105 protein-coding genes and 2 tRNA genes (2 of these 107 running past the window's edge) are annotated in these 115,343 nt (G+C 53.3%); 77 read left to right on the forward strand and 30 right to left on the reverse strand.

The window, feature by feature from the left end; translation table 11 throughout:
- From D5085_08375 to D5085_08390, 4 genes are all read left to right on the forward strand, one after another.
- Nucleotides 1-1,696: the 3' portion of a ribonucleoside-diphosphate reductase gene (locus D5085_08375; protein QEP45105.1), read on the forward strand. It extends 1,556 nt beyond the left edge of the window; 1,696 of the gene's 3,252 nt are visible here — the last part of the coding sequence; its start codon lies beyond the left edge, outside the window; its stop codon occupies nucleotides 1,694-1,696.
- 17 nt (nucleotides 1,697-1,713) lie between these two features.
- Nucleotides 1,714-2,409 (forward strand): NrdJb, encoded by a 696-nt coding sequence (locus tag D5085_08380; protein QEP43127.1) that lies wholly within the window; start codon nucleotides 1,714-1,716, stop codon nucleotides 2,407-2,409.
- 125 nt (nucleotides 2,410-2,534) lie between these two features.
- Complete coding sequence (locus D5085_08385) at nucleotides 2,535-3,233, forward strand: hypothetical protein (GenBank protein ID QEP43128.1); 699 nt, start codon at nucleotides 2,535-2,537, stop codon at nucleotides 3,231-3,233.
- Between the two features lie 27 nt (nucleotides 3,234-3,260).
- Nucleotides 3,261-4,364: a hypothetical protein gene (locus D5085_08390; protein QEP43129.1), complete on the forward strand. Its 1,104-nt coding sequence runs from the start codon at nucleotides 3,261-3,263 to the stop codon at nucleotides 4,362-4,364.
- 30 nt (nucleotides 4,365-4,394) lie between these two features.
- On the opposite strand, the gene D5085_08395 is transcribed toward D5085_08390, so the two are convergent.
- The gene (locus D5085_08395; GenBank protein QEP43130.1) at nucleotides 4,395-5,474 is read right to left on the reverse strand and encodes an alkene reductase; all 1,080 of its coding nucleotides are present in this window, start codon (nucleotides 5,472-5,474) and stop codon (nucleotides 4,395-4,397) included.
- A gap of 123 nt (nucleotides 5,475-5,597) precedes the next feature.
- A complete protein-coding gene (locus D5085_08400; protein QEP43131.1) occupies nucleotides 5,598-6,776 on the reverse strand; it encodes a Bcr/CflA family drug resistance efflux transporter in 1,179 nt (392 codons plus the stop codon).
- A gap of 246 nt (nucleotides 6,777-7,022) precedes the next feature.
- On the opposite strand from D5085_08400, the gene D5085_08405 reads away from it, so the two are divergent.
- Genes D5085_08405 through D5085_08420 form a run of 4 tightly spaced genes read left to right on the forward strand, consistent with a single transcriptional unit; the run spans nucleotide 7,023 to nucleotide 13,382 of the window.
- The gene (locus D5085_08405; GenBank protein QEP43132.1) at nucleotides 7,023-8,588 is read left to right on the forward strand and encodes an ATP-binding protein; all 1,566 of its coding nucleotides are present in this window, start codon (nucleotides 7,023-7,025) and stop codon (nucleotides 8,586-8,588) included.
- Between the two features lie 18 nt (nucleotides 8,589-8,606).
- On the forward strand, nucleotides 8,607-10,187 hold the full coding sequence (locus D5085_08410; GenBank protein QEP43133.1) for an ATP-binding protein: 1,581 nt from the start codon (nucleotides 8,607-8,609) through the stop codon (nucleotides 10,185-10,187).
- A gap of 18 nt (nucleotides 10,188-10,205) precedes the next feature.
- Nucleotides 10,206-11,786, forward strand: a complete 1,581-nt coding sequence (locus D5085_08415; GenBank protein ID QEP43134.1) for an ATP-binding protein — start codon at nucleotides 10,206-10,208, stop codon at nucleotides 11,784-11,786.
- 18 nt (nucleotides 11,787-11,804) lie between these two features.
- Nucleotides 11,805-13,382, forward strand: a complete 1,578-nt coding sequence (locus D5085_08420) for an ATP-binding protein (protein QEP43135.1) — start codon at nucleotides 11,805-11,807, stop codon at nucleotides 13,380-13,382.
- Nucleotides 13,383-13,434: 52 nt separating this feature from the next.
- Here the strand turns inward: D5085_08420 and D5085_08425 are convergent, their stop codons facing one another.
- The gene (locus D5085_08425) at nucleotides 13,435-14,748 is read right to left on the reverse strand and encodes an adenosylmethionine--8-amino-7-oxononanoate transaminase (protein QEP43136.1); all 1,314 of its coding nucleotides are present in this window, start codon (nucleotides 14,746-14,748) and stop codon (nucleotides 13,435-13,437) included.
- Between the two features lie 194 nt (nucleotides 14,749-14,942).
- A complete protein-coding gene (ssb, locus tag D5085_08430; protein ID QEP43137.1) occupies nucleotides 14,943-15,479 on the reverse strand; it encodes a single-stranded DNA-binding protein in 537 nt (178 codons plus the stop codon).
- Nucleotides 15,480-15,643: 164 nt separating this feature from the next.
- Between ssb and D5085_08435 the strand changes: the two genes are divergently transcribed.
- From D5085_08435 to D5085_08445, 3 genes are read left to right on the forward strand one after another with little or no spacing between them, the layout of a single operon-like run.
- Nucleotides 15,644-16,330 carry a ribulose-phosphate 3-epimerase gene (locus D5085_08435; GenBank protein QEP43138.1) on the forward strand — a complete coding sequence of 229 codons (687 nt, stop codon included), beginning with the start codon at nucleotides 15,644-15,646 and terminating at the stop codon, nucleotides 16,328-16,330.
- A gap of 14 nt (nucleotides 16,331-16,344) precedes the next feature.
- Nucleotides 16,345-17,019, forward strand: a complete 675-nt coding sequence (locus D5085_08440) for a phosphoglycolate phosphatase (protein ID QEP43139.1) — start codon at nucleotides 16,345-16,347, stop codon at nucleotides 17,017-17,019.
- A gap of 2 nt (nucleotides 17,020-17,021) precedes the next feature.
- Nucleotides 17,022-18,497 (forward strand): anthranilate synthase component I, encoded by a 1,476-nt coding sequence (locus D5085_08445; GenBank protein ID QEP45106.1) that lies wholly within the window; start codon nucleotides 17,022-17,024, stop codon nucleotides 18,495-18,497.
- A gap of 9 nt (nucleotides 18,498-18,506) precedes the next feature.
- On the opposite strand, the gene D5085_08450 is transcribed toward D5085_08445, so the two are convergent.
- The 4 genes from D5085_08450 to D5085_08465 form a co-directional block, all read right to left on the reverse strand.
- Nucleotides 18,507-19,931: a deoxyribodipyrimidine photo-lyase gene (locus tag D5085_08450; GenBank protein ID QEP43140.1), complete on the reverse strand. Its 1,425-nt coding sequence runs from the start codon at nucleotides 19,929-19,931 to the stop codon at nucleotides 18,507-18,509.
- Between the two features lie 12 nt (nucleotides 19,932-19,943).
- The gene (locus D5085_08455) at nucleotides 19,944-21,215 is read right to left on the reverse strand and encodes an HlyC/CorC family transporter (GenBank protein ID QEP43141.1); all 1,272 of its coding nucleotides are present in this window, start codon (nucleotides 21,213-21,215) and stop codon (nucleotides 19,944-19,946) included.
- Nucleotides 21,215-22,675, reverse strand: a complete 1,461-nt coding sequence (locus tag D5085_08460) for an HlyC/CorC family transporter (GenBank protein QEP43142.1) — start codon at nucleotides 22,673-22,675, stop codon at nucleotides 21,215-21,217. Before D5085_08460 ends, D5085_08455 begins: the two co-directional genes overlap by 1 nt.
- A gap of 171 nt (nucleotides 22,676-22,846) precedes the next feature.
- Nucleotides 22,847-22,922: transfer RNA gene (locus D5085_08465), tRNA-His, on the reverse strand.
- Nucleotides 22,923-23,068: 146 nt separating this feature from the next.
- On the opposite strand from D5085_08465, the gene ruvA reads away from it, so the two are divergent.
- The 22 genes from ruvA to D5085_08575 all read left to right on the forward strand — a co-directional run bounded on the left by ruvA (nucleotide 23,069) and on the right by D5085_08575 (nucleotide 50,616).
- Nucleotides 23,069-23,680, forward strand: a complete 612-nt coding sequence (ruvA, locus tag D5085_08470; GenBank protein QEP43143.1) for a Holliday junction branch migration protein RuvA — start codon at nucleotides 23,069-23,071, stop codon at nucleotides 23,678-23,680.
- Nucleotides 23,677-24,702: a Holliday junction branch migration DNA helicase RuvB gene (gene ruvB, locus D5085_08475; protein QEP43144.1), complete on the forward strand. Its 1,026-nt coding sequence runs from the start codon at nucleotides 23,677-23,679 to the stop codon at nucleotides 24,700-24,702. The genes ruvA and ruvB overlap by 4 nt, the downstream gene beginning before the upstream one ends.
- A gap of 17 nt (nucleotides 24,703-24,719) precedes the next feature.
- Entirely contained in the window at nucleotides 24,720-25,154 is a 435-nt protein-coding gene (gene ybgC / locus D5085_08480) for a tol-pal system-associated acyl-CoA thioesterase (GenBank protein ID QEP43145.1), read from the forward strand.
- The gene (gene tolQ, locus D5085_08485) at nucleotides 25,151-25,849 is read left to right on the forward strand and encodes a protein TolQ (protein ID QEP43146.1); all 699 of its coding nucleotides are present in this window, start codon (nucleotides 25,151-25,153) and stop codon (nucleotides 25,847-25,849) included. Before ybgC ends, tolQ begins: the two co-directional genes overlap by 4 nt.
- Nucleotides 25,846-26,259, forward strand: coding sequence for a protein TolR (gene tolR / locus D5085_08490; protein ID QEP43147.1), 414 nt, complete (start codon nucleotides 25,846-25,848; stop codon nucleotides 26,257-26,259). The genes tolQ and tolR overlap by 4 nt, the downstream gene beginning before the upstream one ends.
- A 9-nt stretch (nucleotides 26,260-26,268) precedes the next feature.
- Nucleotides 26,269-27,258: a cell envelope integrity protein TolA gene (tolA, locus tag D5085_08495; GenBank protein ID QEP43148.1), complete on the forward strand. Its 990-nt coding sequence runs from the start codon at nucleotides 26,269-26,271 to the stop codon at nucleotides 27,256-27,258.
- Nucleotides 27,259-27,280: 22 nt separating this feature from the next.
- Entirely contained in the window at nucleotides 27,281-28,600 is a 1,320-nt protein-coding gene (gene tolB, locus D5085_08500) for a Tol-Pal system beta propeller repeat protein TolB (GenBank protein QEP43149.1), read from the forward strand.
- 79 nt (nucleotides 28,601-28,679) lie between these two features.
- Nucleotides 28,680-29,297 carry a peptidoglycan-associated lipoprotein Pal gene (gene pal / locus D5085_08505; protein ID QEP43150.1) on the forward strand — a complete coding sequence of 206 codons (618 nt, stop codon included), beginning with the start codon at nucleotides 28,680-28,682 and terminating at the stop codon, nucleotides 29,295-29,297.
- A gap of 11 nt (nucleotides 29,298-29,308) precedes the next feature.
- A complete protein-coding gene (locus tag D5085_08510) occupies nucleotides 29,309-30,061 on the forward strand; it encodes a tetratricopeptide repeat protein (GenBank protein ID QEP43151.1) in 753 nt (250 codons plus the stop codon).
- 15 nt (nucleotides 30,062-30,076) lie between these two features.
- Nucleotides 30,077-30,712 (forward strand): 7-carboxy-7-deazaguanine synthase QueE, encoded by a 636-nt coding sequence (queE, locus tag D5085_08515; GenBank protein QEP43152.1) that lies wholly within the window; start codon nucleotides 30,077-30,079, stop codon nucleotides 30,710-30,712.
- A 63-nt stretch (nucleotides 30,713-30,775) separates the two neighbouring features.
- A tRNA-Lys gene (locus tag D5085_08520) sits at nucleotides 30,776-30,851 on the forward strand.
- Nucleotides 30,852-31,154: 303 nt separating this feature from the next.
- A complete protein-coding gene (locus D5085_08525) occupies nucleotides 31,155-33,056 on the forward strand; it encodes an ATP-binding cassette domain-containing protein (GenBank protein QEP45107.1) in 1,902 nt (633 codons plus the stop codon).
- A 107-nt stretch (nucleotides 33,057-33,163) separates the two neighbouring features.
- Complete coding sequence (locus tag D5085_08530; GenBank protein QEP43153.1) at nucleotides 33,164-34,249, forward strand: pilus assembly protein PilM; 1,086 nt, start codon at nucleotides 33,164-33,166, stop codon at nucleotides 34,247-34,249.
- Nucleotides 34,236-34,802: a pilus assembly protein PilN gene (locus tag D5085_08535; GenBank protein ID QEP43154.1), complete on the forward strand. Its 567-nt coding sequence runs from the start codon at nucleotides 34,236-34,238 to the stop codon at nucleotides 34,800-34,802. The genes D5085_08530 and D5085_08535 overlap by 14 nt, the downstream gene beginning before the upstream one ends.
- A 15-nt stretch (nucleotides 34,803-34,817) precedes the next feature.
- Entirely contained in the window at nucleotides 34,818-35,405 is a 588-nt protein-coding gene (locus D5085_08540) for a pilus assembly protein PilO (protein QEP45108.1), read from the forward strand.
- The gene (locus D5085_08545; GenBank protein QEP43155.1) at nucleotides 35,405-35,950 is read left to right on the forward strand and encodes a pilus assembly protein PilP; all 546 of its coding nucleotides are present in this window, start codon (nucleotides 35,405-35,407) and stop codon (nucleotides 35,948-35,950) included. The genes D5085_08540 and D5085_08545 overlap by 1 nt, the downstream gene beginning before the upstream one ends.
- A gap of 27 nt (nucleotides 35,951-35,977) precedes the next feature.
- Nucleotides 35,978-38,011: a type IV pilus secretin PilQ gene (locus D5085_08550; protein ID QEP43156.1), complete on the forward strand. Its 2,034-nt coding sequence runs from the start codon at nucleotides 35,978-35,980 to the stop codon at nucleotides 38,009-38,011.
- Nucleotides 38,011-47,121 carry a hypothetical protein gene (locus tag D5085_08555; GenBank protein QEP43157.1) on the forward strand — a complete coding sequence of 3,037 codons (9,111 nt, stop codon included), beginning with the start codon at nucleotides 38,011-38,013 and terminating at the stop codon, nucleotides 47,119-47,121. The genes D5085_08550 and D5085_08555 overlap by 1 nt, the downstream gene beginning before the upstream one ends.
- A 137-nt stretch (nucleotides 47,122-47,258) precedes the next feature.
- The gene (locus D5085_08560; GenBank protein ID QEP43158.1) at nucleotides 47,259-47,480 is read left to right on the forward strand and encodes a hypothetical protein; all 222 of its coding nucleotides are present in this window, start codon (nucleotides 47,259-47,261) and stop codon (nucleotides 47,478-47,480) included.
- A 100-nt stretch (nucleotides 47,481-47,580) separates the two neighbouring features.
- The gene (locus D5085_08565; GenBank protein ID QEP43159.1) at nucleotides 47,581-48,513 is read left to right on the forward strand and encodes a hypothetical protein; all 933 of its coding nucleotides are present in this window, start codon (nucleotides 47,581-47,583) and stop codon (nucleotides 48,511-48,513) included.
- Nucleotides 48,514-48,626: 113 nt separating this feature from the next.
- Nucleotides 48,627-49,559, forward strand: coding sequence for a hypothetical protein (locus D5085_08570; protein ID QEP43160.1), 933 nt, complete (start codon nucleotides 48,627-48,629; stop codon nucleotides 49,557-49,559).
- Between the two features lie 112 nt (nucleotides 49,560-49,671).
- Nucleotides 49,672-50,616, forward strand: coding sequence for a hypothetical protein (locus D5085_08575; protein QEP43161.1), 945 nt, complete (start codon nucleotides 49,672-49,674; stop codon nucleotides 50,614-50,616).
- Between the two features lie 164 nt (nucleotides 50,617-50,780).
- Here D5085_08575 and D5085_08580 read toward each other — a convergent pair whose 3' ends face one another.
- Nucleotides 50,781-51,671, reverse strand: coding sequence for a hypothetical protein (locus tag D5085_08580; protein ID QEP45109.1), 891 nt, complete (start codon nucleotides 51,669-51,671; stop codon nucleotides 50,781-50,783).
- Nucleotides 51,672-51,886: 215 nt separating this feature from the next.
- Here D5085_08580 and D5085_08585 point away from each other — a divergent pair, with 215 nt between their 5' ends.
- Both D5085_08585 and recR read left to right on the forward strand, forming a co-directional pair.
- Nucleotides 51,887-52,207 (forward strand): YbaB/EbfC family nucleoid-associated protein, encoded by a 321-nt coding sequence (locus D5085_08585; GenBank protein ID QEP45110.1) that lies wholly within the window; start codon nucleotides 51,887-51,889, stop codon nucleotides 52,205-52,207.
- Between the two features lie 3 nt (nucleotides 52,208-52,210).
- The gene (recR, locus tag D5085_08590; GenBank protein QEP43162.1) at nucleotides 52,211-52,810 is read left to right on the forward strand and encodes a recombination protein RecR; all 600 of its coding nucleotides are present in this window, start codon (nucleotides 52,211-52,213) and stop codon (nucleotides 52,808-52,810) included.
- Between the two features lie 31 nt (nucleotides 52,811-52,841).
- On the opposite strand, the gene D5085_08595 is transcribed toward recR, so the two are convergent.
- Together D5085_08595 and D5085_08600 are read right to left on the reverse strand one after the other, a co-directional pair.
- A complete protein-coding gene (locus D5085_08595; protein ID QEP43163.1) occupies nucleotides 52,842-54,449 on the reverse strand; it encodes a phosphoethanolamine transferase in 1,608 nt (535 codons plus the stop codon).
- A gap of 351 nt (nucleotides 54,450-54,800) precedes the next feature.
- Nucleotides 54,801-56,594, reverse strand: a complete 1,794-nt coding sequence (locus D5085_08600; protein QEP43164.1) for an IS1634 family transposase — start codon at nucleotides 56,592-56,594, stop codon at nucleotides 54,801-54,803.
- A 362-nt stretch (nucleotides 56,595-56,956) separates the two neighbouring features.
- Between D5085_08600 and D5085_08605 the strand changes: the two genes are divergently transcribed.
- On the forward strand, nucleotides 56,957-57,694 hold the full coding sequence (locus D5085_08605; protein QEP43165.1) for a hypothetical protein: 738 nt from the start codon (nucleotides 56,957-56,959) through the stop codon (nucleotides 57,692-57,694).
- Nucleotides 57,687-58,925: a pyridine nucleotide-disulfide oxidoreductase gene (locus tag D5085_08610; protein ID QEP43166.1), complete on the forward strand. Its 1,239-nt coding sequence runs from the start codon at nucleotides 57,687-57,689 to the stop codon at nucleotides 58,923-58,925. The genes D5085_08605 and D5085_08610 overlap by 8 nt, the downstream gene beginning before the upstream one ends.
- 108 nt (nucleotides 58,926-59,033) lie before the next feature.
- Here the strand turns inward: D5085_08610 and D5085_08615 are convergent, their stop codons facing one another.
- The 4 genes from D5085_08615 to D5085_08630 all read right to left on the reverse strand — a co-directional run bounded on the left by D5085_08615 (nucleotide 59,034) and on the right by D5085_08630 (nucleotide 62,505).
- Nucleotides 59,034-59,360 carry a hypothetical protein gene (locus tag D5085_08615; protein QEP43167.1) on the reverse strand — a complete coding sequence of 109 codons (327 nt, stop codon included), beginning with the start codon at nucleotides 59,358-59,360 and terminating at the stop codon, nucleotides 59,034-59,036.
- 113 nt (nucleotides 59,361-59,473) lie between these two features.
- A complete protein-coding gene (locus D5085_08620) occupies nucleotides 59,474-60,916 on the reverse strand; it encodes an HDOD domain-containing protein (GenBank protein ID QEP43168.1) in 1,443 nt (480 codons plus the stop codon).
- A gap of 18 nt (nucleotides 60,917-60,934) precedes the next feature.
- The gene (locus D5085_08625) at nucleotides 60,935-61,228 is read right to left on the reverse strand and encodes a cytochrome c (GenBank protein QEP43169.1); all 294 of its coding nucleotides are present in this window, start codon (nucleotides 61,226-61,228) and stop codon (nucleotides 60,935-60,937) included.
- On the reverse strand, nucleotides 61,228-62,505 hold the full coding sequence (locus D5085_08630; protein QEP43170.1) for a M48 family peptidase: 1,278 nt from the start codon (nucleotides 62,503-62,505) through the stop codon (nucleotides 61,228-61,230). Before D5085_08630 ends, D5085_08625 begins: the two co-directional genes overlap by 1 nt.
- 185 nt (nucleotides 62,506-62,690) lie before the next feature.
- Between D5085_08630 and D5085_08635 the strand changes: the two genes are divergently transcribed.
- The 27 genes from D5085_08635 (at nucleotide 62,691) to hemN (ending at nucleotide 86,482) form a co-directional block, all read left to right on the forward strand.
- Nucleotides 62,691-63,239 carry an oligoribonuclease gene (locus D5085_08635; protein QEP43171.1) on the forward strand — a complete coding sequence of 183 codons (549 nt, stop codon included), beginning with the start codon at nucleotides 62,691-62,693 and terminating at the stop codon, nucleotides 63,237-63,239.
- A 123-nt stretch (nucleotides 63,240-63,362) separates the two neighbouring features.
- Complete coding sequence (locus D5085_08640; protein ID QEP43172.1) at nucleotides 63,363-63,890, forward strand: hypothetical protein; 528 nt, start codon at nucleotides 63,363-63,365, stop codon at nucleotides 63,888-63,890.
- 21 nt (nucleotides 63,891-63,911) lie between these two features.
- A complete protein-coding gene (gene fliM / locus D5085_08645) occupies nucleotides 63,912-64,913 on the forward strand; it encodes a flagellar motor switch protein FliM (GenBank protein ID QEP43173.1) in 1,002 nt (333 codons plus the stop codon).
- 20 nt (nucleotides 64,914-64,933) lie between these two features.
- Complete coding sequence (gene fliN / locus D5085_08650; GenBank protein QEP43174.1) at nucleotides 64,934-65,347, forward strand: flagellar motor switch protein FliN; 414 nt, start codon at nucleotides 64,934-64,936, stop codon at nucleotides 65,345-65,347.
- Nucleotides 65,307-65,765, forward strand: coding sequence for a flagellar biosynthetic protein FliO (gene fliO, locus D5085_08655; GenBank protein ID QEP43175.1), 459 nt, complete (start codon nucleotides 65,307-65,309; stop codon nucleotides 65,763-65,765). Before fliN ends, fliO begins: the two co-directional genes overlap by 41 nt.
- A complete protein-coding gene (gene fliP / locus D5085_08660; GenBank protein QEP43176.1) occupies nucleotides 65,762-66,502 on the forward strand; it encodes a flagellar biosynthetic protein FliP in 741 nt (246 codons plus the stop codon). The genes fliO and fliP overlap by 4 nt, the downstream gene beginning before the upstream one ends.
- Nucleotides 66,503-66,510: 8 nt before the next feature.
- Entirely contained in the window at nucleotides 66,511-66,780 is a 270-nt protein-coding gene (fliQ, locus tag D5085_08665; protein ID QEP43177.1) for a flagellar biosynthetic protein FliQ, read from the forward strand.
- A 7-nt stretch (nucleotides 66,781-66,787) separates the two neighbouring features.
- Entirely contained in the window at nucleotides 66,788-67,573 is a 786-nt protein-coding gene (fliR, locus tag D5085_08670; GenBank protein ID QEP43178.1) for a flagellar biosynthetic protein FliR, read from the forward strand.
- On the forward strand, nucleotides 67,566-68,699 hold the full coding sequence (gene flhB / locus D5085_08675; protein ID QEP43179.1) for a flagellar biosynthesis protein FlhB: 1,134 nt from the start codon (nucleotides 67,566-67,568) through the stop codon (nucleotides 68,697-68,699). The genes fliR and flhB overlap by 8 nt, the downstream gene beginning before the upstream one ends.
- A 44-nt stretch (nucleotides 68,700-68,743) precedes the next feature.
- Nucleotides 68,744-70,843 carry a flagellar biosynthesis protein FlhA gene (gene flhA, locus D5085_08680; GenBank protein QEP43180.1) on the forward strand — a complete coding sequence of 700 codons (2,100 nt, stop codon included), beginning with the start codon at nucleotides 68,744-68,746 and terminating at the stop codon, nucleotides 70,841-70,843.
- A 61-nt stretch (nucleotides 70,844-70,904) separates the two neighbouring features.
- Complete coding sequence (flhF, locus tag D5085_08685; GenBank protein ID QEP43181.1) at nucleotides 70,905-72,539, forward strand: flagellar biosynthesis protein FlhF; 1,635 nt, start codon at nucleotides 70,905-70,907, stop codon at nucleotides 72,537-72,539.
- On the forward strand, nucleotides 72,532-73,437 hold the full coding sequence (locus D5085_08690) for a MinD/ParA family protein (protein QEP43182.1): 906 nt from the start codon (nucleotides 72,532-72,534) through the stop codon (nucleotides 73,435-73,437). Before flhF ends, D5085_08690 begins: the two co-directional genes overlap by 8 nt.
- Complete coding sequence (locus D5085_08695; GenBank protein ID QEP43183.1) at nucleotides 73,434-74,189, forward strand: RNA polymerase sigma factor FliA; 756 nt, start codon at nucleotides 73,434-73,436, stop codon at nucleotides 74,187-74,189. The genes D5085_08690 and D5085_08695 overlap by 4 nt, the downstream gene beginning before the upstream one ends.
- Before the next feature lie 161 nt (nucleotides 74,190-74,350).
- Nucleotides 74,351-74,737, forward strand: a complete 387-nt coding sequence (locus D5085_08700; GenBank protein QEP43184.1) for a response regulator — start codon at nucleotides 74,351-74,353, stop codon at nucleotides 74,735-74,737.
- A 65-nt stretch (nucleotides 74,738-74,802) separates the two neighbouring features.
- Nucleotides 74,803-75,561 carry a protein phosphatase CheZ gene (locus tag D5085_08705; protein ID QEP43185.1) on the forward strand — a complete coding sequence of 253 codons (759 nt, stop codon included), beginning with the start codon at nucleotides 74,803-74,805 and terminating at the stop codon, nucleotides 75,559-75,561.
- A gap of 12 nt (nucleotides 75,562-75,573) precedes the next feature.
- Complete coding sequence (locus tag D5085_08710; GenBank protein QEP43186.1) at nucleotides 75,574-77,724, forward strand: chemotaxis protein CheA; 2,151 nt, start codon at nucleotides 75,574-75,576, stop codon at nucleotides 77,722-77,724.
- 6 nt (nucleotides 77,725-77,730) lie between these two features.
- Nucleotides 77,731-78,822 (forward strand): chemotaxis response regulator protein-glutamate methylesterase, encoded by a 1,092-nt coding sequence (locus D5085_08715; protein ID QEP43187.1) that lies wholly within the window; start codon nucleotides 77,731-77,733, stop codon nucleotides 78,820-78,822.
- 9 nt (nucleotides 78,823-78,831) lie between these two features.
- Nucleotides 78,832-79,572 carry a flagellar motor protein gene (locus tag D5085_08720; GenBank protein QEP43188.1) on the forward strand — a complete coding sequence of 247 codons (741 nt, stop codon included), beginning with the start codon at nucleotides 78,832-78,834 and terminating at the stop codon, nucleotides 79,570-79,572.
- Nucleotides 79,573-79,588: 16 nt separating this feature from the next.
- The gene (motD, locus tag D5085_08725) at nucleotides 79,589-80,437 is read left to right on the forward strand and encodes a flagellar motor protein MotD (protein ID QEP43189.1); all 849 of its coding nucleotides are present in this window, start codon (nucleotides 79,589-79,591) and stop codon (nucleotides 80,435-80,437) included.
- Nucleotides 80,437-81,258 (forward strand): ParA family protein, encoded by an 822-nt coding sequence (locus tag D5085_08730; protein QEP43190.1) that lies wholly within the window; start codon nucleotides 80,437-80,439, stop codon nucleotides 81,256-81,258. Before motD ends, D5085_08730 begins: the two co-directional genes overlap by 1 nt.
- Nucleotides 81,255-81,998, forward strand: coding sequence for a chemotaxis protein CheW (locus D5085_08735; protein ID QEP43191.1), 744 nt, complete (start codon nucleotides 81,255-81,257; stop codon nucleotides 81,996-81,998). Before D5085_08730 ends, D5085_08735 begins: the two co-directional genes overlap by 4 nt.
- A 55-nt stretch (nucleotides 81,999-82,053) precedes the next feature.
- Nucleotides 82,054-82,515: a chemotaxis protein CheW gene (locus D5085_08740; GenBank protein QEP43192.1), complete on the forward strand. Its 462-nt coding sequence runs from the start codon at nucleotides 82,054-82,056 to the stop codon at nucleotides 82,513-82,515.
- 12 nt (nucleotides 82,516-82,527) lie between these two features.
- The gene (locus tag D5085_08745; GenBank protein QEP43193.1) at nucleotides 82,528-82,983 is read left to right on the forward strand and encodes a DUF2802 domain-containing protein; all 456 of its coding nucleotides are present in this window, start codon (nucleotides 82,528-82,530) and stop codon (nucleotides 82,981-82,983) included.
- Nucleotides 82,980-83,837 (forward strand): hypothetical protein, encoded by an 858-nt coding sequence (locus tag D5085_08750; GenBank protein QEP43194.1) that lies wholly within the window; start codon nucleotides 82,980-82,982, stop codon nucleotides 83,835-83,837. The genes D5085_08745 and D5085_08750 overlap by 4 nt, the downstream gene beginning before the upstream one ends.
- Nucleotides 83,834-84,757 carry a 50S ribosomal protein L3 N(5)-glutamine methyltransferase gene (locus D5085_08755; protein ID QEP43195.1) on the forward strand — a complete coding sequence of 308 codons (924 nt, stop codon included), beginning with the start codon at nucleotides 83,834-83,836 and terminating at the stop codon, nucleotides 84,755-84,757. The genes D5085_08750 and D5085_08755 overlap by 4 nt, the downstream gene beginning before the upstream one ends.
- 12 nt (nucleotides 84,758-84,769) lie before the next feature.
- The gene (locus tag D5085_08760; protein QEP43196.1) at nucleotides 84,770-85,087 is read left to right on the forward strand and encodes a general secretion pathway protein GspF; all 318 of its coding nucleotides are present in this window, start codon (nucleotides 84,770-84,772) and stop codon (nucleotides 85,085-85,087) included.
- A gap of 9 nt (nucleotides 85,088-85,096) precedes the next feature.
- Nucleotides 85,097-86,482 (forward strand): oxygen-independent coproporphyrinogen III oxidase, encoded by a 1,386-nt coding sequence (gene hemN / locus D5085_08765; protein QEP43197.1) that lies wholly within the window; start codon nucleotides 85,097-85,099, stop codon nucleotides 86,480-86,482.
- Between the two features lie 96 nt (nucleotides 86,483-86,578).
- Here the strand turns inward: hemN and D5085_08770 are convergent, their stop codons facing one another.
- Nucleotides 86,579-87,676 (reverse strand): hypothetical protein, encoded by a 1,098-nt coding sequence (locus D5085_08770; GenBank protein QEP43198.1) that lies wholly within the window; start codon nucleotides 87,674-87,676, stop codon nucleotides 86,579-86,581.
- Between the two features lie 85 nt (nucleotides 87,677-87,761).
- On the opposite strand from D5085_08770, the gene fliE reads away from it, so the two are divergent.
- The 8 genes from fliE to D5085_08810 all read left to right on the forward strand — a co-directional run bounded on the left by fliE (nucleotide 87,762) and on the right by D5085_08810 (nucleotide 100,116).
- The gene (gene fliE / locus D5085_08775; GenBank protein ID QEP43199.1) at nucleotides 87,762-88,115 is read left to right on the forward strand and encodes a flagellar hook-basal body complex protein FliE; all 354 of its coding nucleotides are present in this window, start codon (nucleotides 87,762-87,764) and stop codon (nucleotides 88,113-88,115) included.
- Nucleotides 88,116-88,223: 108 nt separating this feature from the next.
- A complete protein-coding gene (gene fliF / locus D5085_08780; protein ID QEP43200.1) occupies nucleotides 88,224-89,882 on the forward strand; it encodes a flagellar basal body M-ring protein FliF in 1,659 nt (552 codons plus the stop codon).
- Between the two features lie 2 nt (nucleotides 89,883-89,884).
- Nucleotides 89,885-90,904, forward strand: a complete 1,020-nt coding sequence (gene fliG, locus D5085_08785; GenBank protein QEP43201.1) for a flagellar motor switch protein FliG — start codon at nucleotides 89,885-89,887, stop codon at nucleotides 90,902-90,904.
- Nucleotides 90,891-91,538, forward strand: coding sequence for a hypothetical protein (locus D5085_08790; GenBank protein ID QEP43202.1), 648 nt, complete (start codon nucleotides 90,891-90,893; stop codon nucleotides 91,536-91,538). The genes fliG and D5085_08790 overlap by 14 nt, the downstream gene beginning before the upstream one ends.
- A gap of 6 nt (nucleotides 91,539-91,544) precedes the next feature.
- Complete coding sequence (gene fliI, locus D5085_08795; GenBank protein ID QEP43203.1) at nucleotides 91,545-92,903, forward strand: flagellar protein export ATPase FliI; 1,359 nt, start codon at nucleotides 91,545-91,547, stop codon at nucleotides 92,901-92,903.
- 52 nt (nucleotides 92,904-92,955) lie between these two features.
- Nucleotides 92,956-93,357 carry a flagellar export protein FliJ gene (fliJ, locus tag D5085_08800; protein QEP43204.1) on the forward strand — a complete coding sequence of 134 codons (402 nt, stop codon included), beginning with the start codon at nucleotides 92,956-92,958 and terminating at the stop codon, nucleotides 93,355-93,357.
- A gap of 39 nt (nucleotides 93,358-93,396) precedes the next feature.
- Complete coding sequence (locus D5085_08805; GenBank protein ID QEP43205.1) at nucleotides 93,397-96,216, forward strand: hypothetical protein; 2,820 nt, start codon at nucleotides 93,397-93,399, stop codon at nucleotides 96,214-96,216.
- Between the two features lie 60 nt (nucleotides 96,217-96,276).
- Nucleotides 96,277-100,116, forward strand: coding sequence for a DUF3683 domain-containing protein (locus D5085_08810; GenBank protein ID QEP43206.1), 3,840 nt, complete (start codon nucleotides 96,277-96,279; stop codon nucleotides 100,114-100,116).
- A 2-nt stretch (nucleotides 100,117-100,118) separates the two neighbouring features.
- Here the strand turns inward: D5085_08810 and D5085_08815 are convergent, their stop codons facing one another.
- Together D5085_08815 and D5085_08820 are read right to left on the reverse strand one after the other, a co-directional pair.
- The gene (locus D5085_08815) at nucleotides 100,119-101,282 is read right to left on the reverse strand and encodes a peptidase M23 (protein QEP43207.1); all 1,164 of its coding nucleotides are present in this window, start codon (nucleotides 101,280-101,282) and stop codon (nucleotides 100,119-100,121) included.
- On the reverse strand, nucleotides 101,263-102,825 hold the full coding sequence (locus D5085_08820; GenBank protein ID QEP43208.1) for a 2,3-bisphosphoglycerate-independent phosphoglycerate mutase: 1,563 nt from the start codon (nucleotides 102,823-102,825) through the stop codon (nucleotides 101,263-101,265). The genes D5085_08815 and D5085_08820 overlap by 20 nt, the downstream gene beginning before the upstream one ends.
- A 190-nt stretch (nucleotides 102,826-103,015) precedes the next feature.
- Here D5085_08820 and D5085_08825 point away from each other — a divergent pair, with 190 nt between their 5' ends.
- Genes D5085_08825 through gloA form a run of 5 tightly spaced genes read left to right on the forward strand, consistent with a single transcriptional unit; the run spans nucleotide 103,016 to nucleotide 104,981 of the window.
- On the forward strand, nucleotides 103,016-103,330 hold the full coding sequence (locus D5085_08825; GenBank protein ID QEP43209.1) for an ArsR family transcriptional regulator: 315 nt from the start codon (nucleotides 103,016-103,018) through the stop codon (nucleotides 103,328-103,330).
- Between the two features lie 21 nt (nucleotides 103,331-103,351).
- Nucleotides 103,352-103,804: a rhodanese-like domain-containing protein gene (locus tag D5085_08830; protein QEP43210.1), complete on the forward strand. Its 453-nt coding sequence runs from the start codon at nucleotides 103,352-103,354 to the stop codon at nucleotides 103,802-103,804.
- Nucleotides 103,805-103,836: 32 nt separating this feature from the next.
- Complete coding sequence (grxC, locus tag D5085_08835) at nucleotides 103,837-104,094, forward strand: glutaredoxin 3 (protein QEP43211.1); 258 nt, start codon at nucleotides 103,837-103,839, stop codon at nucleotides 104,092-104,094.
- Nucleotides 104,095-104,111: 17 nt separating this feature from the next.
- Nucleotides 104,112-104,585, forward strand: a complete 474-nt coding sequence (gene trxC / locus D5085_08840) for a thioredoxin TrxC (GenBank protein QEP43212.1) — start codon at nucleotides 104,112-104,114, stop codon at nucleotides 104,583-104,585.
- A 12-nt stretch (nucleotides 104,586-104,597) separates the two neighbouring features.
- Nucleotides 104,598-104,981, forward strand: a complete 384-nt coding sequence (gene gloA / locus D5085_08845; protein QEP45111.1) for a lactoylglutathione lyase — start codon at nucleotides 104,598-104,600, stop codon at nucleotides 104,979-104,981.
- Here the strand turns inward: gloA and D5085_08850 are convergent.
- The 12 genes from D5085_08850 to D5085_08905 all read right to left on the reverse strand — a co-directional run.
- The gene (locus D5085_08850) at nucleotides 104,923-105,651 is read right to left on the reverse strand and encodes a 1-acyl-sn-glycerol-3-phosphate acyltransferase (GenBank protein QEP43213.1); all 729 of its coding nucleotides are present in this window, start codon (nucleotides 105,649-105,651) and stop codon (nucleotides 104,923-104,925) included. The genes gloA and D5085_08850 overlap by 59 nt on opposite strands.
- A gap of 34 nt (nucleotides 105,652-105,685) precedes the next feature.
- Nucleotides 105,686-106,177, reverse strand: a complete 492-nt coding sequence (gene def / locus D5085_08855; GenBank protein ID QEP43214.1) for a peptide deformylase — start codon at nucleotides 106,175-106,177, stop codon at nucleotides 105,686-105,688.
- Nucleotides 106,178-106,183: 6 nt separating this feature from the next.
- Nucleotides 106,184-106,702 (reverse strand): ACT domain-containing protein, encoded by a 519-nt coding sequence (locus D5085_08860; protein QEP43215.1) that lies wholly within the window; start codon nucleotides 106,700-106,702, stop codon nucleotides 106,184-106,186.
- A 12-nt stretch (nucleotides 106,703-106,714) separates the two neighbouring features.
- A complete protein-coding gene (locus D5085_08865; GenBank protein ID QEP43216.1) occupies nucleotides 106,715-107,110 on the reverse strand; it encodes a hypothetical protein in 396 nt (131 codons plus the stop codon).
- 25 nt (nucleotides 107,111-107,135) lie between these two features.
- Complete coding sequence (locus tag D5085_08870) at nucleotides 107,136-107,603, reverse strand: hypothetical protein (protein QEP43217.1); 468 nt, start codon at nucleotides 107,601-107,603, stop codon at nucleotides 107,136-107,138.
- Between the two features lie 18 nt (nucleotides 107,604-107,621).
- Nucleotides 107,622-109,283 (reverse strand): thiamine pyrophosphate-binding protein, encoded by a 1,662-nt coding sequence (locus D5085_08875; protein ID QEP43218.1) that lies wholly within the window; start codon nucleotides 109,281-109,283, stop codon nucleotides 107,622-107,624.
- Nucleotides 109,284-109,308: 25 nt separating this feature from the next.
- Nucleotides 109,309-109,758 carry a phosphate starvation-inducible protein PhoH gene (locus D5085_08880; GenBank protein ID QEP43219.1) on the reverse strand — a complete coding sequence of 150 codons (450 nt, stop codon included), beginning with the start codon at nucleotides 109,756-109,758 and terminating at the stop codon, nucleotides 109,309-109,311.
- 23 nt (nucleotides 109,759-109,781) lie between these two features.
- Nucleotides 109,782-110,594 (reverse strand): 4-hydroxy-tetrahydrodipicolinate reductase, encoded by an 813-nt coding sequence (locus D5085_08885; protein QEP43220.1) that lies wholly within the window; start codon nucleotides 110,592-110,594, stop codon nucleotides 109,782-109,784.
- A 61-nt stretch (nucleotides 110,595-110,655) separates the two neighbouring features.
- Nucleotides 110,656-111,312: a molecular chaperone DnaJ gene (locus tag D5085_08890; GenBank protein ID QEP43221.1), complete on the reverse strand. Its 657-nt coding sequence runs from the start codon at nucleotides 111,310-111,312 to the stop codon at nucleotides 110,656-110,658.
- Nucleotides 111,236-112,306, reverse strand: coding sequence for a uroporphyrinogen decarboxylase (locus D5085_08895; protein ID QEP43222.1), 1,071 nt, complete (start codon nucleotides 112,304-112,306; stop codon nucleotides 111,236-111,238). The genes D5085_08890 and D5085_08895 overlap by 77 nt, the downstream gene beginning before the upstream one ends.
- Before the next feature lie 20 nt (nucleotides 112,307-112,326).
- The gene (locus D5085_08900) at nucleotides 112,327-113,745 is read right to left on the reverse strand and encodes an FAD-dependent oxidoreductase (GenBank protein ID QEP43223.1); all 1,419 of its coding nucleotides are present in this window, start codon (nucleotides 113,743-113,745) and stop codon (nucleotides 112,327-112,329) included.
- Between the two features lie 38 nt (nucleotides 113,746-113,783).
- Nucleotides 113,784-115,343, reverse strand: the final stretch of a protein-coding gene (locus D5085_08905; protein QEP45112.1) for a glutamate synthase large subunit. 2,925 nt of this gene lie beyond the right edge of the window; the window shows 1,560 of its 4,485 coding nt (coding positions 2,926-4,485); the start codon falls outside the window, past its right edge; its stop codon occupies nucleotides 113,784-113,786.

Below are 115,343 nucleotides of genomic sequence, written 5' to 3' on the forward strand. Positions count from 1 at the left end.
GCACAAAACAGTCACACCACAGATGGAGCGCGGCTGTAGCGATTTTTATATCGGACTGCTACAGGGGCTGTTTGATGCCGATGGCTCAGTACAGGGTTCACAGCAAAAGGAGGGCAGTGTACGGCTATCACAATCCGATCTTGCCATGCTACAGGCGGTACAACGGATGCTGTTGCGCCTCGGAGTCGCCAGTCGTATCTATAAGCGTCGCCCGGCCGCCATGGCACGCCTTCCCGATGGCAAAGGGGGACAGCGTGAGTACGCCACACAGGCACAGCATGAACTGGTAATTAGTGGCTCTAATTTAACGCAATTTAGTCAGCAGATTGGCTTTATTGACAGCGTTAAACAGAGCCGGTTACAGCAGCTACTCAAAGGCTATCGCAGAGCTTTTAAGCGGGAGCGGTTTACCGCACGAGTCGCTGCCATTGTGCCCTGTGGCACCGCTAAAGTTTACGATGTGCAGGTGCCGGGAGTGAATACTTTTGATGCTAACGGACTACACGCTCACAACTGCGGCGAACAGGGGTTGCCCCCCTATGGTGCCTGTCTGCTCGGTTCGATTAACTTAACCCGATTTGTGCGCCAACCCTTTAGCGACAGCGCTTGGTTCGACTGGGAGGCGTATCGTGACGTAGTCTCGATCTTTACCCGTATGCTCGATAATGTGGTCGAAATTAACGGTCTGCCGCTACCGGAGCAGCGGGCAGAGATTGAGAATAAACGCCGTCACGGTATGGGCTTTCTGGGGCTAGGCTCGACCATTACTCTGCTTAAGATGAGCTATGGTGATGAGGCCTCTATCGCCTTTACCGAACAGGTAACCCGTGAGATGGCGCTAGCCGGCTGGCGTATCGGCCTAGAGCTAGCGAAAGAGAAGGGGCCTGCCCCGATTATGGAGCAGGAGTTTGAAGTCACTCAAGCGATGCTGCACCAACGACCAGAGATGGCCGCCGATGGGATTAAGGTGGGAGATAGCCTTCAAGGCAAACGGCTCCATGCCCGCTACAGCCGCTATATGCAGCAGCTAGCGACAGTCGATGCGAAACTGGTGGCTCAAATCGAACAGCACGGCTGCCGTTTTACTCACCACAGCTCAATTGCCCCGACCGGTACCATCTCGCTTAGTCTAGCTAATAATGCCAGTAACGGCATTGAGCCTAGTTTTGCCCACCACTACTCTCGCAATGTCATTCGTGAGGGTAAAAAGAGCAAAGAGAGGGTTGATGTCTTCTCCTATGAGCTTCTAGCCTATCGTACTCTAATTAATCCAGCGGCCATGCCCTATAGCGATAACCCCGCTGAGCAGCTCCCCGACTACTTTATCGCCGCCGATGCTGTGACACCGCAGCAGCATGTCGATATTCAGGCGGCGGCGCAGAAGTGGATAGACTCCTCCATCTCCAAAACGGCCAATGTGCCGACCGATTATCCTTTTGACGAGTTTAAAGATATCTATCTCTACGCCTATGAGAAGCGGCTAAAGGGGTGTACCACCTTCCGCTTTAACCCTGAGGTCTTCTCTGGGGTCTTGGTGAAAGAGCAGGATCTGGCCAATACCACCTACCGCTTTAAGCTTAAAAATGGCGATACGGTCGAGGTGAAGGGGAGTGATGAGATAGAGTATGACGGCGAACTCCATACCGCAGCCAACCTCTACGATGCCCTAAAAGAGGGCTACTACGGTAAATTTTAATAGGAGAGTTTAATCTTATGGCAATTCAAATTACCCAACCCATTGTCGATTTTGAAGTTGTTAAAGCAGAACAGCCCCAGATAGAGCGCGAACAGCCGCTAGTGCCTGCGAACGATGTTGTCGTGCACCTAAATGAGATGCTAGAGCGGCCGGAGATGCTGCTCGGTTCGACCTACAAAGTCAAAACGCCACTTTCGGAGCACGCGCTCTACATTACCATTAACGATATTATCCTCAATGCTGGTACCGAACATGAGCTACGCCGGCCGTTTGAGATCTTTATTAACTCTAAAAATATGGATCACTTTCAGTGGATTGTCGCCCTAACTCGCATTATCTCGGCAGTGCTGCGCAAAGGGGGGGATGTGACCTTTCTGGTCGAGGAGTTGCGCTCTGTTTTCGATCCGAAGGGGGGCTACTTTAAGAAGGGGGGGAAATATATGCCCTCACTGGTGGCCGAAATTGGTGATGCGATTGAGAGCCACATGCGCATGATAGGTCTGCTTAAAGACGATACGCTAGATGAGCACCAAAAACAGCTTATTGCCGAAAAGCGGGCACAGTATGAGTCGGTACGACAGGGCGCTGAGAGCTGTGAACCGGATGAGTTTCCCGATAACTCCCAACTCTGCGCTAAGTGTCAAACTAAGGCGGTGATTCAGCTCGATGGCTGTCTTACCTGCCTTAATTGTGGCGATAGCAAGTGTGGCTAGGGGAGGACACTTAACTTGTGGTGCGGGCGACTGATGGGATTTATTCAAATTTTCTTGAATATTTTTGAAAATGGGCTACTATCTTAATCTCCTAACCTGCCCTAGCCCCCAATCGGAGAGTCGCCATGACCACTTTTCAAGTCCCTATTGCCTCTAATCTTAGCTCAATCAAGCGGTTGCCAACCTATCAGCGGTTTAAATACCACTACCCCGGCACCGTTCTAAATCAGGCAAGATGCCAACCAAATGATGAGCCGCTAATTGATGCCCGCACTCAAGTTAAGACAGCCTATTTTGAAAATGTGCCTGATGCCAATATCCGTTATCTACTGCGCCGAGATTGTGCCCTTAAACTAGCCACCGCTGCGAATCAGCTTAGTCAAATTGGACTGCAACTAGAGTTGGTTGAGGGGTATCGCTCGCTAGAGCAACAGCGGTTTGAGTTTAACCACATTAGCGCGATGATCCGGCAGCAGCACCCCGATGCGACACCGGAGCAGGTTATTGAGCTTACCGAAGAGTTCTCCGCTAATCCCGACCTCAACCCTCCCCATACCACCGGGGGGGCGGTTGATGTTCGCCTGCGCGACTATCACAGCGGTGAGCTTATCGACATGGGCACCGACATTAATACGATCTCCCCGCTCGCCTATACCGATAGCCCCGATATCGACGATACCGCCAAAAGTTATCGTAAACTATTGCGGTTAGCGATGATTCAGGCCAACTTTGCCCCCCTCTCTACCGAGTGGTGGCACTTCGAGACTCGCACTCTACTGTGGGCTGCGGTGTATGATAGTTTGGCGTACTATCAATCGTGCTAACGGTGAGGCAGAGAGGGTAATCTTTTTATGTCGAAAGAAGAGCCACAAGAGCGCGTAAAGCAGCAACCCCTATCTGGCCAGAAACTTGCCCGTTTACGCCAATTTCTACAGCTCTCTTTGGCCGATTTTGCTCATGAGCTTGGAGTAAGTTCCCCTAGTAATATTCACTACTGGGAGAATAATGGTTTAAGTAAGAAAGCCTTAAATCTCATCGAAAAGAGATATCAGCTTGAGAGTGAACTGTTTAGCGCTAATCTCTCGCTAGCGCAGTTTAGCAGTGCCGTTAACCAGCTTCTGCTCTCTAACCATGTTAACCAAAAGTCGCTGGAGGTGAAGTCGGTTATTGTGAAAAATGCTTATGACGATCTCTATCTGCTCGATTTAGAACATGATATGAATAATCGTCTCCTTGTTTTTGATACTTTTCCGAGCTTTGCACTTAAATACAATAAAGCTCAGGCAGAGCTGTTAGAAAAAAATGCTGCAACACAGCTACGATTTGAAAATATTAACCATATTCAGATGCGTGAGTATCATAACTACTCGCTACGGGGAGTGTTGAGTTTTATCTTTAACCCCGTGCTCCCTCACTCTATCGAATACAAAAAGAGGATTCTTGCCAATGCGGTTGAGTTTTTTACCTCCATGAACCATTCTCTGTTTATCTTTAATGAGAAGAGTGAAAATATTAGTAACGCTTTTTCAGATATGCAGCTTATATTCAACGACTCGATGGAGAAGCAGTTGCTAGTGATGATTTCGCCACTCTTTTATAGCAGCCAAGCTAGAGTGCCGGAGGCGGGGAGAGTTACTCCGAGTGATATTAGCTATTTTCTACAGCTAGAGGGGGAGCAGGTTCGTGAGTATGTCGATTTTTACATTCATCAAATTAAAGTTGCGTTTCACCATATTGATGGGTTTGCGCTATTGGTTCTGCTATTAGACTATCTGCAAAATCGAACCGCCGTTCATAGCCGTGAGGCGACACTATCTGTCCCCGATCTGACTCACTTCTTAGCCTGGTTGAGCGAAGAGCCTGCCTCGGCGGGGGGGCTGCGGTTACAAAATGGCGTGACGCCAGCTCGGGTGGCTGAGTTAGCTCTACGGCTCAAAGAGTACTTTGAGCCGTAGGCAGCGCATCTTTCGCGTCAGTCCAAAAGCCTATGCTGGTAGCGTGGGATAGTCGAGGTACCCTTGCGCTTTTGGGGTATAGAAGGTGTTTGGATCGGGCTCGTTTAACTCAGCCCCGATCTGCCAGCGTTTGACTAGATCGGGATTGGCTAGTGCCGGTCGCCCAACCCCGATCAGATCGCACTTACCGGCGCTGAGATCAGCTTCGGCGCTGGCAGCATCGTAACCGCCGGAGAGGATCAGCGTACCGTTAAATTCGGCCCGAAACATCTGTGGCATTGTCTCAGGTACTTCAGGCGCTCCCATAGCGGTGTGATCAACTAGGTGGATATAGATCGGCGAGAGCTGGTTTAAACGCTGGGCGAGATAGGTATAGTCGTCCGCCATGGCATCATAGAGCGGCATATCATTAAAGACCCCATAAGGCGATAGGCGGACTCCGACCCGCTCTCTCCCAATCGCTGCAATCGTCAATTCGACGATCTCAAGCAGGAAACGAGCCCGATTTTCGATCTCTCCCCCATAACGATCGGTGCGCTGATTACTATTTGGGCGAATAAACTGCTCTAGCAGATAGCCATTGGCGGCATGAATTTCGACCCCGTCAAAACCGGCAGAGATCGCATTTTTGGCTGCAGCGACATACTCTGCTTGGGTGGAGGATAGTTCATCGAGACTCATCGCGTGAGGTATGGGATGGGGCTTGAGCCCCTCATCATCGGTATAGATCTCACCGGCTGCCGCCACCGCTGAGGGGGCCACGACTCGCGCCCCTAGAGGAAGATTATTTGGATGGGCGATACGGCCACAGTGCATTAGCTGCATAAATAGTTTCGCTCCGCCTTGATGTACCGCTGCGGTAAGCGGTTGCCAAGAGAGAGTTTGCTCTTTGGTAAAGATGCCTGGAATACGGGGGTATCCGAGCCCGTTCGGTGACGGCGAACTCCCTTCAGTGATAATTAATCCAAAGCTGGCTCGTTGTTGATAGTATTCCAGCATTAACTCATTGGCCAGATTCTCTTTTGCACGGTTACGGGTCAGTGGACACATAACAAGCGCATTTTGCAGGGTGAGTGAACCTAGCGTGGTCGGTGAGAACAGTGTTGACATAAAGACTCCGTGGTAGTCGTTCGTGGTAATAGCATAGGTGGTAGGGGAACAGATGCTTCTGCTTGAGCCAATTTCAATGTTAGAGCTCAAAAATGGGCAGCAGAATTAGCGGTGATGATGAGGCTACTTTTTTGCCACAGGGGTGATATAACGCCCTCCCCATGACAATACCCCGCAGATAGCAATAGTCGCTACCATCGGCCAGTGAGTCTGGTTGTACAGCAGCCCCGTCAGCGCCCCCATAAGTGCCCCGAAGCCGAACTGCATCACCCCAAATAGTCCCGAGACAGTACCGGCCATCTCGGGGTGGAGATTCATCGCACACGATAGCGCATTGGCAGCAATCGGGAGCAGAGTCAAAAAGAAGAGCATCAGGCCGGCAATGGTTCCCCAAGGATAGAGCGCCTTAAACGCTGATAGCCCAACCAGTACCACTGAGGCGAGCGCCACATAGCCGGTGGCGAGCTTAAATAGCTCTTCGGCATGAAATCGCTCTAACAGCCGTCGATTAAGGTGTGAACTGATCACCGAAGTCAGGACGCTAACTGCAAATAGTAGGCTAAACTCGGTCTCACTAAAGCCAAATAGATCGATATAGACAAACGGCGCGGCTGAAATAAAGCTAAAGAGCGCCCCAAACATCGCTCCTGCAGAGAGCAGTAAGCCTAACAGCGCCCGATCTTGTAGCAGTCGTCCATAGTTAGCGATGAGCTGCGAGAGAATAAATGGCTGCCGCCGCGCCAGCGGCAACGACTCCGGCAGCGCCTGCCAAGCGAGCACACCTAAAAGGAGCGATAACCCAAATAGCACCAGAAAGATAGCCGGCCACTCAAACCAGATCAGCACCAGCGCCCCCAAAATAGGCGCGATAAGCGGTGCCACCGCCATTACCATAAGCACCATCGATAGCACCTTCGCCACCTCATCGCCCCCAAAACGGTCACGAATGACCGCCCGACTTGCGACAATCGCCGCCCCCGCTGCCAGCGCCTGCACAAATCGCAGCGCTGTCAATACCTCAATTGATGGGCTTAATGCGCACCCTAACGAGGCGATAGCGTAACACCCCATCCCCCCTAGTAGCACCGGACGCCGCCCTAACGTATCGGATAGCGGCCCCCACAAGAGCTGGCCTAACGCCATTCCGACAAAAAAGGCACTTAGCGTTAACTGCGTCTGCGACACCGTCCCGTCCAACTGCTGCGCCATCTGCGGCAGTGCCGGCAGATACATATCGATCGATAGCGGTCCAATGGCACTAATGGCCGCCAATATCAGCACCAAGCGGGTGATCGTTATCATTGTTGCAATCTCAAGTTGATAGAGCGGAGTCGGGGAGAGGGTTAACCCGTTGAGTCAAAGGCTGGGCAGCGAACTGCTTAGGAGTGGTAAAGCGGGTAATGGTAGGTTTTAAGCACCCCGAAATCAAGGGAAAGATGAGCCAGTCTGTTTTGTGGCTCAAAAGGCCAGAGGTGCCATTTAGTGTGCTGAGTAGCTCCCTGCCTGTTATACTCTCTACGAGATGGCCAAAACATAACCGCAACCGACATGAGCAAGATGACCAAACGCTACTTCAACACCACCGGCCCCTGCTTTCCCGACCACCACTACATGGTTGACCCGCTCAAACGGCTCAAAGGGGTTGAACAACTGATAGAGCAGGGGCAATACTTTGTCATTCACGCCCCGCGCCAAAGTGGCAAGACCACCTACGCCTTTGCGCTCATGGAGAAGCTGAATCGGGAGGGGGTCTATACGGTACTGATTAGCTCAATCCAACCGGCTGCCCAAGGGCAAAATCCGATTGAAGCGATGAAAATTGCGGCCATGTGTATCGCTAAAGATAGCCGCCTCTATCTACCAGAGGCGGAGTGGTCGCCCGAAGTCGATAGAGGGGAGCAGGGGGCGGAAGATGGCCTGCTAAGCTACCTGCAACAGTGGAGTCTAAACAACCCCAAACCGATCGTGCTGTTGTTGGATGAGGTCGATTCGCTACAAGATGATAACTTTCTAGCGCTACTCTACCAGCTTCGTAGCGGTTTTGTTGGCCGCTACAAACAGGGCTTCCCCCACGCCATGGGGCTGATTGGGCTGCGCGATGTGCGCGACTATAAAATTCGTCTGCGTCCTGACTCACAAAGCATGGGCACCGGCAGTCCGTTTAACATAAAAGCCGAATCGCTATTTGTCGATAGATTGACCGAGGAGGAGATTGTCACCCTCTTACAGCAACATAGCGAGGCGACCGGACAGCCCTTTGAACCACAAGCGATCGCGACCCTCGCCGAACTGACCCAAGGTCAGGCGTGGTTAGTTAACGCACTCGCCCACCATATCGTCCAGCGGCTATTAGAGGGTGATGTTGGCCAAATAATTACCGAAGCGCATGTATGGCAAGCGAAAGAGGCGCTTATTCTTCGTCGCGATACCCATCTAGACTCGCTGATCGATAAACTAAAAGAGCCGCAGGTGCGTGAAGTGATTACCGCAGTGATTAACGGCAGCGCCCCTAACTTTGACCACTACAATGATGCCATTCTCTACTGTCGCAACCTAGGCCTCATCGCCCCCCACCCCCCGGTACGGTTTGCTAACCCGATCTATCAAGAGATCATTCCACGGGTACTCAGTTTCGGTTTTCAAGAGAGTATCCCCCAAGACTATGCCGATCCCCACTGGTATATCCAACAGGGCAGACTCGATATGGAGGCGCTGTTAAAAGCGTTTCAAAAGTTCTACCGCCGCCACTCCGAGGCGTGGCTAGAAAAGTACGATTTTCGAGAGGTAGGGCGGCAGCTTTTACTAATGGCCTTTTTACAGCGGGTGGTGAATGGCGGTGGGCGGATTGAGCGGGAGATGGCGGTCGGTAACGGTCGTTCTGATCTTATTGTGGAGTATGGGGACGAGCGCTTTGTGCTGGAGTTAAAGCTCAACTATGACCGCTTTAGCGAAGAGGAGGGACTCGAACAGCTCGCCCGCTATCTGGATCGTCTCAATGAATCGACAGGCTACCTATTACTGTTTGAGTTAGATAGCGCTAAAAGCTGGGAGGAGCGTATCCGCTGGCAGAGGCTGACCGAGGCGGGTAGGCAGATTATTTTAGTGGGAATGTAGAGCAAGAGGAGAACACACATGGCGCAGCAGCAACCACATCGCATAGCAAAGCGCTACTTCAACACCACCGGCCCCTGTTTTCCCGACCACCACTACATGGTTGACCCGCTCAAACGGCTCAAAGGGGTTGAACAACTGATAGAGCAGGGGCAATACTTTGTCATTCACGCCCCGCGCCAAAGCGGCAAGACCACCTACGCCTTTGCGCTCATGGAGAAGCTGAATCGGGAGGGGGTCTATACGGTACTGATTAGCTCAATCCAACCGGCTGCCCAAGGGCAAAATCCGATTGAAGCGATGAAAATTGCGGCCATGTGTATCGCTAAAGATAGCCGCCTCTATCTACCAGAGGCGGAGTGGTCGCCCGAAGTCGATAGAGGGGAGCAGGGGGCGGAAGATGGCCTGCTAAGCTACCTGCAACAGTGGAGTCTAAACAACCCCAAACCGATCGTGCTGTTGTTGGATGAGGTCGATTCGCTGCAAGATGATAACTTTCTAGCGCTACTCTACCAGCTTCGTAGCGGTTTTGTTGGCCGCTACAAACAGGGCTTCCCCCACGCCATGGGGCTGATTGGGCTGCGCGATGTGCGCGACTATAAAATTCGTCTGCGTCCTGACTCACAAAGCATGGGCACCGGCAGTCCGTTTAACATAAAAGCCGAATCGCTATTTGTCGATAGATTGACCGAGGAGGAGATTGTCACCCTCTTACAGCAACATAGCGAGGCGACCGGACAGCCCTTTGAACCACAAGCGATCGCGACCCTCGCCGAACTGACCCAAGGTCAGGCGTGGTTAGTTAACGCACTCGCCCACCATATCGTCCAGCGGCTATTAGAGGGTGATGTTGGCCAAATAATTACCGAAGCGCATGTATGGCAAGCGAAAGAGGCGCTTATTCTTCGTCGCGATACCCATCTGGACTCGCTGATCGATAAACTAAAAGAGCCGCAGGTGCGTGAAGTGATTACCGCAGTGATTAACGGCACCGAGCTGCATGATGATCGCTACAACGACGCCCTAAGCTATACCCAAGATTTAGGGTTGATAAGTCGCTGCCCCCCTATCCGTTTTGCCAATCCTATCTACCAAGAGATTATTCCCAGAGTCTTGAGCTACCATTGGCAGCTCTCGATTCCCCAAGATTATGCCGATCCCCACTGGTATATCCAACAGGGCAGACTCGATATGGAGGCGCTGTTAAAAGCGTTTCAAAAGTTCTACCGCCGCCACTCCGAGGCGTGGCTAGAAAAGTACGATTTTCGAGAGGTAGGGCGGCAGCTCTTACTAATGGCCTTTTTACAGCGGGTGGTGAATGGCGGTGGGCGAATTGAGCGGGAGATGGCGGTCGGTAACGGTCGTTCTGATCTTATCGTGGAGTATCGAGGTGAGCGCTTTGTACTGGAGTTAAAGCTCAACTATGACCGCTTTAGCGAAGAGGAGGGACTCGAACAGCTCGCCCGCTATCTGGATCGTCTCGACGAATCGACAGGCTACCTATTACTGTTTGAGTTAGATAGCGCTAAAAGCTGGGAGGAGCGTATCCGCTGGCAGAGGCTGACCGAGGCGGGTAGGCAGATTATTTTAGTGGGAATGTAGAGCAAGAGGAGAACACACATGGCGCAGCAGCAACCACATCGCATAGCAAAGCGCTACTTCAACACCACCGGCCCCTGCTTTCCCGACCACCACTACATGGTTGACCCGCTCAAACGGCTCAAAGGGGTTGAACAACTGATAGAGCAGGGGCAATACTTTGTCATTCACGCCCCGCGCCAAAGCGGCAAGACCACCTACGCCTTTGCGCTCATGGAGAAGCTGAATCGGGAGGGGGTCTATACGGTACTAATTAGCTCAATCCAACCGGCTGCCCAAGGGCAAAATCCGATTGAAGCGATGAAAATTGCGGCCATGTGTATCGCTAAAGATAGCCGCCTCTATCTACCAGAGGCGGAGTGGTCGCCCGAAGTCGATAGAGGGGAGCAGGGGGCGGAAGATGGCCTGCTAAGCTACCTGCAACAGTGGAGTCTAAACAACCCCAAACCGATCGTGCTGTTGTTGGATGAGGTCGATTCGCTACAAGATGATAACTTTCTAGCGCTACTCTACCAGCTTCGTAGCGGTTTTGTTGGCCGCTACAAACAGGGCTTCCCCCACGCCATGGGGCTGATTGGGCTGCGCGATGTGCGCGACTATAAAATTCGTCTGCGTCCTGACTCACAAAGCATGGGCACCGGCAGTCCGTTTAACATAAAAGCCGAATCGCTATTTGTCGATAGATTGACCGAGGAGGAGATTGTCACCCTCTTACAGCAACATAGCGAGGCGACCGGACAGCCCTTTGAACCACAAGCGATCGCGACCCTCGCCGAACTGACCCAAGGTCAGGCGTGGTTAGTTAACGCACTCGCCCACCATATCGTCCAGCGGCTATTAGAGGGTGATGTTGGCCAAATAATTACCGAAGCGCATGTATGGCAAGCGAAAGAGGCGCTTATTCTTCGTCGCGATACCCATCTAGACTCGCTGATCGATAAACTAAAAGAGCCGCAGGTGCGTGAAGTGATTACCGCAGTGATTAACGGCAGCGCCCCTAACTTTGACCACTACAATGATGCCATTCTCTACTGTCGCAACCTAGGCCTCATCGCCCCCCACCCCCCGGTACGGTTTGCTAACCCGATCTATCAAGAGATCATTCCACGGGTACTCAGTTTCGGTTTTCAAGAGAGTATCCCCCAAGACTATGCCGATCCCCACTGGTATATCCAACAGGGCAGACTCGATATGGAGGCGCTGCTAAAAGCGTTTCAGGAGTTCTATCGCGAACACTCCGAGGCGTGGCTAGAAAAGTATGATTTTCGAGAGGTGGGGCGGCAGCTCTTACTCATGGCCTTTTTGCAGCGGGTGGTGAATGGCGGTGGGCGGATTGAGCGGGAGATGGCGGTCGGCAACGGTCGTTCTGATCTTATTGTGGAGTATGGGGACGAGCGCTTTGTGCTGGAGCTTAAACTGAAACGGAGCGAGTGGGATGAGTCGAAGGGGCTAAAGCAGCTCGCCCGCTATCTGGATCGTCTCAATGAATCGACAGGCTACCTATTACTGTTTGAGTTAGATAGCGCTAAAAGCTGGGAGGAGCGTATCCGCTGGCAGAGGCTGACCGAGGCGGGTAGGCAGCTTATTGTAGTCGGGATGTAGAGCAAGAGGAGAACACACATGGCGCAGCAGCAACCACATCGCATAGCAAAGCGCTACTTCAACACCACCGGCCCCTGCTTTCCCGACCACCACTACATGGTTGACCCGCTCAAACGGCTCAAAGGGGTTGAACAACTGATAGAGCAGGGGCAATACTTTGTCATTCACGCCCCGCGCCAAAGCGGCAAGACCACCTACGCCTTTGCGCTCATGGAGAAGCTGAATCGGGAGGGGGTCTATACGGTACTGATTAGCTCAATCCAACCGGCTGCCCAAGGGCAAAATCCGATTGAAGCGATGAAAATTGCGGCCATGTGTATCGAACAGGATAGCCGCCTCTATCTACCAGAGGCGGAGTGGTCGCCGACTGTTTCTGAAGTGAGCTTTCCTGAAAATGGACTACAACGCTACCTGCAACAGTGGAGTCTAAACAACCCCAAACCGATCGTGCTGTTGTTGGATGAGGTCGATTCGCTACAAGATGATAACTTTCTAGCGCTACTCTACCAGCTTCGTAGCGGTTTTGTTGGCCGCTACAAACAGGGCTTCCCCCACGCCATGGGGCTGATTGGGCTGCGCGATGTGCGCGACTATAAAATTCGTCTGCGTCCTGACTCACAAAGCATGGGCACCGGCAGTCCGTTTAACATAAAAGCCGAATCGCTATTTGTCGATAGATTGACCGAGGAGGAGATTGTCACCCTCTTACAGCAACATAGCGAGGCGACCGGACAGCCCTTTGAACCACAAGCGATCGCGACCCTTGCCGAACTGACCCAAGGTCAGGCGTGGTTAGTTAACGCACTCGCCCACCATATCGTCCAGCGGCTATTAGAGGGTGATGTTGGCCAAATAATTACCGAAGCGCATGTATGGCAAGCGAAAGAGGCGCTTATTCTTCGTCGCGATACCCATCTAGACTCGCTGATCGATAAACTAAAAGAGCCGCAGGTGCGTGAAGTGATTACCGCAGTGATTAACGGCAGCGCCCCTAACTTTGACCACTACGATGATGCCATTCTCTACTGTCGCAACCTAGGCCTCATCGCCCCCCACCCCCCGGTACGGTTTGCTAACCCGATCTATCAAGAGATCATTCCACGGGTACTCAGTTTCGGTTTTCAAGAGAGTATCCCCCAAGACTATGCCGATCCCCACTGGTATATCCAACAGGGCAGACTCGATATGGAGGCGCTGCTAAAAGCGTTTCAGGAGTTCTATCGCGAACACTCCGAGGCGTGGCTAGAAAAGTACGATTTTCGAGAGGTGGGGCGGCAGCTCTTACTCATGGCCTTTTTGCAGCGGGTGGTGAATGGCGGTGGGAGGATTGAGCGGGAGATGGCGGTCGGTAACGGTCGTTCTGATCTTATTGTGGAGTATGGGGACGAGCGCTTTGTGCTGGAGCTTAAACTGAAACGGAGCGAGTGGGATGAGTCGAAGGGGCTAAAGCAGCTCGCCCGCTATCTGGATCGTCTCAATGAATCGACAGGCTACCTATTACTGTTTGAGATAGATAGCGCTAAAAGCTGGGAGGAGCGTATCCGCTGGCAGAGGCTGACCGAGGCGGGTAGGCAGCTTATTGTAGTCGGGATGTGAAATAGCGGCTCTGACTGCTGAGGGTCTTGCGATATAGAGTCTTTTAGTGTGGCTAGGGGTGGGGTGATACCATGTGCGCTCGCTCCTCGGCGAGTGTTTTGACCACCGCGGCGGTCAGCGTGTTTAGCTCTGAGGGGGAGATGGTAAACGGAGGCATGAGATAGACTAGCCGTCCAAAGGGTCTGACCCAGACGCCGTTGGCAACAAATTTCGGTTGAATGTGCGCCATATCGACCCTTTGGTGTAGCTCTACCACCCCGATGGCCCCCAATACCCGCACCTCTTTTACCTGAGGCCACTCTGCGCAGGGAGCTAGCCCCTGTTGTAGCCCCTGTTCAATCGCAGCGATCTGGCTCTGCCAAGGCGATTGCAACAGCAGCTCAATACTACGCAACGCCACCGCACAGGCGAGTGGGTTGGCCATAAAGGTCGGGCCGTGCATAAATAGCCCCGGCTCTCCGTCGCTAATTGTGGCGGCAATATGGCGAGTGGTAAGTAGGGCGGCTAGGGTCATGTAACCACCGGTGAGTGCTTTGCCTAGAGCTAGGATATCGGGCGCTATCGCTGCATGTTCACAGGCAAAGAGTCTGCCGGTGCGACCAAAACCGGTTGCGATCTCATCTAGGATTAATAGCGTGTCGAACTGATCGCAAAGGGCTCTAACTCTGCTGAGATAGGCAGGGGAGTGAAAACGCATCCCGCCAGCCCCCTGCACGATAGGCTCCATGACGACAGCGGCAATCTGATCACCGTTGTGCTCAAGATGGCTGCGTAGCGAGGCGATATCCTCATCTGTGCAGGGGCGGTTAAATCCGGCTGGGGGGAGATCGGCAAATAGCTGTGGCGGTAACATCTCTGAGAAGAGAGTATGCATGCCATTGACCGGATCACAGATCGACATAGCGCCAAAGGTATCGCCGTGATAGCCGCCCCGAACGGTTAAAAAGCGCTGCCGTTTTTGGCCGCGAGCGTGCCAATACTGTATTGCCATCTTTAAGGCCGCCTCCATAGCGACCGAACCAGAGTCGGCAAAGAAGAGCACCTCTAGTGGCGGCGGGGTGATCTGGATCAGCTTGCGTGCTAGCTCGACGGCAGGGGGGTGGGTGAGGCCACCAAACATCACATGAGCCATCTGTGTGAGCTGCTGTTGTAGCGCACGATTGAGCTGTGGATGGTTGTAGCCGTGAATCATGCACCACCACGAGGCCATACCGTCGATTAGCTGGCGGCCATCGGCGAGCGTCAGTTTGACCCCTTTGGCGCTAACGACTGGATAGAGTGGCAGTTTTGAGTCGATAGCGTTATAGGGGTGCCAGAGGTGGCGCAGGTCAAAGGCGAGCATCTCGCTCTGTAGGGTGACTCCCATTTGGGGATCATTTGTCGTTCTACTGGACGGTAACGAAGTTTATTAGTGGCTCTGCACTTTCTCGACCCCCACACGAAGAGAGAATTAAAGCCATCGCGATAGAGAGGAGTGAGTGCTTGCCTGTCATGGTGTGTTTCCTGGTGGTTGATAGTTGTGGCATCGGCTTATGGGTGCTTTTATTCCCTAACCTGCCCCTAAAATGGCACATCATCATCAAACATAGGGGGCTCTTGGTTGTGTTGTGGCGGAGCCGATTGTTGTTGAGGCTGTTGAGGCTGTTGAGGCTGTTGAGGCTGTTGAGGTTGTTGAGGCGGCTGTGGTCGCTGTTGGGGTGGCTGATATTGGCCGCTATCCATCGGCGCGGTAGCACCGCTACCCCCGCCTCGTCCCCCTAATAGCTGCATCTGGCCATTGTAGGGATCAACCACGATTTCGGTGGTATAGCGATCTAGACCATTTTGATCCTGCCACTTATTGGTGCGAATTTTGCCTTCAATGTAAACTTGCGAGCCTTTGTTTAGGTACTGAGCGGCTACCTCTGCCATTTTGCCGAAGATGACTACCCGATGCCATTCAGTGCGCTCCTGCTGTTGGCCGCTATTTTTGTCAGTCCAGACTTCATTAGTGGCTAGGTTTAGGGTGGCGATGGCTCGCTGATCTGCGGTATAGCGAATTTCGGGATCTCGCCCTAAAGTACCTAAAATAATTGCCTTATTAACGCCTCTGGCCATAACTCTCTCCTCTGATATATACCGATCTGCTTGTGAATGAGTGTAGCGACTGATTGTAGTTCAAAGCGTCACCGAAAGCGATACCCATGGCCGTGATGGAGCGAATCGGGTAGAATCGCCCCGCGTTTTTGTCAATTTACCCAAAGCAACCGAGGTGATACCCCATGGCTGACTATCTAATTGCCCCCTCTATCCTCTCTGCCGATTTTGCCCGTTTAGGCGAAGAGGTGGTGAATGTCCTCAATTCTGGCGCTGATATTGTCCATTTCGATGTGATGGATAACCACTATGTGCCTAATTTGACCATTGGGCCGCTGATCTGTGAGGCGCTGCGCAAACATGGCGTGACCGCCCCTATTGATGTTCACCTAATGGTTAAGCCGGTTGATAGGATTATTCCCGATTTTGCCAAAGCCGGTGCGAGCTACATTACCTTCCACCCCGAAGCCTCTGAGCATATCGATCGGACTTTGCAACTTATCAATGACGAAGGGTGTAAATCGGGGTTAGTCTTTAATCCGGCAACACCACTCGATTACCTTAACTATGTGATCGATAAGGTCGATATGGTGCTGCTGATGTCGGTTAACCCCGGTTTTGGTGGGCAGTCGTTTATTCCGGCCGCCCTCGATAAGCTGCGCGAAGCGCGGACAATAATCGATGAATCGGGTTACGATATTCGATTAGAGATCGATGGTGGCGTGAAGGCGAGCAATATTGCTGACATTGCCGCCGCCGGTGCCGATACCTTTGTGGCTGGGTCAGCGATTTTTGGAGCCGCCAATAGTCGCGATCCTCACCACTATGACACTATTTTGCAGCAGTTCCGCGACGAACTGGCCAAAGTGTAGTCTGGGCAGCGGTGATGCTGAAACGACCTCAGCTAATTTTGATTGATGTCGATGGCACACTGGTCGATAGCGTGCCAGATCTCGCTTACTGTATCGATACCATGTTAGAGCGGCTCGATAGGGCCCCACAGGGGGAGGCGAAGGTTCGCTGTTGGGTCGGCAATGGGGTCGAGCGACTGGTCTGCCGCGCCCTGACCGGCTCCATGACGGCGGAGCCGGATGAGGCGCTGTTTCAGCGCGGCTACCCCCTCTTTTTGGAGCTCTATGCCGAAAATATCAGTCGCCGTAGCCGACTCTATCCGGGGGTAGAGGAGGGGTTGGTGCAGCTAAAGCAGGCTGGATTTAGGCTCGGCTGTGTGACCAATAAGGCCGAGCAGTTTACCCTGCCACTGCTGCAAAATTTGGCGCTGCGTGACTACTTTGAGATCGTGATGAGTGGCGATAGCTTGCCAAAAAAGAAGCCCGATCCGCTGCCGCTGCTCTATGTGGCCGACTATGTTGGGGTCTCTGCGAGTGAGTCTCTGATGGTGGGCGACTCAATGAGTGATGTTAAAGCGGCCCGAGCGGCCGGTTTTAGCGTTGTCTGTCTGAGCTACGGCTATAACCATGGTGAGGATATTGGTCGCGCCCATCCCGATGCGGTGATCGATAGCCTCACTGATCTGTTACCGATGTTAGAGAGTGCCTGATGATGTTATCCGCAGCAGAGTTTGCCGCTTTAGCTGAGCAGGGGTATAACCGTATCCCACTGACTCGACAAGTACTGGCCGATCTAGATACACCGCTTTCGACCTATCTTAAACTGGCTAAAGGGGAGTATAGCTGTCTATTTGAGTCGGTGCAGGGGGGCGAGAAGTGGGGTCGATTCTCCATTATCGGTCTGCCGGCGAGGGAGCAGATACGGGTCTATGGTCAGCGGGTTGAGCAGTGGTGCGAGGGGCAGCTACGACAGAGCGAAGAGGTAGAGGATCCGTTAGCGTGGATCGAGCACTACCAGCAGCAGTTTCGGGTCGCGAGTGGCGAAGAGGAGCTTCCCCGCTTCCATGGCGGGCTGGTCGGCTACTTTGGCTACGATACGGTGCGCTACATTGAACCTAAGCTGCGCCACTCACCCAATCCAGATCAGCTACAGACGCCCGACATTCTGCTACTGCTCTGCGAGGAGGTGGTGATTTTCGATAACCTAAAAGGGGTGATTGAGATCATCGTGCTAGCCGAGTCTGCACAACCAGAGAGCTATGGCGCTGCGATTCAACGACTACAGCAGTTACAGCAGCAGCTAGAGAGACCGCTACAGCGAGATAGGCCACGGGCTTCAGTCGCGGTTGGGGAGGCCGATTTTATCTCCGGTTTTACCGAAGAGGGCTTTAAGGCCGCCGTGGCGAAGTCGCGCCAATATATTACCGAGGGTGATATTATGCAGGTGGTGCTGTCGCAGCGACTATCGATTCCGTTTCGAGCAAGACCTATCGATCTCTATCGAGCGTTACGCAAACTGAACCCCTCTCCCTATATGTTTTTTCTTGATCTAGGTGACCATCAGGTGGTGGGCTCCTCGCCGGAGATTTTGGTTCGGTTTGAGGAGGGTAGAGTCACCGTCAGACCGATTGCCGGTACCCGTCCTAGGGGGCTAACTGAGGCGGAGGATGCGGCACTGCGTGAAGAGCTGCTCCACGATCCAAAAGAGTTGGCAGAGCACCTGATGCTTATCGATTTAGGTCGTAACGATACCGGTCGTATTGCAACGATAGGTAGTGTGCAGGTGACCGAACAGATGGCGGTAGAGAACTACTCCCATGTGATGCATATCGTCTCTAATGTCGAGGGGGAGCTAAAACCGGGGCTATCGGCGATGGATGTGCTGAGGGCAACCTTTCCGGCGGGGACGGTCAGTGGTGCCCCGAAGATTAGGGCGATGGAGATTATTGATGAGCTAGAGCCGGTCAAACGGGGGATCTATGCCGGAGCGGTCGGTTATTTAGGCTGGAACGGCAATATGGATACCGCGATTGCTATTCGCACTGCGGTGATTAAGGAGAATACGCTCTATATGCAGGCCGGGGCGGGGATTGTCTATGACTCGATACCTCAAAATGAGTGGGATGAGACCATGAATAAGTCGCGGGCTATTTTTCGTGCGGCGGAGTTAGCCTGTAAGGGGTTGTAGTCACTTAAATTATTTAATCTGCTGATAGGCCTCTAGCGCCTGCTGACGCGACTGTTTCAGATCGACAATCGGCAGCGGATAGCTCTCTCCTAGCGTGACGCCGGCCTGTTGCAGCACCGCAGCCGGCGCACTCCACGGTTGGTGGATATAGTTCGGCGGTAGCTGTGCTAGCTCTGGGCAGTAGCGTTTAACATAGTGACCTTGTGGATCGAACTTCTCCCCTTGGGTCACTGGATTAAAGATCCGAAAATAGGGGGCGGCATCGGCACCACAGCCGGCAACCCACTGCCACCCCATGATATTGCTGGCCGGATCGGCATCGACTAGGGTATCGTGAAACCAGCGCTCCCCCTCATGCCAGTGCTGGCGCAGGTTTTTGACCAAAAAGGAGCCGACAACCATGCGCACGCGGTTATGCATCCAGCCGCTCTGCCAGAGCTGGCGCATGCCGGCATCGACTAATGGAATGCCGCTCTGCCCCCTCTGCCATGCGCTTAGCTGTGATCGATCGGCTTGCCACGGAAAAGCGTTAAATTTAGCCTGAAAGTTAGCTACCGTGGTATCAGGGAAGTGGTAGAGCAGCGAGTAGCCAAATTCGCGCCACCCTAACTCTGCCATAAAGGTATCGACCGCTGGCGGGAGTGGCGTCTGATCTGAGAATCGCTGGCGTAGGGTGTGCCAGATGAGGCGCGGCGAAATCTCACCGAAGTGAAGATGGGGCGAGAGGCGGGAGGTCCCCTCTAGATCGGGACGGTTACGCTGATCGTGGTACGCCGCTAGCGACTGCTGGAGAAAATGCTCTAGCTGCTCTAACGCCGTCGCCTCTCCAGCTCGCCACTGTTGGGCGATAGTGTGGTACCAATCGATAGCGGGAAGTAGCTGTAGTTGTGATAGGGGAAGAGTCTCGGTCGGGGTCAGTTGCGAGAGGTTGAGTGTCGGTATCGGCAGCGGTTGCGCCGGTGCGGCTTGAGTTAGACACCCACGGCGGTAGAAGGGGGTAAAGACTCGATAGGGGGTGCCATCCTGTTTCACGACCTGCCAAGGCTCCCACAGCAGGGCGCTGTTAAACGATCTAACCCCCACGCCCTGCGCCTTTAACCGCTCTTTTAGCCGCCTATCGCGTTCGATTTGCCACGGCTGATAGCCGCGATTCCAGACCACTTGACTCACACAGTAGCGCTCTATCAGAGTAGGAATAATCTGCAGCGGATCGCCCTGAAAGAGCTGTAGCCTGCCGCCATAGCGCTGCTGTAGTGCGGCGAGTGAGTGGTGTAGCCACCAGCGACTAGCACTGCCGAGCGCCCAGTGACCACCATGGTGGTTATCGACAATATAGAGGGGGAGTAGCTCCCCTTGCTGCTGCGCGGCGTAGTGGAGCGCTGGGTTATCGTGCAGACGCAGATCGTGTCGGTGCCAGAGGAGGGTGAGAGCCATCGATACGCCTACCTATCCCTGCTGCTCTACCCTAACTTTCTGTACGGTTCGTGCATCGGCCTCTACTACGGTCAGGCGGTAGCCGCTTAGCTCCAGAGTATCGTTAGGGCGGGGGATATGACGCAGTCGGGCAGTGATCAGGCCGCCGATGGTGTGTGCCTCCTCTATTGGAAAAGTGGCATAGAGCATATCGTTAACCTCAGAGATAGGGGTGCGGCCGCTCATTAAGTGAGAGGTTTCGCTCTCATGCTCTATGTAGAGGCGTTGGCGGGGGTGGTAGTCATCAAAGTCGTAACCGACATTAATCTCGCCGACCACCTCTTCGAGTACATCCTCCATGGTTAAAATGCCGACGGCAGAGCCGAATTCATCAACGACGATAGCCATGTGATCTTGTCTGGCTTGTAGCTGCGGCAGCGCATTATCGAGCGTCTGTTTAGGGGAGAGGTAGAGCGCTGGGGTGGTGTAGTCGCTAATGGTGTAGCGCAGCAGATCGGGATCCATTAAATCCCAGCTATCGAGGGTAAATATCCCGAGGACATTGGTTAGGTTGCCGGTATAGACCGGCAGCCGGTTAAAGCCGGTCTCCATCACCTTTTTGCTGGCATCTTTCATCGATTTGCGCTCATTAATGCCGACCACATCGGCCAGTGGAATCATCGCCTCCCCCACGGTGGTATCGGCAAAGCGGATAATGCGTCGAATCCGTTTGCGATCGATATTAGTGTTATCACTACCGGACGATTCGGAGGCGTCGAGCAGTACCCGTAGCTCTTCACGGGTGATAAACATATTTTGTGGCACGGTACCGTTACCGACGAGGCGGGTGATAAAGCGGGCAATGGTGCTAAAGATAAAGATAATCGGATAGAAAAGGAGCGAAAAGATGCGTAGCACGCCAATCAGACGGCCTGCGAGGCTATCGGCTTTCTGCTGAAAGATGCTCTTCGGCACCACTTCGCCTAGTATTAGCAGCAGCGGTGTCATGATAATAATCGACAGGAGATCCCCTGCGCTGCCAAAGAGATCGATAAATAACAGTGCGGTTAAGGTGGAGATGGTAACGGTAGCGATATTGGTGCCAACGAGTGTGGTGCCGAGAATAACATCGGGGGTCTTAAACAGCTTCAGTACTTGGGCGGCTCCTTTGTCTCCCATCTTGGCTTGGTGGCGCAGTTTAAGTTTATCGGCGCTGACAATGGCGATCTCTGAACCGGAAAAGAGCCCCTTTAGCAGCAGAAAGAGCACAATGAGTAGTAGTTCTAAAATGAGGGTTGTCTCCATTACAAACTCTCCTTGTCAGTGGTGGCGGGCTGGGGGGGGCTCGTCTGGTCGTTAGGGGTCGCGGGTGCGGGCAGCAGCGGTAGGGTAACCGGCTCGGTGGCAGCTAGTTCGTCTCTCTCTCTCTCTTCGGGGAGGGGGGGGCGTTCACTTTGATTGGTAATTTTGCGCACCTGAATTTGGCTGATGCGCAGCCCCTTAACCTCGCGGGCGATAAATTCAAACCCTTCATGGATAACGCTGTCGCCAATCTGCGGCAGTCGATCAAATAGCCGAAAAGCGACGCCACCGATGGTCGTCATCACCGGATCGTCAATATGGAAATTGGTTAGGTTGTAAAAGTCGTTCAGGCGCATATCGCCGGGGACGGTATAGCTGTTACCATCCTGTTCATCGTAGTGCTCCTGCCCCTCCATCTTGCCGGAGATCTCCCCAAAGATGAAGGTGAGCACATCTTTCATGGTGACGATGCCAAGCACCTCGCCATATTCGCTCAAAATAACTGCCGCACGGGTGTTGTGAGCTTGAAAGTAGTCAAACATCTCATCGACCTTTTTCGTCGGCGGGACAAAGTGGGCCGGTTTGAGCAGTGACTCTAATGCGACCTCATGCGGATCGATATCGTGGTGAAATAGCCGTAAGACATCTTCAGAGTGGATAAAGCCTATCACATTATCCCAGTGGCCACGATAGACCGGAATGCGGGGGTGGCGCAGATGGCGAAACTTCTCAATTAGCTCCGGTACCGGTAGCTCGGCGTTTAAAAAACGAATGCGGGGGCCGGGGGTCATAATACGGGAGATATCGGTCTCGGCCGCCTCTAGGACATTATCGATGAGGACGCGCTCGGTTGCGTCGATAATACCGCTCTCCTCCCCCTCCTCAATTAGGGTACGAAACTCATCGGCATGGAGAATGTTGTCGCGGTTGACGCTATCGCCAACGACAAAGGTGGTAATTCGATCTGAGACTAGCCGTACCGCCTCTCGTAGCGGGGTGATGAGAATAATCCAGCGCGGCAAAATTTTGGCCGAAATATGGGTGGCAAATTTGACCGGAAAGCTGACCGCGATAGTTTTAGGGGTGACCTCACCAATTAGCAGTAGCAGTGGTACCATGATAAAGATGTTGATCCAGCCAATATCTTGGCTACCGAAGAACAGCAGCAGGATCGCGGCCATATTGACCGCTGAGGCGATATTGACTAACTCGTTGCCGCAGAGGATGGAGATAATGAGCCGTCGTGGCTCATCGAGCATCGCGTGAATGCTCTCTGAGTGGCGATGGCGACTCTGGCGTAGTTTTTGCAGGTCGATGCGGCTGAGTGAGAATAGTGCGGTCTCTGAGCCGGAGAAGATCGCCGATAAGCCTAAGAGCACCACCTGTAGCACGATGCGGATGATAAGTTCAATATCCTCCGCCGGCAGGGTAAGTGACTCATAGAAGGTGGTAAATTGATCCATTGTGACAAATCTCTAAGTCTAAGGTGGCGCGAAGTGGGTGTGTCGGTGCTATTTGGGGCGCTCTACGGCTACCTGTTTTGGGGGAGCTGCTATCGGTAACTTTTGTGGTTGGTGAGCTGCTAATCGCGGTTGCAGGGCTGTTGGCTCTACGCTATTAACTAGCTATCTAATTGGGGCGAGCGACCGGGATCGAACCGGCGACAACAGGAGCCACAATCCTGTGCTCTACCAACTGAGCTACGCCCGCCACTGTTTAGTAACGGGCGCTATTGTGCCCTAACTTGAGTCAAATGGGAAGCGTAAAATCGTTGTGGGCGCTTCAGTCATGCCGCTTCTAGGCTATAATGGCCCCCTATTGAGGTTTGGCGAAGGAGTTTAAGTGAGACGAGCATTATGATTGGACGGCTGCACGGTATCTTGATCGAAAAGCAGCTCCCGCTGCTGCTAGTCGATGTCAACGGTGTCGGCTATGAGGTGGAGGCACCGATGAGTACCTGTTACGCGCTGCCGGAGCAGGGGGAGGCGGTGACGCTGCTAATCCACATGATAGTGCGCGAAGATGCGCAGCTACTCTACGGTTTTGCGACCTCTGAGGAGCGGGCGCTGTTTAAGATGTTGCTCAAAGTGAGTGGCGTGGGGGCGAAGCTGGCGCTGGTGATTCTCTCTGGCATGAGCTGTCACGACTTTGTTAGTGCGATTCAGCAGGGGGATAGTCAGCGTCTAATGCGGCTGCCCGGTGTGGGCAAAAAGAGTGCCGAGCGGCTGGTGGTGGAGATGCGCGATAGGTTGCAGGGGTGGCCGGGGGGCGAGGCTATTGCGGCGGCGACGGTGAGTTCGGATCTGATGCCGGCAGCGACTGATACGACTTCAGAGGCGGTCAGTGCGCTCATCTCGTTAGGTTATAAACCGGCGGAGGCGAGTCGGTTGGTCAGTCGTGTCGGTGACGAAAGGATGGATAGCGAGGCGCTGATTCGGGCGGCGCTGAAGTTGGCGGTGGGGGCATGATAGAGTCGGACAGAATCGAGTCGGATAGACTGGTCTCGCAGTTAGCGCAGGTAGCGGAGAGCTCGCCAGATCGAGCGATTCGCCCGACAAGGCTACAGGAGTATATCGGTCAGCCGGTCATTCGTGAGCAGTTGCAGATATTTATCGATGCGGCTCGAAAACGGCGCGAGGCACTCGACCATCTACTGCTATTTGGCCCCCCGGGGCTTGGCAAGACTACCTTAGCGCAAATTGTAGCGAATGAGCTTCAGGTGAACTGTCGTCAAACATCGGGGCCGGTGCTGGAGCGGGCCGGTGATCTGGTGGCGCTATTGACCAACCTAGAGCCGCACGATGTGCTGTTTATCGACGAGATTCACCGCTTAAGTCCGGTGGTCGAGGAGGTGCTCTATCCGGCGATGGAGGATTACCAGATCGATATCCTCATTGGTGAGGGGCCGGCCGCCCGCTCAATTAAGCTCGACCTCCCCCCCTTTACCCTAGTCGGGGCGACGACTCGTGCCGGAGCGCTCACCTCCCCTTTGCGAGATCGATTTGGGATTGTGCAGCGACTAGAGTTCTACTCCCATAGCGATTTAGCGACGATTGTGGCCCGCTCAGCAACAATTTTAGGGCTAACGCTCGATAATCAGGGGGCGATGGAGATTGCGCGACGCTCCCGAGGCACGCCGAGGATCGCTAACCGACTGTTGCGGCGGGTACGCGACTTTGCTGAGGTGAAGAGTGATGGCGCGATTGGTGTCGAGGTGGCGGGGCGGGCACTCGATATGTTGGATGTCGATGATAACGGTTTCGATATGCTCGATCGTAAACTGCTACTGGCGATTATGGATAAATTTGATGGTGGGCCGGTGGGGGTAGATAATTTAGCTGCAGCCATTGGAGAGGAGCGGGGGACGATAGAGGATGTGCTAGAGCCCTACCTGATTCAGCAGGGGTTTATGATGCGCACCCCGAGGGGGCGAGTGGCCACCCAAAGTGCCTATCGCCACTTTGGGCTAGCACTGCCCGAGAGCAATTAACAGCAGAGGAGGTTTAGATGTCATACCAGTTTAACTGGCCGGTACGGGTCTATTACGAAGATACCGATAATGGGGGCGTGGTCTATTACGCCAACTACCTTAAATTTATGGAGCGCTGTCGCACCGAGTGGCTCCGCTCTATCGGCTATGAGCAGGATCTGCTGCTGGTGGAGGAGAATATTATCTTCGCCGTGCGGCGGGTGGAGCTCGACTACCGTGCTCCAGCGCGATTTAACGATCTGCTACAGGTGAGCGCCTCCATGGTGAAGTTAGGTCGAGCGAGTATCGATTTTTATCAGTCGGTGCGCCGAGGAGAGGAGCTGCTGTGCGAAGGGCAGATAGCTCTCGCCTCACTGCGAGCCGATACGCTGCGGCCACAGAGCCTACCGAAACGGCTCCATAACGCTATGAGCGATCAAAAGCTGTTAGTACACCATGAGTTTGAACGATGAACTCCGAATCGATGTCGGTGATAAGCCTCTTTCTGGAGGCGAGTTTAGTGGTGCAGCTAGTGATGCTGCTGCTGCTAGCGGCCTCACTCCTCTCTTGGGTCTTTATTGTTGAACGCTGGCGTATCTTTACCCAAGCGAGGGGGGCAAACTATCAATTTGAGGAGCGTTTCTGGTCGGGGGTCGATCTGGTAGAGCTCTTTCGTAGCTCCTCCCAGCGGCGGCATGAGCTAATGGGAATGGAGGCGATTTTTGAGGCCGGATTTGCCGAATATGCCAGACTGCGCAAGCAGAACAGCAGCGATGTGGCGATGATTATGGATGGGGCACAGCGTTCGATGCGGGTGGCGTTGAACCGTGAGCTAGATCGTCTGGAGGTGAGACTCCCCTTTCTAGCCACCGTGGGCTCGACCAGCCCCTATATCGGCCTATTTGGCACGGTATGGGGGATTATGAACGCTTTTCGCGCCTTAGGCGTTGCCGATCAGGCCACTTTAGCGATGGTCGCCCCCGGCATTGCTGAGGCGCTGGTGGCGACGGCCATCGGCCTATTTGCCGCCATCCCGGCAGTGATCGCCTATAACCGCTACAGCAGCGAACTAGAGCGACTTGAGAGCCGAATGGAGATCTTTAAAGAGGAGTTTGCGATGCTGTTACAGCGTCAAGCGGCCACTCGCAAGCGGGACGAGATCAAATGAGACAGCGAAAACGGCGCTTAATGGCAGAGATTAATGTCGTGCCCTATATTGATGTCATGCTAGTGCTACTGGTGATTTTTATGGTGACCGCACCACTCATTACCCAAGGGGTGAAGGTGGCGCTGCCACAGACGAGTGCCGATCCGGTCTCTACCGAGGGGCCAGAACCCTTAGTGGTGACGGTCGATAGCCACGGCGAGCTCTATCTCGACAATAGCCGGCAGCCGCAGGGGCTCGATAATCTGCTGCTACAGCTACAGACGGCAAGGGCGGCAGATCCGCTTCGGCCCGTCTATCTGCGCGGTGATGAGGCGGTTCCTTATGGCCGAGTGGTTGAGGTGATGGCGCTGCTACAGCAGGCCGGTATCGTCCAAGTAGGGCTATTGACCCGCACACTCGATAATCGCTAGAGTACCGTTTTGTCACGCCAGAACGCCCTCTCAAATTGGCCGCAGCTCTCGTTAGGGGTGGGGGTCTCACTGCTGCTGCATGGGGCGCTGTTAGCGGCGCTGCTGCTGTTTGGGCGCGAGTTGACCCGTAGCGTAGTACCGCCGTCGCCCCCCCCATCGCAACCCGTTATCGAAGCGATCGCTATCGACGAGAGCCGTCTGGAGCAGCAGCGCCAAGCGAAACTAGAGGCCGAACGCCAAGCCAAAGCCAAAGCCGAGGCCGAGCAGCAAGCGAAACTAGAGGCCGAACGCCAAGCCCAAGCCAAAGCCAAAGCTAAAGCCGAAGCCGAGCAGCAAGCGAAACTAGAGGCCGAACGCCAAGCTAAAGCTAAAGCTAAAGCCGAAGCCGAGCAGCAAGCAAAACTAGAGGCCGAACGCCAAGCTAAAGCTAAAGCTAAAGCCGAGCAGCAAGCAAAACTAGAGGCCGAACGCCAAGCTAAAGCTAAAGCCGAAGCCGAGCAGCAAGCAAAACTAGAGGCCGAGCGCCAAGCTAAAGCTAAAGCCGAGGCCGAGCAGCAAGCAAAACTAGAGGCCGAACGCCAAGCTAAAGCTAAAGCTAAAGCTAAAGCCGAGGCCGAGCAGCAAGCAAAACTAGAGGCCGAGCGCCAGGCGAGGGAGGAGGCGCTGCAAAAGCAGTTACAAGCCGAGTCTGAGAGACTACGCCAGCAGCATCAGCAGCAGCTAGGTCAGGCGCGACAGCGCTATATGGCCGCGCTACAGGCGAAAGTGGAGCGAAACTGGAACCCCCCACTGGGGGCCAAATCGGGTGACCGTTGTCAGGTTTTGGTCGATCAGATCCCCAGTGGCGTGGTGGTTGATGTTAAAGTAGAGAACTGTCGAGGTTCAGACGCTTTTCGCATCTCGGTTGAGCAGGCGGTAAGAAAGGCCTCACCGCTGCCAACACCGACGGAGCGAGAGCTGTTTGAGCGCGAAATTGAGTTTACCTTTTCACCACAATAGAGAACGACTGAAGGGGAGAGTGATGAGTCATCCTATATTTGGCAGACGATTACCGCACTACTGGGGAGTGCTACTACTACTGTTGACGGCCAACCTTGAGGCGAGGTTGCAGATAGAGATTACCGCCGGCGTGGAGAGTGCCGTACCGATTGCGATTGTCCCCTTCGCCGCAACTGAGGCGTTGCCCGAAGATATCGCCGCCATTATTAGCAACGATTTGGCCCGCAGTGGCCAGTTTGCACCACTCGCTGCGGCAAAGCTGCCGGCGAGACCCTCAGAGGGGAGCGACATTGAGTTTGAACAGTGGCGCACACTAGGAGTTGACCATATCGTGGTCGGGCAAGTGAGTCGTGGCGGCGAGGGCTATACCGTCCGTTTTCAACTCTTTGATCTCCATCGTGGGCGCCAGCTAACCGGCTACGCCCTGCCGGTCGGTAGCGCCAGTGGCCTGCGCCAAGCGGCCCATCAGGTGAGCGATCTGGTCTATGAGCAGTTAACCGGCATTAAAGGGGTATTTAACACCCATATCATCTATGTCACCAGCCACGATGGCGCTAAGGGGCGGGTATTTGAGCTTAAGCTGGCCGACTCAGACGGCTTTAACGAGAAGACGATTCTCACCTCCTCGCAACCACTGCTCTCCCCCGCTTGGTCACCCGATGGAAAGCAGATCGCCTATGTCTCGTTTGAGGGTAAGCGCTCTGAAGTCTATCTGCAAGATGTAGCGCGGGGCAGCCGAGAGAAGATTGCCGCCTTTGAGGGGCTCAATAGCGCCCCGACCTTCTCCCCCGATGGGCGCAAATTAGCCCTCACCCTCTCAAAAGATGGTAACGCCGAGATCTATCTGCTCGATATCGCCACAAAACAGCTACAGCGCCTGACCCGTAGCTATGCTATCGATACCGAGCCGGCCTTCTCACCCGATGGCCGCACCCTAGTCTTTACCTCTGATCGAGGGGGGCAGCCGCAGATCTACCGCCTGCGTCTCGATGGCAGTTATCGGGTGATGGGGCGGCCGGAGCGGCTCACCTTCGAGGGGAGTTATAACGCCAGCGCCGTCTTTGCCCCCGATGGCAAGCAGTTGGCACTGGTGCACCGCTATCGAGAGAGTTTTCGAATTGCGCTGCTCGATATCGAGAGTTACGCACTGCGAATTTTGACCGACAGCAGCCTAGATGAGTCGCCAGCCTTTGCCGCGAACGGGACGATGATTATCTACGCAACCGAGGAGGGGGGGCGTGGCGTGCTACAGGTGGTGGCGGTCGATGGGGGGGCGCGGCAGCGACTCGGGTTAGCGCAGGGCGATGTGCGCGAACCGGCGTGGTCACCCTATCTCTATTGAAAACGACGCTGATTTGATATAGTTGAATCAGCGTATGTTATTGCGATAAACCTTTACATAAACTTGGGGAGATGTGTCAATGAATCAATTGTTATTGTGGGGCTCGACTCTAGCTGCCGCCGTGTGGCTAGTCGGCTGTAGTTCGACTCAGGAGCGCCCAGAGGATAGGGTCGATGCCGAAATTGCGGCAGCCGAGCAGCAGCAGGGTGTGGTGGTGGCGTCCGGCGTGGTGACCGACGAGAGGAGGGCGAGCGGCGCAATTATCCACGAGAGCGAGAGCGCTGGTGCCAGTGGTGCGGTGATAACCAGCCCCTTTGTTGGCCGCCCGATAGCGGAGATTTTAAACGATCCCGATAGCGGCGTGGCGCAGCAGGTGTTCTACTTTGAGTATGACAGCAGTTCATTAGATGAGGCCTCCCGTACCAAACTACTACAGCACGCTCAGCTAATGCGCGAGCGCTTGGAGCTGACGGTGGTGCTAGAGGGGCACGCCGATGAGCGAGGCAGTCGTGAGTATAATTTGGCCCTAGGGGAGCGACGCGCCCAGGCTGTGGCGCGCATATTCGCTTTAGAGGGGATCGCCCAGAGCCGGATTCGTAGCGTCAGCTTCGGCGAGGAGCGACCAGTCGCCCTAGGTCATGAGGAGTCGAGCTGGCGCCTTAACCGACGGGTTGAACTACTCTATGGTGGCTTTTAGGTAAACTGAGGATGAGATTGATGGGAATTACACTCTTCTTGTTGACACTTTTTGTACCGGGGCTGATTCAGGCAGCTACCTTTGAACAGCGGCTACAGCGGATGGAGCAGATTCTGGAGAATCGTACTCTGCTACAGATGCTAGATCGCATAGAGGCGCTACAGCGCGAAAATAGCGAGCTACGCGCCATGCTAGAGGAGCAGGCGTGGAAGCTAGAGCAGTTAAACCGGCGACAGCAGGAGCTCTATCTCGATCTTGACCAGCGGCTACAGCAGATGGAGCGCGGCATGAGCGTGACCGGTACGGCTATCGGGGAGGAGAGGCGCTCGACATCGGGGCTGACCAGTCCGGCTAGCAGCGCCGCCACGACCGTGGCTATCGCCCCCTCCCCCGAAGAGCAGCAGGCCTATCAGGCCGCCTTTACCCTAATGAGCGAGTTAAACTATCCTAAAGCAAGAGAGGCATTTAGCACCTTTATTCGTGACTATCCCCAGTCGCAAGATCGCCATATTGCCCGCTACTGGTTAGCTGAAGCGAGCTACATGCTAAAAGATTACCAACGCGCTCTGGAGGCGTATGAGCAGCTACTACAGGAGGCACCGAATGGCGGCAGAGCCGCCGATGCGATGTTAAAGCAGGTTTACTGCTATCGTGAACTAAAACAGCCGCAACAGGCTGAGGCGATAGCGCGACAGCTACAGCAGCGCTTTGGCGAGACGCCTGAGGCGGCGGTCGCCACCGAGCTCTACCCTACTAACCCCTAACCCCTACTAACGAGTATGCTGCGGCTGACCGAACTCTTTGTCTCGCTGCAAGGGGAGGGGAATGGGGCGGGTTGGCCGACAGTCTTCGTCCGCCTTACCGGCTGCCCGCTGCGCTGCCACTACTGCGATAGCAGTTACGCTTTTAGTGGTGGCCAGGGGGTGACGGTAGCGGAAGTGGTCGAGCGGGTGTCTTGTACCGAGGTGACTCGGGTCTGCGTCACCGGTGGCGAGCCGCTAAGCCAAAAGGAGACGCCGCAACTCTTGACCGCTCTGCTCGATAGGGGGTTACAGGTCTCGCTAGAGACGAGCGGTGCCCTCTCTATCGCGGGACTGGATCGGCGTCTTGAGATCGTCATGGATGTCAAAACGCCCGGCTCAGGGGAGGTTGAGCGCACTCTTGAACGCAATCTTGCCCTGTTGCAGGGGGGGGATCAGCTTAAATTTGTTCTTTGTGGTCGTCGTGACTATCTGTGGGCGAAGGCGTGGCTAGCAGAGCACGATCTCCTACCGCAGTTAACGGTGCTCTTCTCACCGGTCTGGGGCGAACTCTCCCCGTCAGAGCTAGCGGAGTGGATTTTGGCCGATAACTTATCGGTGAAGCTACAGCTACAGCTACACAAACTGCTGTGGGGAGAGGTACCGGGGCGGTGAGGATAATTTTTGGTTTTTTGACTTGCCATTTTAAGCAAAACTGGTATCATACGCGGCTCATTCGGGTCGTTAGCTCAGTCGGTAGAGCAGTTGACTTTTAATCAATTGGTCGGGCGTTCGAATCGCCCACGACCCACCAATTTTCTCTCCAATGGTCTAACCAACCATCGAATTGCCATATTGGGGCTGTGGCAGGATGCTGCTGCTGACTTTACAAGAGCGGGAGTCATACCTTGGCCGAAAAAAAGTGTAATATCTGTCGTCTCAAAAGTGCCTGCAAGCACTTCTCCAACCCCTTTTGTCCGCTACTGTTCTATGTCATGTTGGTTGTGGTACTCACCGTTCCGGCCTACCTGCTATGGAAGGGTAGTTCGCTGCTAAACATTTAGCACATCCCTTTAAACTCTCCCTATTCGGCGTCGGAGTCGATACAATGGCGACCATGACACTGGTGACTCTTAAAAACATTTCGCTCCACTTCGGTCTGCAGCCGCTGCTTGATGGCGTTGAGCTACAGATAGAGCGGGGGGAGCGGATCGCTCTTATCGGGCGTAATGGCTGTGGTAAATCGACACTGCTGAAGCTAATTGGCGGTAGCGTGCAGGCCGATAGTGGCCAGCTACAGCGGCGTGATCCGCTCACGATCGCCTCTTTGCAACAGGAGGCGCTTAGCGACTATCAGGGGAGCGTCTTTGATGTCGTGGCGGGCGGGTTAGGAGAGATGGCGCAGCTACTACAGCGCTACCACCACCTAACCGCTGAATTGACTACCGCTACTAGCGCCGATAGCAGAGTCTTGCAGCAGCTAGAACAGGTGCAGCAGCAGCTAGAGGCGCAAAAGGGGTGGCAGTTCAACCAGCGGGTAGAGCGGGTCGTCTCCAAACTCTCACTGCTGGCCGATGACGACTTTGCGACCCTCTCCGGTGGTATGCGCCGACGGGTACTGTTAGCGCGGGCGCTGGTTCGAGAACCCGACCTACTACTGCTCGATGAGCCGACCAACCACCTCGACATCGACTCGATTGAGTGGCTAGAGCAGTTTCTGTTGAACTGGGAGGGGGCGCTACTGTTTGTGACCCATGATCGCGCCTTTTTGCAACGCCTAGCGACTCGAATCGTGGCGCTTGATCGGGGTCGGCTCGACTCCTTCCCTGGCGACTACGATAACTACCTGCGGCGGCGGGAGGAGAGGCTCCACGCTGAATCGCTGGCAAACAGTCGCTTTGATAAGCGGCTAGCCGAGGAGGAGATCTGGATCCGCACCGGCATTAAAGCGCGGCGAACCCGCAACGAAGGTCGGGTACGGGCACTGCAGGCGATGCGACAGGCGTTGACTGAGCGGCGGCAGCAGCAAGGGGCGATGGCGGCTGTGGCCACGGGGGGCGAGAGCTCTGGCCGCCTAGTGGCCGAAGCGACAGCGCTCTCACTCACCCTAGGGGGGCAACCGATTGTCGCCGATTTTAGCTATCGACTGATGCGAGGGGATCGCGTCGGACTGGTCGGGCCGAACGGCATCGGCAAAACGACCCTCATTCGGCTGCTATTAGGCGAGCTTGAGGCTGATCGTGGCAGCGTGAGGCAGGGGAGTCGGTTGGAGATCGCCTATTTTGATCAACATCGACAGCAGATAGATCCCGACGCGACGGTACTCGATGTCGTGGCCGAGGGGCGCAGCGAGATCGAGATTGGCGGCAGGCGTCAGCATATCATCGGCTATCTGGGCAACTTCCTCTTTTCGCCGGAGCGAGCCCGCTCTCCTGTGTCGGTGCTCTCCGGCGGTGAGCGCAATCGGCTACTGTTAGCGAAGCTGCTAGCTAAACCCTCTAACCTACTGGTACTCGATGAGCCGACTAACGATCTCGATATGGAGACGCTAGAGGTATTAGAGGAGCTACTCCTCAACTACACGGGTACTATTTTACTGGTGAGCCATGACCGCGCCTTTTTAGAGCAGGTGGTCACTTCGCTGCTCATCTTTGAGGGGGAGGGGAGTATTAGCGAACACATCGGCGGCTACGAGAGCTGGCAGCAGCGGCAGCGGGCTCCTGCCCCCACCTCGAAAAGCTCGCCGACAAAAGCCCCGCCCCGTCGGAGCCGCTTAGAGTCGCAACCACGCAAACCGAGTTATAAAGAGCGCCGCTCGCTAGAGCAGCTCCCTAACCAAATTGAGGCGCTAGAGCAGCAGCAGCAGCAGCTACAACAGCAGCTCGCCTCGCCAGAGCTCTATCGCCAAAATGGGCAAAAGATCGCAGAATATCAGCAAAAACTGGCTATAATTGAGTCGGAATTGGCGCAGCTATATGGCGAGTGGGAGCGACTAGAGCAGCTCTGTCATGACGATTAAACGGCTGACGCCTAAAAAAACTTGGGTGGGGGTGTTGCTATTCGCTGATGGCTGTTATTTAATGCGTTTTTGAGATAACTGATGTAACTACTGGCGATAAAATAAAAATGTCTTTTTTATCAAAGCTGCTACAACGAAAGAATCCACCGATGGTCGGGCTCGATATCAGTTCGACCGCTGTTAAGCTGTTGGAGTTGAGCTTTAATGGGCGTCAGTACCGGGTGGAGAGCTATGCGGTCGAGCCGCTGCCGGCTAATGCGGTGGTCGAAAAGAGTATTAGCGACCCTGAAGGGGTGGGGCAGGCGATTAAGCGGGCGGTTAAGCGCTCGAATACCAAGGCTAAATTTGCGGCAGCGGCGGTGGCTGGCTCAGCGGTGATTACCAAGACCATTACTATGCCGGCCGATATCGATGAAGACGAGATGGAGGGGCAGATTGCGGTCGAGGCGGATCAATATATCCCCTATCCGCTCGATGAGGTTAATATCGACTTCGAGGTGCTAGGGGTGAATCCCGATAACAGCGAGCGGGTCGATGTGCTGCTGGCCGCCTCTAAGAGTGAAAATGTCGAGCTACGCGTCGAGGCGCTGGAGATTGGTGGGTTAGCGGCTCGCATTATTGATGTCGAGGCTTATGCGATCGAAAACGCCTTTTCGCTGCTAAGAGAGCAGATGCCCGATCACGGTCTTGATAAGACGATTGCCATTGTCGATGTCGGCGCTACCATGACCACCTTAAGCGTGCTGCACAACCTAAAAACTGTCTATTCGCGTGAACAGGCGTTTGGGGGTAAGCAGCTAACTGAGGGGATTCAGCGCCGTTATGGCCTCTCTTACGAAGAGGCAGGACAGGCGAAGCGGCAGGGGGGGCTACCCGATGATTATGAACTGGAGCTGTTAGAGCCGTTTAAAAACTCGATGGCGCAGCAGGTCGGGCGGGCGCTACAGGTCTTCTACTCCTCCGGTAGCCACGACCATATCGACCACTTAGTGTTAGCCGGTGGCAGCTCCTCTATTGCCGGCGTTGCTAAAATGGTGCAGGAGCGGGAGGGGGTGCCGACCACTATCGCTAACCCCTTCTCTAATATGAGTATTGCGCCGACGATTAAGGCTCAGGTATTAAGTAACGATGCGCCGGCACTCATGATCGCCTGTGGTCTGGCTTTGAGGGGATTTGAGCATGGCGCGTATTAATCTACTCCCCTGGCGGGAGAGGCTGCGACAGCAGCGCAAAAAAGAGTTCTACACCGTTGTGGCGGTGGCGATGGCGTTAATGGCGGGGGTTGTCTTCGGTGCCCATCTGGTGGTACAGAGCCATATCGACTTTCAGCTCCAGAAGAATAGTCGGCTGCAGCAGGAGATCGCCATCTTTGACGGCATGATTACCAAAATTAATGAGCTGCAGAAGGCGAAAGAGAACCTTATTCAGCAGATGGATATTATCGAATCGTTGCAGATACACCGACCGGAGGTGGTTCATCTATTCGACGAGCTGGTGGTGAGTATCCCCGAGGGGCTCTATCTGACCAGTCTGAAGCAGGGGGCGGGCACCCTAACCCTAGAGGGGATTGCGCAGTCTAATGCGCGGGTATCGGCCTTTATGCGCTCGCTCGATAGCTCCGAGTGGTTCGCTGATCCTAACTTACAGGTCATTCGGGCCAATACCCGTGGCGTGGATCGCACCCGCCAGTTTGTGATTGTGGTCAAACAGACCTCGCCGCTACTACAGAGTGAAGAGGCTTCGTAGCGTATGGCTATCGAAATCGATCTTAACCAGTTTAAAAATCTCGATCCGGAGAATATCGGTAACTGGCCGCTGCTAGTGCGGGCGGTGATTGTGATCGGCTGCTGTATTGGGGTGCTATTTGCGGGTTACTACTTCCATATCAGCACCTTGCAACAGCAGCTCGTTCGTGCCGAGCAGGAGGAGGTCAAAAAGCGGCAGGAGTTTGAGAATAAGCAGCGCTTAGCCGCCAATCTCGCCGCTTATGAGCAGCAGATGCGCGAAATGGAGGAGACCTTCGATACCATGCGCCGCCAGCTACCGCGCCAGACCGAGGTGGCCGATCTTCTGGTCGATATCACCCAGACCGGTCTCTCTAGTGGGCTTGAGTTTGAGCTATTTGAGCCTCGTAGCGAGGTGCCAAAGGGGTTCTATGCTGAGCTGCCGATTAATATCAATATCAGCGGTCAGTACCACAACTTTGGTGAGTTTGTCAGCGGGGTGGCGGCGTTGCCGCGGATTGTGACGCTGCACAATCTCTCTATTAGCCAAGTGGGGAGTGGGGGTGAGTTGAGCTTTAGTGCGGTGGCCAAAACCTATCGCTACTTTGAGACGGAGGAGAAGTGATGCGGTCGCTGCGGCTTCTGTTTGTATCGTCGCTGTTAGCGCTGTCCGTTGGCTGCTCCGAGGAGAATATCGCCCCGCTACAGGCCTATATTGCTGAGGTTAAAACTCGTCCAGCGCAGGGGATCGAGCCGATTAAGGAGTTTAAGAACTACCAATCCTACGCCTATAGCGTTGCCCACCTTCGGAGTCCGTTTGTCTCTGATATGCAGCCGTTAGAGAGTGAGTTGCCGCAGCAGCAGAGTGCGAACGATGAGCCGATCTATGGTGGGCCGAAACCCGACTTTAATCGTAGAAAAGAGGCGTTAGAGGGCTTTCCGCTCGATACACTGCGTTATGTCGGTAGTTTAGAGCAGGGGGAGCAGCTATGGGCGATTATTGTGTCGCCGGATGAGTTGGTTCATCGGGTACAGCAGGGGAACTATTTAGGGCAGAACTACGGCAAAATAGTCGCTATTACTGAGACTGATCTTGCGGTAAGTGAGCTGATTCCCGATGGCAATGGTGGCTGGATTGAGCGTCAGGCCGGATTGAGTCTGGCCGAATAGGGCAAAAGCACAGAGGTTAGAGATAAGATGAGACAAGAGCAGGCATGGAAAACTCTAGCGCACGCTGTCGGTGGCGCACTGCTGCTGTTGCTGCTGTCGCGACAGGCGGCGGCGGAGCTGAGGGTGGAGCAGCTACAGGTGCGTACTGTGCAGGGTAACGAGATCGAGCTGGCGGTAGGGCTCTCGGGTGAGGCTCCGATACCGAACCACTTTACTCTGGAAAATCCGCCCCGTATCTCTATCGATATTCCTCAGGCGACACTGGCGCTGGGCGAGAAGTTCCGCAATATCAATGCCGGGCCGGTGAGTAGTGTGCGTCTGTTAGAGGCGGGGGGGAGAGTGCGATTAGTGGTGCGGTTAAATCAGAGCGCCCCCTACGATATTACCGCTAACGCTAATCAGCTACTGATTCGGTTTAATCGCCGTTTAGTGGCAGCGGCTACCGAAACAGCGACTGATGCGACCACGACGATGCCCATGGTTGCGGTTGAGCGGGCTGTCTCGGTGGAGAATATCGACTTTAGACGCGGTGGAGAGGGGGAGGCCAGAATTGCCGTTACCCTAACCGACCCTAACATTATTACCGACATTCGGCGTGAGGGGAGTAAAATTGTGGCTGAGTTCTTAGCCGCCACGCTACCGCCGACGCTACAGAAGCGGCTCGATGTGAACGATTTTGCCACGCCGATTAGTTTTATTGACGCTAAGATGACCGATAACGGGGCGCAGTTGATTTTGACTCCAAATAGTGAGCTGTTTGACTATTTGGCCTATCAGGCGGGGAGTGAGTACCAAATTGAGGTGAAGCCGTTGTCGCTATCGGAGTTAGAGCAGCAGCAGCGCGATAGTTTCGGTTATTCGGGCGAGAAGTTATCGCTGAACTTTCAAAACATTGAGGTGCGGGCGGTACTACAGCTAATCGCTGACTTTACGGGTTTAAATGTGGTGGCCAGTGACACTGTTAACGGCTCGATTACGCTGCGATTAAAAAATGTTCCTTGGGATCAGGCGCTCGATATTATTCTGCGTACCCGAGGGTTAGGTAAACGACAGACCGGTAATGTGATTTTAGTTGCGCCAAATAGTGAGTTAGCAGAACGCGAAAAGCAGGAGCTGGAGGCGCAGCAGCAGTTAGTGGAGTTAGCTCCGTTACAGACCCGCTTTTTTCAGATTAACTACGCTAAGGCGAGTGATATTTCGGTGCTGTTAAAGTCGGGTGAGAACGCCTCTATTCTGTCGGCACGGGGGCAGGTGACGATGGATGAGCGCACCAATACGCTGATGATTCTCGATACGGGGGAGAAGTTAGATGAGATTAATGAGATTATTAAGAAGCTCGATATTCCGATTCGTCAGGTGATGATTGAGTCGCGGGTGGTGATCGCCTCTGACGATTTTGGTCGCCAGCTAGGGGTGCAGACCGGTACGGTCGATAGGCAACAGATCGCCGCTACGCTACAGCCGGGTGATATTGTCACTAATATGAATGTTAATCTACCGGCGACCGATAAGGGCACTTTCGGTTTTACTATTTTGGATAGTAGTTTTTTGCTCGATATGGAGCTCTCGGCGATGCAGTCGGAGGGTCGGGGGGAGATTCTCTCTAATCCGCGGGTGATTACCTCTAATCAGAAGCAGGCGACGATTAAGCAGGGGACTCAAATCCCCTATAAGGCGGTGAGTGATGGTGGTGGCACTAAAACTGAATTTAAAGATGCGGTGTTAGAGCTTAGGGTGACGCCACAAATTACTCCCGATAATCGGGTGGTGATGGATCTGTTAGTCTCCAAAAACAGCCCCGGACAGATATTTACCGATGGGGTGAGTATTGATACTCGTGAAATTCACACTCAGGTGTTGGTTGATGATGGTGATACGGTGGTGCTAGGGGGGGTATTTGAGAAGACGGTTTTAAATAGCACCGAAAAGATACCGTTATTAGGCGATATCCCCCTGCTGGGTTTCTTTTTTCGCAATACGAATGTGACTAATCAGAAGAGCGAGCTTTTGATTTTTGTCACGCCTAAGATACTTAAAGATCAACTGAAATCGGATTTTTAATGATGAAACAGACTTTCTCTCTCTCTCTCTCTCTCTCTTTGTCGGCTCTCTTCTCTGTTCTATTTGTTTTGCTGCTGCTGCAGGGGTGTGTTAGTGGGACTGAGGAGGCGGTGCAGCAGGCGGCATCGCAGATCACAGCTGGGGGCGGGGGGGGAACCACAACACCTGATGGTAATACGATATCTATCTTACCAATTAGCGAAATCACCTTGTTAGCAGGTAAAAATGAGTTGATAGCTGATGGTTCGGATAAAGCACTTATTCGTGCGGTAGTAAAAGATACGACCGGTGCCGCTAAGCAAGATGTTACAGTCACTTTTTCAACGACTGCCGGGGTACTCTCAGCTGGAAGCGTGGTAACGAATGAGAGTGGTATTGCCGAAGTCTATCTTACCAGTGGCGGTTATCCGGCGGTGGCTACAGTTCGTGCTGACGCTGGCGGTTTTGGGGCTAAAACAACCATTAAAATTGTCACAGAACCGGGGAGTATCGAACTTAACCTGTCGGAAAATCAAATTAACACGGCGGGTATGTCAACGCTATGGGCGACCGTCAGCGATAATGCTGGTAACGCTGTGTCTGATATCGAAGTGCAATTTTTTATCGAAACCAATCAAAGTGGTGCGAGTTTAAGTTCCGCTTCTGCAATTACTGATGGTAATGGCGTGGCAACAGTTACCTATTTTGCTGGAGAGACTGGAGGCGTTGTCGATTCAGTGATTGCAGTGGTTCCGAGTCGGGGTTTACGAATTACTTCGCCTAAAGTTATCGAAGTCGGTAGCTTGACAGCGGATCAAGTGAATGTGAACTCATTAGTTTTGTGGGCCGGTAAAGAGCAGTTAACCGTTGGCGGTGATACAACGACTATTCGTGCGACGGTAACTGATGCTGTAGGTAATGCAGTGAATGGAGCAAAAGTCAATTTTAGTTCTGGTAGTGTTGCGGCTCTTTCTGCTAATAGTGCGATAACTAATGTTAATGGTGTTGCCGAGGTAACTCTAAGCTCCAGAGATGTGGCCGGAGCAGTGACACTCTCAGCAGAGTATCGGGGCATTGGCTCGGCCATAAATCTTAATATTGTGGCGGCAGAGGCGACTAGCTTAGTCTTAACTGCTAGCAGTGCGGCGTTAGAGACAGCGGAGACAACCCAAATTAAAGCCAAACTGCTTGATGAGTTTGGTAACCCCGTCAGTGGCGAGTCAATTGTCTTTGATTTGGTCGGTAAAGGCCAGTTAGGTGGTGACTCTGCCACAACTGGAGCGAATGGTATTGCTACAATTAGTTTTACCGCTGATGCTGCGCTTACCGGAACAACGACTATTAATGCTGTTAGTGCGACCAATGTTGGCCTAAAAGGGAGTGTTACTGTTACCGTTTCAACTCCTCCCGAAGAGGCAGATGAGGTGATTCGTGCGGCTGAACTGACAATTGCAACCGATAAAGTCGCTGTATTATCAGATGGAAATGACAGGGCAACTTTAACTGTTACTGCAAAAAATAGTGAAGGGGCTGTTCTACCCGGTGTGATTGTCACTTTTGCAACCACCGGAGGAGAGCTATCTCATGCGCAGTTAACTACAGATGATAGCGGTAAGGCGCAGGTCACCTTTGCGGCTAATTTGGCTGAGCCGGCTAATCAAACAGAGACGATTACAGCGACTGCTAGTGGTGTCACGGGAGGAACTTCTATTCCGATACGGATTACTGGTTCAAGCGTTACCATTAGCAGTGACAGAACCAATTTAGTTACCGGTGGCGCTGATACTGCAGAAATCGATCTGTTAGCCTCTAATGGTGCCGGAACCGGAGTCTTTAATGCTGATATTGAACTCTCTTTATCTGATCCTGATGGTGATGGTGCCGGGGGTACACTGCTGCTAAATGGTAATCCTTTAGATGGCAATACAATTAAATCGGGAGTTGATGGTCGGGCTACGGTGCGAGTTAAAGGGATTAATGCCGGTGTTCTGCGATTAACAGCAAAAAGTTTAGGGGATACCAAAACTTTTGATTTTAATGTTCAGGCTGCTGCACAGGCGTTACAAATTACAGCCCCGATAACTGAAGCAGAAAAAATTGCTAATCTGGATCAGAGTGTAACTGTTAAGGTATCAGTACCGACAACGATTAGCGGAAAGTTGGTTTTTGTCACCACTCATGGTCAATGGAGTAATGGTAACAAGCAGATTGAAGTCGATATTGCCGCTACTGAAGTCTCAGCTATATTAAGTAGTGGTAACGCTAACGGTGTTGCTACAGTGAGTGTTTTTGCTAAAAGCAATATTACTCTAAAGGATTCGGTACAAATTAAGTTTGTTAATGCTGATGTGGCGGTCGGGAGCAGTGTGACGATTCAGGCAACACCCACAACGCTGCAGCCCTCTGGTGGCGATGCGCAAAATAGTGCCCGCTTAACCGGTATGGTGCGGGATGCCAATGGTGCACCTATCTATAATGCTCTGGTTCACTTTACACTGGAAAATAGTACCGGTGGTGGTGAATATGTGGAGGATGCCTATGTCTATAGCGACTCTTCGGGGCAGGTAACGACCAATTTTATCTCCGGTTCGATTAGTAGTGATGCGACAGGGGTTCGGATTAAGGCTGCCCTCTATGGCACTAATGGTGAGGTTGATAGTGATGTGGTCTCCATCTTAATTAACCAGACGGCTGGTTCTGTGGTTATCGGTTCGGGCAACTTAGTGGCAACCGCCAATAACGATACCAGTTACGAGCTGCCTATGGCGATTATGGTCAGCGATTCAGCCGGTAACCCGGTTGCCAATACCACGGTGACTTTAAAGTCGTGGCCTATATTTGCTTATACCGGATACCGGGTGACGCTGGATGAGATCTGTCCAGCAGTTAAAACCTATGCAATACCTAATGAAGATAGTAACCGTAACTTAAGTCTAGATGATGGCGAGGATAAGAGCTATCCAGAGAGTAGTTTAGGCGTCGATTTTAACTTTGATGGAGATCTACAGGATATTATCGGCCGTGATGGCTTGATAACGCCACAAAACTCCAGTGGAGGAAGTGTGCCGGTCACGGTACGAACTGATGAGAGTGGAGTGGCAACCTTTACTATCAGTTATCTGAAGCAGTATGCTAGCTGGATTGAGACTGAAATAGAGGCATCCGTTGTAGTGCAAGGGACTGAGAATACGGGGCGTCTTAGGATGACTTTGCCTCCTGTGGCTGGTGATACTTGTAGTCTGGATAACTCACCGTTTAATCCGCCTAGTGGTTCCGGACCTAGTTTATCTGGTGAGGGAGTGACTTTGTCAGCTGCGACATCGGAAACTGTGGTTAACGGCGATGTCGGGCTAACTGCTACTGTAACTGATATTCAGGGAAATGCAGTTAGAGGAGCTAATGTCGACTTTACTCTTTCGGTACAGAGCTCTAGTGGTGCTGCATCGGGACAGCTTTCGGCAGCTCAGGCAACAACTAATGGTGCCGGTAAAGCGACTGTGACCTATACTGCCGGCGGTGTTGTGGGTACTGAGGTCGTGACGGCAACGGTAGCCGGTTACGACTATCCTGCAAGTCAAAATATTACGATTTTGGCTGAAGGGGTGAGTAATATTGCCGATCTGCGTTTGACTGCAGCAAGTACAACAGTTGTGGCCGATGGTAGTGATGGCACCATCGTTAGAGCGCAGTTGTTAGATAGTGATTTTCAGCCGGTTATCGGTCGTGAGGTTGCGTTTGTAACTTCATTTGGCCGTTTTGATAATGCTGATGATGTTGATGGGGATAATAATTCCAGAACCATTACAGTGGTTTCAGGTAGTGGGGGGATTGCTTCGGCTCGTTTGACTGGACCTAACCCGGTTGGCATCGGACTGGCGACAGTAAAAGCTACAGCGGGAGATTATGAGGATACTGTACAGGTTAACTTTACTGCCGGAGAGGCTGCTACAATTAATTTAACGCCTTTGCCTTCTGCTGTTAATACCGGAGGAAACTCGCAAATTGCTGTGAGAGTAACGGATGGAAATGGATTGCCGGTTGCTAATCAAACACTGTTAGTCACTTTTACCAATAATAGCGGCGGTTCTGTGAGCCCGATTCTGGCAGAGACCAATAGTAGTGGCCAGCTGACAATAAACTATGTTGCCGGCATTATTGCCGTAACTGATACCATTACAGTAACTTCAAGTAGTAATAGTGGTGTTACTGCTAGCTTAGACATTGTTGTGACTAGGTTGGATGTGAATAGCATCAATTTAATATCCGGTTCATCTAATGTTACGGCAGATGGTGCTGGCAGTACTGCAATTACCGCTACTGTGCGTGATGTGAATGGTGCTGTTGTTGCTGGTGCTACCGTTAATTTTTCAACCACCTTGGGTACATTGAGCCCCGATGCCGCAACTGTTGGCACAGTTACGACATTAAGTGCAACTTCAAACAGTAATGGTGTTGCTCGTGTCTTTCTATTTTCAACAACTTCAGCAGGAACTGCGGCCGTGTCAGCTAATGCCGAAGGTAGTATTGCCTCGGTCAATGTCAGTTTTGTTTCGGGCAGTGCCAATGGCATTGTGTTGAATACAGATAAAGCGGTAATTACTCAAGCCGATAGTGTTAATTTCAGTGGTTTTATTCGTGATGCGAACAATAATATTCTTTCCAATGCCGAATACACACTGGATGTGGTTGATAATTTCGGCGCAGCATCGCCGAATTACTACTACACACGAAGCGGGCGCAGTGATGCCAACGGAGCTTATAGCGATGGTGGTTGGGTGGTACCCGCGACTTTAGCTGATACTGTACAGGTTCGAGTGAGAAGTGGCACGGCGATTTCATCTGTCAGAACATTAACTACTGTGGGTTCAATTACAGTAGCATCTGCGAGCGCAACTATGACGGCTGATGGTAGCAGTACCAATGCGGTAACTGTCAATGTTAAGGGCATGAGTGGAGGTAATGTGAGTGGTGTGCCTGTGGGTATTTGCTCAGGGCTGGAGGGAACGACATTTACCGCATCGGGAAACACGATAGCTCAGGATTGTAGTTCGGTAACGACCTCTACTGCCAATAGTTATAGTGGTAATCTCTCCTCCAGCACATTTGATAATCCGTTTAGCGTTAATGTGGATGGAACTGCGGTTGCAGTTCGTTACTCCTTTACCAATGTACCGGAAAACTCGTGGTTAGATGTGGATTTGTATAATCTGGATACGAATCAAATAATAAGATCAAATTTTATTAGTACTTTGGTAAATGATGGCCAGCCGATTTTGAATGGCTTGGCGGTTACCCCGCAATTAAGTCGCGGAAGTTACTATTTTGTTGTGGAGGTTAATAACGGTCCTGCCAACTGGAGTCTGGATGTGCAGGCATCAACAGCGACAACCACTAATACTGATCCGACCACTACATTGCAAACTGATGCATCAGGTAATGTCAGTGTGACATTGAACTCAGGTAATAAAGCTGGTACAGCGGCTATTAGTGCCTATGCACACAGCAATGGTACGAGAAACAATAGTGCGACAACGGATGTAATACTGACTGCTGGAGCACCCTCTGTCAGTCATGGTAGCTATATCGTTTCGGCAGCACCAAGCACGGTAAATGGTTCTGGTAGCAGTCAGGTGTCAGTCAAAGTAGTCGACAGCAATGGCAATGCCGTTTCCGGAGAAACAATCACCTTCTCCATTAGCACCAATACCAGTGGTGCAAACTTGAGTGCAACAACGGCAGTGACCGGTAATGATGGTATTGCTACAGTTGCCTATACTGCTGGTACTACGGAAGGCGCTGATACCATTACCACCGTAGCCAGCAGTAACGATGCCACTAAAACCGGTACAATAACGGTCGATAATGACGCTGTTGTAGTAGGAGGTGTCGCTATGGCAACGGGCTCTAACAGTCTGACCGCTAACGGAACCAGCTCGACTATCCTTCGTGTGACGGTACGGGATACCGCTGGGGCGGTAGTGCCGAGTGCAACGGTGACTTTCAGTACTACATTGGGAACATTGAGTTCCAATAGTGTTACAACCAACAGTAGTGGTATTGCAGAAGCTACTTTGACTTCGGTTGCAATATTGGGAACAGCCAATATTACTGCCACATCTAATGGATTTATTACTCGCTCATCAGTGCAGTTCGTTACCGGTGCAGTGGACACAGTGGCTGTTTCGGGTGCACCTTCAACGGTGAATCCGAGCGGTACGAGTACGGTCAGTGCGACGGTAACGGATGCCAACGGTTTGTTTATAACTGGTGAAACGGTAACGTTCCGTATCAGCACCAATAACAGCGGTGGTACGATAGCGACGACGGGTACGACAAATGCTAACGGTGTTGCGACAGCGGTCTACACGGCGGGAAGTAGCAACGGTACTGATACGATTACGGCAGTAGCGAGTAGTAACAGTACTAGTGGAACAGCAAATATTGTGGTCAATGCTGCGGCACAAGTGGTGGGTTCTGTCTCTGCCAGTAGTGGTGCAACCAGTTTGACTGCAAACGGGACTAGTACGACTACTATTCGCGCAACAGTACGAGATACTGCTGGTGCTGTTGTGCCTAATACTTCAGTCAGTTTCAGTACGACATTGGGAACACTGAGTTCCGCCAGTGGCACGACCGACAGTAGTGGTGTTGCCGAGGTGATGCTGACTTCCGTCACTACACTGGGAACGGCTACGGTTACAGCGACATCCAATGGCTTTGCTGCTACAACTTCAGTGCAATTTATTGCAGATAGCACTACGGGTAGTATTGTCTTATCTCCCGCTGGACCGATAACAGTTTCATCATCGTCATCAACAACTTTTACAGTGACTTCAACTGATGTAAACGCTAACCCTGTTATCGGGGAGTCTTTAAGAATACAGTTAACTACTAATGGTAGTGGCGGTTCTGTAAGTGCCATAACAGGAACAACAGACTCTAACGGTCAATTCTCTTTTACTTATACCGCTGGGTCAGGAACAGGGAGTGATGTGATTGCTGTTTCTTCTGTGACGAATAGTTCCAGAAGGGCAGCACCTGTCGCGATTACTGTTAACCAAACAACCGTAACTCCGGCATCGTTAATTTTAGTGACGGATAAAACAACCCTTACGACCGGTACAACTGAGACGGCAACCATTAGCGCTTACGTTCGTGGTGCAGGGAATAATCTTCTGAGTAATATTCCTGTCACATTTACCTCTGATAGTGGGACGATTTTAGTCAATAATGGCGGCGTCAGTGATTCTAATGGTGTGGCAACTGCACAGCTAAATGTGCTAGGCGGTGATATTAATCGCCCAATTGAAGTTACCGCAACAACCGGCTCAATCTCTGAACGGATAACGATTAATGCTACGGGTACGACTATTACAATCTCTGGGTTAAACAGTGTGAATCAAGATACGCCATTAACTTTAACTGCTCGTCTAGCCAATGGTGCCGGTAATCCTGTCAGTGGACAGACCTTAACCATCTCATCAGCCAATAACAATCCTTTAAGTTCAACAACGGGGACGACGGGTAGCAATGGTTCCCTTGCTATACAGGTGACACCAACTGTGGTTGGAACCGATACGATTACGATTACGGGTGCAGGCGCAACTGCGACACATGCATTAAATGTGACCGGTACGACTGTGTTCAGCCTCTCTTCTACCAATACGGATATTAACCTAGGCGAGACAGAGGCGATTACACTGACATGGACGGAAGCAGGTGTGGGTCAGGCAGGGCAAACTATAAACTTCTCTTCAACCCGTGGGGTGCTGGATGATCCCTCTGATGAGACCGAGAATACGGCAGTTACGGATGGAACTGGTGTTGCAAAGATAAATATCTCTTCAACCTCTGCCGGTGTTGCAACTATTACCGCAATTTCTACGACAGGTTTAAGTGCAGAACTGACTCGAGAATTTGTGGCAACCACGCCCACCTCAATTAATGTGCAGGCATCAAAAGTCTTGGTTGGTACAGGAGGGGAACAGAGTAGCATTACCGCGACGGTGCGGGATGCTAATAACAATTTGGTGAAAAGTCAGGTGGTGTTATTTACCTTAAACGATGTAAGTGGCGGAACTATAAATCTCTCTACTGGCATTACCGATAGCTTGGGCAGGGTTTCAACGGTTTATACCTCATCCTCTGTCAGCAGTGCCCAAAATGGCGTTACTGTGCAGGCAACACTGCGAGATAACAGTGCGATTACCGACACGGTTAACTTAACAGTTTCGCAGCAACCACTGTTTATTCGTTTTGGTACGGGTAATCAAGTAGGTACTCCCAATGCGTCAACACTAACCAAGACATTTACTCTGCTGGTAACTGATGCTGCTGGGGCTGCAGTCGCTAATCAAGCGGTTGCACTATCGGCAAAACCACTCTCGACAGCATATAGTGCTTATAGTAAAGGCTTTTGGCAAACTGTCGACACAACCAATCCTCCCGATGGTACTCCTGATGAGTGGCAACAGGTAACAGAATTTGTTTGCACAAATGAAGATGCGAATCTGAATGGTATTTTAGATAGTGGAGAAGATGTGAATCTAAGTGGTCAATTGGAACCTGGCAATGTGGTAACTATACCTGCTAGTGTGACGACTGGAAGTGATGGTACGGCAACTTTTGATATAACTTATGCTAGAAATTTTGCTCACTGGGCAGCTATTGAAATTACAGCTTCTAGTACGGTAGCCGGGACTGAAAGTAGCTACTCACAAACATTCAGTTTGCCTGGACTAGCTTCTGACTATACTAATCCTAATGTAAGTCCACCAGGTGCTACAAGTCCTTTTGGCCGTTCAACATCTACAAACTGCATCACACCGAATAGTTTTAATTTAGTGGCTGCGCCAATTTCAATTACTGTAACTGCAACAGGGAGTCAGACATCGCTTATGTTGCTAACAGATTCAAGTGGTAATCCTGTTAGCGGTCAACCACTGACCTACTCTGAAACAGAAGACGGAACTATGGTGATTAGTGAAGATGCTGCTTGTACCACAGCTGCAAATGGTACTTGTACGGCAACTATTAATGTAACTAACATTGGTGCTAGTGGTGACTCTTCTCAGGCAACATTTAGTCATTCCGGAGCTAGTGCCACAGTAACTATTACCAATGGAAACTAAACTGTTGTCGTACTGGTAATATTCTGCAGTAGCGGTTGGTTTAATACCCTAACTCAGCCGCTACTACATCGACTAACTCAACCTATATCGGGTTAATCTGCGCTAACTCAGCGCGTTACCCACAGAGGGAACTAGTGATGGCCAGTTTTGCACAACGCTATAGAAACGAAGAGCATAAAAAGGGCAAGTTAGAGGGTCGGCAAGAGACCCTGCTAAAACAAATCCAACTAAAATTTGGTACTTCCCCCGAATGGGTTGAGGCTAAACTGCACGCTGTAGATAGAGCACAGCTTGACCTTTGGGTAGCGGCAATTTTGACGGCTAACACCATAGAAGAGCTCTTTAGCGGTAAGGCGTAGTCTGATACCAGAGAGGTGGCGGCTATGAATTCCCACGCCGAGAATGGGAAACTGTCCACTAAAATTATATCGCCAAAAAATGTTATGAGATGAATCTCCAATGAGTCAAGCAACCGCCCAAGATTATGATAGCCCGTGGAAAGAGGCACTGGAGTACTACTTCGCCGACTTTCTACAACTACTCTTTCCGCAAGTTTGTCAACTGATAGACTGGACTGAAGCACCGGTTTTTTTAGACAAAGAGCTACAAAAAATTACCGGTACAGCGGCTGATGGCCGCACCTATGCCGACAAACTAATTCAGGTTACCCTGTGCGATGGTAAGAAGAGCTGGTTATTGATCCATGTTGAAGTGCAGGGCGAACCGGAGTCCGACTTTGCCGCACGCATGTTTCGCTATAACTACCGCATTCGGGATCGATACCACAAAGATGTCGTGAGTTTAGCGGTACTAAGCGACAGCTCCCCGGCCTTCAAACCGGATCGATTTCAATTCTCACTGGCAGGGTGTGAAATCGACTTTCGCTTTCCGGTGGTTAAGCTACTGGACTGGCGCGAGCGGCTGAATGAGCTATTAAACAGCACCAACCCCTTTGCTCTGATTGTCGCCGCACAGCTTCAGGTTAAACTAATCCCCGATCCGACACAGCGACTCAATGTCAAAAGCCAACTGATTCGGCTACTCTATCAACGGCGCTACAGCCGTGACCAAATTCTTGAACTATTTAAGCTGATTGACTGGATGATTCGACTGCCAGATAATTTAGAGATACAGTTTAAACAGATCGTTGACCAAATTGAACAGGAGCAACAGATGGCGTACATCACCTCAGTTGAACGAATTGCGATGCAGGAGGGCCGGCAAGAGGGCAGGCAAGAGACCCTGCTCAAACTCATCCAACTAAAATTTGGTATTGCCCCCGAGTGGGTCGAGACCAAACTGCACGCTGCGGATAGAGCACAGCTTGACCTTTGGGTAGCGGCAATTTTGACGGCTAACACGATAGAAGAGCTCTTTAGCGGTAGGGTGTAGTCCTATACCGGGGAGTTGGCAGCTATGGATTCCCTCGTGGAGAGTGGGAACCAGAAACTGCCCACTGCCCACTAACATTATATCGCCAAAAAATGTTATGAGATGAATCTCCAATGAGTCAAGCAACCGCCCAAGATTATGATAGCCCGTGGAAAGAGGCACTGGAGTACTACTTCGCCGACTTTCTACAACTACTCTTTCCGCAAATTTGTCAACTGATAGACTGGACTGAAGCGCCGGTCTTTTTAGACAAAGAGCTACAAAAAATTACCGGTACAGCGGCTGATGGCCGTACCTATGCCGACAAACTAATTCAGGTTACCCTGTGCGACGGTAAGAAGAGCTGGTTATTGATTCATGTTGAAGTGCAGGGCGAACCGGAGCCGGACTTTGCCGCACGCATGTTTCGCTACAACTACCGCATTCGGGATCGATACCACAAAGATGTCGTGAGTTTAGCGGTACTAAGCGACAGCTCGTCGGCCTTCAGACCAGATCGATTTCACTTCTCATTGGCAGGGTGTGAAATCGACTTTCGCTTTCCGGTGGTTAAGCTGCTGGACTGGCGCGAGCGGCTCAATGAACTGTTAAACAGCACGAATCCCTTTGCCCTGATTGTCGCCGCACAGCTTCAGGTTAAACTAATCCCCGATCCGACACAGCGACTCAATGTCAAAAGCCAACTGATTCGGCTACTCTATCAACGGCGCTACAGCCGCAATCAAATTCTTGAGCTGTTTAAGTTGATTGACTGGATGATTCGACTGCCAGATAATTTAGAGATACAGTTTAAACAGATCGTTGACCAAATTGAACAGGAGCAACAGATGGCGTACATCACCTCAGTTGAACGCATTGCGATGCAGGAGGGTCGGCAAGAGGGTCGGCAAGAGACCCTGCTCAAACAGATCCAACTAAAATTTGGTACTGCCCCCGAGTGGGTCGAGACCAAACTGCACGCTGCGGATAGAGCACAGCTTGATCAGTGGGTCGCAGCAATTTTGACGGCTAACACCATAGAAGAGCTGTTTAGCGGTAGGGTGTAACCCGATACAGGAGAGATTCAGCTATGGATTCCCTCGTGGAGAGTGAGAACCAGAAACTGCCCACTGCCCACTAACATTATATCGCCAAAAAATGTTATGAGATGAATCTCCAATGAGTCAAGCAACCGCCCAAGATTATGATAGCCCGTGGAAAGAGGCGCTGGAGTACTACTTTGCCGACTTTCTACAACTACTCTTTCCGCAAGTTTGTCAACTGATAGACTGGACTAAAGCGCCGGTCTTTTTAGACAAAGAGCTACAAAAAATTACCGGTACAGCGGCTGATGGCCGCACCTATGCCGACAAACTAATTCAAGTGACCCTGTGCGACGGTAAGAAGAGCTGGTTATTGATTCATGTTGAAGTGCAGGGCGAACCGGAGTCCGACTTTGCCGCACGCATGTTTCGCTACAACTACCGCATTCGGGATCGATACCACAAAGATGTGGTGAGTTTAGCGGTACTAAGCGACAGCTCATCGGCTTTCAGACCGGATCGATTTCAATTCTCACTGGCAGGATGTGAAATCGACTTTCGCTTTCCGGTGGTTAAGCTGCTGGACTGGCGCGAGCGGCTGAATGAGCTATTAAACAGCGCCAACCCCTTTGCCCTGATTGTCGCCGCACAGCTTCAGGTTAAACTAATCCCCGATCCGACACAGCGACTCAATGTCAAAAGCCAACTGATTCGGCTACTCTATCAACGGCGCTACAGCCGTGACCAAATTCTTGAACTATTTAAGCTGATTGACTGGATGATTCGCCTACCCGATAATTTAGAGATACAGTTTAAACAGATCGTTGACCAAATTGAACAGGAGCAACAGATGGCGTACATCACCTCAGTTGAACGCATTGCGATGCAAGAGGGTCGGCAACAGGGTCGACAAGAGACCCTGCAAGAGACCTTGCTAAAACAAATCCAACTAAAATTTGGTACCGCCCCCAACTGGGTTGAGACCAAACTGCACGCTGCGGACAGAGCACAGCTTGACCTTTGGGTCGCAGCAATTTTGACGGCTAACACCATAGAAGAGCTCTTTAGCGGTAGGGTGTAGCCTGATACCGGAGAGATAGTCGCTGGTATGGATTCCCACGCAGCGCGTGTGAACCAGAAAATCAGAGATCGCAGAGTGCAGCAGCGTATCGCGAGCGGCTGACTGAACTGTTAAACAGCATGAATCCCTTAAAATTTGCGCCTCTATCCGTTAGGCACCGGAAGCTATTGGGCTAAAATACCGCTGGCCCCAAACCAGAATTCGATATTTTTTAGCAGAAACTCATCATAACGCATGTAGTGGGAGCCGTCACAGGAGAAGTTGAGCCCGATCATGCCGTTAATTAGATTGAGTGAACCGGCTCGTAGATAGACATTCTCATCGGCAAAGCGCAGTTGGCGAAATAGGCTCAATATCGGAGCGATTAGATCTGGTTCGACAATGGCTCGTTCATGGTAGGGATGGCAGCGGTAGGCGAGGCAGATATCGGGATCGGTCAAGTCATCGATGTTGAGAATACGATAGACAAAGGGATCTTCGACCGTCCAGATGGTCGCCCGACTGCTGGAGAAGTGGAGTTTGCCGTGATAAATACCGTGGTAGATCATCAGCTCCTCTAGCAGCGGCAGCACATTATCGATCACCCTATCCATCGGGCTTTCGATCCGTTGCTGGGCGAAGAGACCGCGACGAATTGCTGGATCGCCCTTGACTTGACGCCAAGTATCGGGCTCTTTGTAGAGGTGGCCGGTGTGGGGGAGCTCACGCAGATCGAAATCGGCGCCGAGAAATCCGATCCGATGACCCTCGGTATCATTAATCGTCTGAATGGCCGTTAGCGAGGGGCGACGCGAGTTGCGGCTAATATAGGATTCGGACAGTGTAAAGGGTTCGCTATTGACACTCTGCATATAGGGGCGCGACATGCGGTTGCGGCCACGATGGTTCTCATCAATACCGGTAGGGGTAATATTGGCGGTTATCTGTACTCCGTGCTGATCCATAATATAGAGATGCTTGCAATATTTCAGTCGCGGCAGCGCTTGCTCTAGTCGCTGCTGTAGTGCGTCGGGATCGTCTAGCGAGGGGGCGCACTGTTTGGCGAGTTCGTTCATGGCGTTGCTAATCAGGCCGCGCAGCACCTGTCGCTGTAGCTGCACGCTCTCTTTAAGGCTTAAATTGGTCACACTGCTCCCCCCAAAAGGTTGTCTGAACGACTATTGTAACGGGGTTGGTCGGTTAAAGTCTTCTGTAGTGGCTGGTTAAAACGGGCAAATGTTGTATGATTAACGGTAGTGAAAGCGATTTGACAACCAAAGAGGTGGCATTTATGAAAGGTGGATTGGGAAATTTGATGAAACAGGCGCAGCAGATGCAGGAGAGTATGCAGCGGGCACAGGAGGAGATCGCTCGGATGGAGGTGCAGGGCGAGTCGGGAGGGGGCATGGTGCGAGTGGTGATGAATGGCCGCTACGATGTGAAACGGGTCTCGATCGATGAGTCGCTTATGGATGATCGGGAGATGTTAGAAGATCTAATCGCCGCCGCTGTCAACGATGCAGTGCGCCAGGTCGAGAGCACCACTCATGAGAAGATGGGGGGGTTGACTGCCGGGCTAAATCTCCCCCCCGGATTTAAGATGCCGTTTTAAGCGGTGAGGAGTAGTTTCAGTCCGGCGCTAGATCGGCTCATTGAGGCGCTGCGTACCCTGCCGGGAATCGGGCCTAAATCGGCACAGCGAATGGCTTTTTATCTGGTAGGACGGGAACGGCAGGGGGCGATGGCATTGGCTGCTGCGCTCTCTCACGCCGTGGAGCATATCGGATACTGCAATCAGTGTCGTACATTTACCGAGGAGGGGCTCTGCCGCCTCTGTCGGGATCAGGGGCGTGACGGGGCGCAGCTCTGTATTGTCGAAAGCCCCACCGATATGGTTTCGATTGAGAGTAGCACCGACTATCGTGGCTACTACTTTGTACTGCATGGCCACCTGTCGCCGCTAGATGGCATCGGTCCGGAGCAGCTAGGGTTTGAACAGCTGCAGCAGCAGTTAAAGTCGCCAATACAAGAGGTGATTTTAGCCACCAATCCGACCATGGAGGGGGAGGCGACCGCCAGTTATATCGCCACCATGGCGCACGATGCCGCTATTATGGTGTCGCGGTTGGCACCGGGGATCCCGCTGGGGGGGGAGCTGGGTTATGTTGATGGTCTGACGCTGAACCACGCCTTTAACCGGCGCCAAGCGTTGTAGCGTTTAATCTGTCAATCAAGCGCCTATTGCGCTAAAAATGGTGCCATAAATCGAGTTTGGCGTCATAATCACGGCTATGCAGAAACAGTCCGCCAAGCAGGGTATGGGCGATTACATCATGGCTCAGATTAGCTGAGATATTGCGTGGCAGCGGTGGTAGCTGCCGCAGTTGCCGATAGCTGTCGGAAGCCCACAGCACCATTGGTACATGGGTTTGAGCCTCTGGTGCAATAGCGTATGGCAGACCGTGCAGATAGATGCCGTTTTCACCTAACGATTCACCATGATCTGAAGCGTAGAGCATAAAGGCCGGATAGGGCTGTTGTTGTAGCTGCTGAATCAGTTGGGTTAAAAACCTGTCGGTATAGACGATGGTGTTATCGTAGGCATTGGTTATCTCTTCTCGGCTACAGGTGTGGGGTGCCTGTGAGCGGCATACCGGACTGAACTGCTCTGCTGACTGAGGGTAGCGGCGATAGTAGGCCGGGCCATGGCTGCCGAGCATATGGAGGACAAACAGGGTATCGGTTTTAACTCGGACAATGCGCTGTGCTAACTGTGGCAGTAGCTGCTGATCTAGCTGTTGCGGTTCTAACTGAATCCTATTCGCTGCGTTAAGACGCTGGCAGATCCCTTTGCAGCCGGAGTTATTGTCGATCCAGTAGGTGTCGATAGCGGCGTTTTGAATCAGATCGAGCACATTGGAGCGCCGTTCCGCTTTTTCCGGACTATAGTCACTGGCCGGCAGCAGGGAGAACATACAGGGGAGAGAGTAAGCCGTTGTTGTGCCGCAGGAGCGGGTTTGACTGAAGTTAACTACCCCCTCTGTCTGTGCCAGGCCGGGAGTGGTGGCTCGGGGGTAGCCGTTCAGACTCCAGTGATCGGCACGGCCGGTCTCACCGACCACCATTACGGCGATGAGCGGTGTAGCTGTATCGGGACGAATCGACACTGCCGGTTCCAGCGGGGTAAACGGCATCGCCGCCAACCACTGCTGATGATAGTAACGCACGACTGAACTGATCGCATAGATCGGCTGAATATAGACCCGTAGATCACGGTTTTCGCGACTAAACAGGGTGGTGGTTTTATAGTTAAGACCAACCAGTAGCAGCGTGGCTCCGAGGAGGATTAACAGAGTGAAAAGTCGCCGTAGCATTGCCCTGTGCCACGACTCTGATTTCACCTTTAACAGCAGCATTAGTGCCAGTGGCGGTAGAGCATAGAGTGACAGATAACTGAATAGATCTACAGAGAGCAGCTCCAGTGCCTCCGCGCGGTTACCTTCGGCGACATTAGCGATAATATTGCGCACCATTTCTACATCAAAAATAGTGCCGTAACGATCGCTAAAGTAGCTAAGCAGTGCCGAAACTAGGATAACGGCTGTCAGTAGTGGTTTTAACCAAAAGTGGCTTGCTAATAGTAACAGCGGCATGAGCATAAGGAGCAGCATCAGCCCCAGTAGGGTAAGCAGGTAGCCAAAGCCATTGAGGGTTGCAAGATCGATCCGCTGACTGAGGAGGTACCAGAAGTGGTGGTTATGCAGTAGCAGCATCACCAGTGTGACCAGTAGCAGTATTGAGGCGGGGTAGAGCTGAGGGCGTTGCAGCGAGGTAAATTGGCGAAGCATGGGCATTTTTCAAAAGGGTAAAGATTAAAATTAGACGATACTCCCTCAACCTGAATTCAGGCTGAATTTGCCTCTCAGTAGCGGGAATAGAAGGCATAATATACATTTAAGCCGACTGTGTGGCCGGAGAGCCGGAGTCTGACTGGCCAATAAAGCGTGACATCTATCACAAAATATCATTAAACAGGCGAAATAGATGCAGTTTACGCCGCTATTTCAGTTTGACCCATCTTTCGATTTGCTAGATCGAATAGTGCAAAAAATCAAATAGTTGAGACGAATTCAATGGGTAGTATGGCACTACATCTATGATTTTTCACGATGCAGAATGCAGAACGCGTGTTGACTGAGCCGAATTTAGATCAGCGTCATCTTTGTCGGATGGACCGAATAGTCGAGTCCCAGCGCATCCAGAACTGGACGTTGATGGGGTTCGATGCGGGTGGTTTTGCGCAGATGAATGGTGCGATTATCTTCACGCTTGACGGTGACACTCACCCGCTGACGATTGGCAAACAGCTGTCGCAGGGATGTCCAGCTCGCATGAATGTCGTGTGCTTTGAGTTGATGTCGCAGCGTATGCACGAGATGGTAACCGAGCAGGGTGATGAAGAGGTGGCCCTCGAGGCGATCGGCTGTATGGTGATAGACGGGGCGCATCCCCAGTTCGCTTTTCAGGCTGCGAAAGACCGCTTCGAGGTCGGTGAGCAGGATATAGGTCTGCCACAGCTTGGCAGCATCCCAATCGAGTAAATCGGTGCGCAGACAGTAGACGCCGGGATGGCTGGCCGCTGAGTCGGCGGCATCGTTGAGAGACCAGGTGATGGCCGTGGCTTTGCCCTCTTGTTCGCTGACGCTAATGGTATAGCGGGCGGCTGCACGGGAATACTTCTGTTTGAGCCGACCAATCCGCTCATGGATTTTCTCGCTGCTTTTGGTGCAACGGGGTTTAGATAGTCCCTCATTAAGGGCGGTTAACCCCGCTTCAAAGCGTTGCGCAATGCTATCCAGAATCGCCTGCTCTTTCAGTTCTCGCGCTTCGGAGTGGCAGTAGAGTTTGACTTCCCCCCGCTCGCCATCCTCAACCCGCTGCGCGCGTACGCAATTGCCGGGGCTCTCTTTGATCAGCGTGGCCTGGGTCTCATCAAACTCTCGATGGGGTTGACGGCTCACGACAATATAGTGGTAACCGGCACCTTTCAGCCACTGTAGATTCTTCTCACTGGCAATGCCGGCATCCATAATAACAGTACTGTGTGGCGAGGCTTCCAGCTCAGTGAGCAGACCCTCCAGGGTGGAGGGTTCGCTGACATTACCGGCAAAGTGGCGTGAACAGCGCGGAAAGCCACTGCTATCGAGTACCAGACCGAGGGTAACGAGCGGGCAGTCACTGCGCCGCTCCTTGGAGCGCCCACGCTGTGCCAGTTCGGAGTCGGGCGCTCCTTCAAAGAAGGTATTGGTCAAGTCATAGAGGGCGATAGTCTCCTTCAGATCGAAAAGCGTCTGCTCCCGCTGCCAGAGATGGGCCTCCAGTGCCGCTTTGTGTTTCCAGAGCAGGTCGCTGGCTTGATAGAGGCGATCATGCCCCATGGCGTCAAAGTCATAACCGATGAGCTCGCCCAGTCCACTCTGCTGCTGGAGCCAGTGATAGGTGGCCCACTCGCTGGCAGGAGAAGCCATGCGCCCAACGATATTGCCAATGGCTGCGGCCAGTTCATGACGGTTAAAGCCAAGCTCTTGCAGTTTATCAATCAGTTTCAGCTGTTGCAGCGCATGCAGAGCCAACTGTTCAATGCCAACCTGACGAGGCCGGCTTAGCTCCAGAGAGTCCATATCGACCGATTGCCAGGTGTGCGGCGGTAACGGTTCGCCGTAACCGGTTTGCTGTAGTTTGTTGCTCAACTGCTGGGCGGTCTGCTCCAGGGCGGTTGGCAGTGCCAGGGTGAGAAAATCGCCCTGTGCGTTCAACAGTTGCTCAATGCGGGCGGTCAGAAGCGGCCATTGCGCCGACTCTACACTAAAGTGGCGACCCAAATTGAGCAGGGTCTGTTGCTTGACCTTGCCGGCCACACGGGTGGATTCCACCAGTCGATAGGTGAAGTAGGGCTCACCGGAGCCGTGGCTTTTAATCGTAGTGCGACGAATATACATACTGACAGTGTAGCTGCAAAATGGGGGATTGCAAGCCTATCCGTCACATTATGGCACTACGATTTATTTTCAAAACTCAAGTAATTGATTTAATTAAAATCGCATATCGGGTTCCCGATATATTTTGGGGATTTTGGTCGGATTTGACGAAAGATGGGTTGAGTTCAGCTTCAACCTCTATTGTGGTCGGCGTTAATTTACATTAATCAATCGACAGAGGTGATTTTATGAACAACAGAGAAAGATTAAGGTGGATGCTGCACCTGTCTCTATTAACGACGAGTGTCACATTAAGCGGATGTCAGAGTTCTGCTTCGGATTCGGGTTTGGTGTCAAATGAGTCCGATAGCGGTTCCGCCATAGTGGCTGAAACCAATGCTGCTATATTAGCTGGATCTGATGACAGAGCTGAGCAGTTGACACAGCCGCAGCAGCAAAATGAGTCTGATACTGGCGATGACACTTATGTTACTGGTTTGGCTGAATCAGATAACAGCGATAAGGCGATAGAGGCGGCACTATCGGAGTCGGATGAGTCTGGCGGGACAAATAGTGAATCGATTGAAAGCGATAATAGTGGTGTAACGGACAATAACATGACTTCCGGAGCAGTAACTTCAGTCTATCCACTGTCTGATACAGGTGACGATAATGACGACACAGAACAGCATGAAACTGACTCTGCGACTTCGGCTATCGGACAGGAAGAGGGTAGCGACGATAGTCGGGTTGAAACCGCTTCAGATAGTTCTGTAGTCAATAGCGACACGATAACCGCAACATCAATCACAACAGCAGATAGTGGTACGATGGTTGATGATGGCTCCAGACTACTAGCCGCGCAATGTTTTCAGTGCCATGGCTCGAAGGGGCGATCGAAAACGGATATCGACTCGCTAGCCGGAGAGAGCAGTGCTGAACTCTATGAGGAGAGTCTCGAATACCAAATGAGCAGCGCTAACTCAATGATGGCGCATCAGGCAAAGGGGTATAGCTCCGATGAGTTGAGTAAAATAGCTAACTATATCGCGATGAGCGGTGTCGCTGCCGACTATGCAGAGAGCGATAGTGATCATGAAGAGGAGCACGACGATGATTAATCAGAGCAGAAGAGATTTTATTAAACAGACGGTCGCGGTCTCCGCTCTCTCTATGGCACCGGTTGTAGCGAGTCGGGCGGCCAATTTTCATGTCGTCGTTGTAGGTGGCGGTTTTGGTGGCGCGACAGCGGCGAAATATCTGCGCCTCTGGTCGGGGGGGCAGGTCGATGTCACTCTGATTGAGTCGGCTGCAGCACATGTTAGCTGTATTTTAAGTAACTTGGTGTTAAATGGTCGGGAGAGTCTCTCTCGTCTTAGCTTCGGTTATCAGGCGCTCTCTGCGGCAGGCGTTCAGGTGATTCACGATCGTGTGGCGACGATTGATGCCAATAACCAGCGGCTACAGCTCGATTCCGGTGGTACTGTGGCCTATGATCGGCTGATTCTCTCTCCCGGGATTGGCTTTATCGCGCCTGAGGGCACCGATTTTAACCGCATGCCGCACGCCTGGGTAGCCGGGGAGCAGACCACGCTATTGGCGCAGCAGCTACAGCAGCTACCCGATAGGGCGCATGTGATTATGACGGTTCCTAAAGCCCCCTATCGCTGCCCGCCCGGCCCCTACGAGCGAGCCTGCCTGCTGGCCGACATGTTAGAGCCGCGTGGTGGTACGCTAACTGTACTGGATGCGAATAGCTCCATTATTGTTGAACCTGAAACATTCGGGGAGCGGTTTAATAACCGTTACGCTGCGGTCATCGATTATCATAGTGGTGTTACGGTTGAGAGTGCTGATCCCGATACACAAGCGCTACAGACCTCCGCCGGCCTGTTTAGTGGCGATTTGGTCAATTTAATTCCCAATCAGCAGGCGGCAGCCCTGATTACGGCCAATCAATTGGCCGATATTGACGGGCGATGGGCCGGTGTTAATCCGCTCTCTTACGAGTCAACTGTGGCGGCAAATATCCATATTATCGGCGACTCACAGGCAACCGGTCAGCCCAAATCGGGACATATGGCCAATGCTGAAGCTAAAGTGTGCGCGGATGCTGTGCTCAGACTGCTGTCGAATCTGTCGCCTTATGCTGAACCGGTGACTAATTCAGCCTGTTTTAGTCCGGTAGGGGATGACAAAGCCAGTTGGCTCAGTGCTAACTATCGCTATAACCGTACCACAGGCAAAATGGCGCTCATTCAGGAGAGTTTCGGCGCGGGTAGTCCCACAACTGAAGCCTATCGAACGATGTATGACTGGGCTAATAATCTGTTTGACGATACTTTTGGTTAAACATTCGTCTGTTTGGTATGTCAGATCATCGCTGTGGCTTGCTCTTCACTGTAGGGCAAGCTGTCAGCAATTAGCTAGTGAAATGATGAATAAGGTTTTGCTACCACGCTACGCAGCTCGGGTCAGCTGCTGATTGACTGTGTGCCAAAAGCGGATGACTTGTTCGGGCTTTTGGTCAAAAAAATCTTCAAAGAAACCGATTTCGTGTAGTGGTGCAGGGTAGGCGTAACGCTCGCCATCCGCACCATATTCGGTTAACCATTCAACAGGTTCTGTTGCTTCAACAATATCAAACAGCTCTGCCGGATAGAGGTAAGGGCTACCTTTGTCGTTTAACAGACGGTAGTCATCGGCTTCAATACCAATGACAAAATAGCTATATCCGGCTGATAGTTCTGGATAGTGGCGGCTAGCGGCCTTTAATTTCACAATCACTATGCTATCCTCTTTAGTTTGGTTTCGACTATAATTAGCTCCCGGGTTAGCTCGGTGATGGCTCTACTTCCCTCAATTTAGTTAGTTTATTACCAGCGCAACTCTTCATTCTCTTACTGCACCTTACGATAGCCCCGCTCCAGCGCGTTAGCTGTTTCTGCTACAACCCGCTTAAACAGCTTAAAGCTGCGCTCATCTAGGTGGCAGTGGGGGTTGGCGCGATCCGCATAGAAGACGCCGCAGAGCTTATCGTTCACATAGAGCGCCATGACATAGAAACTTTTGACTTCGAGTTTTTGGCGGAACTTTGGCGGAATTCTCGGCCAGTAGCGTGCATAGTTGTTCTGATTGAGCCAGATCGGTACCGGTCGTTGCAGCACCTGACGGAAGAAGCTCTTTGGCGGTAGCTCAATTGAGAAGCGGTTAAAGTCGGGATCGTCACTGCCGACGATACTGCGCGCTTTAATATAGTGATCGCTGGTGACCACACCATAGACCACCCGATTTAGCCCCAGCCCATCGTGCATCGCTAGCATGGCGCTTTGAATAATCTCTTTAAAGAGTCGTTCACCGCGATGCTGTTTGAGCTGCTTTAGGTAGCGTAGCAGCAGCGGTCGGCGCGGGGCGAGGCAGAAACTGACCTGGCGGCTGCTCTGCGTCTCTTCGCTGTCGTTAGTCTCCTCTGTGGCAATCGGGTAGGCGGGCAGTAGGAGCCGATTAGCGGCGTGGGGTAGGCGAATGTAGTTACTCTCAATCGCTGCTATGGCGGCAGTCGTGTGGATCATGGCCACGGTTTCACCCGTCTCTAGCCGCATTAGTTTGGCTAGGCGAGTTTCGATCTCTCTTGTTTCGGGCGAGTACCAGTCAACTTCACCGCTATGGCTCAGCTCAATGGCGAGCATGATGGTGTAGATGCGGCTATCGGAGGCGTTTTCTGGGTAGAGGCTACGCTGAAAAATAATCGGTAGATGCCAGACCTTGGCCAGCTCTTTGGTGAACTCATCGATTAAAAAGCCTAGTTCAAGATATTGTGCCTCCTCCGGTTCGGTATCGTTGGTGACAATCCGCTTTTGAATATTGACCATCTTCTCCGGTACTTTAATCCAGAGCGCTAGCTCACCGACGCAGTGGAGTAGGGTGGCGAGGAAGATGGCATTCGGATCGGGATCTTGGCGCCGAATCGCCCACTGTCGCGCCTGTACCGCTGCATGGTAGTAGCGCTTTAAGATGGTGAGATAGTTGAGCACCACTCGATTATCGCACTTCTCTAGCGAGGGGAGCTTTTGCGGTAGCAGTGAGAGCTTATCGAGACCGCTAAACATACGAGCCTGCGGTATGGAGTCGATATCGTCACGGCCATGCTGATGCTGAATCTTATTTAACTGCCTAATCAGTCGTAGCGCGAGGCCGATATCCTTCTCCAGTACCCTATCGACCTGATCCATGGGGATGGTTTCACGCACAATTAGGTTTTTTAACACCTTGATATTGTGTGTAATCGCTGGCAGCTCGATACTCTGCAGCGAATTGACCCATTTGATCAGGGTAGCGTTCATTAGCGGGCTCGGAGTTAGTTAACGACTAAAGTGGTAGTGGGTCTGGTTCAGATAGTCGGTGACCGCCTGAACTTGGTCATCAAACCAGGTGAGTCCTAACATATCTTTACACATATTGACTCGACTATTGAGCGCGGCATAGTGGGTTACTTTGCGATCAGCCCGCGTATAGAGTTCACTGCCGTGGCAGCGAAGACAGCTCTGTTGGTGTAGCGCTGCCCCCTCGTTAAGACTCTCTTCGGCGGGTAGTGAGAGAGAGGCGGCTAAAAGGGGTGCTGAAATGGCTGAGATTAGCGTGCTGCGGTAGGTCATCATTGCTCTCCGTTAGGGTAGGTTGGTCGATTAAGATCGCTGTTTTGTTGTAACCGGGCAATGCGCACCGGTGCCGGTGGATGGGAGTCGTGAAAGGTCGAATAGAGGGGATCGGGGGTTAAAGTGGCCGCATTTTCGCGATAGAGGGTCACTAGAGCCGAGATCAGATCGATCGCGCTACTCTGCTCTGCTGCGTATTGGTCGGCCTCAAACTCATGTTTACGGCTACTGAGGGCAAAGAGCGGTTGTAGAAAGAAGCCGACTAGAGGCAGTAGCAGCATAAATAGTAGTAGCGCTATATGTTCACTCGGCTGCTCAACCCCTAGCGCCTGATAGAACCAGAGCTGCTGCTCCAGATAGCCTAGTAGGGCTAGGGAGAGCAGCGAGAGTAGTGCCGTCATCGCGATTCGTTTGGGGATATGTTTGCGGCGAAAATGGCCTAGCTCATGTGCTAATACCGCTTCGAGTTGATCGCCTGTCAGCTCTTTGAGCAGGGTATCGAAAAAGACGATCCGTTTATTGCGGCCAAAACCGCTAAAGTAGGCGTTACCGTGGCTAGAGCGGCGGGAGCCATCCATGACAAACAGACCGTTAGCGTTAAATTGACACCGTTGGAGTAGCTTTTCGATCCGTTGCACTAGCGCTTGGTCGCTTAAAGGTTCAAATTTGTTAAATATCGGCGCAATCCAGTTCGGGTAGATCCACATCATTAGTAGCGAGAATAGCAGCCAGGTTAGCCAGACCCAGAGCCACCAAAAATCGCCACTGCTCGCCATCAGCCATAAGATGAGCGCCAGCAGAGGGACGCCAAGGGCAATAGAGAGAGCTATCTGCTTGACCATGTCACCCATAAAGGTCGAAACGGTGGTGCGGTTAAATCCAAAGCGCTGCTCCAAGTAGAATGTTTGGTAGAGACTCAATGGCAACATCAGTAGTGAGCTGGCAAAGCTAAACAGCAGTAGTACCGCGACACCGTGCCAAGGCTGGCCCCAGTGCCAGTGGCTAACACTCGTCTCCAGCCACTGTAGGCCGCCGCCGAGAGTCCAAAAGAGCAGCAGCGGTACCGAGTAGAGTCCGCTGACTGCCCCTAGTTTCAGCTTCGCTACCGTATAGTCGGCCGCTTTTTGGTGCTCCTGAAGGGTGATTGAGGCTGCAAACGCCTCAGGTACCCGCTCTCGGTGGGCCGTGACGGTGCGTAGTTGTCGGTAGTCGAGGTAGAGAGTACCGAGAGTGGTAGCCACAATGAGTAACATAAAAAGTTGTGTCATCAAGTCCATAGTGATTTTTAACCGAATTTTAGCAAAATTTAGCCCCAAAAGCGGCAGAGTAGCTTTTGGTTTGAGCGATGGCAAGCCAAAATCGACCCTAACTGTAGCGACTGGGGTGATTACCCCTTTAGTGATAGCCGGTGACGGGTTACAATCGCAGCTTAAAGCTAGCTTAACCGTGGAGTAAACCTTAAATGTCCGAGAGTTGCCCCTATCTGGGCTGGATCGATCTGGAGATGACCGGCTTGGTGCCGGAGCAGGATACTATTATGGAGATTGCGACCCTTATTACCGATACCGAGCTCAATGAGGTCGCCGAGGGGCCGGTCTTGGCGATTCAGCATACGCCCCAGCAGCTAGAGCGGATGGATAGCTGGTGTCAACACCACCACGGTCAGTCGGGATTGAGTGAGCGGGTGGTACAGAGTCGGGTGACGCTGGCCGAGGCGGAGCAGCAGAGTTTGGCGTTTTTGCAGCGCTACCTGCCGCGGGGGAGTACCCCTCTGTGTGGCAACTCCATTTGGCAGGATCGGCGTTTTTTAGTGCGCTATATGCCGCAGCTGGAGCAGTGGTTCCACTATCGTAATATTGATGTCAGCTCAATTAAAGAGTTGGCTAAGCGGTGGGCGCCGCAGATCGCCGCTGGGGTAAAAAAGCGCAAAACTCATCTGGCGCTAGACGATATTCGCGAATCGATTGAGGAGTTGCGCTACTATCGGCGCTCTCTGTTCTCAATTCAGTGACGAAAATTTGACGGTTTCGCCAACCCAAAGAGGCTATCTTTGTTTTAATTTTTTGATTTTAAATAAAATTATACATTTGGTATAATTTTGGCTTTTTAGCAGACAACATGAGGTAACAGCATTATGGCAGAGAAAGAGGAGACAGCAACCGAAGCGGAGAGTGGCGGTTCAAACAAAAAGCTGATCATCATTATGGTGGTCGCCATTTTAGTGACAGCCGGCATGAGTATCGGGGTGACCATGATGCTGCTCGGTGGTGGCGGAGGGGGCGATTCGACCGAGGCAGCTCCTCCACCGGAAGATCCGCTCTATGTTCCGATTAAGGTGATGAACATCAATATGCCGCCGGAGAGTACGGCTAAGGTGATGCAGATTGAGATCAATCTAATGACCTACCAGCCAGAGACGGTGGAGATGATCAATCGCCACATGCCGGTTATTCGTAGCGAGATGTTAAACATCCTCTCAGAGGTGACCTATCAGCGGGCGGCGACGCCACAGGGCAAAGAGAAGATTAAGTCAGATCTGAAATTTGCTATTGAGGCGATGCTGCTAGAGCTAGAGGGGAACATTATGGCCAATAGTGGGGATACCAAAGGGGTGCCGCCGACACTGGAGGCGGTCTATTTTACTAGACTGGTGATGCAGTAATATTTGGAAGGATAGAAGGCGATGTCCGCAAGCGATCTACTCTCACAAGACGAAATTGATGCCCTGCTCCACGGGGTAGGCGATGGTGACGGCGATAGTGATGCCGGCGAAGTCAGCGATGGCGGTGGCGAGGCGCGAAGTTACGATTTCGCCAGTGAGGAGCGGATTGTTCGTGGACGGATGCCGACGCTGGAGATGATTAACGAGCGCTACTCACGCCAGCTCCGTATCAGTCTCTTTAATCTGTTGCGCCGCTCGGCCGAAATTTCGGTACTGGGGGTCAATATGATTAAATTCTCCGAATATATTCACAGCCTGTTTGTCCCTACCAGTTTGAATATGATTAAAATCAAACCGTTGCGAGGGACGGCGCTGTTAGTGTTCGATCCGCGACTAGTCTATATATTGGTCGATAACTATTTTGGCGGTTATGGCCGCTTTCACGCTAAAATTGAGGGGCGTGAATTTACCCCGACTGAGCAGCGGGTGATTCAGATGCTGATGGAGATCTCATTTAGAGATATGATTAAGGCGTGGGAGCCGGTGATGGAGGTTCACTTTGAGTTCGTGAACCGTGAGGTGAATCCGCAGTTTGCCAACATTGTCAGCCCCTCTGAAGTCGTGGTGGTCTCGAAGTTGCAGGTTGAGCTCGATGGTGGCGGAGGCGAGGTGCATATCGCTATGCCCTACTCAATGCTAGAGCCGATTCGAGAGCAGCTCGATGCCGGTCTGCAGAGCGATCACGGCGATATCGATGATCGCTGGATTACCTCCCTGCATGAGGAGGTGCGTCAGGCGGAGATTAAGTTAAGTAGTCGTCTAGCCGAGAAGCCGATGACGCTAGGGGAGGTGCTGCGAATGGAGGCAGGCGACATCATCCCCTTCGATATGCCGGATCATGTCACCCTAATGGCGGAGGATATTCCCATCTTTCGCGGTAAACTAGGGGTGGCGAATGAGCACATGGCGATTCAGATCACCGAGCAGGTGCCGCGCATTATCGACCATGCCCATCTGTTTTAACTCTAACCTGTGAGGAGCTAATGATGAGTGAAACGATAGACGATCAGGCGGTTGCCGACGAGTGGGCTGCGGCCCTAGCCGAAGCTGAGTCGGCCGGGGAGGGGGCTAAAGCGGCAGAGATGCCCAATTTTGATGGTCTTGATGTTAATAATGAGGTGAAACCGATTAGTGATGATATCAATCTTGATGTCATTCTCGATATTCCGGTCACCATCGCGATGGAGATTGGGCGAACCCGAATTAATATTCGTAACCTATTGCAGCTTAACCAAGGCTCGGTGGTGGAGCTAGACAGACTAGCGGGGGAGCCGCTGGATGTCTTGGTCAACAATACCCTTATTGCCCATGGCGAGGTGGTGGTGGTGAATGAGAAGTATGGTATTCGTCTGACCGATGTTATTAGCCCGGCTGAGCGGGTTAAGAAGTTGCGCTAAGCCGTTGCGATATATTGCGTTTATGCTTTTAATCCTTTGGGGGCCGCTGCTAGCGGCCGCCGAGGGGGAGGGGCCACGGCTCGATCCGCTCAGTGGTGCCCATGTCGCACAGATGGTGCTGATGCTGCTGCTGGTACTAGGGCTCATCCTGCTCTTTGCTTGGTTATTGCGTCGTATGGGGCGATTTGGCATCGGTAATCGGGGGGCGATTCGCTATTTAGGGGCGCTAGCGGTCGGTCAGCGGGAGAGGGTGGTGCTGATTCAGGTGGGCGAGACTCAGCTACTGCTCGGTGTGGCGCAGGGGCGGGTCTCGATGCTGCATCGGCTGGAGTCGCCTATCGATATTGAGCAGGAGTCCGCCCCGTTTGGAGTACAGCTTAAAGCGCTGTTACAGCAGCAGCGAGGTGAGCGGCGATGAGGCTAAGGGTTATAGCGCTGCTGCTGCTACTCTCCCCTGCGCTGAGCGTTGCCGCCGAAGGGCTTGAGGCCTTTACCGTCACCCCGAACGATAATGGGGGGGAGTCTTACTCTCTAAGCGTGCAGCTACTGCTGCTGATGACGATGTTCACCTTCATTCCAGCGATGGTAATGATGATGACATCGTTTACCCGTATTGTGATCGTCTTGGCGATTTTGCGCCAGGCGATTGGGTTGATGCAGGCTCCTTCGGCGCAGGTGATTGTCGGTTTAGCGCTGTTTATGACCTTTTTTATTATGGCACCGGTGTTCGAACAGATGCGAGTGGAGGCGCTAGAGCCCTATCTGGACGATCAGATCGGTCTGCGCCAGGCGTTCGAAAACGCCTCGGTACCGCTGCGCCAATTTATGATTAATCAGACGCGGCAGCCCGATTTAGAGCTATTCGGTCAGCTATCGGGACAGAATGAGCCCTACCCGACAGTGAACGATATTCCGATGACGGTGCTTATTCCCGCCTTTGTGACCAGTGAGTTAAAAACGGCGTTTCAAATCGGTTTTCTGCTATTTATCCCCTTTTTAGTCATCGATCTGGTGGTAGCTAGTGTGTTAATGTCGATGGGGATGATGATGCTCTCGCCGATGATTATCTCGTTGCCATTTAAGATTATGCTGTTTGTGCTGGTCGATGGCTGGACGCTGGTGCTGGGGACGCTCGCCTCCAGCTTCTATATCTAGGGGGGACGATGGAGCCGGGGGATGTACTGACCGTCTTTAACCAGACGCTAGAGATTATTCTGCTGCTAACCATGGCGACGCTGCTACCGGCACTGGCGATCGGATTGATTGTGGCGATGTTTCAGGCCGCGACCCAAATTCAGGAGATGACACTTAGCTTTATTCCGAAGCTCATTATCACTTTTATGGTCTTAATGTATGCCGGTTCGTGGATGTTGCAGCTAATGATGGAGTTTACTACCAATCTGTATGAACGAATTCCTATGTTAATCGGTTAAATGGGCGATGACGATTAGCTTTGCCGAACTCAATAGCTGGATAGGGATGTTTCTCTGGCCGCTGTTTCGGATTGGGGCGATGTTTACGGTCGCGCCGGTGACCGGTGCCCGTTCGGTACCGACTCGGGTGCGGCTGATATTGGCGCTGGCGGTGACACTGGTGATCGCCCCGACCCTACCGACCCACCCGCCGGTGGCGTGGTTTGGCTACGAGTGGTTTATGATCATTGCCCAGCAGATATTGATTGGGGTGGTGATGGGGTTTGCGCTACAGCTAGTCTTCGCCGTAGTCATTATGGGGGGGCTCATTGTGGCGATGCAGATGGGTCTCGGGTTTGCGCAAATGGTCGATCAGCTCAATGGTGCCCAGGTGCCGGTGGTTTCGCAGCTCTATCTGATGATGACCACGCTGCTCTTTTTGGGGATGGATGGCCATCTATTAATGGTAAAAATATTAGCTGATAGTTTTATCGTCCTGCCGATTGGGGCTGAGGGGCTGGATCGGGATAGTTTTAGACTCTTGGCCGATTGGGGGGCGCAGCTCTACGCGATGGGGTTGTGGATTGCGCTGCCGTCACTTGCTTCGCTGTTGGTGTTAAATTTTTCGTTTGGCATTATGGCGCGCTCGGCACCGCAGCTCAATATTTTTGCGGTCGGTTTTCCCATTACCATGGTGGCCGGCTATTTGGTGATTATGTTCACCCTCCCCGGTACTGCCGAGCAGTTTGACGATATCTTGCTGCAGGGGGTACAGTTGATTCGGGCTGTTATAGGAGATCAGATCCTTGGCTGAAAACGAAGACGGCCAAGAGAAGTCGGAAGAGCCGAGCGGCAAACGGATCGAACAGGCCCGAGAGAAGGGTCAAGTCGCGCAGTCGAAAGAGTTGGGGACTTTTCTGCTACTCATTGTCGCCGGCCTCTTCTTTCTCTTTGCCGGCCCAGCGATGATGAGGAGCTTTTTACAGCTCATCGGGGAGGGTTTTGTCATCCCGCGCCAACATGTTTTTGACACCGAACAGCTAACGATCTACCTAACAACGGCGATTTTTGAGTCGTTACTGATCTTTACCCCGCTGTTTCTGTTTCTGATTGTCGCGGCCATTATTTCAGGCATTGTCATGAGTGGCTGGAATTTTTCGATGCAGGCTTTGCAGCCGAAACTGGAGAAACTCGATCCGATTAAGGGGATAACCCGCCTCTTTTCGTGGCAGGGGTTGGTGGAGTTAGGTAAGAGCTTGGCTAAGTTTATTTTAATTAGCAGCGCCGCCTTTTTGATTCTTAAGGTACAGGTAGGGGAGTTTCTCGGCTTAGGCCACGAGCCGCTACTACAGGGGTTAGAGCATACCGCTTGGCTACTATTGTGGTCATTTCTGCTACTAAGTGCGGTGCTAGTCCTGATTGCCATTATCGATGTGCCGTTTCAGCTCTGGAACCATAAACGACAGCTAAAGATGACGCTGCAAGAGGTGAAGGATGAGCACAAACAGACCGAGGGGAGTCCGGAGGTTAAGGCGCAGATACGGCGGGCGCAGATGGAGATGACCCAGCGACGGATGATGGCAGCGGTACCGGAGGCCGATGTCGTGATTACCAACCCGACCCACTACGCGGTGGCGCTGAAGTATGATGGGGGCTCAATGAATGCGCCGATTGTCGTTGCAAAGGGGAGCGATCTGATTGCCGCCACCATTCGGCGTCTAGCCGATGAGAGTGGGGTGGCGATCGTCTCGGCACCGCCGTTAGCGCGGGCGCTCTACCATAGTACCGAGATTGATCAACCGATTCCGGAGGGGCTCTATAAGGCAGTCGCTCAGGTGCTAGCCTATATCTTCCATCTCAAAGAGGGAGGGGAGCGCGAACCGGAGGAGAAGGTGCTAGATGATCTGCCGATTCCCACTAAACTGCGCCGAGATGAGTAGCGACAGCGTGGCAACACAGTTTCTGACCACAGTTAGAGGATAACATGGCACAGTTAAATATGGAGCAGATCTCCGCCTCTATTAGCAAAGTCTTTATGAGCGGTATTGGGGCACCGATTGCGGTATTAGCCCTACTCGCGATGGTGGTGCTGCCGCTGCCGCCGTTTCTGCTCGATCTCTTCTTTACCTTTAATATCGCCTTTTCGATCGTCATTTTGATGGTCGCTATCTATGCTAAAAGACCGATGGATTTTGTGGTTTTTCCAACGGTACTGCTGGTGGCCACCCTATTTCGCCTAGCGCTAAATGTCGCCTCAACCCGAGTGGTGCTACTGGAGGGGCATAATGGCCCCGATGCTGCCGGTCAGGTGATTCAAGCCTTTGGCGAGTTTGTGATTGGCGGTAACTACACGGTGGGAATTATCGTCTTTATCATCTTGGTGATTATTAACTTTGCCGTCGTGACCAAAGGCTCAGGGCGGATCTCCGAGGTGAGTGCCCGCTTTACCCTCGATGCGATGCCGGGTAAACAGATGGCGATAGATGCCGATCTAAATGCCGGCTTAATTGACCAAGATACCGCCCGTCAACGACGCAAGGATGTGGCTAAAGAGGCCGACTTCTATGGCTCTATGGATGGTGCGAGTAAATTTGTTCGTGGTGATGCGGTCGCTGGCATTATGATTACCGTGATTAACATTATCGGTGGTCTCATCGTCGGTACCGCGCAGCACGGCATGGCGATGGGCGAAGCGGCGCAGGTCTATACGCTGTTGACTATTGGCGATGGTCTAGTGGCACAGATTCCATCACTGGTGCTCTCCACCGCTGCCGGTATTATTGTCACTCGTGAAGGGGGCTCCGATGCTCCGAGCATGGGGGAGCAGATGTACTCACAGCTCTTCTCTAACCCAAAGATCATGGGCATTACCACCGGCGTATTGGTGCTGGTCGGGGTGATTCCGGGGATGCCAAATCTCCCCTTTTTGATCTTAGCCGCGATGACCGGTGGCCTGACCTATTGGCTTCTTAAACGCGAAAAAACGACCCTATTAAAGGAGCCGGAGGTACCCCCTGAGGCGCTGAAACCCTCCGGTGAGGAGGTACGAGAGCTGAGCTGGGACGATGTTCCCCTCGTTGATGCTATTAGCCTAGAGGTCGGTTATCGCCTTATTCCGATGGTCGATAAGAGCCAAGGGGGGGAACTTATGGCGAGAATTAAAGGGGTGCGGAAGAAAATTTCACAAGAGCTCGGCTTTTTGGTTCCCGCCGTTCATATTCGCGATAACCTTGATCTGCCCCCCAATGCCTACCGAATTAGCCTCCTCGGGGTGACGGTGGGTGAGGCGGAGGTCTTTCCAGAGCGTGACATGGCGATTAACCCCGGTCAAGTCTATGGCGAGGTAGAGGGGACGCCGACCATCGATCCCGCTTTCGGCCTACAGGCGCTCTGGATCGATAAGAGCCGCCGAGAGCACGCCCAGAGTCAAGGTTATACCGTCGTCGATGCCGAAACGGTTATCGCCACCCACATGAGTCAGTTAGTCCAGCACCAAGCCCATCAGCTACTAGGCCATGAGGAGGTGCAGAAACTGCTCGATCAGTTGGCCAAACAGGCCCCGAAGTTGGTGGAAAATTTAGTACCGAAAACCTTGTCTCTAGGGTCAGTCGTCAAGGTGTTACAGAATCTACTCCTAGAGGGGGTACCGATTCGCGATATTCGCACGATCGCCGAAACTTTGGCGGAGCATGGTGGCCGTACCCAAGATGCCAATTTATTGACAGCCCAAGTTAGGGTCTCATTAGGCCGAATGATTCTTCAAAAAATCAATGGGTTAAGGGGTGATTTAGAAGTTATTACTCTCGCTCCAGAGTTGGAACAGTTGTTGCATAACAGTATGCAAAGCGATGGAGAAGCGGTGATTGAGCCTGTGATGGCCGAGCGACTCCACCGAGGGTTGTCAGAGAGTTCGCAGAGTATGGAGATGGCCGGTAGGCCGGCGGTTCTACTTACCTCTCCGGCGCTTAGGGAGATGCTCTCCCGTTTTGTGAGACACTCGATTCCGGGACTGAGCGTCCTCGCCTATAGCGAGATACCGGATGACAAACAGCTCAAAATAGTGGCCACAGTTGGCGGTGATTAGCTAAGTCAGGCTCTGCCTGCGCTAATCTCTCCAGTGGGAAGATGAAGCAAGAGGCAGAATGATGAAAATTAAGCGTTACTTTGCTCCGGATATGCGGCGTGCGATTCGCATGGTGCGTGAAGAACAGGGACCCGATGCGGTTATCCTCTCCAATCGTAAGGTGAATGGTGGGGTTGAGATCGTGTCGGCTATCGATTACGACGCCGATTTGGTGGCCAATATGGCAGATAACTCCTCCGAAGCGGGGGGAGGGCAGCAACGATCTAGTCAAGTGGCACCCGCTTCAACTGGAAGCGGTGCCGAGCGAGCGCCCGATATTAGCGCCGCCGCCGCGCGTTTAGCGACTATGATCGATAGGGCGGGGGGGGCGACGGTGGCTACCGCGACTCGCAAGCCGTTACCGCAGAGAAGTTACGAGCAGCGGGCGGCGGCAGCAGAGATGCCACGGGAGACTAAGTGGTTGCAGGCGTTGAAAAAGCGGCCGCAGGAGCAGGATAGCGAGTCGCTTCGGCCCGAGTTTCCCGTTCCCCCCCAGTTTCAGCGTCCCACTCAAACGACCTCGACGCCTAAATTGACTCCCATTGTGGACAGAACTAGCGAGATTAACCAAATTGAGCGTGAGGCGCTATTGGCAAACGAGTCGATGATAGCACCACCGCCCTACTCACAAAATAGCCATGGGCTCAAGTTAGGCGCGATCGATGAGCCCGAGCGCAGCACTAAAAAGCGTGAGGCCGTGATTGAGTGGTCACAAGACCCTGCGATTGTGGAGATGCGCAAAGAGCTACAGATGCTACGAGAGATTATGAACGATCGCATCGGCGGCATCGCTTGGGGTGAGAAGCGTCAGACCCATCCGCTCTATGTACGCTTTATGCAGTATATGATGCGAATCGGCATCTCTACTGAACTGGCAGATAAGTTGGCCGAAAATGTCACCTTTGGTAACAACATGGGACAGAATCTGCGCAAGGCGATGGGGTATCTGGCCAGCCAGATTCAGGTCACTCATGACGATATTTTGACTCATGGGGGGCGAATTGCGCTGCTCGGATCCACCGGTGCCGGAAAAACGACCAGTATCGCCAAGCTCGCGGCCCGTTATACGCTGCGCCACGGCTCTAATCGGGTCGCGCTAGTGACCACCGACTGTTACCGTATCGGGGCCTATAAGCAGCTACAGACCTATGGGCGTATTCTCGGCATTTCAGTCCACGTAGCCAATCATGGCGATGAGCTACAGGAGACGCTACAGATGTTACAGAGTAAAGATCTGGTGTTAATTGATACGGCCGGGATTAGCGTAGGCGATGAGCGCTTTAGTGAGCAGCTAACGATGTTAGAGCAGTGTTCGATACCGATTCGCACCTATGTTACCCTCGCGGCTAACAGCCAAGGGCAGGTGCAGGCGCGACTGCTAAAGGCCTACAGTGAGATTAATATCGACGGCATTATTGTCACCAAAGCGGACGAGACCGAGGCGCTAGGTGAGAGCCTGTCGGTGGCAGTGAAAGAGCAGATTCCGATCGCCTATATCTGTGATGGTCAGATGGTGCCGGAGGATATCCATCCGGCTCGCTCTAATAATTTGGTCAATCGTGCGATTGCCACGATTAAGCAGGCAGCCGATCTGCCCGATGAGCAGAGTGTGGCACTGGCGTTTGCCGGTATGGCGGGGGAGAGTCAACATGGTTAAGCCGGTGGTCAAGAGTCAACCGCAACGGGATCAGGCTGCCGGTCTGCGGCGGATGATGCAGCAGAAGCGGCGTCCGGTACGAGTCGTTGCCGTCTCTAGTGGAAAAGGGGGGGTCGGTAAGACCAATATCTCGATCAACATGGCGGCAGCTTGGGCGAAGATGGGGCGTAAACCGGTGCTACTCGATGCCGATTTGGGGCTAGCGAATGTCGATGTCGCCCTTGGGTTGCAACCTAAACTGAACCTCTCCCATGTGCTGGATGGTGAGGTGGGGCTGGAGGAGATTATTGTCGAAGCCCCAGGAGGCATTCGGGTGATTCCCGCCTCATCAGGGGTGCAGCGCATGGCCAATTTAAGCCGGGCGGAGCATATCGGCCTGATTCGCGCCTTTAGCGAGTTAACGACCGACATGGATATATTAATTGTCGATACCGCAGCTGGCATTGATAATAGCGTCGTGAGCTTCACCAAGGCGGCGCATGAGGTGGTGATTGTGGTCTGCGATGAGCCGGCATCGATAACCGATGCCTATGCGCTAATTAAATTACTCAATAAAGATCACGGTGTCCGCCGCTTTCGGGTGATTGCCAATATGGCCCACTCAGTGCGAGAAGGGCAGCTACTGTTTGCTAAACTAATGGCGGTGACCGACCGCTTTCTGGATGAGGTGGTGTTAGATTATGTCGGCGCTATCCCTTACGATCCCTTTATGCGGAAGGCGATTCAAAAACAGCAGCCGGTAGTGAATCAATTTCCCCGCTCCCCCTCTGCCGAGGCGTTTCGGCAGATTGTTCGCAAGGCCGATAACTGGCCGATCCCCTCGGGGGGGCACGGTAATGTCGAATTTTTTATTGAGCGTATCGTGAGCCAAAATCCGCTTAAAGGAGGTGCGGCATGAGTCAGTCAGCCCTATCGCAACCGCAATCGTCAGCCGACTCAAACTGGTTTCCTGAAGAGGCGACCCATCTGATTCGTCTGCACGGCACCTTAGTCCGGCGTATCGCCTACCATCTACAGGCGAGACTGCCCGATTCTGTCCAGATCGACGATCTGATTCAGGCCGGCATGATCGCCCTGATTGAGGCGCATAACCGTTTTGATGAGTCGCTCAAGACCCCATTTGAAAAGTATGCCGCTATCCGGATTCGGGGGGCGATGCTAGATGAGGTGCGCCGAAATGATTGGCTACCGCGTTCGGTACACCAAAAAACCCGTCAAATCAGCGAGACAATTCAGGCGTTAGAGAGTCGGCTAGGGCGCGATATCTCCGATAGAGAGGTGGCCGCAGAGCTGAAAATTTCGCTAGAGGAGTATCAAGAGAGGCTGCTAGCGACCTCTGGTAGGCAGATGGTCTGTCTCGATATGCTCGGTAATGAGGCGGAGAGTCACGATTCGTTGGTGACAGAGCAGGCCGATGCGAGTAAGGTACTGGAGCAGGAGCAGCTACGGCAGCTAGTGGCGAGTGTGGTTCAGGGTCTGCCGGAGCGAGAGCGACTGATTATCTCGCTCTATTATGTCGATGAGCTGAACTTAAGAGAGATTGGTGAAGTGATTGGCGTGACGGAATCGCGGGTGTGTCAACTCCATAACCAGACACTCATTCGCTTGCGCAGTCGGCTGAAACAGGCCCTTGGCGGCGATAATCTATAAAAAAATGGTCAAATTTCGTCTATGGGGGGCGATTTTTGCCCACTACCATGCGTATAATTAGCCCCTTTCATGTTTTGCTGTCTGCCTGAACAGGGACGGCAAGGCACCACTAACTGGTTAGAGTTCTCTGAAACAGATGTCAGAAGTAGAGAGTTAAAAGCGTGAATACGAATATTAAAATCCTGATTGTTGATGACTTTTCAACCATGCGCAGGATCATTAAAAACCTGTTGCGTGAGCTGGGCTTTACAAACACGGCTGAGGCAGACGATGGCTTGACTGCTCTACCGATGTTGGAGTCGGGTGACTTTGATCTGCTCATTACCGACTGGAATATGCCAGGAATGCAGGGAATTGATCTGCTGCGCAAGGTTCGGGCAACCCCGAAGTTAGCCAAAATGCCGGTGTTAATGGTCACGGCAGAGCAGAAGAAGGAGCAGATTGTCGAGGCAGCGCAAGCGGGAGTCAACGGCTATATTGTTAAGCCGTTTACCGCCGGCACGCTAAAAGAGAAGCTGGAGAAGATCTTCCAGCGTATGAGTGCTTAGAGCCAGTTGCTGCCATTTCAAACCTCAAGCGGCTAACCGTTTAGATCGCGTATGTGGATGGAACTATGTCCCTAGAGAGTAACGAGACAATTAGTGACTATGCCGACAGGTTAAGAGAAGTTATTACCCACCTTGATAACGGCGAGACAGAGCGAGCAGATAGCCTGCTCGATGAGATTGCCCGACAGCGCGATACCAGCCTGTTTCGTGAGCTAGGAAAGCTGACCCGCGAGTTTCATGAGGCGTTGCAGAGCTTCCGGACCGATAGTCGGCTTGCTGCCTTTACCGATGGTGAGTTTTCTGATGCGCGTGAGCGGCTAAAGTATGTTATCTCCATGACCGATCAGGCGGCAGATCGCAGCTTAAGCGCCGCTGAGAGCACGATGCCGATAACGGCGAATCTAAAGCAGCAGGCGAGTGAGCTGAGTGAGAGCTGGACGAAATTTAACCGGCGGGAGCTCTCTGCTGATGAGTTTCGGCAGCTAAATCGTCAGTTGATCACCTTTTTGGGGCTGATTGTGGAGCAGATGCCACAGATCGAGTCAAATCTGACCGAAGTGGTCATGGCGCAGGATTTTCAGGACTTAACCGGCCAGATTATTACTAAAGTGATTACCTTGGTCGATGATGTAGAAGAGAGCCTGGTCGATTTGATCAGAATTTCCGGCGAGAAGATGCTGGATAAACAAGAGCATAATCCGAGAAGGCACGATAGGAGTTACGAAGCACAAGGTGCACTCGTTCCCGGCGTGGATGATACCGGCGTAGAGGTGGTATCGGGTCAGGATGAGGTTGATGACCTTCTCTCCAGTTTAGGTTTCTAAGAGGATTACCCGATGTCATTGGATGCCGATGATGAGATTCTGCAGGATTTTCTGGTTGAAGCCAGCGAAATACTGGAGTTACTCAATGAACAGTTGGTCGATTTGGAGCGTTCGCCTACCGATGGCGAGCTGCTGAATGCGATTTTTCGTGGTTTTCATACCATTAAGGGGGGGGCTGGGTTTCTGAATCTAAGCGGACTGGTCAATGTCTGCCACCGCTCAGAGGATATCTTTAATCTGCTGCGAAATCACGAAAAGCAGCTAACCACCAATATGATGGATCGTTTTTTGCAGGTGCTTGATGTACTGAACTCTCAGTTCGAGCAGCTGCGGGCGCTAGAGGAGCCCTCACCGGCACCGAATGAGCTGTTAGCTGCGCTCGATTCGATGAATCACCCTGGCAATGATGATGAGCCGCCAGAGGCAGAGCCTTCGAGTGAGCCTGCCGCGAAAGAGGGCGATATTACCGATGAAGAGTTTGAGGCGCTACTTGATGCACTCGACTCACCCGAAACCGACATTGATCTGGAGCAGGAGGCGGCGGCACAGGGCGGTGATGAACTCTTTGGTGACAGTGGTGACAACGATGATGAAGATATTACCGAAGAGGAGTTTGAAGCGCTGCTCGATCAGCTCCACGGCAAAGGCAAATTCAGTACCATTAGCGAGACTAGCTCAGAGGGGGCGGTAGCCGAAAGTCATGAGAGTGTCGCTAGCGGTAGCGAGGGGGGGGGTGCCGGTGACGAAATTACCGAAGAGGAGTTCGAAGCGCTGCTCGATCAGCTCCACGGCAAGGGTAAATTTGGGACGATTTCGGAGGAGAGTGCTGCGCCTGCTCCGCCCCCGCCCCCCCCTCCGCCGCCGAAAAAACCCCCTGCCGCCGCTGCGCCAGAGCCGCCGCCATCTAAGCCCCCTGTCGCGAAGGCTCCGCCCCCGCCTGCCCCTGCCCCTGCCCGTGAACCGGCGAAAAAGAGCGAAGCGCCGCCAGCAGAGAGTAGTGTCCGGGTCGATACCAAGCGGTTAGACGATATTATGAACATGGTCGGTGAGCTGGTTTTGGTAAGAAACCGGCTCTCGGTGCTAGCGAATGGGGATAGCGCTGATCGCAGTGAGCAGATTGAAGAGATCCAAAAAGCGGTCTCCAATCTCGATGTGGTGACTGGGGATTTACAATCGGCAGTCATGAAGACCCGTATGCAGCCGATTAAGAAGGTCTTTGGCCGTTTTCCTCGCGTAGTGCGCGATCTTGCCCGCAGCCTGAAAAAGGATGTCTCACTAGAGCTGTTTGGAGAGGAGACCGACCTTGATAAAAATCTGGTCGAGGCGCTCGCCGATCCGTTAGTTCACCTAGTCCGAAATTCGGTGGATCACGGGGTCGAAATGCCCGATGTGCGCGAAAAGGCGGGAAAACCGCGCCAAGGCTTGGTGCGGCTGAGCGCCGAGCAGGAGGGGGATCACATTCTGCTCAAAATAGAGGATGATGGCGCTGGCATGGATCCCGAAAAGCTCAAGAGCATCGCCATCAATAAGGGTATTCTCGACGAAGAGGGGGCGGCAAGAATGGATGATAGAGATGCCTTTATGCTCATCTTTGCCCCTGGCTTCTCGACTAAGACCGAAATCTCCGACATCTCTGGCCGAGGGGTAGGGATGGATGTGGTTAAGACCCGTATCTCCCAGCTCAACGGTAGTGTCGAGATCGACTCTCAGCTAGGTAGAGGATCGGTGATTACCATCAAGGTGCCGTTAACGCTGGCGATTATGCCAACGCTAATCATTAAGTTAATGGGGCAGGCGTTTGCCCTGCCGCTGGTGAGTGTGAATGAGATTTTCCACCTCGACTTGACCAAAACCAATGTCGTTGATGGCCAGCGGGTGGTAATGATTCGCCAAAAGGCGCTACCGCTCTACTACCTCTCCTCATGGTTAATTGAGGGAGTGAGTCAGGGGCTGCCCGAAAAGGGGCATGTGGTGGTGGTGCATGTGGGTACGCAGCTAGTTGGCTTTGTGGTTGACTATCTCATTGGCCAAGAGGAGGTGGTGATTAAACCCCTAGGGGCGCTGCTGCATGGTACTCAAGGGATGGCGGGGGCGACGATTACCGGCGATGGGAATATTGCGCTTATTCTCGATATCCCCGGCCTCATGAAGGCGTACAGCTAAAAAACCATGTCTGCTAATAGTCCGATTCGGGTGCTGATTGTTGATGATTCAGCTTTTTTTCGGTCGCGACTTAAGGAGTTGTTAGCAGGTGATGGCCGTTTTCGCTTAGTCGGCGAGGCGAGTAATGGTAGAGAGGCGGTAGAGCGCGTGCGCGAGCTACAGCCCGATGTCGTCACCATGGATCTGGAGATGCCGCAGCTAAATGGCATTGAGGCGACACGGGAGATTATGCGCCTCGCGCCGGTGCCGATCCTAATGTTCTCCTCGTTTACCGTCAGTGGCGCGAAAGCGACCCTTGATGCCCTCGATGCCGGTGCGGTTGACTACCTGCCTAAGCGGTTAGAGGATATCTCCCAGCACCGTAGCGAGCTGCAACATACGCTGTGTGAACGGCTATACTCGTTGGCGTGCCCCCCCTCTCCTCGCCCGTTAGGTGCGGCCAAGATGGTTAGACCGCTCCCCCCCGTCTCGCGCCCGATCGAAGCCTCTCGTAGCGTGGCTCAGTTGATAAAGTCGCCGCTGCCGCCGCCTAAGCGGCTGTCGCAGATAAAGCTAGTGGCGATTGGCGCCTCGACGGGGGGGCCGGTAGCGCTACAGCAGATTTTATCGCTCTTACCGGCCGATTTTCGAGTACCGCTGCTGCTCATTCAACACATGCCGGCGACCTTTACCCCCGCCTATGCCCAGCGTCTCAATCAGCTATGCGCCATTGAGATACGAGAGGCGAGAGATAGTGATGCGCTAAAACCCGGTTTAGCTCTGCTAGCCCCCGGAGGGATGCAGATGAGTATCGAGGGGCGAGGGGTTGAGTCGGCGCTAGTCCGCATTCGTCCGGCAGAGGCGCATGAGACTTATAAGCCCTCCATCACCTCCATCAGTCGGGTGGAGCCTGCTAATACGCTGGTGATTATTCTGACCGGTATGGGGGCGGATGGATGTAAAGGATCACAAGCGCTGAAACAGCACGGTTCGGTAATCTGGAGTCAGGATAGAGCGACCAGTACCGTGTACGGTATGCCGGCAGCGGTGGCAGAGGCGGGGCTGAGTTCACTCATTCTGCCGCTAGCCGATATTGGCACCTATCTAGCCAAAGTATAGGACAGGGTAATGGATATTCTCAGCCTCATCGGCTTCTTTTTCGGGGTGGTGGCTATCCTCTTTGGGCAGTATCTTGAGGGGGGGAATATCGGCTCGCTGCTCAATGGACCGGCCATTATTATCGTCGCCGGCGGTACGCTGGGCGCGATTATGCTACAGTCGCCGATGGCGGTCTTCTTACGCGCTATGCGGCAATTAAAGTTGATCTTTTTGCCGCCTAAATTGAATGGCGAGGATTTAATTGAGAAGATCGTTAGCTGGAGTAATATCGCCCGTCGTGAGGGGCTGCTAGGACTGGAGTCGATCTCAGAGAGTGAACCGGATGAGTTCACCCGCCGAGGATTAATGCTACTAGTCGATGGTAGCGAACCGGAGATTATTCGCTCTATCCTTGAAGTTGAAGCCGATAGTAAAGAGTCTAAAGATCTGGCGGCGGCTAAAATTTATGAGTCAGCCGGTGGTTATACCCCCACGATAGGGATTATCGGGGCGGTGTTAGGGTTAATTCAGGTGATGGAGAACCTCTCCGATCCGAGCAAACTTGGTCATGGGATAGCGGTTGCCTTTGTAGCAACCATCTACGGAGTCGGATTAGCTAACCTAATTCTGATCCCGATGGCTAATAAACTCAAAAGTGTCAGCCACGATCAGACTCAGATGCGCTATATGCTAATAGAGGGGATCGTCTCTATTGCTGAAGGGGATAATCCGCGCAATATCGAAAGTAAACTCCAAGGTTTTCTAAACTAAACGAAGGGGATTGACGATGCCGCGCAAGAGGAAACGAGAGGAGCATGAGAATCTGGAGCGATGGCTCGTCTCTTATGCCGACTTTATTACGCTGCTATTTGCCTTTTTCGTGGTAATGTACAGTATCTCCTCGGTGAACGAGGGTAAATATCGTATCGTCAGCGATACGGTCGCGAGCGCCTTTAACAAAGATAGAGCGCTCGATATGGAGTCGGTCGACGGTGTACCGGCTGATGGGGATCCGGTTATTTTGAGCACTGATGTCGCAGGGGGAGACTCCATTACCGACATGCCGTTTCAGCAACGGGTGGATAAGTTGGCCAAAGAGCAGATCGACGATATGGCTGACAAGGTGGAGGAGTCGATGCGGGATCTAATTTTAGGAGATAATGTCAATGTCTCTCGTAGCGGCGACTGGATTAATGTACAGATTAAGTCGGAGATGCTCTTTGTTAGCGGCAGTGCCGAACTCAATGATGAAGCCTACCCGGTGCTAGAGGAGCTGGCCGATATTTTGCGCGATCACACCAATCCGATGCAGGTGGAGGGGTTTACCGATAATGTGCCGATCAGCAACTATATCTACCCCTCTAACTGGGAGCTCTCGGCAGCGCGTGCCGCAAGTGTCGTGCACCTGTTTGAGCAAGAGGGGATCAATCCGGCTAGAATGGCCGCCATCGGCTATAGTCAATATCGCCCGATAGCCTCCAATGATAGTCCTGATGGGCGGCGCAAAAATCGTCGTATTGAACTACTGATATTGGCCGATAAGAGCCAAGCGGAGAAGATGTTAAACGAAGAGGGGGGCGGCAGACTAGAGCCCGACTCAATGCCGCCGCGCAGTTTACGGCAGGAGGAGCGCTAGTGCAGGTCTGGGCGGTGGCAAATCAGAAGGGGGGAGTCGGTAAGACGACGACAGCGGTTACCCTCGCCGGCCTGATGGCGCAGCGAGGGTTGCGGGTCATGATTGTCGATCTCGACCCACACGGCTCGGTGACCTCCTACTTTGGGCTCGATCCCGATGAGACGCAAAATAATGTCTATACCCTGTTTCGCGTGGGGGTTTTGCGTGGGGCTAAAGTTCCCCTAGAGGTGGTGCGTAAGACTCGTTTTCCTAATCTCTATATCATGCCCTCTTCGGCGGCACTAGCGACCCTAGATAGACAGATGGGTTCGCAGGAGGGGATGGGGCTAATTTTGACTAAGGCGCTGGCCGAATTACGGAGTGAGTTTGACCATGTGATTATCGACTGCCCGCCGGTGTTAGGAGTGTTAATGGTTAACGCGCTAGCGGCGAGTCGCAACTTATTGATTCCGGTACAGACCGACTATTTGGCGATTAAGGGGCTCGAACGAATGCTGCGTACTTTAAACATGATTCTACAGGCAAGGCGGGAGCCGCTCTCCTATCTTATTGTCCCGACCATGTTTGATCGGCGCACCAAGGCCTCTATCGACTCTCTTCAGACTCTGAGAGAGCGCTATAGCGAATTTGTCTGGAATTCGATTATTCCAGTCGATACCCTGTTTCGCGAAGCGAGTCGTCGTGGTGCCCCCCTCTCCTACCTCACGCCACAGTCGCGCGGCGTTATCGCCTATGCTGGCCTGCTCATTAGTCTGCTAGGTCAAGGGGCGCAACCCCGTCATGAAGAGCGCCAACCTCAACCCGAGTTACACTCCCCATGAGTCAAGCCACAGCCCCACAGCCCCTGATGGAGGAGCGCCAAGCGTTGAGCGCCTACTTCGATGCGCTGCTGTTTGAAGAGCCGCAGCGGTTAACGCCGACACCAGAGACGCTTGAACCTGCGGTCGCAGAGCCTACCTCGGTGGTGGTCGCGCCACCGGCTATCATTCTGCCTAAGGTGGAGGCGCCGGTAGCGGCTCCAACACCGGTTGTCGAAACCGTCACGCCAGTGGAGGAGCAGGGAGAGGCCATTCCCGTTTGGGGCGAGTCCCGTTTTCAGGCACTGCTATTTAAGGTCGCCGGCTTGACATTAGCGGTACCGCTGGTGGAGCTAAGTGGGGTACAGGAGTGGGAGCCGGAGGCGCTGACCATTATGCCAGGACATATCGACTGGTATTTGGGTATTATCAACCATCGCGGGCGGCGGATTCCGGTGATCGATACCGCCCTGTTTGTGTTGCCGGAGAATCGTAAGCAGCGAGCTAAGGCGACACAGAGCGAGCGGCTGCAGCGGATCGTCTATATCGATAACAACCGCTGGGGGCTCGCTTGCGATGAGGTGAGTGATGTGATTAGTCTGGAGCCGCAGAGCATTCGCTGGCGCAGTAACCGTACTAGCCGAAAGTGGCTGGCCGGTACGGTCATTGAGAAGATGTGCGCTATTATCGATCCCCCCTCGTTTGCCGAGATGCTCGCTAGCGGCATCGATAGGGACGAACTTGAACAAGAACTCCATTCATAAAGAGATTATGTTTTGCTTACCCAATTAAAGTTATGGTGCATCTGGAGGCGACCAAATGGAAGATAAAGAGCAACTGAACAGTGATCCAACCTCAGAGTGGGTGACCTTCTATCTGGAGAGTGAGAAGTATGCGGTTAATGTTATCTATGTGCGCGAGGTGTTGAAAGAGACCAAGCTCTCCCCTGTGCCAGGGGCTCCCTACTTTGTGCTCGGTATTATCAATTTGCGCGGCAATATCGTCACGGTCATCGATACCCACAAGCGGCTCAATCTCGCACCGGTGGAGAATAACGACTCTACCCGCATTGTCGTGGTCGAGATGGATAGTCAGGTCGTCGGCTTAATGGTCGATCAGGTCGATGAGGTGGTAGTGCTACGAGAGTCGGAGATTGAGTACGCCCCCAATGTCGGGGGGGATGACAGCTCCCGTTTTGTCCATGGGGTTAGTCAGCGCGAAAAGGAGCTGCTGATTTTGGTCGATTTAGAACGAATGTTATCGCTAGATGAGTACAAATAGAGCAGAGTGACGGTGACGGTTGAACTGCTTGTGTCGGCGCTGTTGTGGCTGATTTTGGCCGCAGTGGCGCTATTTCTCTATGTTCGGCTTCGCTATACCGAGCAGCAGCTCGATCAGCAGCAGCAGCGACTAGAGCAGTTACAGACAGAGGTTCGTGGCCTCGGTAGTGCTGGGGTTAAGATGGGGGAGCAGATGAGTGCGCTCGATGGTCGGCAAGCTAAAGCGCATCAGCAGTTTAAACAGCAGCTCCACGAGTTTGACCAACGGCTAGCGACCTTGCATGAGAAGCAGTTTAGTGTCACCCGTAGCGAGAGCGATGAGCCCTCATCTTCGTTTGAGCAGGCGGTTAAGTTAGCTCGCAAGGGGGCGACTGTCGAAGAGTTAACCGAAATTTGCAATATTACCCGCGGCGAGGCCGATCTGATCGCCATGATGCAGCGCTATGAGCAGAGTCCGGTAGAGCGATGAGTCAGCCTTCTGTCAAAGGGGCCGAACGGTGGTATGTTAAGGGAGCTGCCGGAAGCTTTGGCCCCTTTCCCCTAGCGCAAATGCTCCACTATGTGATTTTGCGACGCATTGGTAAACAGGACTTGGTGAGTCGTGATGGCAAGAGCTGGCTCCCCCTAGAGAGGGTCGGGGCGCTCGATCCGAAAACGGCACTAGGACTCGAAGGGATCTTAACGCCCGATGAGCGGCAGCGACTAGAGCGGGAGCAGCAGTGGCTGCTTAAGAATCCACAAGCGTTAGGGGAGCGTATCCACCACGAAGAGCCGAATCCTAAGCAGGAGGCGCAGCGTCAACGCCAACGCAACCTTATTACCGCCGCAGCGGTAGCGCTCTTTGTGGTCGTGATTATCGCTATGTCAGTATTGCTAGTTCAGCTACGAATCGATATTCCCGAACCGGAGTGTGATGCGGTGGCGGCCCCAGGGATCAACTGGAGCGGTTGTGATAAGCATCAAGCAGAGTTAGCGGAGCGTGATTTGGCAGGGTCGCTTATGAACCATATCGATTTGACCGAAGCGAATCTAGCTGGGGCAAAGCTAACCGACAATCAGCTCGCCTACGCCAAGTTGAGTAAGGCGATTCTAAAAGAGGCCGATTTAAGGGGAGCCAATTTGAAAGGGGCCGACTTAAGTTATGCCGATCTACGAGATGCCAATCTGGAAGGAGCCGATCTCTCCTATGCCAAACTGAGGGGGGCGCTCATTAATCGCGCCAATATAAAGGGGGCTATTTTGGCCCGCACCGAGTGGTCAAATGGCATGATCTGCCGCGGCGACTCTATCGGCGGCTGTTTTATTAACCCCACAGCTCAATGAACACGCTATCCCGTTCGGTGGCGACCGAGGTGGTGACGCTTGCCGATGCGATTCGTTGGGGTGCCTCTGAGTTTACTCGAGCGCAGCTCTGCTTCGGCCACGGTAGCGATAATGCGCTGGATGAGGCGCGTTATCTGGTGCTGTTTGCGCTAAATTTACCGTTTCAGCTACCCGATAGCTACCTTCAGAGCCGCTTAACCGGCCCTGAACGGGAGCGGGTTGTGCAGCTATTGCAACGGCGAATCTCAACTCGCCAGCCGGCGGCCTACTTAACCGGTGAGGCGTGGTTTGCGGGGCTTAGATTTGAGATCAATAAGCAGGTGCTGATTCCCCGCTCCCCACTAGCCGAACTGATTGAGGTCGGTTACGCCCCTTGGGTTGAGCCAGAGAGTCTGGAGAGTATGCTTGAGCTCTGTACCGGCTCTGGCTGCATTGCCATCGCCTCAGCGCTCGCCCTCCCTGAAGTGGCCATCACTGCTAGCGATATTAGTCCGGCGGCATTAGCGGTGGCGGAGCATAACCGGCAGCGCCACGGGGTGGAGTCTCAGCTTGAGTTAGTCGAGTCGGATCTCTTTACCGCGTTAGCGTCAAAACGGTTTGATCTGATCGTGGCTAACCCCCCTTATGTCGAGAGCGATGAGATGGCCGCTTTGCCGCCAGAGTATCGCCACGAGCCGGTGCTAGCGCTCGCCTCAGGAGCCGATGGGCTCGATATTGTGCGCCGTATTTTAGCGCAGGCGAACGACTATTTAACCGACAATGGGGTGCTAATAATTGAAGTGGGGGCCTCACAGCACCATGTTGAACAGCTCTACCCGCAGCTGCCGTTGACTTGGATTGAATTTGAACGGGGAGGTCATGGCGTCTTTACACTCACGGCAGCCGAGTTAGCGCCGTGGCGCCACCTGTTCGCGAACTAATTGATAACGAGTATGTATAACAACCATCCTAAAACTGCTGAAGAGTATGTCGAACTGGTGGAGCAGACCATCATCGAGATTGAAGAGTTTATCGCCTGTATCGAGTACGATATGGACGATGCGGGCGAGAGGCTGAAGGTGCTGCAGCCACTGCTCGAACACCTAAAGAGCCTGCGCCAGAGTATGGCCGATGGCAGCTACCTCTTTGGCAAAGAGGATCTGCCCATTATGGATATCTCCAATCGACTCAGTTCGCAGCTACCGTTCGCCCAGCTACTAGCGGTTATTAATGAGACCCATAAACTGGGGCTCAATATTGACGACGATTAAGGTGCTGGCGTGAATAGAGAGAATATCCAATTTGATGAATCGCTGCTGCAAAAATATAGCAAAAGTGGCCCCCGTTACACCTCCTACCCGACGGCGGTAGAGTTTAGCGCCGAGTTTACCTTAAGCGACTATCAGCAGCAGGTGGCGCTAAGTAACCGCAGTGGTGCGCCACTATCGCTCTACTTCCATATCCCTTTTTGCGATACAGTCTGCTTCTATTGCGGCTGCAATAAGGTAGTGACCAAAGATAGGAGTAAAGCGGCTCCCTACCTTGAGCGGCTCTATCGCGAGCTTGCCCTACAGAGCGAGCAGTTTGATCGCCAGCGGCTAGTGACCCAGCTCCACTGGGGAGGGGGTACCCCGACCTTTATCTCCCATAGTGAGATGTCACAGCTAATGGCGCAGACGCGGCAGAACTTTACCCTGCTCGATAACGATGAGGGCGAGTACTCGATTGAAATAGACCCGCGTGAAGTGAGCCATGAGTCGATTAAACTACTGCGATCACTTGGCTTTAATCGTATGAGTCTGGGGGTACAAGATATTGCACCGCAGGTGCAGCAGGCGGTGAACCGAATTCAGCCGGCCGATATGACCCGCCGTACCCTTGACTGGGCTCGCGATGAGGGGTTTAAATCGATTAGCCTTGATCTGATCTACGGTCTGCCGTTTCAGAGTGTCGCTAGCTTTAGCCGTACCTTAGATGAGGTGATCGATATCGGCCCCGACAGGTTAGCGGTGTTTAACTACGCCCACCTGCCCGATCTATTTAAACCGCAGCGGCGAATTAACGAAGCCGATCTGCCACAACCGCAGCAGAAGCTGGAGATTCTACAGCTAACTATCGATAAGTTGACCGATGCCGGCTACCTCTATATCGGCATGGATCACTTTGCCAGACCCGATGATGAGCTAGCTACCGCACAGCGAGAGGGGAAGCTCTACCGCAACTTTCAAGGCTACTCGACCCATGCTGACTGTGATCTTATCGGTATCGGTGTCACCTCTATCAGTCAGGTACACCACAGCTACAGTCAAAATATCAAACAGAGTGATGACTACTATGCTGCGCTCGACCAGGGCCGACTCCCTCTGCTTCGAGGCATCGCCCTGACCGAAGAGGATAGGTTGCGTTGTCATGTGATTACTCAGCTAATTTGCCACTTTCAGCTCCAAAAAGGGGCGGTTAACCAGCTATTTAAGATCGATTTTAATCAACACTTTGCCACCGAATTAGCGGCGCTGTCAGAGATGGAGCAAGATGGCCTGTTACGGCTCGAAGCGGAACAGATTGTGGTAGAGCCGCGCGGCAAGCTACTCATTCGCAATATCTGCATGGTGTTTGACGCCTACTTGCAGCAAAAGAGTGGACAGCGATTCTCCAAAGTCATCTAACTTGTAACCGTTCACTCTCCCTCCTTAATCTCCCTCTCCCAGCGGGAGAGGGTTGGGGTGAGGGGTAAAATTAGCAGGGAGTGTGAACGGTTACACTCATTTTTGCCAATATTGAACAGGGAGTTCAATCGTGGCCGTAAAGAGCCCCGCCTGCTGCTGCGAGGTGATCGAGCCGTCGCTGCCGTAACAGTGGCGTAGCCGAGTCGCGATATTCTCTAGCGCGGTATGGTTGTGCTGGCGCGAGCTTATGTTTAAGCGCTCTTCAACACGGTTGCTCACCACTATCTTTAAGCGCTGCTTTTGGATCTGAATCGTCACTCGAATCTCCCCCCCCGACGGTGAGGGCTCTATGCCATGATAGATGCTGTTCTCCAACAGCGGCTGTAGGGTGAGTAGCGGTAGCTGTAGCTGCTCGGTACCGGGCTCTATCTGCCAGCAACAGCGCAGCCGCTCCCCTAACCGTAGCTGCTCTAAGCCGAGGTAGCGTTGGCAGAGGGTGATCTCCTCGCCAACGCTACCTAGGATACGCTGCTGATGGATGTGGCTACGCATTAAATCGGCAAAATCGAGCACTGCCGCTTCCGCGACTTGAGGGTGTTCAGGAATGAGAGCTGCAATCGTGTTTAAGCTATTAAATAGAAAGTGGGGACGAATTCTGGCCTGTAGATGCTGTAGTTTAAGCTCAGCCTGCTGCTCTACCTGCTGACGCCAGGTTAACAGCACATAGAGGTAACGGGTGCCGAGTAGCAGACTCAATAACCCCAGCAGATAGACCTGCCAGCGAAAATAGGGCGACAGGGTAAGTAGCGCCGGGGGGAGGAGCGAACCAAGAGAGTGCTGTGTCAGTTCGGTCACCCCCACGAGCCACAACGCCACGATAGCGGCAATTGTCCCGATTTGGCGACCTAGCGACAGAGTGCGTAACCAGCTCTGTAGCAGACAGAGGCTGATGACCACCATAATGGCTATCCAGAGCAGAAACAGCGATAACAGCGCCATCAGAACCCAAAAATCGGTCTCGCTATCAGAGACAACCGTCGCGACCGTTAACGCGGCAACCTTGGCAATCAGGATAAACGGCAGCAAGGTAGTGAAGGTGCAGACTCGATAGGGGGGGGGCGAGTTCATCTTGTCAAAATATTGACGCTGCGGTTTTTTGTGCCCAATAGAGCGCAATTTCAAAATAAAAGTCATTAAAAATCATAGGGTAAATAAAATTGGAACGAAATCTGCATTGGAATAGATGTTTCCAGTTTAGTACTCTTTCAGGGGGTGTAATATGATTAGCAAAATAGATAACAGCCAACTTTTAGCACAGTTGCGGCAGATGGCTCAACAGGTTGATCAAGGTATCAGACCAAACGGCACCATTGAGGCTATCGGCAAGTCGCAGCTAGGCGAGGGGGCGAATGGCGACTTCTCCTCTCTGCTAGCTAACTCAATTAATCGGGTTAATCAGATGCAGAAGAGCTCTAGCGATATTACCAAGCGGTTTGAGATGGGTGACCCTGAGGTCACCCTGCCCGAGGTGATGATGACGAAAGCGAAGGCGGGAATCGCCTTTGACGGTATGATGCAGATTCGCAACAAGATGGTAGAGGCCTACCAAGAGATGATGCGGATGCAGGTGTAGGGGAGTGGTGCTGCAGGGCGATTTTGTCGTTTACGACACACTTTTGCCCTGCGGTAACTGCTTAAATGAATCACAATCATAAGATTTAGAGCGCAAGAGAGAGCCATCATGGAAAAAGAGATTACTGTTGAACACGATTTGGTTCCTCCCGATAACCTACCTGAGTCGGTGAAGGGGTTTTTGGGGTTACCAGTGGTGCGTCAACTGGCCCTGTTAATTAGTACTGCGGCCAGTGTGGCGCTTATTGCCGTTGTTGTTCTTTGGTCGATGAAGCCCGATATGTCGATTCTATTTGGCGGCCTAGAGGGGAAAGAGGCGACTGAAATCGTCGATGCCCTTATGGCGCTAAATGTCGAATATAAGCTCGACAGCATGAGCGGCGCGGTGATGGTGCCGAGTGACCGACTGCACGATATTCGGCTACAACTCGCCAGTCAGGGACTGCCGCGCAGCAGCGGTCTGGGGTTGGAGATTTTGCAGCAGAAGCCGGAGTTCGGTACCAGTCAGTTTATGGAGATAGCCCGTTATCAGCATGCGATTGAGGGGGAGTTGGCTAAATCGATTACCGCAATTCACAGCGTTCGTAGCGCCCGCGTCCATCTGGCGCTACCGAAACAGTCGGCCTTTGTGCGCAAAAAGGAGCGGGCCTCAGCGTCGGTACTGGTGAACCTCTTCTCCGGTCGCCAGCTAGAGGAGAGTCAGGTCGATGCGATTAGCCATCTAGTGGCCGCTAGCGTACCCAATATGGAGCCGGCTGATGTGACGATTATCGATGAGCGGGGCAACCTTTTGAGCGATAAACAGAACCGTTCAGCGCTCAATGTGAGCGAAGAGCAGCTAAAATATACCCGCATGGTCGAAAATACCTACATTGATCGAGTGGTGTCGATTCTAGGGCCGATTGTGGGGGAGGATAAGATCAGAGCCCAAATTGCAGCTGATATCGATTTTACCGCGACTGAAAAGACCATGGAGAGCTATAACCCCGATCTGCCCGCGCTACGGAGTGAGCAGGTGGTCGAAGAGGAGCGGGTTGGTGCCGCACCGATAGGGATTCCTGGCGCGTTGGCCAATCAACCTCCCGGAGCGGGTAACGCCCCCGAAGATGCGGTAGGCGCGAATGGGGGGACTCGCTCTTCGAGCAAAAACTTGCAGGCAACCCGTAACTACGAACTTGATCGTACCATTAGCCATATCTCTAACCCGATGGGGCAGGTAAAACGGCTGTCGATTGCGGTGGTACTGGATCATAAGTTGGACGAGAATGGCGAGCCTATCGAGCGCAGCGTCGATGAGCTGGAGCGGCTGACGGCGCTAATCAAAGAGGCGGTCGGTTATAGTGGTCGTCGAGGCGATACCATTAATGTAATGAATACGCGGTTTGAGGGGTTAAATAGTGAGCCTATCGTCTTGCCAGAGATCCCCATCTGGGAGCAGGCTTGGTTTATCGATGTCATCAAACTGGTACTCGGCTTCCTATTGGTGGTACTCTTCCTGCTGGTGGTTATCCGTCCGATGCTAGGTCGTCTGGCGGAATCGAACCGAATGCAGGTAGCAGAGGAGCTGGCGCTGGCTGAGGGGCTCTCGGCGGCGATGAAGCAAGAGGAGGCTGATGCTAATAAGAAGCTGGGTTTGGATGGGTTGATTGAGCTACCGACACCGGGTGCCTACGAGGAGAATCTACAGATGGTTGCTCATGTCACCAAAAATGATCCAGCGCTAGTTGCTCAAGTCGTTAGAAAGTGGATTGGGGAAGGAGGTCGCTAGTCATGGCCGAAGCACAAGAGAAAGATGTTACCAAGCTCTCGGGGGCGGAGAAGGCCGCCATCTTGATGATGAGTTTGGGGGATGAGACCGCCTCACAAATTATGCGCCAGCTCGGCCCAAAAGAGGTTCAGAGTGTCGGTGAGGCGATTGCCAATTTAACCGATGTCAGTCGTGGTATGGTCAATACCGTCGTCGGAGAGTTTGCCGAGACCCTTGGTACGCTGACATCCCTAGGCACCAGTAATGAGGAGTATCTACGCAAGGTACTAAGAAATGCCCTCGGAGAGGATAAGGCTGAGAGTCTCATCGATAGGATTCTGTTAGGCCGTTCATCGAAAGGGCTAGAGGCGCTAAAGTGGATGGAGTCTCGCGCTATTGCCGACTTTTTGCGCCTAGAGCATCCCCAGATTATCTCGATTGTCCTCTCCTATCTGGAGCCGGAGCAGTCTTCGGAGATTCTGGAGCTAATGCCGGAGAATATGCGTACCGATCTGGTGCTGCGTATCGCCAGTCTTGACGGTATTCAGCCTTCGGCTCTGAATGAGCTAGATGAGATATTGGAGCGACAGTTCTCCGGTGAGAGTTCGAACTACCGCTCCTCGACGGTGGGGGGACACAAAACAGCAGCCAACATCCTTAACTTTATGGATTCAGCCGTTGAGGCCACCATTATGGAGGAGCTGAAAGAGGTCGATGAGGCGCTCGGTGCGAAGATTGAGGATCTGATGTTTGTCTTCGATAATCTGAAAGAGGTCGATGATCGCGGCATTCAGACCATGATGCGTGAGATTAACTCCGAAACGCTGGTCATGGCACTGAAAGGGGCCGATGATGAGCTGCGGGAGAAGATTATGAAGAATATGTCCAAGCGGGCTTCAGAGATGTTGCGCGATGATCTGGAGGCGAAGGGGCCGGTGAAAATTAGCGAGGTCGAGGAGGCGCAGAAAGAGATTCTGGCCGTGGCTCGACGCATGGCCGAAGCGGGTGAAATTTCACTAGGTGGCGCTGATGAGTATATCTGATCTAATTCGTGACAAGGAGCAGGCGGCCCAGCTGTGGCAGATGCCTAACTTCGATAGCGGCCACTCAGGCAAGAGCTATGAGGAGCTAGCTGAGGAGGAGGAGCAGATTCAGCCGCTGACCGCAGAGGAGCTAGAGGCGATTCAGCAAGAGGCCTATCAAGAGGGGTTTGTTCAGGGTGAGAACGATGGTCTAGCGGCCGCTAAAGAGAAGATAGCTCAGAGAGAGGCAGAGCTGAACCGTACTCGTGAAGAGCTACAGCAGCTATTCGAAACGGTACAGCAACCGCTACAACGACTGGATGAGACGCTGTCGCAGCAGGTGTGTCAATTGGCGATCTCGATTGCTGAGCGCATTGTTCGCGCCGACTTTAGTAGTGGCAGCGAAGCGCTACTACCGATGGTTCGCGAGGCGCTGCAGCGGCTACCTGGAGCGGATCAACAGCAGAGTACCCTCTACCTCAATCCGGAGGATGTGGCGCTGATTGAACACCATTTCGAGCCGACGCTAGTCAGAGTGAGAGCCGATGCAACGATGAGTCGTGGCGGCGCTAGGTTGGAGTCGGGGAGCGCTCGCATCGACATGAGTATTGAAGAGCAGATTCGAGCCATTGCCGCCGAGATATTTGAAGAGTAACCCGATATGAATTTTCAACAGCTACAGCAGCAGCGTTTAAGCCGACTTAGCAGCCGCTTAGAGCGGGCGCTTGAAAGCAATCGCGATGCTCCGCTACCGATGCAGGTTGAGGGGCGGTTAATGCGCATGGTGGGGTTAACGCTCGAAGCGAGCGGTATTCGTACCCCCATCGGCTCCCGTTGTCTTATCGATAATGCCCACGGCGGTAAAATTGAGGCCGAAGTGGTCGGCTTTAGCGGCGATAGAGTCTATCTGATGCCGACCGGCAATACCCAAGGGATTAGCCCCGACTCGCGAGTCGTCCCGACGGGTAAATACTATACCGCACCTGTCGGAGCGGCTCTGTTAGGGCGGGTGATCGATGGTGCCGGTGAGCCGCTCGATGGCAAAGGGCCACTACAGACTAGCGACAGCTATCCGTTAGCGGGCTACTTTATCAATCCGATGGAACGGGCACCGATTAGGCAGCAGCTCGATGTCGGGGTGAGAGCGATTAACTCAATGTTGGCCGTCGGTCAGGGGCAGCGGATGGGGCTCTTTGCCGGTAGTGGGGTCGGTAAGAGTGTCCTGCTCGGTATGATGACCAAATATACCACCGCCGATGTCATTGTGGTTGGGCTAATTGGTGAGCGGGGGCGAGAGGTTAAGGAGTTTATTGACGAGATTTTGGGCGAAGAGGGGCTAAAGCGCTCCGTTGTGGTCGCCGCACCGGCCGACACCACCCCAGTGATGCGGCTCCATGGTGCCTCCATGGCGACGGCGATTGCCGAGTACTATCGCGATCAGGGTAAAAATGTCCTCTTACTCATGGACTCCCTTACCCGCTACGCGATGGCGCAGCGGGAGCTAGCGCTCTCCATCGGTGAGCCGCCGGCAACGAAGGGCTATCCGGCCTCGGTATTTGCCAAAATTCCGCAGCTAGTGGAGCGGGCAGGGAATGGGCGTGAGGGGGGGGGCTCAATGACCGCCTTCTATACCGTCTTGACCGAGGGGGATGATCAGCAAGATCCGGTCGCCGATTCGGCTCGGGCGATTTTAGATGGCCATGTCGTGCTCAATCGGCGTCTGGTAGAGATGGGCCACTTTCCCGCTATCGATATTGAGGCCTCTATTAGCCGAGTTATGCCAGCGGTCACTACGACACAGCACCAGCAGCAGGCGCGGGCGATTAAACGGATCTACTCCCTCTATGAAAAGAGTCGCGATCTGATTAGCGTCGGTGCCTACAGCAGTGGCAGCGATAAGCAGATCGACGAGGCGATACGGTTGCAGCCCCATATCGCCACCTTCTTGCAGCAAGATATGCAGCAGAAGGTGACCTTAGCGGACTCCATTAAACAGATGCAGCAGTTAGTGCAGGCATAAGGGGTAATCGGTCGTGGCACAGAAGAGATCTCAACGCCTCGACAGTGTCAAAATGTTGGCGGAGAGGGCCGAAAAGCAGGCGTTAGAGGATTTTGGTAAGAGCAGTCGCTATGTCGAGCGACAGCAGCAGCAGCTCAGTGAGCTGATGCTCTATAAACAGGAGTATCACCAGAGCTTACAGCAGCAGGGAAGAGCGGGGGTTTCAGCGGGACGACTGCGCCAGCTACAGCTCTTTTTGGCCAAGCTCGATGTAGCCATTGAGCAGCAGCAGGAGGTCGTAAAGCAGGCCAATTTACAACGGGAGCAGGCGCAACGCTACTGGTTAAGCCGTCGTGGCCGCACCCAAGCGTTTAATAAGGTGACCGAACGCTATCTGCTAGAGGAGCGGCAGAGTGAGAGTCGTCAGGAACAGAAGGCGATAGATGAGATGGCGCAGCGGCGCCGTAGTGACTAGAGTGAATCGATACTATTTAATGTTACGGGGGTAAGAGCCATGCAGGCAGCAGTTACAATTCAGGCAGAATCGGGTCTGTCAGCGGGGGGCAGTCGAGCTGCCAATGGAGTCACTTTCGGGAAAACCGAGGGGCAGCCACTGCTGTTTGCCTCGGAGTTCAGCCGTCAATTACAGCAGCAGAGCGGTGTTGCGGTTCAGACCATGGCACCGGCAGGAGAGGGGGGGGAGCTTATCGCGTCTGAGGCTAGCACCAAGACAGTCGCGCAAGGTACCGCTGTCGCGACCACCGTGACTACCGAGAGCACAGAGAAGCAGACGGTAGGGCAACTGAAGAGCGATAGCAAGAGCGAAGAGGGGATCTCTTTGGCCGCCAAAGATAGCGTAAAAGGGACTGTCGAAGGGGCAGTCAATGGCTCAACAAAAGACTCAACAAAAGGCCCAATAACTGAGGCGGTTAGTGGTCAATCTAAGCTAGGTACCGTGTTGACTGACCAACAACTAACCGTTAACCGTCCCGGTGAGCTCTCGCTATCGATATTGCGTAGTGCTAGGCAGTCGATACACTCTAAGGCTAGCGGTGACTCCGTAGCTGAAACTGCCCTAACCCCGCTCAATAGAGGGCAGTCGCAACTGCCACAGAGCGACTCAGTCACAACCACGGCTCAAGCCACCTCTGTAGGTAGCGAGAGTGGTGACGGTGGCAAAAGTGGCGAGAGCAGCCGAAGCAATGCCACCGTAGCGACAGTCAAAACGGCCCTAACCGCAGAAACTGAGTCGCAACAACCGCAAACAGCAGCCACTGAAGTGAAAGCGGAGCGCGTCCCGACCTCCCCCTCCCCCTCAAAGACCGAGCCAGAGCGAGCCCAAACAGCAGCCACTGAAGTGAAAGCAGAGCGCGTCCCGACCTCCCGCTCCACCTCAACGACCGAGCCAGAGCGAGCCCAAACAGCAGCCACTGAAGTGAAAGCGGAGCGCGTCCCGACCTCCCCCTCCCCCTCAACGACCGAGCCAGAGCGAGCCCAAACAGCAGCCACTGAAGTGAAAGCGGAGCGCGTCCCCATCTCCCCCTCCCCCTCAAAGACCGAGCCAGAGCGAGCCCAAACAGCAGCCACTGAAGTGAAAGCGGAGCGCGTCCCCATCTCCCCCTCCACCTCAACGACCAAGCCAGAACGAGCCCAAACAGCAGCCACTGAAGTGAAAGCGGAGCGCGTCCCCATCTCCCCCTCCCCCTCAACGACCGAGCCAGAGCGAGCCCAAACAGCAGCCACTGAAGTGAAAGCAGAGCGCGTCCCGACCTCCCCCTCCCCCTCAACGACCGAGCCAGAGCGAGCCCAAACAGCGGCTCAAGTCAAAACCGCCGTCACTGACGAACAGCCAGTGCAACCAGTGCCAATTGCGGTCAACGAATCCGAATCGCAATCCGAACCAGCGCAGTCAGATAACAGACCCAGACCAAGCGAACCTAATGGCGAAGCTATGATGACGACACAGCAGAGAGCTCAGCAGCGTGCCGATGTAGTCACCCAAACAGAGAGTATCGCCCCGACCGCCGCCGATAAAGATACATATACATATAAAGATAACGATAATGCGACCGTGGCAACTTTGACTCAAAGAGAGCCAGTCACCCCCGCCGCTATTAACACCAACGCCAACGCCAACGCCAACGCCAACACTATCGATACCAATAGCAGCGTTACCAGTGAACAGTCAGCTAGAGAGCAGAGTGTGGCTATGACTACCGACAGCGATGATAGCAACCATGAACTAGAAGAGCTAAATCACGCCCCCGAGAGCGCAGTGACGCTAGCCAACAGTAGCGAACTAGCGCAGCAAGCGTCGCTAGAGCCGACTGAGAGAGCATCGGAACCGACTGCCAATACTACCAATACCACTAATGCTACCAATGTGACTAATGTCACCAGTGCCAATGCTGATCATAACGCCGAACAGATTAGCCGCGATACCGAGCTTGAACCACAACCCGAAGGCACCGCAGTTGCCCCCCCAGTACAACCGACCGTAGCTGTCGAAAATCGTAGCAGCGGTTCGACCGCCTCAGTGCTCTCTGAAGCGCGAGAGGCGATGAATCGTGGTGAGAGTGGCGCTACCCGCAGTCAAGGTGATAGCGCCGGCGAGGGGCGTCAGGGGCGGCAGCAGAGTGAGGAGATGCCACAGCAGCGCCAATCACTACGGGAGTTTATTCGCATGGCACGCGAGGGCGAACTGCCGCCTGAGCGGATAGTCTCAGCCACGACTCCCCCCCGTAATGGCGCAGCAACCTTCGCCCAACTCTCTGCCACGGTAGCTGAGACCCTCGCTACCCAGAACCAACTGAACCCGAGCGCCTCTTCAGCGTCACACGCACCACATAGCCTCCTAAGCGGATTGACTCAGACCGGTGCCCCGGCACAGCTAGCGAGTTTTACCGTTCCAGTACCACTGAGAAACGCTAACTGGGATCGAGCTATGGGCGAGCGGGTGACCTGGATGGCCAAAAATAATCTGCAACAGGCGAAACTAGAGCTCAATCCGAAACAGTTAGGGCCGGTTGAGATTAAGTTGAGCGTCAATCAAGACCAGCAGGTGAGTGTTAGCTTTGTAGCCAATAACCAGAGCGCTCGTGAAGCGATTGAACAGGCGATGCCACGACTACGGGAGATGTTAGAGCAGTCGGGGATGAGCTTAGGTGACACCGATGTCTCCACCCGTCAGCAGCAGCAGCAGGCGGAGGGCAATCGACAGCAAGGGGGTGGCAGAGCCGGCCTTGGAGGCGATATGGCTCTGGAGGGGGAGGAGTCGCTGTTAGCCTCGCAGCAGGCGACTGTGGCACCATCGGGGCTCGATCTTTTTGCATAAGCGGGGCCTAATCTGTCACTATAGCGGCTTTTCGACTACAGCCTATAGCGAGTGACCATCATGAGCCGGATACGCGAAATCCCCTACAACTACACCTCCTTCTCTGATCGCGAAATTGTGATACGACTCTTAGGAGAGAAGATGTGGCAGGTGTTACAGACCCTGCGTAGCGAACGGGTGACCGGTCGCTCAGCGCGGATGCTGTTCGAGATTTTAGGGGATATGTGGGTGATTCAACGAAACCCCTTTATTCAGGACGATCTGCTGGAGAACCCAAAACGGTGGCAGTCGCTGGTACACGCCCTCTATCACCGTCTGGCCCAAATTGAGGCTAGAGCCGATGGTAATACCCTCGCGCTCTCACTAGCTGGCGAGACCCGTCGGGCGATAGAGCGCTTTGAGCGCTGGCTACCGCAGCAGCAGCAGCAGCGGCAGGCGATTCGGCGGCGCTTAAAGGGGCTGACGCATGTTGATAACATCTGTTTTGATGGTTTAAGTCGCGTCTCTCACGCCACCGATGCCTCCGACTGGCGGGTGGAGTATCCGCTACTGGTGCTGGTGCCCGATCATGAGCGGGAGATTCAGCCACTGGTACGGGCGGTGCTGGAGCTGGGGTTAACCATCATCCCGCGTGGGGGGGGGACGGGTTATACCGGTGGGGCGGTGCCGCTCACAGAGGCGAGTGTCATCATGAATACCGAAAAGCTAGATCAGATCGAGAAACCGCAGCGAAACACCCTGCCAGGATTAGAGCGGCAGGCGATGACGATTGCTGTTGGTGCCGGCGTGGTCACTCGGCGGGTGGCTGAGGCGGCGGCGGGGGTGGCGCATGTGTTTGCGGTTGACCCGACCTCACAAGACGCCTCCTGTATCGGCGGAAATATTGCTATGAATGCCGGAGGAAAAAAGGCGGTGATGTGGGGCACCACACTCGATAACTTATTGCGCTGGCGGATGGTGACCCCCGATGGAGAGTGGCTGGAGGTGGAGCGCCAATACCACAATATGGGCAAAATTCATGAGCAGGAGCGGGTGGTGTTTCACCTCTATCGACTACAAGCCGATGCCCGCACCCGCGTCGGTGACCCCGACATATTGGTGATGGCTGGCCATGAGTTACGCAAACGGGGGCTAGGCAAAGATGTGACCAATAAATTTTTAGGGGGGTTGCCGGGGGTACAGAAAGAGGGGTGTGATGGGATTATCACCTCGGCAGAGTTTGTGCTGCACCGAATGCCGGCCCATAGCCGCACTCTCTGTCTGGAGTTTTATGGCAATCTGCACCAAGCCGTTCCAGCGATAGTCGAAACTAAAGCGTTGGTCGATAGCAGTCCCGATGTGGCGCTAGCAGGGTTAGAACACCTTGATGAACGCTATATTCGAGCGGTCGGGTATCACCCCAAATCGGCGCGTTCTGAAGCGCCGCGCATGGTACTGCTCGCCGATATTGTTGGCGATAGTGAGCGGGTGGTGGGCAAAGTTGCCTCACAGGTGGTGCAGGCGGCCAATCGTCGTGGTGGCGAGGGCTTTATCGCCGTCACTCCCCAGGCGAGAGCGCAGTTTTGGCTCGATCGTAGCCGCACTGCCGCCATCGCAGCCCACACCAATGCCTTTAAAATTAATGAAGATGTGGTCATTCCACTGCCGCGCTTAGCTGACTACAGTGAAGCGATTGAGCGAATTAATATCGAATATTCGACTAAAAACAAGCTAGCGATGGTTGAGGCGGTGGTCAACTATCTACAAGGGGAGGAGTTAACGCGCCATATCCCGCCCGAATATCGCGATGATAGCGAGATCGAACAGCGCTTCAATGAGAAATGTCAGAGCGCTCTAACACTGTTACGGCAGGTCGCGGAGTGCTGGTCTCAGACCCTCGCCGCACTAGAGCAGCCGCTATCGCAGCTAACTGAATTATTACAGCAGCCGGGGTTACGGCAGGGGAGTGAGGCGTTTACCCCCCAGAGCGAGGCGACTCTGTTTAGTGCGCTGCAATCACGACAGCTACGAATCTCTTGGCGCAAGGCGGTAGAGAGACCGTTAAAAACGATTTTTAGTGGTCGTGACTATGAGCAGCTACGGCAGCAGTTTGACCAAATTCATGCTAAATGGCGGCCAGCGCGACTCTTTGTCGCCACCCACATGCACGCCGGCGACGGTAATGTTCATACCAATATTCCGGTTCACTCTAATAACTACGCCATGCTGCGCGATGCGGATGAGGTGGTTGAGCGAATTATGGCTATCGCTGAAGAGTTAGGGGGGGTAATCTCGGGAGAGCACGGGATTGGGATCACTAAATTTGCCTTTTTGCAGCCACAGGTGGTGGCCGATTTTGAGCGCTACAAGGCGAGAGTCGATCCTAAAGGGGGCTTTAATCGGGGTAAACTCCTGCCCGGTGCCGATTTAAGCCGCGCCTATACCCCCTCACTCCAGCTATTAGAGCAGGAGGCGCTCATTCTCGAAGCCAACGATCTCCATCTATTAAACCGTGAGATTAAAGATTGCCTGCGCTGCGGTAAGTGTAAACCGGTCTGTACCACCCATGTGCCACGGGCCAATCTGCTCTACTCGCCGCGCAATAAGATTTTAGCTACCGGCTTGATTATTGAGGCTTTTTTATATGAAGAGCAGACTCGACGGGGGCTATCGGTACGCCACTTTGACGAAATGAACGATATTGCCGATCACTGTACCCTCTGTCATCGCTGTGCTAAACCGTGTCCGGTCAATATCGACTTCGGTGATGTCTCGATACAGATGCGGCAGCTATTAAAGCAGCAGCAGCAGAAGCGCACTTCCCTCGCCACTCGCCTAGCGATGACCTACCTTAATGTCACTGATCCGATGACGGTGAAACTGCTGCGTAAGGTGACCATTGAGTGGGGCTATCGGGCTCAGCGCTGGGCGAGTGAGCTGCTGCGAGGGGTGAGGCTAATTCGCGCTAAACAGCCGTCAGCCACCACCGGAAAGCCGGCCATGATCGAGCAGGTGGTGGAGCTGGTTCGCCAGCCGATGCCGGCCAATATCCCCTCTCGTACGCTGCGTAGTCAGTTAGGGTTGGAAGATGACAAAATTGTGCCGGTTATTCGTGATCCGAGTCGCTGTGACGATAGCAGCGAGGCGGTGTTCTACTTTCCCGGCTGCGGTTCGGAGCGGCTCTTTAGCGATATTGCGGCGGCAACATTGGCGATGCTATTCGATGAGGGGGTGCAGACTGTCGTTCCCCCTAGCTACCTCTGCTGCGGCTATCCACAGCGTGGCAATGGGGATGGTAGTGAGGCGAAACGGATTTCGACCGCCAATCAGGTGCTGTTTCATCGTATCTCTAACACATTGAACTATCTTGATATTCGTACCGTGATCGTTAGCTGTGGTACCTGCATGGATCAGCTACTACTCTATCAGTTAGAGCGCATTTTTCCTAAGTGTGACATTATCGATATCCACCGCTATCTGCACAAGCGCGGTGTCTCAATGGCGCAGGAGGGGGGGGCGCTCTACCATGATCCCTGCCACTCGCCGATTAAGGATAGAGGGGCGGTCTCAGTGGTTGAAGCGCTGACCGGTCAGGCGATTACCCTCTCTGATCGCTGCTGTGGCGAGGCGGGGACTTTTGCTCTCTCTCGACCCGATATCGCATCCCAGGTGCGCTTTCGTAAATTGGAGGAGCTGCAGCACAATCTCGCCGCCACTGAGGAGAGCACGGGGGAGCGGCCAGAGGTGATCTATACCACCTGTCCGGCCTGTCAGCAGGGGCTAGCCCGCTATCGACATGAGACTAAGCTGAGGGTGACCTATCCGGTAGTGGCGCTGTCGGAGGCGCGTTGGGGGAGCGACTGGCAGCAGCAGTTTGCTGATAGGGTCAATCGTGGGGGCGTGGAGCGAGTGTTACTGTAGGGCTAGCGGGGCGAGGAGGCTTTGCGGCACCAACTTTTCGGGTTAACGGGATTGCCCTTGTGGCGAATTTCGAAGTAGAGCCCCCTTCTGCTCTCAGCGCTGCTACCGCCGACTTCGGCAACTATCTCATCGGCCTGAATCGAGTCACCAACCTCTTTAAATAGGGTCTGATTCTGGCCGTAGAGACTCATGTAGCTATCACCATGGTCGATAATCAGCAGCAGACCGTAGCCGCGTAACCAGTCGGCATAGACCACCCGACCGCCGCTAATGGCTCTCACTGGGCTACCGTTCGGGGCGTCGATAACGACGCCGTTCCACTTTAAGTTCCCGAGGCCTCGACTACTGCCAAAGCTGTGGCTGATTCTGCCCTCGACCGGCCAGGGGAGTCTGCCCTGTTGCGATTTGAAGGGGCGCTGGCGCGGCTGTTGAGCCAACTTTTTTAGCCGCTCGCCTAGCTGGTTAATCACCTGCTGTAGCTGCTGCTCATTCTGTTGTAGCCGTTGCAGCCGACTTTCGGTCGAGTCTATCTGGCGCTCTAGCTCGGCGAGTAGTTGGCTACGCTGCTGCTGCTGCTGCTGTAGCTGCTGCTGTTGCTGTTGCTGCTGCTGTAGTGCCTGTTGATTGGCGCTACGGGTCTTCTCAAGTTGCGCTTTAAGTCTGTTCATTTGGCTAAGTTGTTGTTGTAGTGCGGTAATGGTACGAGTTCTGGCCTCAGCAAAGTAGCGATAGTAGTGCAGCATTCGCCCTAACTGTTGTGGGCTCTCTTGATTGAGTAGCAGCTTGAGCGGTTCAGAGAGGCCACTCATGCTGGCGGCACGAAGCTGTCTGGCTAGTAGCTGCTGCTGCTGTTGCAGACTCTGTTGCTGCTGTTCGCTCTGCTGTTGTAGTCGGTTGAGTTGCTGCTGCTGAGAGGATAGCTGCTGCTGTAGCTGCTGCAGACGGCGATGGCTGTGGCTAATTGCCTGCTCGGTACGGGCTAGCTCGCGCTCGGTAGTGCTATAGCGCTGCTGCTGCTGTTGCTGCTGCTGCTGTAGCTGCTGCATCTCTTGTCGTAGCTGTTCGAGTTCGGCTTCGCGACTCTTTTTGTCAGTGGCAAGATCGGCGGCTGTGGCCAATGGCAGCAGCAGTAGCAGTAGCAGCGTGTTAGCCTTGACGCGAGCCACTTTTCACCAGTGAGTGTCCGGTCATCTCAACCGGCTGTTTTAGCCCCATTAGCTCTAGTAGGGTGGGGGCGATATCGCTCAAACTGCCGCCATCGCTTAGCTGTAGGGGGGAGTCTCCGATGTAGATTAGGGGAACTGGGTTAGAGGTGTGGGCGGTGTGGGCTTGGCCGCTTGTCTCGTCAACCATCTTTTCAGCATTACCGTGATCGGCGGTAATTAGCATCTGCCCACCGCAGTTACGAATCGCCTGCTCAACTCGCCCAACGCACTCGTCGATATACTCTAGGGCGCTTACGGTCGCTTCGTAATTACCGGTATGGCCTACCATATCGGGGTTGGCAAAGTTGCAGATAATCGCATCGTAGCGGCCGCTCTCGATCGCCTCTAGCAGTCTGTCGGTCACCTCTGCGGCGCTCATCTGCGGCTGTTCGTCATAGGTGCCGACATCGGGGGAGGGGACTAAAATGCGCTCTTCCCACTCAAATGGCTCCTCCCGTCCGCCATTAAAGAAGAAGGTGACATGGGCATACTTTTCTGTCTCGGCAATGCGTAGCTGGTGCAACCCCATGCGGGAGATATAGTCGCCAAAGACATTACCGAGCCGCTCCGGAGGATAGGCGGTGGGTATATGGTAGTCGGCGCTATACTCCGTGAGGCTGACAAAGCTCGATAGCTGTGGCCAAATGGCGCGTTCAAAGCAGTTAAACTCCGGTTCGATAAAGGGGCGGGTAATCTGCCGTGCTCTATCTGAGCGAAAATTCATGAAGATAATCACATCGCCATCGGCCATTGTGACCGGTTCGGTGGCGCTAATGGCGGTGGGCTGGACAAATTCGTCGCTCTCATCACGGGCGTAGGCTTGGTGTAATGCAGTGAGGGCATCGGGCGCTATCAGTGCCGCCCTATGGCCGGTGATGAGATCATAAGCGGCTTGAACTCGCGGCCAGCGGTGGTCACGATCCATGGCGTAGTAGCGACCGACAATAGAGGCCAGTTCGCCACAGCCTAGCTCTTTAAATAGCGATTCGACGGCAATAATCGACGCCTCTGCGCTCGAAGGGGGGGTATCACGACCATCAAGAAAGGCGTGCAGATAGACCCGTTTTGCCCCTCGCTCCACCGCCAGTCGAATCATGGCGTGAAGGTGCTGTTCGTGGCTGTGTACTCCGCCGGGTGAGAGTAGCCCCAGAATGTGGATGGCGGATCGATTGCCAATCGCCTGATCTACCGCATCCGTCAAGGTGGCATTGGTGTAGAACGAGCCGGTTTTGATGGAGCGGCTGATGCGGGTAAACTCTTGATAGACGACGCGACCTGCCCCTAGGTTAAGGTGGCCGACTTCAGAGTTACCCATCTGCTCCCCCGGCAGGCCGACAGAGGCGCCAGAGGCATTAATGGTGGTGTGGGGGGCCTCTCGCCAGAGCCGCTCCATAACGGGGGTTTTGGCGTTGGCAACGGCATTGAAGGTGTTCTCATCGCTACACCCCCAGCCGTCAAGAATGGTCAGTACAACGGGGGGGGAACCGGGTTTGGCTTGGCTCATGGTCTTTTCATCAACAATTTTCAGTGGTTGGATTGAGGGTCGATACGCTTAAATTTGAAGAGCAGGGGAATACCCCCTGTTACCGCAGCGACATTATTGTATAATGTTTCGCCCGTTGTGGGCAGGGGGTCGATTCCAATTGGTTGGAGATGGCCCACTAAACTGCATCACTTTCACTAGAGGTATGTGAATGAATTACGATGACCCAGGTGTGATGACTCACGATGAAGATATAGAGCGTGCATCCCGCTCTTTAAAGGCGATGTCACACCCGTTGCGCCTGAAGATTCTCTGTACGCTGGGTGAGCAGGAGGTGAGTGTTCAAGATATTGTCGAGCGTGTCGGCACATCGCAGAGCAATATCTCCCAACATTTAGCCATCTTGCGAGATAAGGGCATCCTCTCTGCCCGTAAGGATGCTAATCGGGTCTATTACAAGATGGTTGACTCTCGCACCTTGCAGTTAATTAGCATGATGCGCAATGTCTTTTGTAATGTTGAGTAAAACGGTAGAGTCGGAGACGCTATGGAACGCCTAGCCGAGTTTGTGGTAAACCACTGGGATCTCTTTTTGGCGCTACTTATCATCCTGTTGATGATGGTCTGGGGGCCGCTGATGCGCCGCATTCGCGATTACAAAGAGATTGAGGCTGTCGATGCGGTCGCCTTGATGAACCATCGCGATGCGCTGCTTATCGATGTGCGCGAAGAGGGTGAGGTTAAAGAGGGCTATATCCTCAATTCGCTTCACATTCCGTTGCGTGATCTAGGTAAGCGTCTTGATGAGCTAGAGTCGTATCGCGCTAGACCGCTGATTGTCGGTTGCCGTAGCGGTAGTCGCTCGGCGATGGCGTGTGGCACCCTGCGTAAACAGCAGTTTGCCGAAGTCTATAATCTGCGTGGCGGGGTGATGGCGTGGCAAAGTGCCGGTCTGCCGCTCAGTAAACCGGATAAGAGGCGCAAAAAGCGTAAAACCTAACCGTAACCTAACCCTATAGGAGTCAAAAATGTATGGCTGACATTGTGATCTATACGACCGAGTTCTGCCCATTTTGTGTTCGCGCCCGCCATTTGCTCGATAAAAAAGGGGTGAGCTATACCGACATTGCGGTTGATAAACAGCCCGAAAAGCGTCTGGAGATGGAGCAGCGAGCGGGGCGCACCTCGGTACCACAGATATTTATCGATAATTTTCATGTTGGGGGCTTTGACGATATGGTTGAGCTCGATATGGATGGGGAGCTCGACTCCCGTCTCGGTCTTGTCTGAGTTACGAAGTGGGGTGAGTGATGTCTTCGCTGCATATCGTCTGTCCGGATTGTCATAGTACTAACCGTCTGCCGCTGGAGCGAGAGCGAACTTCTGCTCGCTGTGGTCGCTGTAAAGCGCCGCTCTTTACGGCAACGCCGCTCGCCTTAACGGCGGCCAATTTTTATACCCATCTACAAAAGAGCGATATTCCGTTACTGGTCGATTTTTGGGCACCTTGGTGTGGGCCTTGTCAAATGATGGCGCCTGTGTTTGAGCAGGCGGCAGCGAGGCTAGAGCCTGCGCTGCGCCTGATTAAGGTCGATACCGAAGCGCAGCAGCCACTGGCGATACAGTTTCAGATTCGCTCTATTCCTACGCTGGCGCTCTTTAACGGGGGCGCAGAGGTGGCGCGTCAGCCTGGTGCGATGGATTTATCAACTCTGCTGCAGTGGGTAGAGCGCCACCTGTCACCGCTGAGTCACAAGTCGTCGTCTAAAGAGAGTAATTAATAGGGCTAAATGATGCGAATTTTACATACCATGCTGCGAGTTGGCGATCTAGATCGCTCCATCGCTTTTTATACCGAAGTGTTGCAGATGACTTTGTTGCGTCGAAAGGAGTATCCAGAGGGTAGCTTTACCCTCGCCTTTCTCGGTTATGGCAGCGAGGCTGAGAGTAGTGTCATTGAGTTGACCTATAACTGGGGGGTTGACCACTATGAGTTAGGGGATGGCTATGGCCATCTTGCTATTGAAGTCGAGGATGTCTATCAGGCGACAGCGGCGATTCGAGAGCGAGGCGGTAAAATAGTGCGTGATGCAGGGCCGATGAACGCCGGCAGTACGATTATCGCCTTTGTTGAAGATCCTGATGGCTATCCAATTGAGCTAATCGGTAGGCGTTAAACCAGAACTGGTTTAGCTGCTGTTGCCATTGGTTCTTATCGAGTTGCCGACAGTCGAGGGGAGTGTCGAGCTCGGTAATCTTAGGTCTGCCACGATGCCACACCGCACGGATAACATGGCCGATGGCGGCACTGGATATCCCCTCCACTTTGGTGACGATCATCGGCACGCCGCTTCGTTGCGCTAGACGCCAAGCCCCCGGTTTCAGGGGGCGCGGTTGCTGATCGGGCGCAATTCCGCCTTGAGGAAATAGTGCGATCACCTCGCCTTGCTGTAGAGCGCGAATCGCGGCGCGGTAGGCTCGTTCGGGATTGGCATCGCGATCAACGGGGATAGAGCCTACGGCCCGAAACAGCCACTGCATGCCAAAACGGCGGTACTGCTCTCTGGCAATCAGAAAGCGCAGCGGACGGGGGGAAGCGGCAATGAGTAGCATCGGATCGAGCCCCGAGAGGTGGTTACAGACGACCACCGCTCCGCCACTCGCCGGTAGCTGCGTTAGCATCGGGGCCTGTAGGCGGTGGTAGCGGCGACAGAAGAGCTGATTGATCCCCTCTAGCCAGTTGAGTCCACGGTGGTTCCAGTCGGTTCGGTGCTCTCTATGGCCGATAACATAGAGGGCGAGAGCCGCTGCGGTCAGGGTGATGAGGGTTAGGGTCACTATCAACATCAATATCAATATCAAGGCGAGATGAGATGAGAGGTTATTGGCGCTGGCGTAGATCACGCCGACTGACTAACCTATCGATAAACAGTAGCCCATCTAGGTGGTCAATTTCGTGCTGAACGGCACGAGCCTCAAAGCCATGGCAGTTAAACTGTTGTGGTTTACCGTGGCTATCGACAGCTGTGAGTGAGATCGATTCAGCCCGAATGACTTTGCCCGTATAGTCGGGCACCGACATACACCCCTCTCGCCCGACTGCCATACCGCTCCATTGGGTGATGTCGGGGTTAATTAGTACCATCAGGCCATGATTGTCGACCGGATGTTTAGCGTTAGAGACATCGATCAGGACAATGCGTTTAAAGTAGCCCACTTGGGGGGCAGCGATACCGACCCCGCCCGGGCCAGCCCGCATTGTCTGTTCGAGGTTATCGATAAATTGCCGCAGCGCCTCATCAAAGTGGGTGACAGGCTGCGAGAGCTGTTTTAGACGCGGATCGGGGTAGCGCAGAATCTCCAGTTCAGCCATTGAGTGCTATCCAATGAGTGTTTCACTATCGCGACAGTGAGCCGTAATGCCGGCGTGTCGTAGCTGCTCCATCACCTGCTGTAGCGCATCGATACCCTCATTGGCGATCCCCTCAATCTGCATGAGGTAGATAGGATCGCTGTCGCTGCCTATCACACTGCTCTGCATATCGAGAATATGGAGTCCGGCATCGGCTAAGGCGGTAGTGACTCGGGAGACGATACCGGCCCGATCGGCACCATGGAGGGTAATGTGGACATCGGGTTGGCTGTGATCGTGGGGCTGGTGCTGAACCGGATCGAGGTGAAACTGTAGCTGCTGCTCGCGGCAGATAGGTGAGAGCGCCTGCTGTAGTAGCTGTAGGTCGCCGGCATACTCGACCATTAACATAATGGTAAAGTTGCCACCGAGGCGTATCATCGATGCCTCGCCTAAGTTGGCACCGTGTTGATAGAGGGTGGTGGTAATGGTGGCAACGATACCGGGTCTATCGCTGCCAACCAGAGTGAGTAGATACCAGCGCATGGAGAGTTACCGTTAAAGCTTCTCTCCGTCAGTAGGGAATTGGGGCGGAGCGGGTGGGGTCATGGGGGTTTCTGGGGCGTTGTTGCCGCCCTTGAGTGCCTCTGAACCCTGTTGTGCCTTGTCGCCGATCCAGTTGAGCGCCTTACCGGTTCCCTCTTTGGTCGCCTCCCACGCCCCTTGGCGCTCATCTTCGGTCTCTTTCCAAACCTCGCCAGTCTTATCGGCAAGGGTACCGGCGGTCTCTTTGGTGGCGCTCCACGCCTTACCCGCCCCCTCTTTGGTCTTCTCCCACAGGCTAGGTGCCTCTTCTGTTGCGGGGAGGGGGGGAGGTGTCTGTTCGGCCTGTAGCGGCAGCGCAGGGAGAAGGAGAGTTATCGTTAGCGAGAGTGTGGATAGGGGTCGATTCATGTGACAGGCTCCTGTAAAAGGGAAGTTAAGTTATAAAAACTCGCCCCATGAGAGCGAGTACCGTGGTCAATAGGCCAAGCAGTAGATTAAATCCTACTATACGCCGAATAGAGGCCAGAGCGATAGCCCCGCTCGGCCATTGTGCACTATCGACAGCCCTTTTGAGAGCTGCGTAGGGTTTAAACCAGAGATAGAGATAGAGAATAACCATCAGCCAGCCTGTTAGTTGCATAACATGGACGAAGAGGGGAGTATTGGCAAAGCCGCCATAGGTGGTAAAGATAATTGCATAACCGGTAAGCGGTAGCAGCACCACGGCATGCCAGACCCAGATAAAAAATGTATGGAAGCAGCTACGCCAGAGCGTCAGGCGAGCAGGGGGTTCAAGTTGACTAGCGGCGACGGGGCGCAGGACGACCCAAGCGAAGAACATTCCACCAACCCAGATGAGGACAGAGAGCAGATGTAGTGTCAGCAGACTATAGTGTAGCATCGGTCAGAAACTCCAGATTTAACGCTTTGATGAGTAGTTAGGAAAGAGGTTTTTATCAATGACCATTTCGATGAGGTTAATGGAGCCTTTTAGATCGGCACGCTCAAACAGCATCTCAGTATCGGCCTCAGTCTCGATTAGATAGTAGCAGATACCCAACGCGGCCGCCAGTTGACGCAGATCGGGGTTGATAAAGTCGCAGTTAATGTAACGGCTCTGGTAGTGTTGGTGCTGATTTTTGCGAATCAACCCCATGGTGCCATTATTAAATACCAGCACATTAAGCGGTTTTTGGTAGTTGACGGCGGTCATTAGCTCCATACAGCACATTTGAAAGCCGCCATCACCTAAGATGGCAAAGGTCGGTCGCTCGGTGACAAAGCGGGCACCAATCGCCGCGGGTATGGCGTGGCCAAGGGAGGAGATCCCAGAGTTAGGGTAGTAGTGGTTTTGGCTTGAGACCTGAAAAAAGTTTTGTGCAAAGATAATATTGTCGTCAAATACCTGAATATCGGCCGGAAAGTGCTCTGCTAGCTGCTGAAAAAAGTGCTCAATGAGTGAAAAGCCCGATTGAAAGAGGGCGTAATCGGGGCGGGTAGTGGCGATAGCAGGCGCTTTAGTGGCGCTTGTGCGTTGTGGCTGTGGTGGTAGCTGCTGCAACACCCCCTCTATGACCTTATTAATATCGCCTTGAATTGCCAAATCGGCCTGAAATAGCTTATTGAGCTGGTTCGGATCGAGATCGACCTGAATGAGGGTGCGGTTATCGAGTAGTTCGCTCTCCCAGAGATAGCTAGTGCGTTCATTAAAGCTAGCCCCCAAAAAGAGCAGGGTATCGGCCTGTTGACAGATATAGCGGTAGGCTTCGCCGCTGGAGGTGACGCCTAAGCTGCCTAAGGATAGCGAAGAGGTTTCGTTAATAACCCCTTTCGCCTTAAGCGTTGTGGCGACCGGAATCTGTAGCTGTTGACTCAGTTGCTCAATGGTGTGACGGGCACCTGCCTGTAGGGCACCAAAGCCGGCGATGATCACTGTTTGGCGACTCTGTAGCAGCAGTTGGGCTAATTTTTTTACCGGTAGCGACTCCTCATAGAGGGAGAAGTGGCGTCGCTGAGTGGTGATCTGATCTAGAAGTGACTCCTCAATGAGTTCGCGCTGAATATTAAAGGGCAGACTGAGCAGTACTGGGCCGGGCGTGTCGGAGAGGAGTACCTGACTGGCCTGGTTGAGGACATTAACTAGATAATCGGTGCGTTCAACGATCTTATTATAGCGGGTAATGCCCTTAAAGAGCGTGACTTGATCGATACTGCCGCCCTCACCGGAGCTCTCCTGTAGTCCCCCTTTACCGAAAATGTGGGTCGATGTCTCTCCGGTAATTACCAAGATAGGCTGCTTATCAGCATAAGCATTGGCAATGCCGGTAATTAGATTGGTTGCACCGGGGCCGGCGGTGGTAATGCAAGCACCGATTCTACCGGAGGCGCGACTGTAACCACCGGCCATAAAGGCAGCCCCCTGCTCATGTTTGGCCAGTACGGTCTCAATTTTAGACTCATAGAGGGCGTCATAGACCGGTAGAATATGGGCACCGGGCATCCCAAAAATTGCCTCAATGCCCAAACGCTCCATGTAGCGGACGATGAAGTGACTGACGGGGAGTTTGGCTTTATCTGTCATTAAAGAAAATGGGTTGCCAAGGATACTATTCGTCCCGCTTTTCTGAGTCGTAAATATCATCCTCTGGCCGCCCAAATCGACGACTAGAGTAGCTAAGCGCCATCACAGAAAAACTTAATAGCACAATCGAGGCGGTAATGCTTAACAGTAGATAGAGGTGAAATGGATCGGAGACCTGTTGTACATCGATAACTAAATGTCGCGAGAGGGCAGTAATGGCGATATAGATTAGAAACTGCACCGGTAGTCGGTGGGTTTTAAAGTAGATCCCAACCATCGCCCCCAGTTCAAGATAGATAAACAGCAGTAGAATGTCTTTTAACTTGGCATACCCATTTTGCATGATGTGAACATACTCATACGCCGCCGACCAAATAATCGTTGCACCAATAATAAACAGGGCAAAATAGTGGAAAATATCGACCATTTGGTCGCCAAAAAATTGTATTCGCTTCTTCCAGCCAGTTTCAGTCATACCCTTTCTCTCTGTTAATTGTGTTATTCCACTCGACGCAAGTTGAGGACATCTTGCATATCGTATAGTCCTGTCGGCTGCGTACTGAGCCAGCGAGCAGCGCGAATAGCGCCACGGGCAAAGGTCATGCGGCTAGAGGCTTTGTGGCTAATCTCAAGACGCTCCCCCTCTGTTGCAAATAGGGCGGTATGTTCGCCGACAATATCACCGGCGCGAATGGTCTCAAAACCGATGGTGTGCAAAGCTCTCTCACCGGTGCGCCCTTCGCGGCCATAGACAGCACACTGCTGTAGATCGCGCCCGAGGGTGTGGGCAATCACCTCGCCCATTCGCAGTGCGGTGCCGGAGGGGGCGTCAACTTTATGGCGGTGGTGTGCCTCAATGATCTCGATATCGACATCTTCGTTAAAGATAGCCGCCGTGAGCTCTAACAGCTTGAGGGTTAGGTTGACCCCTACGCTCATATTGGGGGCGACGAGGAGCGGAATATCTGTCGCTGCTGCCTCTAACTCCCTCTTTTGTGCCTCAGAGAAGCCGGTTGTGCCGATAACCATCGGTTTGCCGAGGCGGCGGCAGAGAGCTAAATTGCTGAGTGTCGGTTCGGGTAGGGTAAACTCAATCACGATATCGACTCGGTCGGCAACCGCTTCTAACGAGGCGACTAGTGGGATATGGTTCGTCCCCACACCCGCTAACTCACCGGCATCGGCGCCAATGAGTGTGGAGTCGGGGCGCTCAATGGCGGCACCGAGGGTGGTGTCTGCGCTACTCGTAACAGCTTCGATAATTCGTCGCCCCATTCTGCCGGCGGCGCCGGTGACTCCAATTGTTAGCATACTCCCTCCAAATCGGGTTGTGGTTCGGCGGTGATTATACTGCCATTGAGGCAGAGCGTCATTATCTATGGTAGCGGTTAACTATCTTCATGGCGTGGTTTAGGTGCTGAAGGGCGGTTGTCTCACCGCCTCTGTCGGGGTGGTGCTGCATGACCTGTTTTCGATAGTGGCGCTTAATGTCGCTTAGTGACATCGTCTCATCGGCATTGAGTGTGGCTAGCGCCTGCTGATAGTCAGTATCGCGCTGTTGAGGCGAGGTGCCGAGCTGATGCCAGAACTGCGTTAGCATCGCGATAACATCCTCACGACCGGTCTGCTGCAGCTGGCTAAGATCAAGATAGTAGTCCGCTAGGGGATCGGGAGAGATCAGGCCGGGGCTTTGGGGTTGGTAGTCGAGGCGCTGAATCTTTAGGGCATGGATGGTAATCTCGCCCTGCTGCGCTGAGCGGAGCCGATTTCGCAGCAGATAGAGGGCGTGAAACAGGAGAAAGTGGATCTGGAATAGCGAGTATTGATCACTTAGCGACTGTTGCGGTAAGAGCTGCTGCTGCTGTAGGTGTCGAATAAGGGTTAACTCATCGACCCCCTCGGGGTGTTGCTGTAAAAAGTCGTCGAGTGGTTGCAGCAGCGGGGCAATGTCACTAGGTTGCTCGATGGTAGGGGCGACTAAGTTGATGAACGGCATCGATAAACGCGGCAGCATGAGCGGGGTTAACATGCTGATGGATGCCGTGGCCGAGGTTAAAGATATGGCCACTGCCGTGGCCGTAGCTAGCGAGAATGGTGGCGACCTCCTCTCTAATTCTCTCTGGCGAGGCGTAGAGTACGGTGGGATCCATATTACCCTGTAGGGCGACCTTTTGGCCCACTCTGGCTCTAGCGCTGCTTAATTCGGTCGTCCAATCGACGCCTAAGGCGTCGGCACCGCTGTCGGCCAATAGCTCTAGCCACTGTCCGCCCCCTTTGGTAAACAGAATGATCGGAATCGGTTCACCTTCGACTTCGCGGGTTAGTTCGGCCACAATTTGCTGCATATAGTGGAGCGAAAACTGCTGGTAGTCTCTAGGTGTGAGTAGGCCGCCCCAGGTATCGAAAATCATTACCGCGTTCGCTCCAGCGGCAATTTGGGCGTTCAGGTAGCGGGTGACGGCTTCGGCGGTGACCGCCAGTAGGTGGTGCATCAGATCGGGACGGTCAAATAGCATCCCTTTCACATGGGCATACTCTTTCGAGGTGCCTCCCTCAACCATGTAGGTCGCCAGCGTCCAAGGGCTGCCGGCGAAGCCGATAAGGGGGAGACTATTGTTGAGCGCTTGGCGAATGGTGCTGACCGCCCGCATCACATAGTTGAGTTCGGCGTGGGGGTCGGGGATCGGTAGCCGTTTGACATCGGCCTCGGTACGGACTGGGGCGTCAAAAACGGGCCCTTCGCCTTCGGCAAAGCGCAGTTTCAATCCCATCGCGTCGGGAACGGTCAAGATGTCGGAGAAGAGGATCGCCGCATCAAGCGGAAAGCGCTCTAGCGGCTGTAGGGTGACTTCGCAGGCGTAGTCAGGGTTTTGACATAAATCGAGAAAGCTACCCGCTTTAGCGCGGGTCGCACGATACTCCGGCAGATAGCGCCCCGCCTGGCGCATCATCCAGACGGGGGTGTAGTCAACCGGTTGCCTTAGTAGGGCTTTGATAAAGGTGTCATTAAGCAGTTGTGCCATAAAGAGTCCGCAAGCTGTCGTTAAATTTGGAGATAGTCCACGATCCCTTCGGCTGCTTGGCGGCCCTCCCAAATGGCGGTGACGACTAGATCGGAGCCGCGTACCATGTCGCCACCGGCAAAGATTTTCGGATTAGCGGTCTGATATCGATATGCTGAGTCGGCTGGGGCGATCACCCGCCCGCGCTCATCGGTAGTGACGCCGTACTGCGCCAACCAGGGGGCGGGGCTCGGTTGAAAGCCGAAGGCGATAATCACCGCATCGGCGGGGATAATCTCCTCAGAGCCCTCAATCGGTACCGGACGGCGCCGACCACGCTCATCGGCCTCGCCGAGTTCGGTGGTGATCAGCTTTATCCCCTCGACTTTGTCACTGCCGATAATTTCGACCTGCTGCCGATTCCAGAGAAAGGTAACCCCCTCCTCTTTGGCGTTAGCGACCTCTTTGCGCGAACCGGGCATATTCGCTTCGTCGCGGCGGTAGGCGCAGGTGACCGAGGCGGCTCCCTGTCGAATTGAGGTGCGATTGCAGTCCATGGCGGTATCGCCGCCACCTAGGACGACGACCCGCTTACCGGCCATATCGATAAATCGATCACCAGAGCGCTCTAAGTGGTGGCAGTGTTTAACATTAGCGATCAGGAAGTCGAGTGCCGGATAGACACCAGGGAGCTCTTCGCCAGCGATACGAGCCTTCATGTAGGTGTAGGTGCCCATGGCCATAAAGATGGCATCGTAGCTGTCGAGTAGCTGCTGTAGCTCTCTATCCTCACCGATGGTGATCCCTAACTCAAACTCAATGCCCATCTGCTCAAATATCTGCCGTCGGCGACGCACGACCGACTTTTCGAGCTTAAATTCGGGGATGCCGAAGAAGAGTAGTCCACCAATTTCGGGGTGGCGATCAAAGACGGTCACCTTCACACCGTGACGGGCTAACACATCGGCGCAGGAGAGACCGGCTGGGCCGGCACCAATGACCGCCACCCTTTTGCCGCTCGGCTCCACTTGGCTTAAGTCCGGCTGCCAGCCATTGGCAAAGGCGGTATCGGAGATATAGCGCTCAATAGTACCGATGGTGACCGCACCGAGGCCGTCATTGAGGGTGCAGCTCCCCTCGCAGAGTCGATCTTGGGGGCAGACTCGGCCAGTTATCTCCGGTAGGGAGTTGGTCTGGTGGGAGAGCTCGACTGCTCGATCGATATTGCCCTCATTAATGAGCTGTAGCCAGTTAGGGATGTAGTTGTGTACCGGACACTTCCACTCACAGTAGGGGTTGCCGCAGTGGAGGCAGCGACCCGCTTGACTGGCTGCGGTCTTTTGATCAAAATCGCCGTAGATTTCGGCATACTCCTGAATACGACTATCGACCGCTTTTTTGGCCGGATCGACTCGACCGATATCGAGAAATTGCAGGGCGTTACTTTTACTCACGCTGATGTACTCTAGATGTCTATGATGATAAAAAATGTAAATTGCTAGTTACCTAAAACGGACAGCTCGGCAGCCTTAGGGGCGACTAGCCAGAAGTGGCCGAGCAGGGCCTCAAAGTTGTCTAGTAGCTCCTGACCATAGCTCGAACCGGTTTCGGTGACAAACTCCTGCAGCAGCGCATGGAGGCGGTGGCGATACGGCTCGGTGGTGGCGGTATTGATACGGTGAATAGCGACATCACCATTACAGTTGTCGGCCAGTGTCTGGTTTTTATCATAGACAAAGGCGAAGCCGCCGGTCATACCGGCACCGATATTGACCCCAGTCGGGCCAAGAACCACAATGATGCCACCTGTCATATATTCGCAGCAGTGATCTCCTGCGCCCTCGATAACAGCAACGGCCCCAGAGTTACGGACTCCAAAACGCTCGCCAGCGATACCGGCGGCAAATAGTTTACCGCCGGTCGCTCCGTAGAGGCAGGTATTGCCGATAATGGCGTTATTTTGGCTAGCGAAGCGGCTGTTGCGTGGCGGATAGATGACCAGTTTGCCTCCCGCCATCCCTTTGCCGACATAGTCGTTAGCATCCCCCTCTAGGCTCATGTGCAAGCCGCCGGCATTCCAGACTCCGAAGGATTGCCCAGCGGTACCGGTGAGTTTGAGCTCAATGGGGGTATCGCTCATGCCGAGGCTATCGTAGCGACGAGCGATCTCGCCCGAGAGCCTAGCCCCGATCGAGCGGTTAACATTTTTCAGGGTATAGCTAAACTGACCACCGCTTTTAGATTCGATCGCCGGCAGCGTCTCTTTGACCATCTGTTCGGCCAGTTCGCCCGCATCAAAGGGGCGGTTGCGATCGGCGATACAGCAGTTAGCGGTGCTCTCATCAGCGGCGAGATTGAACTCAAGCAGCGGTTTTAGGTCGATTTTGCGCTGTTTAACGCTCTGGCCAGGGAGGACTTCGAGCAGATCGGTACGGCCAATGAGATCGGTCAGTTTGGCCACCCCGAGCCTAGCTAGCCACTCGCGTACTTCGCGGGCGATGAAGCCGAAGTAGGTCATTACCAGCTCCGGTTTCCCCTTGTAGTGGTGCTGTCGTAGCTGTTCGTGCTGAGTAGCGACGCCGGTCGCGCAGTTATTGAGGTGGCAGATGCGCAGATATTTGCACCCTAACACCACCATCGGCATGGTGCCAAAGCCGAACGATTCAGCCCCTAGGATGGCCGCTTTGATGACATCAAGGCCGGTTTTGAGGCCGCCATCGGTCTGAACTCGTACTTTGCCGCGCAGATCGTTCATCTTCAGGACTTGGTGGGTCTCTGAGAGCCCTAACTCCCATGGCGAACCGGCATATTTAACCGAGGTGATTGGGCTTGCTGCCGTGCCGCCATCGTAGCCGGAGATGGTAATGAGATCGGCGTAGGCTTTCGCAACTCCTGCGGCGATAGTTCCGACACCCGGCTCGGAGACTAGCTTGACCGAGACTAGGGCCTCAGGGTTGACCTGTTTGAGATCAAAAATTAGCTGCGCTAAATCTTCAATAGAGTAGATGTCGTGGTGGGGCGGGGGGGAGATTAACGGCACCCCGGGGCGGGTGTAACG

The organism is Ectothiorhodospiraceae bacterium BW-2, from assembly GCA_008375315.1.
GTDB lineage: Bacteria > Pseudomonadota > Gammaproteobacteria > Thiohalomonadales > Thiohalomonadaceae > BW-2.

Coding starts and splice junctions, on each gene's coding strand:
- D5085_08380 (QEP43127.1), top strand. CDS start 1,714: ATGGCAATTCAAATTACCCAACCCATTGTCGATTTTGAAGTTGTTAAA.
- D5085_08385 (QEP43128.1), top strand. CDS start 2,535: ATGACCACTTTTCAAGTCCCTATTGCCTCTAATCTTAGCTCAATCAAG.
- D5085_08390 (QEP43129.1), top strand. CDS start 3,261: ATGTCGAAAGAAGAGCCACAAGAGCGCGTAAAGCAGCAACCCCTATCT.
- D5085_08395 (QEP43130.1), bottom strand. CDS start 5,474: ATGTCAACACTGTTCTCACCGACCACGCTAGGTTCACTCACCCTGCAA.
- D5085_08400 (QEP43131.1), bottom strand. CDS start 6,776: ATGATAACGATCACCCGCTTGGTGCTGATATTGGCGGCCATTAGTGCC.
- D5085_08405 (QEP43132.1), top strand. CDS start 7,023: ATGAGCAAGATGACCAAACGCTACTTCAACACCACCGGCCCCTGCTTT.
- D5085_08410 (QEP43133.1), top strand. CDS start 8,607: ATGGCGCAGCAGCAACCACATCGCATAGCAAAGCGCTACTTCAACACC.
- D5085_08415 (QEP43134.1), top strand. CDS start 10,206: ATGGCGCAGCAGCAACCACATCGCATAGCAAAGCGCTACTTCAACACC.
- D5085_08420 (QEP43135.1), top strand. CDS start 11,805: ATGGCGCAGCAGCAACCACATCGCATAGCAAAGCGCTACTTCAACACC.
- D5085_08425 (QEP43136.1), bottom strand. CDS start 14,748: ATGGGAGTCACCCTACAGAGCGAGATGCTCGCCTTTGACCTGCGCCAC.
- ssb (QEP43137.1), bottom strand. CDS start 15,479: ATGGCCAGAGGCGTTAATAAGGCAATTATTTTAGGTACTTTAGGGCGA.
- D5085_08435 (QEP43138.1), top strand. CDS start 15,644: ATGGCTGACTATCTAATTGCCCCCTCTATCCTCTCTGCCGATTTTGCC.
- D5085_08440 (QEP43139.1), top strand. CDS start 16,345: ATGCTGAAACGACCTCAGCTAATTTTGATTGATGTCGATGGCACACTG.
- D5085_08445 (QEP45106.1), top strand. CDS start 17,022: ATGTTATCCGCAGCAGAGTTTGCCGCTTTAGCTGAGCAGGGGTATAAC.
- D5085_08450 (QEP43140.1), bottom strand. CDS start 19,931: ATGGCTCTCACCCTCCTCTGGCACCGACACGATCTGCGTCTGCACGAT.
- D5085_08455 (QEP43141.1), bottom strand. CDS start 21,215: ATGGAGACAACCCTCATTTTAGAACTACTACTCATTGTGCTCTTTCTG.
- D5085_08460 (QEP43142.1), bottom strand. CDS start 22,675: ATGGATCAATTTACCACCTTCTATGAGTCACTTACCCTGCCGGCGGAG.
- ruvA (QEP43143.1), top strand. CDS start 23,069: ATGATTGGACGGCTGCACGGTATCTTGATCGAAAAGCAGCTCCCGCTG.
- ruvB (QEP43144.1), top strand. CDS start 23,677: ATGATAGAGTCGGACAGAATCGAGTCGGATAGACTGGTCTCGCAGTTA.
- ybgC (QEP43145.1), top strand. CDS start 24,720: ATGTCATACCAGTTTAACTGGCCGGTACGGGTCTATTACGAAGATACC.
- tolQ (QEP43146.1), top strand. CDS start 25,151: ATGAACTCCGAATCGATGTCGGTGATAAGCCTCTTTCTGGAGGCGAGT.
- tolR (QEP43147.1), top strand. CDS start 25,846: ATGAGACAGCGAAAACGGCGCTTAATGGCAGAGATTAATGTCGTGCCC.
- tolB (QEP43149.1), top strand. CDS start 27,281: ATGAGTCATCCTATATTTGGCAGACGATTACCGCACTACTGGGGAGTG.
- pal (QEP43150.1), top strand. CDS start 28,680: ATGAATCAATTGTTATTGTGGGGCTCGACTCTAGCTGCCGCCGTGTGG.
- D5085_08510 (QEP43151.1), top strand. CDS start 29,309: ATGAGATTGATGGGAATTACACTCTTCTTGTTGACACTTTTTGTACCG.
- queE (QEP43152.1), top strand. CDS start 30,077: ATGCTGCGGCTGACCGAACTCTTTGTCTCGCTGCAAGGGGAGGGGAAT.
- D5085_08525 (QEP45107.1), top strand. CDS start 31,155: ATGACACTGGTGACTCTTAAAAACATTTCGCTCCACTTCGGTCTGCAG.
- D5085_08530 (QEP43153.1), top strand. CDS start 33,164: ATGTCTTTTTTATCAAAGCTGCTACAACGAAAGAATCCACCGATGGTC.
- D5085_08535 (QEP43154.1), top strand. CDS start 34,236: ATGGCGCGTATTAATCTACTCCCCTGGCGGGAGAGGCTGCGACAGCAG.
- D5085_08545 (QEP43155.1), top strand. CDS start 35,405: ATGCGGTCGCTGCGGCTTCTGTTTGTATCGTCGCTGTTAGCGCTGTCC.
- D5085_08550 (QEP43156.1), top strand. CDS start 35,978: ATGAGACAAGAGCAGGCATGGAAAACTCTAGCGCACGCTGTCGGTGGC.
- D5085_08555 (QEP43157.1), top strand. CDS start 38,011: ATGATGAAACAGACTTTCTCTCTCTCTCTCTCTCTCTCTTTGTCGGCT.
- D5085_08560 (QEP43158.1), top strand. CDS start 47,259: ATGGCCAGTTTTGCACAACGCTATAGAAACGAAGAGCATAAAAAGGGC.
- D5085_08565 (QEP43159.1), top strand. CDS start 47,581: ATGAGTCAAGCAACCGCCCAAGATTATGATAGCCCGTGGAAAGAGGCA.
- D5085_08570 (QEP43160.1), top strand. CDS start 48,627: ATGAGTCAAGCAACCGCCCAAGATTATGATAGCCCGTGGAAAGAGGCA.
- D5085_08575 (QEP43161.1), top strand. CDS start 49,672: ATGAGTCAAGCAACCGCCCAAGATTATGATAGCCCGTGGAAAGAGGCG.
- D5085_08580 (QEP45109.1), bottom strand. CDS start 51,671: ATGAACGAACTCGCCAAACAGTGCGCCCCCTCGCTAGACGATCCCGAC.
- D5085_08585 (QEP45110.1), top strand. CDS start 51,887: ATGAAAGGTGGATTGGGAAATTTGATGAAACAGGCGCAGCAGATGCAG.
- D5085_08595 (QEP43163.1), bottom strand. CDS start 54,449: ATGCCCATGCTTCGCCAATTTACCTCGCTGCAACGCCCTCAGCTCTAC.
- D5085_08600 (QEP43164.1), bottom strand. CDS start 56,594: ATGTATATTCGTCGCACTACGATTAAAAGCCACGGCTCCGGTGAGCCC.
- D5085_08610 (QEP43166.1), top strand. CDS start 57,687: ATGATTAATCAGAGCAGAAGAGATTTTATTAAACAGACGGTCGCGGTC.
- D5085_08620 (QEP43168.1), bottom strand. CDS start 60,916: ATGAACGCTACCCTGATCAAATGGGTCAATTCGCTGCAGAGTATCGAG.
- D5085_08625 (QEP43169.1), bottom strand. CDS start 61,228: ATGACCTACCGCAGCACGCTAATCTCAGCCATTTCAGCACCCCTTTTA.
- D5085_08630 (QEP43170.1), bottom strand. CDS start 62,505: ATGGACTTGATGACACAACTTTTTATGTTACTCATTGTGGCTACCACT.
- D5085_08635 (QEP43171.1), top strand. CDS start 62,691: ATGTCCGAGAGTTGCCCCTATCTGGGCTGGATCGATCTGGAGATGACC.
- D5085_08640 (QEP43172.1), top strand. CDS start 63,363: ATGGCAGAGAAAGAGGAGACAGCAACCGAAGCGGAGAGTGGCGGTTCA.
- fliM (QEP43173.1), top strand. CDS start 63,912: ATGTCCGCAAGCGATCTACTCTCACAAGACGAAATTGATGCCCTGCTC.
- fliN (QEP43174.1), top strand. CDS start 64,934: ATGATGAGTGAAACGATAGACGATCAGGCGGTTGCCGACGAGTGGGCT.
- fliO (QEP43175.1), top strand. CDS start 65,307: ATGTTATTAGCCCGGCTGAGCGGGTTAAGAAGTTGCGCTAAGCCGTTG.
- fliP (QEP43176.1), top strand. CDS start 65,762: ATGAGGCTAAGGGTTATAGCGCTGCTGCTGCTACTCTCCCCTGCGCTG.
- fliQ (QEP43177.1), top strand. CDS start 66,511: ATGGAGCCGGGGGATGTACTGACCGTCTTTAACCAGACGCTAGAGATT.
- fliR (QEP43178.1), top strand. CDS start 66,788: ATGACGATTAGCTTTGCCGAACTCAATAGCTGGATAGGGATGTTTCTC.
- flhA (QEP43180.1), top strand. CDS start 68,744: ATGGCACAGTTAAATATGGAGCAGATCTCCGCCTCTATTAGCAAAGTC.
- flhF (QEP43181.1), top strand. CDS start 70,905: ATGAAAATTAAGCGTTACTTTGCTCCGGATATGCGGCGTGCGATTCGC.
- D5085_08690 (QEP43182.1), top strand. CDS start 72,532: ATGGTTAAGCCGGTGGTCAAGAGTCAACCGCAACGGGATCAGGCTGCC.
- D5085_08695 (QEP43183.1), top strand. CDS start 73,434: ATGAGTCAGTCAGCCCTATCGCAACCGCAATCGTCAGCCGACTCAAAC.
- D5085_08705 (QEP43185.1), top strand. CDS start 74,803: ATGTCCCTAGAGAGTAACGAGACAATTAGTGACTATGCCGACAGGTTA.
- D5085_08710 (QEP43186.1), top strand. CDS start 75,574: ATGTCATTGGATGCCGATGATGAGATTCTGCAGGATTTTCTGGTTGAA.
- D5085_08715 (QEP43187.1), top strand. CDS start 77,731: ATGTCTGCTAATAGTCCGATTCGGGTGCTGATTGTTGATGATTCAGCT.
- D5085_08720 (QEP43188.1), top strand. CDS start 78,832: ATGGATATTCTCAGCCTCATCGGCTTCTTTTTCGGGGTGGTGGCTATC.
- motD (QEP43189.1), top strand. CDS start 79,589: ATGCCGCGCAAGAGGAAACGAGAGGAGCATGAGAATCTGGAGCGATGG.
- D5085_08735 (QEP43191.1), top strand. CDS start 81,255: ATGAGTCAAGCCACAGCCCCACAGCCCCTGATGGAGGAGCGCCAAGCG.
- D5085_08740 (QEP43192.1), top strand. CDS start 82,054: ATGGAAGATAAAGAGCAACTGAACAGTGATCCAACCTCAGAGTGGGTG.
- D5085_08750 (QEP43194.1), top strand. CDS start 82,980: ATGAGTCAGCCTTCTGTCAAAGGGGCCGAACGGTGGTATGTTAAGGGA.
- D5085_08755 (QEP43195.1), top strand. CDS start 83,834: ATGAACACGCTATCCCGTTCGGTGGCGACCGAGGTGGTGACGCTTGCC.
- D5085_08760 (QEP43196.1), top strand. CDS start 84,770: ATGTATAACAACCATCCTAAAACTGCTGAAGAGTATGTCGAACTGGTG.
- D5085_08770 (QEP43198.1), bottom strand. CDS start 87,676: ATGACTTTTATTTTGAAATTGCGCTCTATTGGGCACAAAAAACCGCAG.
- fliE (QEP43199.1), top strand. CDS start 87,762: ATGATTAGCAAAATAGATAACAGCCAACTTTTAGCACAGTTGCGGCAG.
- fliF (QEP43200.1), top strand. CDS start 88,224: ATGGAAAAAGAGATTACTGTTGAACACGATTTGGTTCCTCCCGATAAC.
- fliG (QEP43201.1), top strand. CDS start 89,885: ATGGCCGAAGCACAAGAGAAAGATGTTACCAAGCTCTCGGGGGCGGAG.
- D5085_08790 (QEP43202.1), top strand. CDS start 90,891: ATGAGTATATCTGATCTAATTCGTGACAAGGAGCAGGCGGCCCAGCTG.
- fliI (QEP43203.1), top strand. CDS start 91,545: ATGAATTTTCAACAGCTACAGCAGCAGCGTTTAAGCCGACTTAGCAGC.
- fliJ (QEP43204.1), top strand. CDS start 92,956: ATGTTGGCGGAGAGGGCCGAAAAGCAGGCGTTAGAGGATTTTGGTAAG.
- D5085_08805 (QEP43205.1), top strand. CDS start 93,397: ATGCAGGCAGCAGTTACAATTCAGGCAGAATCGGGTCTGTCAGCGGGG.
- D5085_08810 (QEP43206.1), top strand. CDS start 96,277: ATGAGCCGGATACGCGAAATCCCCTACAACTACACCTCCTTCTCTGAT.
- D5085_08820 (QEP43208.1), bottom strand. CDS start 102,825: ATGAGCCAAGCCAAACCCGGTTCCCCCCCCGTTGTACTGACCATTCTT.
- D5085_08825 (QEP43209.1), top strand. CDS start 103,016: ATGAATTACGATGACCCAGGTGTGATGACTCACGATGAAGATATAGAG.
- D5085_08830 (QEP43210.1), top strand. CDS start 103,352: ATGGAACGCCTAGCCGAGTTTGTGGTAAACCACTGGGATCTCTTTTTG.
- grxC (QEP43211.1), top strand. CDS start 103,837: ATGGCTGACATTGTGATCTATACGACCGAGTTCTGCCCATTTTGTGTT.
- gloA (QEP45111.1), top strand. CDS start 104,598: ATGCGAATTTTACATACCATGCTGCGAGTTGGCGATCTAGATCGCTCC.
- D5085_08850 (QEP43213.1), bottom strand. CDS start 105,651: ATGTTGATAGTGACCCTAACCCTCATCACCCTGACCGCAGCGGCTCTC.
- def (QEP43214.1), bottom strand. CDS start 106,177: ATGGCTGAACTGGAGATTCTGCGCTACCCCGATCCGCGTCTAAAACAG.
- D5085_08860 (QEP43215.1), bottom strand. CDS start 106,702: ATGCGCTGGTATCTACTCACTCTGGTTGGCAGCGATAGACCCGGTATC.
- D5085_08865 (QEP43216.1), bottom strand. CDS start 107,110: ATGAATCGACCCCTATCCACACTCTCGCTAACGATAACTCTCCTTCTC.
- D5085_08870 (QEP43217.1), bottom strand. CDS start 107,603: ATGCTACACTATAGTCTGCTGACACTACATCTGCTCTCTGTCCTCATC.
- D5085_08875 (QEP43218.1), bottom strand. CDS start 109,283: ATGACAGATAAAGCCAAACTCCCCGTCAGTCACTTCATCGTCCGCTAC.
- D5085_08880 (QEP43219.1), bottom strand. CDS start 109,758: ATGACTGAAACTGGCTGGAAGAAGCGAATACAATTTTTTGGCGACCAA.
- D5085_08885 (QEP43220.1), bottom strand. CDS start 110,594: ATGCTAACAATTGGAGTCACCGGCGCCGCCGGCAGAATGGGGCGACGA.
- D5085_08890 (QEP43221.1), bottom strand. CDS start 111,312: ATGTTAACCCCGCTCATGCTGCCGCGTTTATCGATGCCGTTCATCAAC.
- D5085_08895 (QEP43222.1), bottom strand. CDS start 112,306: ATGGCACAACTGCTTAATGACACCTTTATCAAAGCCCTACTAAGGCAA.